The following is a 115,343-nucleotide window of genomic DNA, read 5'->3' as shown; positions in this document are numbered from 1 at the left end:
ATATACAATCTCGAGATAGGGGTTGTCAAGTAAAAGCGTGATTATTATTCACTTATTTCAAATCCAATGGATTTTAAATCTTCCCAAAACGTTGGATAACTTTTTGAAACTACTCCTGCCTCTTCTATGATTAAAGATTGTTTTAATGCAATTGGGGCAAATGCCATTGCCATTCTATGATCGTGATAAGTTGCAATTGGCACCATTGGTTTTATACCTTTTGATGCTTTTAAGTGTAATGATTTATCTGTGATGTCTACCTTGCCACCTAATTTTTCAATTTCGGTTTTTAGAGCTACAAGTCTGTCAGTTTCTTTGATTTTAAGTGTGTGAAGTCCTGTTAAATCACATGGAATCCCTAAAGTAAAGCATGTTACGGCTATGGTTTGCGCAATATCGGGAGCGTTTTTTAAATCTAACGTTAATGTCTTTAACTCTGATTTTTCTTTTTTAAGAGTGATACTATTGTCGCCGAATGCTGAAACAACTCCAAAGTGTTTGTATATATCAACTAAACAAGAATCACCTTGTAGTGAGTTTTCTTTATAAGATGACAATGTAATTTCTGTACCAACATCGCTAATAGCAGCGATACTGAAATAGTAGGAAGCCGATGACCAATCTGACTCCACAGTAAGTGTTTTAGGTTTTAAATTTTCTTTTAAAGGATATACCGTAATCACATTGTTTTCAAATGCTGTTTTAATGCCTATTTCGTTCAATAAACTCAAGGTCATGTTAATGTATGGTATTGAGGTTATTTCTCCTTCTAAAGTTAATTCTATACCATTTTCTAATTTTGAAGCAATCAACAACAGTGCAGAGATATACTGACTACTTACGTTTGCGTTAAGGGACACTTTATTTTTAGTAAGCTTTTTACCTTTTAGTTTTATTGGTGGAAATCCGTTGTTTTCAACATAACTTATTTCTGCTCCTAATTCTCGTAGAGCATCTACCAAGATTTTTATTGGGCGCTCCTTCATACGTTTAGAACCCGTAAGAATAGTTTCTCTGCCTTCTTGCACCGAAAAATAAGCCGTTAAAAAGCGCATTGCTGTACCAGCATGATGAATATCTACAAGCTCTTCATTTGAAGCTAGAGCTTTTTTCATCAATTTACTATCATCTGAATTTGACACGTTTTTTAAATCAAATTCAGGAAATAATGCTTGCAATAGCAACAACCTATTCGACTCACTTTTAGAGCCTGTTATTTCAATTGCTGATTGTCTTTTTATTGATGATTTATGTAGTGTGATATTCATTTTAATCTATTAAAAAACGCTTCTAAAATTAGAAGCGTCAAATATAATTATAAATTATTTCATCTGATATCATTTATTGTATTCAATAGATAAGATGTAATCTAGATGACTGTAATAATTTTTAAGGTTTCAATTTTTGATTATTATGGTGCCTATCGTGGTCTCGTTTGCCTTTTTTATACATACGCTTATCAAAAGCGTCTTGAAGGTTTACTCCTGTTTGGTTTGCAAGACACAATACAACAAATAAAACATCGGCTAATTCTTCTCCAAGATCTTTGCCTTTATCACTTTCTTTTTCACTTTGCTCACCGTAACGGCGGGCTATAATTCTGGCTACTTCACCAACTTCTTCGGTAAGTTGTGCCATATTGGTAAGCTCGTTAAAATAGCGCACACCGTGTTCTTTAATCCAGTTATCTACTTCTTTTTGAGCGTTTTCTATGTTCATTATATTTTGGTTAATACTATTTGTTCGTTTTCTTTAATAAGCATCTGATTAAAAAACTCTTTTATGAATAAATAATTATCAGCGCTTACAACTGCTTTATTTATTTTAAAATTAACCATTAGTTGCAACTTATCACCCATCAAAGTAGGATAATATTTAAACTCTCCTAGATTATTTGGGATTTTTAGAATAATAGGAGCAAGTTTAGACTCTACAGTATAACCCTCTGGAATGTTAATTTTTACTATATATCTATTCAAAAAAGGGTATCCAAAATCTATAGGAAATAATCTTTTTTCTAATTTAAACGGATTCTCTTTTATTTTAAGAAACAGGAAAGGTTGAAGATATATTTTATCATCAATTAAATCTACACCATCCTCTAGATAATAATTAAAAGATTCGACAACATTGCCTTTATAGGTATCTGTGTTTTCTATTTTATAATCTGAAATTTCAATATTGTCGTACTTTTCTTCTCTTGAAGTAATAAACTCATCTAGATCTTTATTCTTGAAATTCTTTCTAAATTCAAATGCTTTATGCTTTGAATATTTAGAATTAAAATTTCCTTTTACTGAGCCATCCTCGCTTAAATCTGCATTTAACATACAGCTACTTACTGCCAAATCTGGCTCGCTTAAATCAATTTTATCCCAAACAGATTTTGGGTTATTTATCAAAATACCTTTCCAATTATAATCTTTAATAGGTAATACATTTATGTCACTAAACTCATCTGTAGCATCTAGAAAATATTTTTCTTCATTTATTACAGCATACGCTACTACATAATTTAACCTATCTACGGTTGGAAAATAAGGAATAACATGATCCTTAGTACTTAAAACAACTGGATTTGCATCTATACCAGCATACCTTAACATAGCTACCAATGTTAAATTAATATCACCAGTATTTCCTTTCTTCTCTTTCAAAGATTTTCGAATACCATTAAAAAACGATTTACCATCAATACCATTCCAAGTAATATTATCCTTAACATACTTGAAGATGCGTTCCATTTTTTCCGTTTTGCTAGATGCATCAGCCAACAAATCATCCAAAATATCATCAAAAGAACCTGTTTTATCTAGTTTATTTTTATAGTCATCAGAGCTCCCAATTGTTTTAGCAACCTCGGCCCAAGATTGTGCATAATCTCGATAAACTTGACCTGGGATTTCAATTGAAACTAACTCGAACATAGCTCCTGCTCTATAGTTATTAATATTATCCACATAGCTTTCTTCTTTTAGCGCTGGTACATTGTCTAAGTGATATGTATTCACAATCATTGTTTCGTAATCAGCACTATGCTCCGAAGTTCGTTTAGGATAAAAATCAACATAGCCTTTTGAAGTACTATTAAACCTAAACCCCTTTGGTGTTTTAAGCTTAGCTTCTAATCGTTTAATTGGAATATCTCTTTGAAATACAAATTCATCTATATTCCAAATGAATGGCGAGGTTATTCTATACCTGAATTCAATAACCGATCCTTCTTTCACATTCGGCATTGTAAATTTTACTTGCTTATGATTATAACTTATTTTATCATTAAAGATTTGATTCCTATCAAGATCGGTTTTAACAATTTTATCGTTTTCTAGATTATAAGTGTATGCCTTTATCTTACTAACAGACTCCCCACTACCTCTGGGATCAAAAAGACTAATATATTCTGTAGCACTTTCAAAACCCTCTTTATCATAAATCTTAATTCTTTTATGGATTTGTGTTGTCAGTTCAGGTCCAGCAGCATTGGATGAAAAATAAGTATTTCTATATTGATATATTACCGCAGCATGGGCTGAACTATCTATAGGGCAAGTTTTCTCTAATAATTCTTCTTTTGATATTTTTCCAAAATCATAATTTTGAGCGGTTAGAGATACACTAATGAGTAATAAAATAACTAAGTAGGAATGTTTCATATGAATTTAAATTTTTATCAATGCTATTTTATGGTTGTCTTGTTTAGCTACAGCTTTATAAAAACCTCTAAAGGCCTCATAGTCTTCTCTCGGAAACTCTCCATCATTCATTTGAAGCGTTCTCTTATAAACTAAAACTCCATTCTCTTTCTCAACAACTTCTGCTTTATATATTCCGAATTGATTTTCAATATTGGTTATTATTGGGAGAGATTCAACTTTATAGCCTTCAGGTAGTTTTATCTCAACCTCGTCTATATCTCTAAAACCTCTGTTTATTTTAACGGGTAATATTCTATTTCTGTAACGATTTGGCACATAAGTGTTTCTGTTTAAGATATTAACATTTAACAACATTCTGTTTCCAACTACTTTTGAATAATTATCCGCATTAAAATCGATAGTCTCGTTGAATTTTATGGACTCTTTATCATTATCAATTTGAATGTTCTCGATTGAAAAGTTGTTGATGTACTTCCAGCGTTTTTTATAATGAAGATCTAAATCTCTAGCCGTTTCAGATTCCAACCAATATTTATTATCATATTGAATTCCTTCTGAAACCACTTTGGCTTTAGCTATAATAGAACCATTTGGAGTTAATTGACATATTCCTTTTATGGTTTGTATACTTTCATCAATCTCGTATTTTTTAGTATGCTTTATTTTGCCGCCTTCTGGAGTAATTACTAGAACATCTCTATCGTCAGTAAAATCGCCAATAAAGCCAAATGGCAATTTCTGACTTGTACATTCTAACCATAAATCTCCTTTTTCTGAAGGCACAGATAAAATTACATGATTTCCTTGCATGGACACAAAATCTTTATCTATGTTTCTTTGATTTTTTCCGGCGTATAAAACTGTGTAGTTAGATTCTATATTTGCAGCTTTAAGCAAAGACATTGTATAGTTTGTTAGCGCCTTACAATCTCCATAACCCAATTCATCTACCTGTGAAGCATTGAATGGCTTCCACCCACCAATACCTACTTGCACACTTATATAGCGAGTTTTATTTTGAACATACTGGTATATTTTTTTTGCCTTTTCTATATTATTTGGTTCATCTTTTACTAGATCTTGAATTAAACTTATAGTTTCAGGAGATAAATCATAGGCTTCTTTTACCAAATCATCATAAATCCATTTTCCAAAATCACTCCAACTTTCAGCTTCAGCTTCTTCTCCTGTTAATGCAAATTGTTTTGACGCAAACAAAACTTTTGGCATGATATCATGAAATGAAGGACTATGATCTTCTGGCTTTAAAGCCTTTAAATTAGAGGTTTTATAAAATATCTTATTCAAAGACTCTTCCTTTTCAATATTTAAATCGCCAAAGTTTACTTCCTTTTTCTAATGGTAATTCCATCTACACTATTTAACGTATAACTACTATTTTCAACACTAACATAATAGCCTTCTAAAGGATTAAATGGTTGAATAAATGCGGTATTATCGGTTTCAACTTCACTTTTAAAAACAATGGTATAAGGATAATCAACAGGAGTATATCCTAAATATTTTACTCTAGAATCTGAATAAAGAGTTCCTCCATCTACAGCACTTACATCAACAAAATCATTTTTTCTAATTTTCTTGATTTGATTGCCATTTGCATCAAAAACTATCGCACTTAAACCCTTAATTTTTATATTATTATCATAATGAGCATAAGCATCAACATGTTTATTCCCCTCTTTGTTTAATACTGTAATAACTCTACTAACTTCAATAGTCATTTTTTTTGCGGATTCTAATGATATAGTAACAGCATTAGAACGTATAACTGCATTAGCACTTGAAGTAAGATTTTCAGGAATCGTTAAAATTGAATAATCATCTTGAGAAAAACCTATAAATGGCAGAAAAAACAGTACTATAATTGATAGGTTTTTTAAAATCATTAAGAAACATAATTATTTATTCCCACAAAATTATGGATAGAAAACCTACAATTTCATGAGAAATATCATGTTATTTAAGCTTCGATTGAAACAAATTAAATAAAAATCGTACAAATAACATAATAAAACACGGTAAAAAAACATATTTAATTTCACTCAAAACAACCTGAAATCCCCAAGCAGTAAAAAAGTTTTTGATACTTAAGGGTGATACTTTAATAACTCGCCAAGGGAAAAAATATCGAGAATTTTCAAACGGAATAAAAAACCCAACACCCTCACCTCCAGTTGTTATCGCATCTAAAAACCCGTGAGATATTGTTGATAAAAAAACGACTAAAAACCAAACTAACTTATGCTTTCTACCAACAGTAAACATCAATAAAAACTCCATAAAAAGGCAAAAAGTATTGAATGAGAAAATCCACGATGCCCAAAAGCAGACTCATAAGGAACTCCCATTTTAAAACCTATAACATCTAAATCTGGAAGAATTGTTGAAACAATGGCAGCAATTAGTAACCATTTTAGATTGCGATTGTCAATTACTTTAGAAAGTGTAAAACCAACAATACTATGGCCAAATATGGATGCCATTATACTTTGTTTTTTGAATCTATGATAATAGTTACTGGCCCGTCATTAATTAATTCAACTTGCATATTTGCACCAAACTTTCCAGTTTGTATCGGTTTATTTGAAATGACTTCAAGTGTTTTAACAAATGATTCATAAAGCGGAATTGCTACATCTGGTTTTGCTGCTTTAATATAACTTGGTCTGTTACCCTTTTTTGTAGCAGCATGCAAAGTAAACTGACTTACAACAATAATTTTACCATCAGCATCAATAACAGAGTTATTCATTACGCCTTTTTCATCACTAAAAACCCTAAGGTTTGCTATTTTATTGCACAACCAATCGATATCTTCTTGGTTATCTTCATTTACAATACCAAGTAAAACTAAAAGTCCGTTTTCTATTGAAGCTACTTTTTGTTCTTCAATGGTTACACTTGCTTTTGAAACTCTTTGGATGACTACTCTCATTCTTCATCCCAATTATCAGTTCTATAATGCTCATCTTCGCCTTCTAAAATTTGCACATAACTTCTATAACGCGAAAATGCAATCTCATCATCATCTAGAGCATCTTTTACGGCACATTTTGGTTCTTTTAAATGCAAACAATTATTGAATTTACAATATTGTTTTAGTGCAAAAATCTCAGGGAAATAGTCGCCTACTTCTTCTTTATCCATATCAACAACACCAAAACCTTTTATCCCCGGAGTGTCTATTATTTTTCCTCCAAAACTAGTGTCGAACATTTCGGCAAATGTGGTGGTGTGCTGACCTTGACTATGTAAATTAGATATCTCTTTAGTTTTTAAATCTAATGAGGGCTCTATGGCATTCACTAAAGTAGATTTACCCACTCCAGAATGGCCTGCAAACATGCTAATTTTATCTCGCATTAGTCCTTTTACTTTATCTACATTCTTTTCTGTTTTGGCAGAAATACCTATACATTCATAACCTATTTTCCGATACACATGCGCTAAGTATTTCACTTCATTTAGCGTTTCTTCATCATAGGTGTCAATTTTATTAAAAAGTAAAATAGTTTTAATAGAATACGCTTCGGCAGTTACCAAAAACCGGTCGATAAAACTGGTTAAAGTTGGTGGGTTATTAATCGTAATCATTAAAAACACCTGATCGATATTTGCAGAAATAATATGAGTTTGCTTGGACAGATTTACTGATTTCCTTACAATGTAATTCTTCCTATCATGTATTTTATGGATAACACCTGTTTCTTCGTCATTATGAGTTTCTAAATCAAAATCTACAACATCGCCCACCGCAATAGGATTGGTGCTTTTAATACCTTTTAAGCGAAATTTGCCCTTAATTCTGCATTGATACGTTTCTCCCAATTGAGTTTTAACGGTATACCAGCTTCCTGTAGATTTATAAACGTGTCCTGTCATTCATTAAATTAGTGTAAAACAAAATAACAATTTTTAAATTGATTTACACTATTGAATAATTGCTTTTTTAGCAGCTAATACTTTTCCGTCTACTATGATATTTACAATGTAAAGTCCAGATTTAAAAGAACTTAAATCTACATCTAAACGTTTACTTTTTGGTTGAGATGAAAAGTTTTTAACTAATTGACCAGACATATTTGAAACCTGTATGTCTATAGTTTTATAATCTTTAATTAATTTCAATTGAAAACGTCCTGTTTTTGATGGGTTTGGATAAAGCTTTTCTGTAATTAAATCTGATTTGAAATTTTTAATACTATCATCTTTTGAAATAGTATAACAATTAGTTGTAAATCTACAACAAACTGTTTTACAAAAGTTTTTGTAGAAGTACCATATCCTACAACAAACACCTCATCCAAAGAGACATTCCCTCCCAAAACAATTGATAAATCCTTCTTATTCCGAACTGCAATTTCTTTTGAAGTATATCCTACATAAGATATCAAAAGCGTATCTGTTGGTTTTACTTTAATTTTAAAATTGCCATCAATATCTGAAATCGTTCCAATTTTCGAATTCTTAATAACAATATTAGCTCCAGATAGCACTCCAATTTCATCTAAAACAGCGCCTTTAATATTAGCTTGTGAAAAAGTTATAAATGGAATTAATACTAAAAAAAGTGTAGTTACTAGTTTCATAATTTCTATTTTTTGGTTTATACTTCAAACCTAGTTGAAAACAGAAATACATAAAACTTTAAATGAGGGAATGCAACCTTTTGATAAGTGAACTGTCTATAATAAAAAAACAGAGCTTTTTTAAACACTTTAAAGTAAGAGTATTTTTATATTAGCTCTTTAATCTTATAATTTTCAAAAATCAACAACATGAAAAAATTAGTATTAGTATTAGCAATTGCTGCATTTAGTTTTATTGAAACTAGTGCTCAAGTAGAATTTAAAGTAGTGACAAGTGTAGAATCTATTGTACCTAGTGGATTAGGGCGTTCTAGAATTATTAGTGCAAACGACACTAAAGATTACAAAGAATACACAACTACACAAACCGAAGAAGATAATACTCGAAATAAATCTAAGCGTGGAGATATTAGAGTTAAAGGTTTTGATGAAACTAAACTTTTAAACTTCTTCAATATTGGTGGTATTCGTTTTCAAAATATTGCAGCAAATGATGCACTAATTGAATCTAAAATCAATACCATGATTGAAGAAGGCTGGGAACTAGCTTTTGTAACAAGTGCAGTAGAAAGTGCTGGAAAAGGAGATAACCAAGGTATATTCATTACTAGATACCTTTTCAAAAGAAATAAAAAATAAGTTACTGAAATAATTCCGAAAGTTTTCGGGACAGTAAGACAAATTAAAACAAAAAATGCCTCGCAAAAGCAAGGCATTTTTTTATCACTTATAAATAGAATAAACTATCCATTAATAATTTTCTCTTGGTGGTTAATCGATTCTTGATGAACCGCTTTAAACATTCTTAAGATAAACTCTTCACTTAAACCGTGTTGCTCACCTTCTAAAACCATTTTTCCAAGGATTTCATTCCAACGTTTAGATTGTAAAACAGCAACATTCTTTTGCTTTTTAAGTTTCCCAATCCCATCAGAAGTTTTCATACGTTGCCCTAATAACTCCAAAATTTGATTATCAACAACATCAATCTGAGCTCTCAAGTTATTTAAAGCACTATTGTATTCTGCTTCAGCATTAGTTTCTTTTCTTATTTTCAAATCCTTCATAATTTGAACTAAAGTCGATGGTGTAACCTGCTGCGCAGCATCACTCCAAGCATTATCAGGATCGTAATGTGTTTCAATCATCAACCCATCAAAATTCAAATCTAAAGCGTTTTGAGACACATCAAAAATCATTTCTCTATTACCAGTAATATGCGACGGATCGTTAATTAAAGGAATATCAGGGAACTTATTTTGAAACTCAATAGCCAATTGCCATTCTGGAATATTTCTATATTTCGTTTTTTGGTAGGTAGAAAACCCTCTATGAATAGCCCCAATATTTTTAACACCAGAACTATAAATACGTTCAATACCACCTAACCATAACGATAAATCAGGGTTCACAGGGTTTTTAACCAATACAGGTTTATCAGTACCACCCAAAGCATCAGCAATCTCTTGCATAATAAAAGGCGATACTGTAGAACGCGCACCAATCCACAATAAATCAATATCATGCTCTAAAGCTAATTTTACATGAGCTGCATTTGCAACCTCTGTACACACCTTCATTCCAGTTTCTTCTTTAACCTTTTGCAACCATTTTAAGCCCAATGCTCCAACACCTTCAAAATTCCCCGGACGTGTTCTTGGTTTCCAAATACCAGCTCTAAAATAACTTACATCAGTATCTTTCAATTCATGAGCAATTTTCAAAACCTGCTCCTCAGTTTCTGCGCTACACGGACCTGCTATTACTAACGGATGATCTAAATTCAAATCATCTAACCAGGTTCTCATTTTTTTTGTGTTTTCCATTTTTACTTAATATTTAGCCGCTAAGCCATTCTGTTTTCTAATTATTTTTTTACTCTTTATTCTCTTTTTTTGGGCGTTACCACAAGGGTCGGGCTGTGGGCTTTCCTCTGTAATCCCTAACGCGGGCATATCTGCCATTGTTCAACTGTTACTAATTTATTTCTCATCTTCTATCAACCCTACTTTTAGTTTATTTGTTTAACTGTACTTTCCGATTAAACAGTTCAACAAATAAACAAATCCACAACCGCTAAATTATTCCATTCAATATATCTTTAATATGGTTGGTGTTTTTCATCTCATCAAAGATCGCCTCAAAGTTATCATCTTTCATCAAATCTTTAAAATGAGATAAGTTATTTATATACTCTTCTAAGGTTTCAATAACATTAGTTTTATTCTGTTTAAAAATTGGCGTCCACATTTCTGGCGAACTTTTAGCCAAACGCACCGTAGATGCAAATCCACTTCCTGCCATATCAAAAATATCGCGCTCGTTTTTCTCCTTTTCAATTACCGTTTTACCTAGCATAAACGCACTAATATGTGACAAATGAGATACATAAGCAATATGCTTATCATGGTCCACAGGATTCATATATCTAATACGCATTCCAATATCTGTAAATAATTTTAAAGCTTTTTCTTGAAGCTTAAACGTTGTTTTTTCAACCTCACAAACAATGTTAGTTTTACCTTTAAACAACCCTTCAATAGCAGCCGTTGGTCCAGAATGTTCTGTACCAGCAATAGGGTGCATTGCTAAAAAGTTTCTTCGCTTCGGATGGTTTTCAACTACCTTACAAATATCCTCTTTGGTGGAACCCGCATCAACTACCAATCCCGTATCAGATATTTTATCCAAAATGGTAGGCAATAATTTAACCGTAGCATCTACAGGAATAGAAATAATTACCAAATCAGCATGCACAATATCATCAAGAGTGGCTTTTTTTCAATTAAACCTAACTCCAAAGCGGTATCAAGAGTTGTCTCTTTTCTACTTATGCCATGAATAACCACATCTGGATTATGCTTTTTGATATCAATGGCAAGACTACCTCCTATTAAACCGACTCCTATGGCGTATATGTTTTTCATCTTACTTTACTCTTGCTATAGCTTCCTCTAAAATTTCTGTTGATGCACATAAAGAAAACCTAATATAACCTTCTCCTTGAGTTCCAAAAATGGTTCCTGGTGTAATGAATATATGGTTGTTCTTCAATACTAAATCTATAAACTCTTCAGATTTTAAATATGGTGGTAACTTCGCCCATACAAACATACCTGTTGCGTTTTCATCATAGGTACAGTTTAATGCTTCGGCTAATTTCCAAACTAATTCCCGACGTTTTCTGTACACACTATTCAAGGTTACAAACCACATTTCCGAACATTTTAAAGCTTCAATAGCACCTTTCTGAATGCCATAAAACATTCCAGAATCCATATTACTCTTCACTTTTAAAACATTACTAATATGCTCGCTATTTCCTAAAAGCATACCAACACGCCATCCTGCCATGTTAAAAGTTTTACTCAATGAGTTTAACTCTAAACATACATCTTTTGCACCTTCAACACTTAAAATACTTTTTGGGTTATCATTCAATACAAAACTATACGGATTATCGTTTACAATTAAAATATTGTTTCGTCTTGCAAAAGTCACTAAATCTTCAAAAACAGTTTCTGTTGGTTTTGCTCCCGTTGGCATATGCGGATAATTTACCCACATTAACTTTACCTTACTTAAATCTTTTTGTTCTAAGGCCTTAATATTTGGCATCCAGTTATTTGAAGCATCCAAATCATATAAAACACCCTTTGCTCCTACCAATTTTGTTACGGATTGGTATGTTGGATAGCCAGGATTTGGAATTAAAACTTCATCACCTTCATTTAAATATGCCATTGAAATATGCATAATACCTTCCTTACTGCCCATTAAAGGCAATATTTCATTGGCAGCATTTACATTGACAGAAAAATGCGTACTGTAAAAACTAGATATCGCTTCTCTTAATTCTGGCAAACCTTGGTAACTCTGATATTTGTGAGCTGTAGTATCAACCAAACTATCTTTAATGGCATCAACAACACGTTGTGGCGGCATTAAATCTGGGCTTCCAATACCTAAATTAATAATAGGTTTACCACTTGCAATAAGTAGTCCAACCTCTCTTAGTTTTTTAGAGAAATAATATTCTTCTACGGTATGTAATCGGTTCGCTACGGCTATCATAACTTGGCATTTTTATATTCTCCTAAAACCTTAAATTCTTCGCTCATAATATCTATGACAGAGGTTGCTTTTTTGAAATCTTCAAAATCTTCAAAAGTTACATCAACAAAAAAGGCATATTTCCAAGGTGTTTTTATAATTGGTAACGACTGTATTTTGGTTAAATTCAATTTACAATCGCTCATCACATTCAAAATAGTGGCTAAACTTCCACGCTTATGATCAGCCACAAACTTAATTGATGCTTTATTTATTTCGTGTTCTGGCACTTCAGAATTTGTACGTTTTACTATTGCAAAACGTGTTTCGTTATTTTTAATAGTTTGAATACTATGTGCCAAAACTTCCAATTCAAAAATATCTGCTGCCATTACACTTGCAATTGCACCAATGTTTTTAAGCTGGTTTTTCTGAATACGTTCTGCTACCTCTGCAGTATCTTTATCTTCTACCAACTTAATATGTGGGTACTGTCTAAAAAACGCTTTACATTGTAACAATGCCATAGGGTGCGAATACACTTCTTTTATATCATCAATACTCTGATTAGGTAACGCCATTAAATTATGCTGAATATCTAAATAATGTTCGCCTACAACATGAAGGTTATGATCATCTATCAATGCATAATTAGGAATTATAGAACCCGCAATAGAATTCTCTAACGCCATAATTGCTGCATCACATTCTTTTGAGAGTAGTGAATCTACAACGCGATCAAAAGTCATACACTCAATGATATCGACAGGATTATTAAAAAACTCCCGAGATACTATATGGTGGAAAGACCCTTTGGCTCCTTGTATGGCTACAGTTTTAATCATATAAAAAAAGTCTCGATTTTCATCGAGACTTGCATTTAAAATATATTGTTATAATTTATACACACAACGTCTCGATTTCTTTACTAAAAAAGAAATAAAAAAAGTTAAAATATGTATAATATGTTGTCGTTCTCATAATTACGGTGGCTAAAGTAATTAATATTTTAAGAAATCAAAATACAATAAAAGATTTTTTTAGAGTTTATTAAAAGTTTTAAAGATTTTATACCAAAATTTAGATTACGTTACATAATCACTATTTTTGACAAAACAATTTCACAATATGTCTATTGAAGTCAACAACATTTCAAAACTTTACGGTAATCAGAAAGCCCTCAACAACATTTCATTCAATGTTGAGCAGCCAGAAATTGTTGGTTTTTTAGGACCTAATGGCGCTGGAAAATCTACTATGATGAAGATTTTAACAACCTACATCAAGCCTTCATCTGGAGAAACAAAGGTTAACGGTTACGATTCTGACCAACTTCAAGGTATTCAAAAAAGTGTGGGTTATTTACCAGAACATAACCCTTTGTACTTAGACATGTACATAAAGGAATATTTAAGTTTTAATGCTGGAATCTATAAAGTTGAAACCTCTAGAATTAATGAAGTTGTTGAATTAACTGGATTAACTCCCGAGATTCATAAAAAAATCGGACAACTCTCAAAAGGATATCGTCAACGTGTTGGTTTAGCAACGGCTTTATTACACGACCCAGAAGTGTTAATTTTAGACGAACCTACTACTGGTTTAGATCCAAATCAACTAATAGATATTAGAAACCTCATTAAATCTATTGGAAAAACTAAAACCGTTTTTCTATCTACACATATTATGCAAGAGGTAGAAGCCATGTGTGATCGTGTTATTATTATTAATAAAGGAGAAATTGTTGCCGACAAAAAATTAAAAGAATTAAGAAACGAAAAAGAACAAGTTGTAATTGTAGAATTTGATTATCGGATTGAAGATGCCTTTTTACTAAAACTACCAAAGGTTACGAAAGTGGTAAATACTTATGATTTTGTTTATGAGATTACATTTAGAACTGCTGAAGACATGCGCTCTTATGTATTCGATTTTGCACATGACAATCAATTGAAAATTTTACAATTGAATCAGAAAAATGTGAGTTTGGAGAGTTTGTTTAGAGATTTAACCACTAAATAATTTTTTACAACAAACTACTACCCAACAATAAATTGATTAATATCCTTTTGAGCAGTTTTTAAAGATTTTAAAATAAAATCCATATTTATTTCTTTTTCTAAGCTTGAAGAAAATACTGAAATTGCCAAAACACCAGTTAAATCTGAATTAGAAAATCCAACCGGAACAGCAATATCGGTAATTCCACTAGTAAGTTTACTTTTAGCAAACCGAAACCCTTGTTGTTCTGCGTCTTTAATTTCATCCAAAAACACCATCTTTTCTGCTTCATTCCATGTTTTAAAATGCGCATCTCTCGATAAAATATCAGTTCTTCTCTCTTCTTTTAACATAGACAAAAGAGTTATCCCAGATGTTGTTTTTGATAACGGGAAATGTGTTCCCTCCTCAATAGACAATGAAACAGCACTAGGGCTTCGCTCTTGAGAAATCACTAAAAGCTGGTCATTATTCATAATACTTAAATGACAGGATTGTCTTGTCTCTTCCGATAATATTTGCATAGGATATCTAGCCACACGCTTTAACTCATCAAAAGGCGTATGGGTATGAGACAAACTATACATTTTAAGTGACAGTCTATATTTTCCAGCACTAACTCCTCGTAAAACATAACCACGCTCCTCTAAACAAACTAACATTCTGTAAATTTCACTTGGTGTTCTATTTATGCCTTGTGCAATCTCTACTTGAGATAAAGGCACACCTTCTTTAGATAAATACTCAAGTATATCTAATCCCTTATCAAGTGCCGGTGCATTATATTTCATCTTTTGAGTCTCTGCCATTTTCAATCAATTATGACAAATCTAATAAAAATGAATTATTTCTTTTAAATTTCATATATAAAATATACTTTTGTATATAAATTATTTAACATCAACTAAACAAACCACGTATGGCAAATCCAATTCTCGGCACACTAATTCACGCTGTTGGAGGAGTTGCGGCTTCAACCTGCTATGTCCCTTTTCAAAAAGTAAAAAAATGGTCTTGGGACTCTTATTGGATTGTTCAAGCCTCTTTTGCTTGGTTTATATTTCCATTTTTAATCGGATTTCTTACAGTACCAAACCTTATGGATGTGTTCTCAGAAGCATCCTCAGAAGTTTTAATCAATGCCACATTACTGGGTGCCGTATATGGCTTTGGAGGCATGTGCTTTGGCTTCGCCATTAAACATATTGGCTACTCTTTAACATATACTATCTCTATTGGTATTTCTGCTATTTTAGGAACCATTGTTCCTTTAATAATGCACGATGAGTTTTCTGAAAAATTATATGGCGCTGGTGGTTATACTATTTTCTTCGGCATGTTTATGGCTTTAATAGGTATCATTATTTGTGGTGTTGCGGGCTACAGAAAAGAAAAGGATTTAAAAAACAATAATGCAAATGATGGAGAGCCACTAACCTTTAACATGAAAAAAGGGTTAACGCTTACCTTAATCGCAGGTGTTTTATCTGCTGTTTTCGGAATTTCTTTAGAAGTTGGTGCTCCAGTAGCTGAAATTGCAAGCGAATACGGCGCAGGAAACTTTGAAGGTAATGCCAACCTCATCCTTTCAACAGGTGGTGCATTCATTACCAACTTTATATGGTTTACCATTGCTGGATTAAAAAACGGTACTTTAAAAGAATTAGTTGATGTAAAAGGTGTTGGCAAAAAAATTTCATATTAAATTTTGTGATGTCCATATTAAGTGGTGCCTTATGGTATGGTCAATTTTTCTTTTATGGCATTGCACATGTGCAAATGGGCGCATACAAGTTTGCCAGTTGGGTCCTACACATGTCTATGCTTATATTCTTTAGCTACATTGTTGGTATCATTATGAAAGAATGGAAACTAGTATCAAAGCGCACCAACACCACCTTAATTATAGCACTTTTAATATTGGTTATATCCTTTGTAATTATGGCATATGGTAGCTGGTTAGGAAGCGAAACAACAAGTCATTAATAATATTGAGTTAAATTATAAAAATGATTACAAAACACGTACAATTAAAAGGAATTACTTGGAATCATAGTAGAGGATTTACATCTATGGTTGCTACAGCACAACGTTTTTCTGAATTAAACCCAAATGTTGATATTACTTGGGAAAAACGCTCGCTTCAAGCCTTTGCTGATGAGCCAATAAATGAATTAGCAAAACGTTACGATTTATTAATTATAGATCATCCTTTGGGCTGGATTTGCGGGAAAAAACAATGTGATTTTACCTTTAGATGAATATCTTCCGAAGGAATTCATGAAAGATTTGGAAGAAAACTCCGTGGGTCGCTCTCACGAAAGCTATTCATCTAATGGACACCAATGGGCATTAGCAGTTGATGCGGCAACTCCTGTAGCTGCTAGCAGACCTGATATTTTAAGAGACAAAGGATTAAAATTACCTAAAACTTATGATGATTTGTTAGCTCTTGCTAAACAAGGTTTGGTTATTATGCCTGGGATTCCTCAAGATACATTAATGAATTTTTATATGATGTGTTGTAATTTAGGTGAAAAGGTTTGTACTTCTGATGAGCACGTTGTTAGTGAACAAATAGGAGTTAAAGCTTTGCAATTATTAAGAGCTTTAGCTGTTGAAATGGATTCGCAAATTTTTGATTGGAATCCAATTCAGATTTATGAAGCTATGACACAAACTGACAAATACGTTTATTGCCCATGGGCTTATGGCTACACCAACTACAGCAGAAAAGGATACGCTCGGAAACTGTTGTATTTTCATGATATGATAGAAATTAATGGCGTTGGTGCAATTTCCACTTTGGGAGGAACAGGTTTAGCGGTTTCAGCAGAAACAAAAGAAATAGAAACGGTTATGAAGTATGTGGAATATGTAGGTTCGGAAGCTTGTCAAAAAACAGTTTTTTTTGATAATGGCGGACAACCAGGACATAGAAAAGCTTGGACAGACGAGCATACCAATAGTTTAACTGCTAATTTTTTCAAAAACACATTACCAGGTTTAGACCGTGCATTTTTACGTCCGCGTTACAACGGACACATGTATTTTCAAGACAGAGCTGGAGCGCCAATTAGAAACTATTTAATGCATGGTGGCGATGAGAAAACGTTGCTAGACAAATTAAATGTTTTATATAAAAAATCACTAGATATTTAATTAGAATGAAACCATTAGAAGGCATTTTAGTTCTTGAGTTTGCACAATTTATGGCTGGTCCCTCAGCTGGATTAAAATTGGCAGATTTAGGAGCAAGAGTTATAAAAATAGAACGTCCAAATACTGGTGAAGCAGGACGACAAATAGCACTTAAAAATCTATTTCTAGACGGAAGTAGTTTGGTATTTCATACCGTAAATAGAAATAAAGATTCTTACGCTGCAAACCTAAAAGACCCTGAAGATTTAGAGCGTGTAAAAAAGCTGATTGCACAAGCCGATGTAATGACACATAACTTCCGACCTGGAGTTATGGAAAAAATTGGTTTAGATTATACCACAACACAACATATAAATCCAAAATTAGTTTACGCTACAGTTACAGGTTATGGCACTAAAGGTCCATGGGCAAAAAAACCAGGGCAAGATTTACTAATTCAAGCCATGTCTGGCTTTACAAATTTAACTGGAAATCGTGATGACGCCCCTACACCCATTGGTGCTGCGGTTTCAGATATTATTACAGGTACACATTTAGCACAAGGTATTTTAGCAAGCTTGGTTAGGCGTGCTAAAACAAATAAAGGAGCTTTGGTTGAAGTGAGTCTTTTAGAATCTACTCTAGATCTACAGTTCGAAGTAATCACCACCTATCTTAATGATGGAAACCACCCCCTAAAACGTGCTAAAAAAGGTGCTGCAAATCCATATTTGGGTGCACCTTATGGCGTTTACCAAACTAAAGACAGCTATATTTCAATAGCGATGGGCTCCTTATTAAAACTTGGCAAAATTATGGATTGTCTAGAAATCCAAAACTATCAAGATGAAAAAACATGGTTTACAAAACGTGATGAAATCATGGATATTTTAAGAGACAAAATCATCACAAAATCAAGCAATGAATGGTTACAAATTTTAAGACCAGAAGGTATTTGGTGCTCAAATGTATTTGATTACGAAAAACTACTCAAACATGATGCATATCAAGTTCTTAAAATAGATCAAAAACTACCTTTACTTTCAGGTGAAGAAGTACATACTTTAAGATGCCCTATCAGAATGAATAACGAACGTATTTTTTCTAATAAACCTGCTCCAAGAGTTGGTCAGCATACCGAAGACATTATTAAAGAATTCAATCTATAATTTGACATGAAACCATTACAAGACCTTTTAGTTATAGATTTAAGTCAGTTTTTATCAGCACCATCAGCTACTTTAAGACTAGCAGATTTAGGTGCAAGAGTTATAAAAGTAGAACGCCCTGAAATTGGTGATATTTGTAGACAACTCTATGTTTCAAATGTGAATTTAAATGGAGAATCTTCCATATTTAGAGCTATAAATAGAAACAAAGAAAGTTTTCAAGCAGATTTAAAAAATGACAGAGATAAACAACGTGTTTTAAAACTTATTGAAAAAGCCGATGTTTTGGTACATAATTTCAGACCAGGCGTTATCGAGCGTTTAGGTTTTGATTATGAGACCATAAAAGCCATCAATCCAAATATTATTTACGGTAGTATTACTGGTTATGGAGAAGAAGGGCCTTGGCGCACAAAACCTGGTCAAGATTTGTTAGCGCAATCTCTATCTGGCGTTACGTGGTTAAGCGGTATTGAAGGTAGCGGGCCTACACCTATTGGTTTAGCATTAGTAGATATTTTATCTGGTGCGCATTTGACTCAAGGTATATTGGCTGCTCTAGTTAAACTTTCAAAAACAGGAGAAGGCAGTAAAGTATCAGTAAATATGCTAGAATCTATTTTAGATTTTCAGTTTGAATCCATAACCACATTTTATCATGATGGTGGACAACCAACAGTTAGACCAAAAAACAATAGTGCCCACGCTTATTTAGGAGCACCATATGGCATTTATAAAACTAAGAACGGGTATTTAGTTTTGGCTATGGGATCAATTCCTTTTCTTGGAGAACTATTAGGATGTGAACCTCTAAAAGCATACACAGAAATTCCTTCTTGGTTTACGAAAAGAGATGAAATAAAAAAGGTTTTAGCTAATCATTTAATTACGGATACTTCTGAAAAATGGTTATCCATTTTAGAACCTGCCGACATTTGGTGTGCTAAAGTTATGGATTGGAAAACTCTGTTTTCAGAAGAAGGTTTTAAAGTGCTAGATATGATTCAAAAAGTTACAATGAGTGATGGGTTTGAATACAAAACTACGCGTTGCCCAATTAAAATTGATGGCAAGTATCTAACCTCACCAATTGGTTCTCCTAAACTTGGTGAAAACACAGAATCTATTGTAAAAGAACTGATTGATTAAATGGCACAGCATAAATTCAGAATAGCAGTTAGAAAATTTGACGCCTTTGAAAGCGCTATTGCTGAAATATGGGATTTATTTTGTAAAAAAACAGGCTGCAAACTAGAACTTGAAGCCATTCCTTTAGACCTACATCCTTTGTACGATACAATTCTTAAAGAAAAAGGCTTATCAAATGGAAACTGGGATGTTTCACTAATTAATACAGATTGGATTACTGAGGCTTACACTACAAATGCTATTGAAGATTTAACACCTTACATTAAAAACAACCCACCTCAAGGTTTTCCAGATGGATGGTCTCGCTCATTGTTATACAAGCAGGAATTTGACAATAAAACAGTAGGTCTTCCTTTTCATGATGGGCCAGAATGCTTAATTTATAGAAAAGATTTATTTGATTCAATGGAAGAAAAAATAAATTTTTATGCTGAACATGGAAAAGAACTTAAAATCCCAGAAACTTGGGATGATTTAATACAGGTTGCAGAATTTTTCAACAGACCAAATGACAATCTCTATGGAACAACATTTGCTGCTTATCCTGATGGACACAATACTGTTTTCGATTTCTGCTTACAACTTTGGACTCGCAATGGGGAACTTTTTGATGACAACAAAAACATCAAATTAAATTCTGAAGAAGCCATGGAAGGCATGACCTTTTATCGTAAGGCGCTAAAAAACAATAATGCTATACATCCAGATTCACGCGATTTCGATTCGGTAAAATCAGGAATAGCATTCGCTAATGGCGAACTTGCAATGATGGTTAATTGGTTTGGTTTTGCTTCTATGTGTGAATTTATAAAAGATTCTAAAGTAAAAGGGAAAGTAGATATCACAAATATCCCTGCTGGCCCAAATGGAGAAGGCTCCTCATTAAATGCCTACTGGATGTACGTTATTGGTAGCGGAAGCCAACACAAAGATTTGGCTTACGAATTCATCAAATTCGCAGTAAATGAAGCGAATGACAAATTGCTAACCCTTAAAGGTGCTATTGGTTGCCGAAAATCTACATGGCATGACACCGATGTCAATAAAGAAGTTCCTTATTATCACAAATTAGAAGAATTACACAAAGAACACGATCGCTTCCCAGAAAAAGCAATTGGTCTGAAATAGCCGATATTATAGATGCATTAGTACTAAAAGTCATTAATACTTCAGAAAAAATTAAGACTATATTAGATGATGCTCAAAAAGAAACACATCGCATTGAAAACATATAATTATGGAGTTAATTTATAAACCAGAATTACCCAAAGAAAATCGCCCCATTTATATTATTGGAGCTGGTGGTATAGTACGAGATGCACATTTACCAGCATATAAAAATGCAGGCTTTACTGTTGAAGGCATTACTAATAGGACCAAACAACGCGCTACAGATTTAGCTAAAAGTTATAACATTCCAAATGTTTACGATAATCTAGAAGATATGGTTGCAGATGCACCAGAAAATGCAGTTTTCGACTTAACATTAATGCCAAATCAGTTTATTTCTACTTTAGAAGTATTGCCCGATGAAGCTGCCGTATTAATTCAAAAACCAATGGGTGATAATTATAAGCAAACCTTGGAGATTTTAGAAGTTTGCAGACGTAAAAAACTAAAAGCCTCAATTAACTGTCAGATGCGTTTTGCACCCTATGTTATGGCTGCTAAAAATTTAATTAAACAAGGGCATATTGGTGAGCTTTATGATTTTGAAATACGCCTAACCACATACACACCTTGGGAATATTTCCCTAATGTAGTTAATCATCCACGTTTAGAAATCCAGCAGCACAGTATTCACTATATAGATTTAATTCGTTCATTTTTAGGAAACCCTAAAAAAGTATATTCAAAAACATTGAAGAATCCTGAAAAATCAATGTCATCCACTAGAACAACAACTATAATGGATTATAGTGATTCCATGAGAGCAATTATCAATACCAATCACGACCATAATTTTGGAGATAAAAATCAAGAAAGCTTTGTGAAATGGGAAGGCACTAAAGGGGCAATTAAAGCTAGAATCGGTTTACTTTTAGATTATCCTAACGGAAAACCAGACTTATTTCAATATTGCATTGTTGAGGAAGGCAAATCTCATGAATGGGTAGAAGTTGAACTTGAAGGCTCATGGTTTCCAGATGCTTTTGTAGGCACTATGGCTTCGTTAATGCGCTATGTTGAAGGCTCAACAAACGAACTACCAACTAGCGTTGAAGATGTAGTACACTCTATGGCAATTGTTGAAGCGGCTTATGATTCAAATGACAATGGAGGGGTTACTCCTATTTATGATATATAAAACATAACGACACTTAATTAATATCTATTTTTAAATAAGTTAAAAAATAAACTATGCCATTTCATTATAGTCAAATTAACAGATTAGGCATCATAACTATTGATAAAGCACCCGCTAATAGTTATGACATTCACTTTTTCAACGCATTCATTACACTCTTAAAAGACATTAAAAAGGATGATAGCATTTCGGTTATACTAATTCAAAGTGCAATCCCAAAATTTTTCTGTGCTGGTGCCGACATAAAAGTGTTTAATAAAAACACTCCTGAACAAAATAAAGAAATGGTGGTAATGGCTAATAAAGTTGCGAACAAAATAGCCAAAAGCCCCAAAATAATTGTGGCTTTTTTAAATGGTCATACACTTGGTGGTGGTTTGGAACTTGCTATGGCATGCGATATTAGAATCGCTTCTAATAAAAAGTTTTTATTAGGCCTCCCTGAAGTTAACTTAGGATTAATGCCTGGAAATGGTGGTATTCCAAAATTGGTGCAACTTATTGGCAGCTCTAGAGCTTTAGAATTATTAGTATCTGGAGACACAATTTCTTCTGAAGACGCTCATAATTTTGGACTCATCACCAAATTATTCTCAGAAAAAGACGCTGAAGAAAAGGCTTTAGAATATGCTAAAAACCTATCCAATGGTCCAAAAAAAGCAATGGCTGCCATTAAAAAAACGATTAGAAAAGGTGTTGGTATGTCTTTAAAAGACTTCTTAGATTTAGAAAGAAGAAACGTGAATAAATTATATGACACTTTTGATGCTAAAGAAGGGTTTCAAGCATTTTTAGAGAAACGCAAACCCAACTTTGAATAACATTTTAACAGCTAAACTATGAAGGACACAAACATAAAACACTATTCGTGCTACATCAATGGAGAATGGTTGGATGATAATACTAGAGATATTATAGAGGTAGAAAATCCAGCAGATAATGAGGTATTTGCAACAGTAACTGCCTGTACCAAAGACGATGTACAACATGCTTTAGAAACTTCAGAAAAAGCACAAAAATCTTGGAGTTTGACACCTGCAAATACTAGGGCTCAATATATCTATGAAATTGCAAACAAACTAAAATCTGAACGTGAGCATTTTGCAAAACTTCTAGTTATGGAACAAGGCAAAACGTATCCAGAGGCGCTAGGTGAAGTAGACGATACTGTTACTTACATGACTTATTCTGCCGAAGGTGCACGTAGAATTCAAGGTGCCATATTTCCAGCAGAAACTGCTAATAAAAGATTATCTATTTACAAAGTGCCTTATGGTGTCACGGTTGGTTTATGCGCTTTTAATTACCCACTAGCTTTAATTGGCAGAAAAGTTGGGCCAGCGCTAGCTACAGGAAATACTATGATTATTAAGCCTCATGAGTTAACGCCTATTACAGCCTCAGAATTTTGTCGCTTAGTTGATGAATCTAGTATTCCTAAAGGTGTAATAAATATGGTGTCTACAAAAACTGCAGACGCCGCATCATTGTTAGTTGAAAGTCCTATAACCAAATTAATTTCTTTAACAGGAAGCACTAGAGCGGGTAGAGCTATGTATCGTGCAGCTGCTGAAAATATTACAGGTTTAATTTTAGAATTAGGAGGAAAAGCACCTTTTATTGTTTGTAAAGATGCCGATATAGATAAAGCTGTTGAAGCTGCAGTAATTTCAAGATATGCTAATTGCGGACAAGTGTGTATTTGTAATGAAATGGTGTTTGTAGATGAAAAAGTTGCAGATGAATTCACCGAAAAAGTAATAAAAAGAACCCAACAAATTAAAGTAGGAGATCCTTTTGACACTTCAGTAAATATGGGGCCTAATGTTAGTAAATTAGGTTTAAATCGTGTTGATGACCTCGTAAAACAAAATATTGAGCAAGGTGCAGAAGTACTATTAGGAGGTGGTAGACCAGATGGTGCTTATTTTGAAAAAGGTAATTGGTACAAACCTACTATTTTAGGAAATGTAAAAGGTAATGATGCCACAATTAGTCAAGAATTATTTGCACCAGTAATGCCTATTGTAAAGGTTGATGGTTTTGAAGAAGCTGTAGCACTTGCAAATGATAGAGAGGAAGGCTTATCGGCTTATTTATATTCAAACGATTATAAAATTCACCAAAAAGCTATAGACTCTATGGAAGTAGGTACTATTTTCATAAACCAAATGATTATTGGTAATATTCAAGGCTATCATTCGGGACATAAAACCTCTGGAACAGCAGGTGAAGATGGTGTTTACGGATTAGACCATTATCTACAAAAAAGAACGATTTATTTAAACTACGAATAATTTTACGACATGCATATAAAATCCCAATTTTACGAAGATTACAAACTAGGTCATAAAAGAGAGACCTTAGGGCGAACCATTACCGAAACCGATTTTGTGGTTCATGCAGGACATACAGGTGATTATTTCCCACATCATATGGACGCTGAATGGTGTACTTCACAGCCATTTAAGCAGCGCATTGCTCATGGTACATTAACATTTGCTGTTGGTATTGGCATGACAGCTACTGAAATAAATCCAGAAGCTTTTTCAAAGGGATATGACCGATTACGTTTTATTAAACCCGTACATATAGGTGACACCATTAGGGTAGTTGTTACTATTTCAGAGAAAAAAGAATACAAACGCCCCGAACTAGGTCATATCAACGAACATGTTGAAATCTTCAACCAAAAAGATGAATTGGTTTTAGTATGTGATCACATTTTATTAGCCAAGAAAAAGAACATATAGAAAACAACTAAACCTAAAAAATGAGAATATTAATATCATTACTTCTTATTTCAATTTTGTTAGCATGTAATGACAAAACTAAAAAACAAGAAGGCAAAAAAGATTCAGAAAAAACTTCAATTACTTATGAAGCTGATTGGGAATCTTTAAAGAAACACGAAACACCAGAATGGTTTTTAGATGCTAAATTTGGCATCTATTGCCATTGGGGACCTTACTCTGTTCCTGAATTCGAAAACGAATGGTATGCACGCTGGATGTATGTAAATGCCGATAATCCAGAAGCTAAAAACGGTAAACCAAACAAGTTTTATGAGCATCATGTAAAAACGTATGGCCCTTTAAATGAATTTGGGTATAAAGATTTCATTCCCATGTTTACCGCTGAAAAATTTGATGCAGCAGAATGGGCAGATTTATTTCAAAGATCTGGTGCTAAATTTGCAGGACCAGTTTCTGAACATGCCGATGGATTCGCCATGTGGGATAGTGATTTAACTGAGTGGGATGCGAAAGACATGGGCCCCAAACGAGATATCATGGGAGAACTATCCAAAGAAATCCGTAAAAGAGACATGAAATTTATTGCTACCTATCACCGCCAATGGTTATTTGGATGGTATCCAACTTGGGATAAGACTACTGATGCTTCTGACCCAAAATACGCAGGTTTATATGGACCAAAACTCAAAAAAGGTGACAATCAAATGCCTAAAAGTAAGCATGAGATAGATCAAGGACTTAATCGTTATTATCCAGTTGCAGATAAATCTTTTAATGATGAATGGCTAAACAGGTTAAAAGAAATTATTGACAAATACGACCCAGACTTAGTTTGGTTTGACAACAAAATGGATGTTGTTAGTGAAGCTCACAGAAAAGGGTTTTTACAATATTATTACAATGAAGCAGAAAAGAAGAACCAAGAAGTAGTATCTACTTACAAATTCTACGATTTTGCTGAAGGAACAGCTGTTTATGATTTAGAACGCGCTAGAATGAGTGAAAAGAAAGATTTTCCTTGGTTAACAGATGACTCTATCGATTGGAAATCATGGAGCCATATTAGTAATCCTGACTATAAATCTACTAACCGTTTAATTGATTTTTTAGTTGATGTTGTGAGTAAAAATGGCGCAGTACTATTAAATATTACTCCTAGAGTTGATGGCACAATCCCTGAACCTGTAAAAGAACGTCTCTTAGAAATGGGACAATGGTTAAAAGTTAACGGAGAAGCTATTTATGGCACACGTACTTTTGATATTTATGGTGAAGGTGACGCAAAGGTTGTGGAAGGCCATTTAAGCGAGCGAGAAAATGCCGACAATACGTCTAAAGACATTCGATTTACAACAAAAGGAGAAACTCTTTTCGCTATAGCTTTAGATTGGCCAGAAGACAACAAATTGATTATTAAATCCTTAAAAAAGGAAACCTCTTTTTAAATAAAGACATAAAATCAATTGACTTTTTAGGAGGTCAAAAAAACTTAAAATTTAAAGTTAAAGAAGATGGTCTTCATATTCAACTTCCAGAGAAAGTAGGAGCCCATGCTTTTGCGTTTAAAATTAGCATCAACTAAACTTTAAACTAAGCAATGTTGATTTCAGCTTCTCCCTTATCATTTAATGGACAAGCTTATTTTATTCAAACTAGTGTTTGATTAAGCATAATATTAGCAAATATACCCGCGTTAGGGATTGAGGGATTTGTTGAAGCTCCCCGACGTAGGAGGGAGCGACTCCGAAAGCCCGACCCCTTTTCGGGGTAACGCCCTAATTAAAACATACGCAAACTGGTGATGTAATGGTTTTATTTCTGCTTTTTTCTTCTAACTTTCCGTTTGAATTAATAGCATAACTTACGACTTCGTTAGAATCTTGTAGGCAAGCTATTAGCCAATTACCGTCAGGAGTAATATTAAATTCCCTTAATGTTTTGCCATTTGTTTTTTGACTGTCTAACACTAGCAATTCATCATCAGATATTTCGAAAATAGTAATGGCATCAATTGTTCTATTGCCAACATATAAAAACTTTCCGTTGGGATGAATTCTAATGGCTGAACCACTTGGCAATTCTTTAAAGGTTTCTGGTAGCGAGTTATATAGTTTTTTAAAATGAAACTTTTCGCCTTTTAGTTTTAAAACCGCAACATTCCCTGTTAATTCATTCATAACATATGCTAAATCACCTTTTTTATTAAACACAATATGGCGCGGACCATTGCCTTCTGGAATGGTAATATCATGTTCTGGTTTTGGAGTTAGAATATCTTTTTCAAAATTGTAAGCTTTAATAGTATCGATGCCCAAATCTGGTACAAAAACAGACTTATTATTAGGATGGATAACTGCCTGATGTGCATGTGGCGCTTCTTGTCTATTTTTATTTATACTGCTTCCTGAATGTTTAAAATTATAATTGTTTTTGAGAATTTCTCCATTATCATTTAAAGGAAACGACAGCAAGTTTCCGGAACCATAACAGGCGATAAGCAAACTTTTGTTATGTAAATTAATGTGACATGGCAAACTTCCATCAACTGCTTTCCTATTTAGAAACTGTAGCTTTCCTTTAGCCTTCACTTTAAACGCACTAACTCTTGGATGGTTTTGTGTTTCCAACTCAGATATGGCATAAAGCATCGATGAATTAGATATAAGATACGCTGAATTTTCAACTTTATACGTTTTAATAGTTTCAATTTTTCCTGTGATTAAATCCATCATTACTGAATAGATACCTTCACCAGAACCCCCGAAATCTTCTGTTAGCATTTCAGTATAACTTCCTATAAAAAAGAATTGTTTACTATTTCTAAAACTCATTATTATTCCAAATTATCAATCGTATAAATTTAGTAAAAACTATATCAAAATTCATCTTTATAACCAATACTATATTATCTTAGATTGCATGATAAAAATCATATTCACAACAATTATAAGACACTAATTTTGTTACGAATTATGTAAATATCTACTAGATAGTTTCTCTTAAGAATATCGGAAAAGTTATCTTTGTAAGACTTCAAAAACAATACAATGAGCAAAGGAATATATGTAGCAACCATTGAACCTAATAGCGGTAAATCTGTTGTAGTTTTAGGTTTAATGCGCATGCTTCTCGGTAAAATAGCTAAAGTAGGCTACTTTAGACCTATTATTGAAGACACCAAAGAAGGGGAAACTGATAACCATATAAATACCGTGGTATCGTATTTTGAAATTGATATCAATTATAAAAAAACCTTTGCATTCACAAGAAGTCAAGTTCTTGATTTATACAATAAAGGTAAATCTGGCGATGTTATTGACGAAATAATTAAGAAATATAAATACCTAGAAGAACGTTTTGACTTCGTTTTAGTTGAAGGCACCGATTTTTCGCATGAAAACTCAAGTTTAGAGCTAGACATCAATCTTTTAATTTCTAAAAATTTAGGTATACCTGCTATAATCGTTTCTCAAGGTGATAAAAAATCTTTAACTGAGATTGTTGATAATGTTCAGTTAGCACATGATACGTTTAAAGAAGAAGTAGATGTGCTTTCTATAATGACCAACAAAATTAATCCAGATGATGTTTCAACTTTAAAATCACTTTTAAAAACTAGAATAAATAACGGTACAGATATTACCGTAATTCCTAAAATTAAAAGCTTAGCTAGTCCAACTATCAAAGAAATCACAAAAAAACTGGATGGAAATATCCTTTTTGGCAAGGATATGATTAACAACCAATCTGAAAATTTTAGTGTAGGTGCAATGCAATTACGCAACTACCTAACTCACTTAAAAGAAAATGCTCTAGTTATTACTCCTGGAGATAGAGCAGATATTATTTTGGGAGCATTACAAGCAAACATATCAAAAAACTACCCGAAAATAGCTGGTATTATTTTAACTGGTGGGTTAATTCCTGAAGATTCTATTTTAAAATTAATTGAAGGACTTTCTAGTGTTGTTCCTATTATTAGTGTTAAAAAAGGCACTTTTGCTGTGACTAATGAAATTGGTAAAATTAGATCTAGAATATATGCTGAAAATGTTGAAAAAATTGAAACTTCAATAGCTACATTTGAAAAACACGTAGCTACTGAAAAAGCTTTCTGAAGACTTAATAACCTTTCAATCAGGTATTTTTACACCTAGAATGTTTCAGTATAACTTACTACAACGTGCCTTAAAAGACAAAAAACATATTGTGCTTCCAGAGGGATATGATGAACGCGTATTACGTGCTACAGCAAGATTAATTGATGCACATGTAGTTGATTTAACTTTAATTGGTGAAAAGGAAAAAATACAAGAACGCTTGATAAAGTATGATATTCCTTTAAACATTAATAACATCAATATCGTTTCTCCTCAAAAATCACCACATTTTAAAGATTATGTAGAAACATTTTATGAGCTCAGAAAACATAAAAACATTAATTTAGATATGGCCAAAGATGCCATGTCTGATGTTTCATATTTTGCAACTATGATGATTTATAAAGGTCATGCTGACGGTATGGTTTCTGGAGCTGTACATACTACCGCTCATACGTTACGCCCTGCCCTACAATTTATTAAAACAAAGCCTGGAGTAAATATTGTCTCTTCTGTATTCTTTATGTGTTTAGAAGATCGTGTTTCTATATTTGGCGATTGTGCCATTAATCCTAACCCAAATGCTGAACAATTAGCAGAAATAGCTATTTCATCAGCAAAAACAGCGCAAGATTTTGGTGTTGAACCTAAAGTAGCGATGTTATCTTATTCTTCTGGTGCATCAGGAAAAGGTGAAGATGTAGAGCGTGTTAGAAAAGCTACCGAAATTGCAAAAGCTAAGGCACCTAATTTGAAAATTGAAGGCCCTATACAATATGATGCTGCTGTTGATATGCGCATTGGAAAAAGTAAATTACCAGATTCTGAAGTTGCAGGACAAGCTAGTGTTTTAATTTTCCCTGATTTAAATACGGGGAACAACACTTACAAAGCGGTGCAACGTGAAACTGGCGCATTGGCAATTGGCCCGATGCTTCAAGGGCTTAACAAACCTGTTAACGATTTAAGCAGAGGCTGTACTGCTGATGATATTTACAGTACCGTAATTATAACCGCCATTCAAGCTCAAGATATTTAATATGCAAGTACTTGTACTAAACTCAGGAAGTTCTTCACTAAAATTTCAATTATTCTCTATGCCAGAAGAAACTATTTTGTGCTCTGGGCTAATTGAACGTATTGGATTTGATGATGCAAAATTTAAATTCAAAACCGATAAAGATGCTATTGAAGTTGTTGAAGCGATTCCGAATCATAAAGTGGGTTTAGAAATGCTATCAAAACAATTATTGAATAGCGAAACTAGTATTATAAAATCTACTGACTCCATTGATATCGTGGGGCATCGAGTAGTACACGGTGGTAAACACTTTACAGATACCACAGAAATAACCGATGCTGTGAAGCAAAAAATCAAAGCCTTATCTTCTTTAGCACCATTACATAACCCTGCTAATTTTGAAGGTATTGAAGTTGCCGAAGCTATTTTTCCAAATGCAAAACAAGTGGCTGTTTTTGATACAGCTTTCCATCAATCAATTCCTGAATATGCATATAAATATGCTATTCCTAATGAATTTTTGGATGAGCATAACATTCGTTTATATGGATTTCATGGGACAAGTCACAAATACGTTTCCGAAAAAGCTATTGAATATTTAGGAAAAGAACACTCTAAAATTATCACTATTCATCTTGGTAATGGTTGTAGCATGACTGCGATTAAAGAAGGAAAAAGTGTTGACCATTCTCTAGGATTTTCTCCTGTAAATGGACTCATTATGGGAACCCGTTCTGGAGATATTGACCAATCTATAATCTTTCATTTAGCCGAAAAATTTGGTTATACTTTAAGTGAAATAAACACATTGCTTCAAAAGAAAAGTGGCATGTTAGGTTTAACAGGGTTTAGCGATTTAAGAGATATTCAAGCAGGAGCTGAAAAAGGAAACAAATCTTGCCAATTAGCATTACAAATGAATGCCTACCGTATAAAAAAATATATAGGAAGTTATACTGCTATTCTAAACGGATTGGACGCTATAGTATTTACCGCTGGAATTGGAGAAAACTCACCATTAATGCGAGAGCTTGTTTGTAAAGACTTGGATTATTTAGGGGTTGAAATCGATTTAGATGAAAATAATATTAGACCTGACAAGCTTACTGTTATCAGCCCTGAAAACTCTAAAGTAAAAACATTAATAATCCCGACTAATGAGGAGCTAGAAATAGCCAAACAATCGGTAAGTTTATTCGAAAATTAAGCGCCCTTTGTAAAGTGCTTCAATTCGAACAAGAGGTGGACGATTTTTAGAAATTAAATTTCCGGTACTAAACAATTTACCTACAAGAGATTGTTGCGGATTAACAAACATATCATTACTACCTCTATGAAAAACAGTAATATTCTGAGCTAAAAAATCCTCACCCTCGAAGCGACTATTTCCTGCTAAAAAAGAAACACTCAAACTCTTTGTTTTACCAAAGACGTAACAATTAGATGAGTTATTGAAAAATAATTCAAATCTATCATTGTCAATTTGCAAGCGAAAATCTCCAACTGTGAACACATCTGACATTAAATTATCTTCTGATAGAATAGTCAAACTAGGATAAGTCAAAACACCATCAGAACTTATATCATATTGTGTAGAACTCCTTATTTCGGTAATATTCGGAGCACTAACGTATATTTTTGTAATGTTATAATTACGCACAAAGTTACATGTATTATCGTCTCTTAAAGTTAATGTTCCGTTTTCAACAGACACCTTGACTTCTTCAAATAAATTCTTCCCTGTTTTTACAACGACTTTATGAACTGGGGCTTCTTTAACAATCAACTCAACATCTCGATTTACAAAAATTTTATCAAAAGAAGAAACAGAAACTTCCTTTTGGATCAAACTGCCAGAAGTTTGAAAACAGTCATTAGCATTATCACTATCACAAGCAAAGAGAAAAAAATCCCAAAAATATAAATTAGTCTTTTCATAATCTTAATCCTATACCTAGTTCTACAGCTTCAGCCCTAAAGCCATGTGATTTTAAAGTCAAAGCACCAAACCATTTTTCTCCAAAATAGCGTTTTAACCCAGCTCTAATATAAGTTCTTCCTTCAAATTCAAAAGGGTAGTAAACATAATATCCTAACTGTGTAACTAAACTTGTTCTATTAATGAATAACTCATGTCCTAAAAAAACTCCCAAACGCTTATGATCCTCATTACCTGACAGACCTTCCTCTGGAAATGCCACGCTTCTAAAATATATTAATTCTTTTAAAAAATTTGAAAAGAACACTTCTGAACCAAATTGTAAAGCACTTTTTCTGTTAATACGTTTATCGGCATATGCAGAAATTGTATAAAAAGCATACTGACCACTACCTATTAAATCACTTTCATTAACTCCTGTCCTAAAAGCAATATTATACTTTATAGGTTGAGTGAATTTTCTATCATTATTGTCCAGAGTATATTGATATTCTGGTTCTGTATGGTCTAAATTATATGTAACACCTAAATTCAGCGTCATGGAATTCACACTCCCATTTGGCGCTTTTACATTGGCATTAGAGTAATGAATCAAGGAAAATCCAGCCTGTAAACCAAATCTATTAAAAATGCGCTCTTTTTTATAATTGAGCATTACATATGTACTACTCATTAATGATGTACCAAATGCTATATTCCTAAAGTTATTTTCTCGATGATATGGATTTGTAGTATAAGCCAACCCTTGACCAATTCGCATCATCAAATTACGATTGAAAAAGTAAAAATTATAGTGAGCATACAATGAATAATTATTTCCTAAAACCTCGCTTTTCAAATTTTGATAAGCGAAAGACACTCCATAATCGGGGAAGTTATAACGTTGTTCCCAATCTTCAAAACCATATGTTTTTTTATTCAAACTTAAAATTACCCCCTCTGGATGCCCCTGTATCAAATGCAAAATTTCATCATTATGTAAAATAATGTTGCCACTAAAATAATTGATATCAAAGTATGAGGTATGTGTTTTATCTTGTGCAAAAGTTAATACACAAAAAGAACATAATACATAAGTATAAAATAATTTCATATTGGGGTTTCAATACCGCAAATGTACTATTTAAAACAATGCCTTTGCAATAGCATGTACATTATCACTCTTCCCCATAGAATAGTAATGCAATACAGGCACACCAGCTTCTCTAAGCTCATTAGATTGTTGAATAGCAAACTCTACACCAACTTGTCTTACCGCTTTGTTATCTTTACAATCTTCAACAGCATCAATTAAATCTTGTGGCAAATCGATTTTAAATACTTGGGGTAATAATTGCAAATGACGCTTTACAGCAATTGGCTTTATTCCCGGGATAATAGGTACTGTAATCCCCATTTCTCGTGCTTTTTCAACAAACTCAAAATACTTACTATTGTCAAAAAACATTTGCGTTACCACATAATCAGCACCAGCATCAACCTTAGTTTTTAAACGTCTTAAATCAGTAACTAAAGATGGTGCTTCCATGTGCTTTTCAGGGTAACCAGCAACACCAATACAAAAATCAGAATTATGCTCCACATCTACATCATCATGTAAATATTGTCCACGGTTTAAGTTTGCAATTTGCTCTACCAAGTCATTAGCAAACGCATTCCCTCCTTTAACAGGTTTAAAGTAAGGCTCATCTTTCATCGAGTCACCACGCAATGCCATCACATTATCTAAACCTAAATAATGACAATCGACTAACACATATTCCGTCTCCTCTTTAGTAAACCCACCACATAGCAAATGTGGTATGGCATCAACTTGATACTTATGCATAATAGACGCACAAATACCTACCGTCCCCGGGCGCATACGCGTAATACGTTTATCTAAAAGCCCGTTTCCTTTATCAATATACACATACTCCTCACGCGAGGTAGTTACATCAATAAAAGGTGGCTTAAACTCCATTAACGGATCAATATTATTATACAAATCCTGAATATTTTTACCTTTTTTAGGCGGTATTACCTCAAACGAAAACAATGTTTTTCCGTTGGCATTTTTAATATGGTCTGTTACTTTCATTCCTATTTCCTGCGAAAGCAGGAATCTTATTAATGATTAATACTTTTATATTTTTCTTGGGCGTTCCCCTATCGGGTCGCGCTTTCCGTTTCAAGTCCTCGCACTTCCTCACGTCGGGCTGTGGGCTTTCCTCTACAATCGCTAACGCGGGTTATTCCGCCAAATTAGGGTGTAACCACTTTCTAGCTTTCCCTTTGTCAATGCCTTTTCTCTCTGCATAATCAGTTAATTGATCATCTGTAATTTTACCTAATCCAAAATATTTCGATTCTGGATTACCAAAATAATATCCAGAAACTGCTGCTGCAGGCCACATTGCTAAACTTTCAGTTAAGGTAACCCCTATCAATTTTTCAACATCTAATAATTCCCAAATGGTTTCCTTTTCCAAATGGTCAGGGCACGCAGGATAACCTGGTGCAGGTCTAATTCCTTTGTAACTTTCCTTTATTAAATCCTGATTTGTTAAATCTTCATTAGCAGCATAACCCCAATGTTTGGTTCTTATTTGTTTATGCAAATATTCAGCAAAGGCCTCTGCAAACCTATCCGCTATAGCCTGAGCCATAATCGCGTTATAATCATCATCTTTTGCTTTATAACTATCAGCCAATTCTTGAGCTCCAAAAATACCCACACAAAAAGCTCCCATATAATCTGTTTTACCAGATTCTTTTGGCGCAACAAAATCTGCCAAAGCATGATTTGGAATTCCATCACGCTTTTTTAATTGCTGACGCAATGTTCTAAAAACAGCAACTTCTTGTCCTTTTTTCTGAATAGAAATATCATCTTCATTTATCGCATTTGCTTCAAACAAGCCAAAAACCGCTTTTGGCTTCAACAATTGTTTTGCAACAATCTCCTGAACCATCTCTTGAGCATCTTCAAACAACTGGGTGGCTTGTTCACCAACCACATCATCCGTTAAAATATCTGGATATTTTCCATGTAAATCCCAACTTCTAAAAAACGGACTCCAATCTATAAATGGCAATAATTCTTTTAAACTCAATTGCTTCAAAATCTGAACACCCAATTCTTTAGGTTTTACAATTTCAGAAGTATTCCAATCTATTTTATATTTTCTTTTACGCGCTTCTTCAATCGAGATATAAGATTTCTCCTTACCACGTTTTAAAAACTTAGTTCGGAATTCATCATAATCTTTCTTCATTTTTGCCACATAAGCATGCGACGTTTTCTTATTCAGTAAATCGCCAACAACCGTTACCGCTCTTGAGGCATCATTTACATGTACTACTGCATTATTGTATTGTGTATCAATCTTAACAGCCGTATGCGCTTTAGATGTTGTAGCGCCACCAATTAGCAATGGCACTTCAAAGTTTTTGTTTTGCATTTCTTTTGCCAAATACACCATTTCATCAAGCGATGGTGTAATTAACCCAGATAATCCAATAGCATCTACACGCTCTGAAATCGCTGTTTCAATTATTTTTTCAGGTGGCACCATAACACCTAAATCTACAATCTCGTAGTTATTACAGGCTAGTACCACACTCACAATATTTTTACCAATATCATGAACATCTCCTTTTACGGTTGCCATTAATATTTTACCAACAGGCTCTGACTTATCTGATTTTTCAGCTTCAATAAACGGATTCAAATACGCCACCGCTTTTTTCATCACACGTGCCGATTTTACAACCTGAGGTAAAAACATTTTTCCTGCTCCAAACAAATCGCCTACCACATTCATACCCGTCATTAAATTGCCCTCAATAACTTCAATGGGTTTGTTTGCAGCAAGTCTTGCTTCCTCTATATCTTCAATAATAAAGGCATCCAAACCTTTTACCAATGCATGCGTAATTCTATCTTGTAACGGATTTTCGCGCCATGATAAATCGACTGTTTTTTCAGCTTTAGTACCTTTTACTGTTTCAGCAAAATCTAATAATCGCTCTGTAGCATCGTCTCGTCTATCAAGAATTACATCTTCAACGTGTTCTAATAAATCCTTTGGAATATCATCATAAACCTCCAACATCGCAGGATTTACAATACCCATATTCATACCATTCTGGATGGCATAATACAAAAACACCGAGTGCATCGCTTCACGTACCGTATTGTTTCCTCTAAAAGAAAACGACACATTACTCACACCACCACTTACAGAAACATTCTCAAGATTTTCTCGAACCCATTTCGTCGCTTCTATAAAATCAATAGCATTTCTTTTATGCTCATCCATTCCTGTTGCTACAGGAAATATATTTAAATCGAAAATAATATCTTCTGAAGGGAAACCAACTTTATTTACTAAAACATCATAAGACCGTTTTGCTATTTCAATACGTCTTTCATAATTATCGGCTTGTCCAACTTCATCAAATGCCATAACAATTACAGCAGCACCATATTTCTTTATTTGTTTAGCTTCCCAAATAAATTTTTCCTCACCTTCTTTAAGCGAAATTGAGTTTACCACGCATTTCCCTTGTACGACTTGCAAACCAGCTTCAATGATTTCCCATTTGGAAGAATCAATCATCATTGGCACACGGCAAATATCTGGTTCAGCAGCTATCAAGTTTAAAAAACGCACCATGGATTCTTTTCCATCAAGAAGTCCATCGTCCATATTAATGTCAACAATTTGAGCACCACCATCCACTTGATGACGCGCAATTTCTAAGGCTTCATCAAATTTTTCTTCTTTGATTAAACGTAAAAACTTTCTAGAACCAGCAACGTTAGTACGCTCTCCTACATTTATAAAATTGCTGTTTTCGTTTAAAACCAAAGGTTCTAAACCAGACAATTTCATGTATTTAGTTTGTTTTATTTTCATTATTTATAATGCTCTACTGTTGGAAACGGTTCGTAAAAATGATGCAATAATGCTTTCCATTCTTGATATTTATCTGATTGCCTGAAACCAATTTCATGGTCTTCAATCGTTTCCCAGTTTACTAATAATATATATTTATCGTCTTCCTCGATACACTTTTTTAATTCATGAGAAATATAACCTTTCATTGAAGAAATAATAGTTTCTGCTTTTTTGAAATTGACTTCAAACTCAGCAGAAAGCCCTTCTTTATTTTTAATGTGGCTACTTCTAGAATCATAATTTATTTATACTAAGACTCTTCGACTGCGCTCAGAGTGACAAATTCACGTGATTTATATTTAGCAGCTATATTCGCTATCACACGAATATGCTCCGGACTCGTACCGCAACAACCGCCAATAATATTAATTAAATTCTTCTTTAAATATTCTTCAATTTGTTCGCCCATTTCTTCTGGGGTTTCATCGTATTCTCCAAAGGCATTCGGCAAACCTGCATTGGGATGCGCCGAAACAGCAAAATCTGTTTTATTAGCAATCGCCTCTAAATGCGGTTGTAATAAATTAGCTCCTAAAGCACAATTAAATCCAACAGATAATAATGGAATATGCGATACCGAAATTAAAAATGCTTCAGCTGTTTGTCCTGATAAAGTTCTCCCTGATGCATCCGTAATTGTTCCACTTAACATAATTGGCATATCAATATTGCGTTCTTCCTTTACTTGCTCAATAGCAAATAATGCTGCTTTGGCATTCAAAGTATCAAATACCGTTTCTACTAATAACAAATCTACTCCGCCATCAACTAAAGCTTCAACTTGTTGTTTGTATGCAATACGTAACTCTTCAAAAGTAACAGCACGATATCCTGGATCATTCACATCTGGCGACATACTTGCCGTTCTATTTGTTGGCCCTATTGAACCTGCTACAAAACGTGGTTTATGGGGTTCTTTAGCAGTAAATTCATCAGCAACTTCTTTGGCTATTTTAGCAGATTCATAATTAAGTTCATACACCAAATCTTCCATTTGGTAATCTGCCATAGCGATTGTAGTTCCAGAAAACGTATTGGTTTCAACAATATCTGCACCTACTTCAAAATATTTTCCGTGAATGGTTTTAATAGCTTCTGGCTGTGTAATAGACAACAAATCGTTGTTACCCTGCAATGGTGTTGGGTAATCTTTAAAGCGTTCGCCTCTAAAATCTTCTTCCGTGAATTTATAAGCTTGTAGCATAGTACCCATGGCACCATCTAAAACTAAAATTCGTTCTTTTAAAGCTTTGTATATATTCGACATTTTTTTATTTGTTGTCTAAAATGTCATCAAGAAAAGTTTAAGATTCACTTTTCGTTATCTTTCCAATACATCCATATTAGTAGAATTTAGCACCTTCTTTAAAAAGTTAAAGGGTTGCCAAGGCTTCAACGGGTCTAATCCCTCTACCTTTCTTGATAACACTAGTACGTTAATGAACTCGCGCACAAAAATACTAACTATATTTTTGTTATCCTTATCCTGCGAGGTCTTTTTTGACCTTGTAGGTATTTATAATTTAAACCTACAAGGTTCTAAAAACCTTGCAGGAGAATTTTAATTCCTTACTCAAACAATGTAGACGATAAATATCTATCCCCTCTATCGCAAATAATGGCTACTATAATACCTTCTTCAATTTGTTCAGCAATCGTTAAGGCACAAAATACAGAACCACCACTACTCATACCTGCAAACACGCCTTCTTCTTTAGCTAACTTAATAGTAGTCGCTTTAGCATCTTCTTCAGATACATCAACAACAATATCTACACGTTTAGGATTAAAAAACTTAGGTACATAATCTGGCGACCACTTTCTAATCCCAGGAATTCTTGCTCCATCGGCAGGTTGAGCACCAACTATAGTAACACTACTATTCTTTTCTTTTAAATATTTTGATGTACCTGTTATAGTGCCAGTAGTTCCCATAGCCGATACAAAATGTGTTATTTTACCATTTGTAGCTTCCCAAATTTCAGGACCAGTTGTTTTATAATGCGCTTTCCAGTTATCATCATTTTCAAACTGATTCAGCAAAGTATAGCCTTTTTCATCACGAAGCTTAAAAGCCAAATCACGAGACCCCTCAATACCAACATCCGACGGCGTTAAAATAACCTCAGCCCCATAAGCACGCATCGTTTTTACACGTTCTTCTGTAGAATTCTCAGGCATTATCAATACCATTTTTAACTCTAATAACTTCGCAATAAATGCCAATGCTATTCCAGTATTTCCACTAGTAGCTTCAACCAAAGTCCCTCCTTTTTTAATGTCGCCACGTTTCAAAGCTTCATTAATCATGTTGAAAGCAGGACGGTCTTTCACACTTCCTCCTGGGTTATTTCCTTCTAATTTCAAAAATAAACGCACACCTTCTTTTTTCAAAAGATGCGTCGCTTCAACTAGAGGTGTATTTCCAATCTGACCAATAATACTATTTTCGAATCCCATTTTTTCTTGGTCTTATTTTAATTTCTGTTTGATAGGTTACTAACGAATTTTCTGGAACCGATTCCGTAATCCAAACATTAGCACCAATAATACTATTTGCACCAATTACAATATCTCCACCTAAAATGGTCGCATTAGCATAAATGCAAACATTATCTTCAATAGTCGGATGCCTTTTTGTTGAAGCCAAATCTTTAGAAACCGAAATTCCTCCCAAAGTCACCCCTTGATAAATCTTAACATTTTCACCAATAATAGACGTTTCACCAATAACAATTCCCGTTCCGTGGTCAATGTAAAACGACTCGCCAATCGTAGCCCCAGGATGAATATCAACACCCGTAATCCCATGAATATACTCACTCATCATCCTTGGCAAAATATAAACCCCAAGCTTGTAAAGTGCATTACTCAATCTATAAATCGAAATCGCATAAAAACCAGGATAGGCCATATAAATCTCCGCTAAAGAGTGCGAAGCAGGGTCATTACTCTCAAAAGCAATCGCATCTAAATCCAGTTTTTTTCTAGTTTCAGGAAGCTCAGCCTTAAATGTTGCCCAAATTTCCTTGCCATTTTCAATCTCTAACGTCGTCAGTATCTTCAAAAAAGTCTTCTCCAAATAATCCCCATGCGCCTCCTCTTGCGCACAATCAAACAAGGAATAAAACAAGCGTTTCGTGAATGTTTTAGCAGTATCCTTTAAGCAAACGTTGTAACTTTTCATCTGTTAAATATCAAATCCCACAAGGCATTTTAGCACCTTGCAGGATAATTTTTTATTTGGGCATTCCCCTATCGGGTCGGGCTTTCCGTTACAAGTCCTCGCACCTCCTTCGTCGGGCTGTGGGCTTTTCTCTTCAATCCCTAATGCACCTATCCGCCAAAGTCATTTTCAAACTCTAGCTTATTAGTTTATTTGTTTTAGTTGATGGCCTGAACAACCGCTTTTGGCGCTTCTTTTCTAGTACCATCAAAACCATTTACACCACTAACAGTTGTGTATTTTAATACAAATTTCTTCCCCGGATTAATAATTTTATAAGCCGCTTGACACATAATAGTTGCCTCATGGAAACCACAAAGTATTAATTTTAATTTTCCAGGATAGTAATTCCCATCTCCAATAGCAAAAATACCAGGAATATTCGTTTGATAATCTAAAGCATTATTAACTTTTATGGCATTTTTTTCAATCTCTAACCCCCAATTTGCAATAGGTCCTAATTTAGGCGACAATCCAAATAAAGGAATAAAATGATCGGTTTCTAAAGTAAAAGGTTCTTCATCCTTTTTGGTAATTTCAATAGCTTCAACCTTACCATCTCCTAAAATATCAGTCACTTCAGCAGGGGTAATCAAATTAATTTTTCCAGCATCTTTAAGCTCTTGTACTTTTTCAACAGAATCTAAATGCCCTCTAAATTCATTACGTCTGTGTACTAGTGTAACACTTTTCGCTACATCAGCTAAAAAGATACTCCAGTCTAACGCAGAGTCTCCACCACCAGCAATAATAACTTTTTTATCACGATACATTTCAGGCTCCTTAATCATGTACTCAACACCTATATCCTCATATTTAGCTAAGTTTTCAAGCTGAGGCTTTCTAGGTTCAAAACTACCCAAACCACTAGCAATAGCTACAACAGGCGCTTGATGTTTTGTACCTTTATTTGTAGTTACTATAAATGTACCATCTTCTTGCTTCTCAACAGTATCGGCACGTTCCCCCAAAGTAAATCCAGGTTCAAACTGCTTTCCTTGTTCTAACAAATTTCTTGTTAAATCTCCTGCTAAAATTTCAGGAAATCCTGGAATATCATAAATAGGTTTTTTAGGATACAACTCTGAACATTGTCCACCCGGTTGTGGCAATGCGTCAATTAAATGACATTTCAATTTCAACAATCCCGCTTCAAAAACAGTAAACAAACCTGTTGGTCCCGCTCCTATGATAAGTATATCAGTCTTAATCATTTTATGATTCTTTTTTTCTATTAATCCTTTCGTGAATTCGTTTAGTGTTTCCACTTTTTCTTCGAAATCCCCTTTTATTGTTTTTCTATACTCGTTTAAATTCTTTACTAAATCGTCCACATTTTCAGGAATAACATCCTCAAAAAACTGACGTAAACGTTTAGCTGTTGTTGGCGATTTTCCGTTAGTACTAATAGCCACTTTCACATTACCTTTTGTTACAATGCCTCCCATATAAAAATCACAATATGGCGGATTATCGGCAACGTTTACTAATTTGGCTTCTGCTCTACAATCTTTCCACACCTGAACATTCACTTCAGGTACATCTGTCGTAGCTACAACCATATGCTTGCCAATTAAATACTTTTTATTGTAAACATCATCAACTAATGTTACACAACCTTTTTTTGCAAGCGCCCTAGTACCTTCACGAAACATGGGCGATACCATAGTAACATGAGCATCAGGGCTCGATTTTAATAAGAACGTTAATTTCTCTTCGGCAACGTTTCCGCCTCCAACAATAAGCACGCTTAAGCTTTTCGCTTTCAAAAAAATAGGATATAAGTTATTTCGTTCCATCACTTAATCCTGAATAACTTCTTTTTTAATGGAATCTAAAACTGCGCGCTCCTTAACAACATCTCCAATAACTATAATTGCTGGAGCTGCGAGTTGCTTTTCTTTTACAACCTGCTGAATGTTACGAATAGTTCCAAAACCTACATTCTCATTATCTCGTGTACCATTCTGAATGATTGCTACTGGTGTGTTTCGCTTATTTTCAGCATAAAACACCTTAACAATTTCACTCAATTTATGCATGCCCATCAAAATAACGATGGTTGCAGTCGATTTTGCTGCTAATTCAACATCTGCAGATAAGGCATGGTCTTTAGTTGTAGCGGTAACTACCCAAAAACTTTCAGAAGACCCACGTTTTGTTAACGGAATACCTTGATATGCCGGAACAGCCAATGCTGATGAAATACCTGGCACCACGTAGGTTTCTAAACCAAATCCTCTTACATAGTCAATCTCCTCTGCACCACGACCAAAAATAAATGGGTCGCCACCTTTTAATCGTACAACGTGCCCTTTTTCTTTGGCTTTAGTAACAATTAACTCGTTAATTTGTTCCTGCTGAAAGGCATAACAACCTTTACGTTTCCCCACAAAAATAAGCTCCACATCTTCAGAAGCATATTTTAATAAAGATTCGTTGATTAGTGCATCATATAAAATGACATCCGCAGCTTCAATGGTTTTAATTGCCTTTAAGGTAATTAAATCTTCATCGCCAGGGCCTGCACCTACAACAGTTAATTTTGGGGTTTTAATACTCATTTTTATCTATTAAACCGCTTTCTTTGATAGTTCCGTTTGAGCTTCTCTAAACGCTCTAACCTTACCTAAAAACTGATTTGCATTTTCAATATATTTTGAAGCAAATTCGGCAGTTGGTGCAAATTTATTAATTTGGTATATCAATTCAGAGAAAGATGTCCCTAAATCTATTTTTCCACTTGAAATAAATAATTCATCAAAGTCCTTTATAATACCTGCATGTGTATTTGTCTTCTTGTTTTCAGCTAATAATAACGCTTTCGCTGAATTCACTAAAGATTGGTATGCTAAATAAATAGCTCCTGAATACACTCCGTTACCAAAAGATTCATTGGCGTTTTCAATTTTCTCTTCACTTTCAAAGAATAAGGTGGCGATTAAATCGATAACTACACCTGCACATTCGCCAATTCCTATCTCTTTTACGTATTTTTCTTCTTCGCCCCAATCAATAAAATCAGCTTGGGTTAAATTACTTGCATCTTGTAAATCGTTCAAGAAATCATAGAAGTATTTTTCGCCTTTTTCTTGGTAGTACTCTACAAACTGTTTTCCGTTAGCATTAGCTTCAAAATCATTTAAGATTCTACGTAATGCTTCTGGTCCTCTTTTACTTGGCACTTTTACTACTTTATCTGCAAAGGTTGCGTTTCCATCGCCTTGATTACCACCTCCAAGTAATACTTGTAAAGCTGGTGCCACTAATTTATCTGGCGTACGAACCGTCATCCCTTGGAAACCAATATTTGCCATATTGTGTTGCCCACAAGCATTCATACAACCACTAATCTTAATAACAAGATCTTCGTTTTTTAAATATTGTGGGTATTCAGCTTTAATAACACGCTCTAATTCTTCTGCAATACCAGTACTACTCGCAATACCTAAGTTACAAGTATCTGTACCCGGACATGCTGTAATATCAACTGCTTTATTATAACCCGCTTCAACAAAACCTAATTTCTCTAGTTCTGTATAAAATAACGGCACTAATTCTCTTTTTACAAAAGGAATAACAATGTTTTGACGCAATGTTAAACGCACCTCTCCAGCACCATATTTATCAACTAAATCAGCTAATAAACGTGCTTTATCTGTATAAAAATCACCTAACAATACTTTGATACCGATACCAACATAACCTTCCTGTTTTTGAGGAATTAAGTTGGTAGATTTCCAAGTTTCAAAAGCTTGTTGATCTTTAATAGTCACTTGAGGGATTTCAGTAATTTCAACTGGTGTTGAAGCTACATAAGATTCTGCATCAATAGCAACACTTTTAAATTCGATAGCCTTTTTCTCTTGTTCGATTAATGCTCTAAAAGCATCTAAACCGATGTCTTTTAATAAGAATTTCATTCTTGCTTTAGCACGACTTTTACGCTCTCCGTAACGGTCAAAAACACGTAAAACACCTTCCATAATTGGAATGATTTTATCGGTCTCAACAAAATCGAACAATACATCCGCATGACGTGGTTGAGAACCTAAGCCTCCGCCCACCATGACTTTGAAACCACGAACACCATCTTTTACTTTGGCAATGTATCCTATATCATGCAAATATGATAATCCTGTATCTTCATCTGTAGAAGAAAAAGAGACTTTAAATTTACGCCCCATTTCTTGACAAATTGGGTTACGTAAAAAGAACTTGTATAATGCATCAGCATAAGGCGACACATCGAATGGCTCATCTACATCAATACCTGCTGTTTCAGAAGCGGTTACGTTTCTTACCACATTACCACAAGCTTCACGCACGGTAACCTCATCTTTTTCTAACTCCGCCCAAAGCTCAGGCGTTCTATTTAAATCTACATAGTGAATCTGAATATCTTGACGTGTTGTGATATGTAAACGACCACGAGAATACTCATCAGATACTGCTGCAATTCTTCGTAATTGATTACTTTTTAGTTTTCCGTAAGGCACTTTGATACGAATCATTTGCACGCCTTCTTGACGTTGACCATAAACACCACGTGCTAAACGCAGACTTCTAAATTTTTCCTCGTCGATTTTTCCGTTGTGAAAAAGCTCTATTTTTTGAGCTAATTCTATAATGTCTTTTTGGACTATCGGATTTTCTATTTCTGTTTCGAAACTTCTCATTTTCCTTTTCTTTTTATTGAATAAATCCGGCTCCAACCGTATTATTTGACTGTGGATCTATTAAAATGAAAGACCCATTAGTTCTATGATTTTTAAACTGATCGTAAAAAATTGGTTTATTTAATTTGAAGGTTACCGAAGCAATATCGTTTACTCCTAAACTTGTAACATCCTTTTCAAAACCAGAATAATCAGGATTAATTTTATGATTAATACGATCAACTTTAGCCAATACTTTATTAATTCCGTGCTGCACAATATACTTACCGCCTGTATTAAGGTGGTCTGAATCCATCCAACATACATTAGCTGTAAATTGTTTATCGATAGTTGGTAAATCGCCTTCTTTAACAATCATATCACCACGACTTACATTGATATCATTTTCTAAAGTGATAGTAACTGAAGAACGTCTTGAAGCCGTTTCGTACTTTTCATCATAGAAATAAATATCTTTTATTTTTGAACGTGTTTTGGATGGCAACACAATAATATCATCGCCTACACTTAAATTTCCTCCATAAACCTTTCCTGCATAACCTCTAAAATCATGAAAATCTTCAGTTTTTGGACGAATTACATATTGCACAGGGAAACGTGGTGTACCTACATTAAAAATATCAGCTTTATCTAATTGCTCTAAATGCTCCAATAACGCTTCTCCTTTATACCAAGGCATCTCATCAGATTTATTAACAACATTATCGCCTTTTAAAGCACTTACTGGAATGAATGTGATTTTTTGATCTTGATAATCTCTTTTGCTCATTAATTCAGAAAAATCAGCTTTGATTTTATTGTAAACTTCTTCAGAGTAGTCAACTAAATCCATTTTATTAATCGCAACAACCACATCTTTAATTCTTAATAAATTATTGATGAAGAAGTGACGATTGGTTTGCTCAATCACACCTTTACGAGCATCAATTAATATGATAGAGGCTTGTGATGTTGAAGCTCCAGTTACCATGTTTCGCGTATACTCAACATGACCAGGAGTATCAGCAATAATGTAACTTTTCTTTTTTGTTGAAAAATAGATATGTGCGACATCAATAGTAATTCCTTGTTCTCTTTCGGCAACTAAACCATCCGTAGCTAAAGAAAAATCTAAGTAATCGTATCCACGTTGTTTACTTGTTTTTTCAATGGCTTCTAACTTATCTGTAGTTAATGATTTTGTATCGTAAAGAATACGTCCAATCAACGTACTTTTTCCATCATCTACACTTCCTGCTGTTGCTATTTTTAATACTTCCATTTTTTATTATAATGATAGGTCCTAAACCTAATTTGTATTCGTTTTAAAAGATTTCCGCCTTCGCGGAAATGACAAAATTGTATTTTTAGAAATACCCTTGTTGTTTACGCTTTTCCATTGCCGCTTCAGAGCGTTTATCATCGATTCTTGCGCCACGTTCTGAAATTGTAGAATCTCTAATTTCTTCTACTACTTTAGAAATCGAAACCGCATCTGATAATACAGCTGCTGTACAACTCATATCTCCAACAGTTCTAAAACGTACCATTTCTTCAATTACTTCTTCATCTTCATCTCTATAAACCACACCGTCTTCAGCAGACCAAATCATGCCGTCTCTTAAGAATACTTTACGTTTGTGTGCAAAATAAATAGATGGAATTTCAATATTTTCTCTTTCTATATAAGACCAAACATCTAATTCTGTCCAGTTTGAAATCGGGAATACACGAACATTTTGTCCATGGTCAATCTCTCCATTCAACATATCAAACAATTCTGGTCTTTGGTTTTTCTCATCCCATTGTCCGAAATCATCACGAACTGAAAAAATACGCTCTTTTGCTCTTGCTTTTTCTTCATCACGACGTGCACCACCAATAGCAGCATCAAACTTAAATTCTTCTAAAGCATCTAAAAGTGTCGTAGTTTGCAACATGTTTCTACTTGCATAACGTCCTGATTCTTCTTTCACTTTTCCTTGATCGATAGAATCTTGTACGTTTCTTACAATCAACTCTAATCCTAATTCTTCAACCAAACGATCTCTGAATTCAATAGTTTCAGGAAAGTTGTGTCCTGTATCAATATGCATTAACGGGAAAGGTACTTTTGCTGGATAAAATGCTTTAACCGCTAATCTTACCAAAGTAATTGAATCTTTTCCTCCTGAAAATAACAACACCGGTTTTTCAAACTGTGCTGCCACTTCTCTCATGATGTAAATCGCTTCGTTTTCAAGCGAGTTGATATGTGATGTATCTTTTTTCATAATATCTTATTTAAGCGTGTAAACCACACTCTCTGTTTTCTAATGCTTTAGTTGGATCAAAATATTTAAATTCGTTTGGTAAGTTGTTTTCTTCTAAATAGGTGTCTAATTTTTCATCAGACCAATAGTAAAACGGACTCACTTTTAAAACGCCATCTTTACTTAAACTAAAAATACCAATGCTGTTTCTAAATGCTGTTTGCCCTTGACGTAGGTTTGTAAACCATACATTTGGTTTATGTTCTTCCATAGCTCTTTTAAATGGCTCAAGCTTTACTTGCTCTGTAAACAAAGCATGCTCTGGAGCATCAATACTAGGAATCCCCATAACCACATCTCTGTGTGCAGATGTTTGTTTTGGCACATATAAAGACACATTTAAGTTTAAATCTTTAATAACTTGTTCTGCGTGCTTGTAAGTTTGTGGTGTATTATAACCTGTATCACACCAAACCACAGGAATGTTAGCTTCTATTTTACTAACAGCATGTAGTATAGCCGCTTCGTAAGGTCTAAAATTAGTTGTTACAACTGCTTTTTCATTAAGCTCGAAAGCCTTCTGAATAATTTCAGCTGGCGTTGCTTTTTCAAAGCTTTTATTTAATTCTTCTATTTGAGTTTCTGTAAACATCCTTCTTTATATTTATTTACCCCACTTTACAGCATTCCAAATACGCTCGTGGAAAAAGTATAATACCATTTTAGTTAAAAAATCAATTGAAGCTATAGACGCTGCAATCGAAATTTCTCCTGTTAAAATATAAGACACAATCAAAGTATCTAAAGTCCCAATGACTCTCCAGCTTAATGCTTTCGCTACACTACGTATTGGTTTTTCTCCAATACTATCATCTTTATAAGTGGACTTTTCTTTACCTTTTAATAACATTTGCGCAATCATTTGTCGTTATTTTATATTAATCCTATCAATTTAGTAGGGATTACAAAAGTAAAACATTTTATAACACAAAAAAGAGTTTTAACAACTTTTTAGAATAATGGAAAATTTTAAGGATTAACTGTAGAAAATTCTTTTAAAATCGGTAATATTTTGAGAAATCTTTATCCATCTGTATTAGATAAATCAGCTAAAGTTGTATTTCTGAAGACTTTAAGCGTGCTATCACGTACTTCTATCATCAATTTATGAACACTACATTTATACTCATCAGGACAATCGTCGCACTTTTCATAATAGTTTAAACTAACACATGGCACCATAGCAATAGGACCTTCGAGAACGCGCATCACATCAGTCATTAAAATTTCAGAGGGTTCTTTTCTCAAATAATATCCGCCATGTTTGCCTTTTTTAGACCCTAAAACACCTGATTTTCTTAAAGTTAAAAGAATACCTTCTAAAAATTTCTGTGGAATTTGTTCGCTCTTTGCTATCACACCTACTTGAACAGGCATATCGCCTTCACTTCGTGCAATGTAAGTTAGCGCTTTTAGTCCGTATTTGGTTTTTTTGGATAGCATGATGCTAATATATAAATTTAAAAAATTGTGAGTAAACTATCAACTATCTTTTCATTGTACTATATTCGAAGAAATAATCTAGAATAATGCAAACTAGACTTCTTTTTATAACTGTTTTTTTAATATTTGGGCTTTGTTTTGGTCAAACTAAAACGACACTTTATCCTCTAGAAAACCCTGTTGATGTTGAATATTTAGAAAAAAATATTAGAAAATCTCTTCCAAGATTAGTTTACACAAATAAAATTGTAACTCATCTAAAATCTAACATTGATAAAGATTCGGTTTTAAAAAATTTATACGCAGCTATTAAGTTGAATGCAGATGATATTTACGAAAAACCTTTTGTTAGCTATGAGATTACAGGACGAAGACTCCTTGACGTTTCTCGCGAATTTTTATATCGCATCAACATACTTGGTTTTATTTATCTCATAGAAGAAGATGAAAAATCACTTAAAAGAATAAATGATGAATTACTCGCTGTTTGTAATTTCCCTGATTGGAATCCAAAACACTTTCTAGATGTAGGAGAAATGGCTTTAGGAGTTGCTTTAGCATTAGATTGGACTCAGAATAATTTACCCCAATCTACTATCAATCAAGCAAAAAAGTCTCTGATAGATAAAGCTTTAAACAAAACTTGGAGAAAAAATGGAAAAGTTTGGGGAATCTCTAAACTAACAAATAATTGGAATCAAGTGTGCCAAGGCGGAATTGTTGCTGCTGCTCTCGCTATTGCCGATGATAACCCACAATTAGCTGCAAAAACAATTCATCGTGCGTTGGATGGTTTACCAAACGCCTTAAAAGCTTATGCTCCCGATGGTGCATATCCTGAAGGCTCTACTTATTGGGGATATGCCACACGATATTCCGTTATGACTATAGCTATGTTTGAAAGTGCTTTTGGTACTGATTTTGGACATTATGATACACCCGGATTTAAAGAAAGTGCCATATTTAGAGCGCTTTCCAATTCTCATTCTGAATTTACTTATAACTATTTTGATTGTGAGCTACTAAGAAATCCTAATGGAGATGAAACATTAGCTTGGTTTGCTACAAAATCTGGCACAAGAAACTTTTTTGAAAAAGACCGCTTTCTTAAAAAACCTTACAAGATGGGTAAATTACAAAGGTTGATGGGGTCTGCAATGTCTTGGATAAGTCAGTTTGAAGAAAAAAATAATATAGAATTACCTACAGCATGGAAAGGAGATGGCGAAAATCCGATTGCTATATTTAAGAGTAAGACCAAAGATTCTATTAAGTATTATCTAGGTTGTAAAGGCGGAAAAGCATCCATGAGTCATGGCAATATGGATGCAGGATCATTTGTATTCGATTTAAATGGTATTAGGTGGTCTTTAGATTTACCTCGACAAGAATATCACGATATTGAAAAAACGGGTTTTAATCTTTGGTCAAATGATCAAAATGGCGACCGTTGGAAACTGTTAACAAAGAATAATTTTGGACATAGTACTATTACAATCAATAATGAAAAATTCATAAACAACGCCTTTGTCCCATTGGTAGATTTTAACAGCGACATAAAACCATCAGTAAGTTTCAACTTAACACCAGTATATGGCGAAAACATAAAAAAAGCGACACGACGTTTTACAAAAGACAATACCAATTCGTTACTAATTGAAGACGATTTCGTTTTATCAAACAAAACCAAAGTGATTACTTGGCAAATGATTACAACAGCTGATGTTACCTTAACTGATTTTGGAGCAATTCTTTTACAAGACGGAAAACAACTTAAATTGGAGAATTTATCTCATCCTGAAATAAGTGTTTCAGTAATATCATTATCTCCACCTCCCCATGAATTAGATATTAAAGAAAAAGGACTAAAACGTATTGAAATAAGAATACCTGTTTGGACTATTAAAAACGGAGCAACTAAATTAAGAGTTCGTCTTTCTGAACTCTAAATTTTTAATTTAGCTTCAAAAACAGTAATTGCTTTCCCTTTAATTTCAACATTAGAATTCTTAATTGCAACTTTTAAAATACCCCTTCTTTCAGAAATTTGATGAGAAGTCATATGTGTTTTCCCTAATCTACTAGACCACAAAGGCGTTAAAGCGCAATGCGCTGAGCCTGTTACGGGATCTTCATTAATACCAGCTTCTGGAACAAAACAACGCACCACAAAATCAACATTATTATTCCCTTCGGAAGTTATCATTAGATGTCCTAATCCGTTTGATTTTAAAACTTCAAAATTGGGTTGGCTATTCTCAATATCTTTTTGATCTTCAGCGATTGCAAGAACCCAATTATTGGTTTTATAAACTGCAATAGGTTCAAAACCTAAGTAGGCTTTAAAATCAGGAGGCGTTTTAATTTTCGACAAACTATATTGCGGAAATGTCATAACAATTTCATCTTCATCTTTTGAAATAGTTAAATTTCCACCTTTAGCCTTGAACTGTATTAATTCATCTGATGATTTTATACCAAGTTCATACATAATATGTGCTGAAGCCAAAGTAGCATGACCACATAACGGAATCTCCACAGTTGGTGTATAAAATCGAATATCAAACTCATTACCATTAGGCGATACAAAAGCAGTTTCAGATAAATTCATTTCTGCTGCCATACTTTGCATAAATGCTTCTGAAGCTAATGCATCAAGAATCATCACTCCTGCTGGATTACCTTTGAACGCTTTATCCGTAAAAGCATCAACTTGATATATAGTTTTATTATCTATCAAATCTGTTTATTTAGTTTAAATTTTTAAATCAACATCAATCTGTTGTATGAGATTTTTCCAAAGCATAAAAAGTAACCTGAGCATAATCATTATCATCTCCAGAGTTATTTAAATGATATAAACCAGCTTTAAAATACATATATTGACCTCCAACATTAAAGCCGCTATTTACCATATTTACAGTTTTAACAACATCATTTTTTCCTTCTCTAGAAATTGTAACGGTTAACAAATCTCCAACAACTTTTATGGTATATGTGAATTTTTCATTTAGGGCTATTCCATCTGATGGGTTAGAAGCACTATTACTTCTAGAACCTATCATCTCGTGCCATTGTTCATCTCCATTCCCATCAGTTGGCTCATGAGCAAAATAAATAGAACCTAAGGTATTATTCTTTAATTTTCTATAATAAATTCTAATGGGCTCATCACTATTAGCATGAATTTGACCAATAACTAAACGTCCAATATGGCTACTACTACCTGTTGTAGTCACGTGATTGACTGCAAGTGTAACAGTCATTTCTCCATCATAACCCGCAGCTGCATTTTTATCAGCTTCTGGGGCAGTACCAAAAACCCAGTTGTTCTTATTTACACCTTGCGTACTTATACTTGTATTAGTGCCTCTTAACATTTCACGCAGTTCTACTCTTACATAACTTGTATTAACAGAAGTTTTAAAGCCCTCTACTGGACATTTAAAAACCATACCGCCATCATCACCAGTATAAAAATAGTTATTGTTTTCATAATTATTATTAATCTGGCTAACGGTAATTGTAGTTGCTGTACCATTCCCTTTATCTTCTGGAATGCTTAAATTCCAAGTAGATAAATCAAAATTTTCTGAAGGTGCTTTACTTGCATCTAATCCTCCTGTATTTGGCTCTTTTCCAGCTTGAGAAATGGTTAAATCTCTTGATACATCTCCGCCTATGACACTAATTATTCCAGTACGTTTAACTTCCGTTGGGTTTGCAGACACAGTAATATTTATAGTTCCATTATTAGTTCCGTTTGTGGGAGTAAGGGTAATCCAATCGTTATTATTTTCAGTATACCAGTATAAATTAGCTGTTACATTAAGTGATTGTGTTTCTTGATTTGCTGAAAATTCAGAAACTGAAGACAAACTCAATTCTACAACTTTCTCTTCTTCATTTGAACCTTCTGAACTACAACTAATTATTGATATAAAAATTAGAATTGTAAAAATGATTTTTATTAGCTTCATAACATGTTTTTTACAAAAATAGTAACTTAACCTCTAAATTGGTTAACCAATTTAGAAAATCTTTGTAAAACGTTGAAAAACATGCTATACACCTATAAAAATTAACCCAAAGCCTGCTCCAAATCCGCAATAATATCATCAATATGTTCTAATCCTAAAGAACAACGCACCATACCATCCGTAATACCAGCAGCAGCTTTCACTTCTGGCTCAACTTTAGCATGTGTAGTACTTGCGGGATGTGTTACAATGGTTCTTGTATCGCCTAAATTAGCCGAAAGCGAACACATTTTAATAGCATTCAAAAACGTTCTACCACCATCTAAACCACCTTCCACTTCAAAAGCTACAATATTCCCACCAAGCTTCATCTGTTTTTTTGGCAATGTCATATTTTGGGTGCGACTTTAAAAACGGATATTTCACCCATTTCACTTTAGGGTGCGCCTCTAAATATTCAGCTAATTTTAAAGCATTTTCGCAATGCTTTTCAACACGAATCGCCAAAGTTTCCAATGATTTTGACAATACCCAAGCATTAAACGGACTCATAGCAGGTCCCGTTAATCTAGAAAACAAATAAATCTCACGAATCAAGTCTGCCTTCCCAACGGTAACACCACCAAGCACACGTCCCTGTCCGTCCATTAATTTTGTAGCTGAATGAATCACCAAATCCGCACCATGTTTTATCGGGTTTTGTATATATGGCGTTGCAAAACAATTATCAATAACTAGCAACACATTATGCTTTTTACAAATAGCACTCAAAAAATCCAAATCTAAAACGTCAACTCCAGGGTTGGTTGGTGTTTCCGCATAAATAAATTTCGTATTCGGTTTAATTAAACTTTCTATCGTTTCAACGTCGTTAATATTAAAATACGAACACTCAATATTCCACTTCGGGAAGTATTTAGTAAACAACCCATGCGTTGCACCAAACACCGAACTACAAGACACCACATGGTCGCCCGCATCCAGCAATGTTGCGAATGTTGAAAACACCGCAGCCATTCCACTCGCAAACGCAAAACCCGCCTCTGCGCCTTCCATCGCGCACACTTTATCTACAAATTCGTTAACGTTCGGGTTGCTGTATCGGCTGTATAAATCGCGTTGCTTTTCCTCTGCAAACGAGGCGCGCATGTCCTCCGCATCATCAAATACAAACCCCGAAGTTAAGTATAATGGTACCGAATGTTCCGAAAACTGTGTCGTTTCAGATTGTGTTCTTATCGCTTCCGTTTCAAAATGTTTTTTACTCACTTTTATGCTTTTAAATATTTTTTATTTGGGCATTCCCCTATCGGGTCGGGCTTTCCGTTCCAAGTCCTCGCACCTCTCCCGATAACTATCGGGATCGGGCTGTGGGCTTTCCTCTGCAATCCCTAATGCACTTGTTTGCTGGGGTTTGGTTTTAATCGAAACTTGTTGCTTGTTTGTAAGCTTTAGTTCTATTAACCCGCCTCTAACCCCTCCAAGGAGGGGAACTCATACTCTACATTTTTTAAGACCTGCGAGGTTTCCAAAACCTTGTAGGTCTGTTTTATAATTAAGACGTTACCTTTTAGAAACCTAAAAATTACCAGAAAATATATTTTCCACTTTGTTTTTCATATAAATTTCGTTCGTTTTTAAATCCCATTGTTTTTCTATACTGTTCGTCAAATATATCTCCAAAATCAGGTTGAGTTTTTAGTATGTCTATTTGCTCAATTTTCTTGGAATTAATCTTTTTAGATAAATATCCTCCACAAATTTCTAATTCATCTGAACACGTAATTTTACCGTGTAATTCTTCTCTGAAAATTAAAAAATCAATAAAATATTTTGGTTTTTTACCTTTTGCTATAAGGGTTAAAATAAAAATTTCTAAATCATCGTATTTAACTGCCCAAGGAAAAATATCATCTTCTCCTAAATCCAGAAGGTATGATAAATCATTTTGAACTAAACCAAAAGAATTAATGTTGACTATAATAGAAAAGCATTCCTTGATAGTTTTTGTATCAATCACTTCTAAAGTTTCATTTTTGTGATTCATAATTGTAAGAGGCTTTTTCTCTAATATTATACTTTCAACCCGTGAAGTTTGTTCATAGCCATATCCAATACAATTCTTAAAATCATCTTTTATTCTAGGAAATGCCTTTTCGGGATTTCTAAATGGTTCTCTGAGATTATATCCTTTTGCTTCAATAATAAAAGCATATTCTTTCCAAATAATTAAGATGTCTTGTTCGCAACCATTAATATAATAACTCTTAAATATTTTTGCATCTTCACCAAAAAATTTACGGAAAAGGTCAACTATATTTTTTTCCAATAAATCCCCTTTTAGCTTTAAGTATTTATTTTTTCTATTACTATCTTTTGTTACGTCTTTCTCCAGTAAATTGTTAATTGAATGAATTGCTTGTTTTACATCAAAAATTTGATACATTCCATTTTCAATGTCAAAAATCGGATAATCATAAAGAGGATTCCCCGGGTTTGTTTCTGTATAATACGTAAAATCCTTTGCGTTTCTTTTAACAGAAATAAATTGAAGTATTTTATTAACTTTATCTAAAGTGAGGTTATTAGAAACTAACTCTTTCGGATAGAAACGGTCTTTCATTCCTTTATCTATCATAAACTTTGACCTAACTTCATATTCTTTCGGAATGCTATCTCGAAAGAATTCTGGTAAACTTTTGTCATATCCAGATTCAATACTCGTGTATTCAGCCCAATTTTCTCTTAATAAATCATTGTTTGTAGAATAACCTTGAAAATTTGTTTGTACAAGTTTATCTAAATTGTCATAAAATGTAATAAAATCTGCTGTATTGAGTCCGTGTTCATCTAGTAAATATTCATCAAAGTGAGTAAATAAATCGACAACCCAATTGATTATTTGTTCTTCAAAATTTAGATGTCCTACGTTGAAGTATGTAAGAAATGATGGGATGGCAACTTCCCTAACTTTTTTCCACTCATCAAAGTCATCATCTTTACTAAATTCAATTAAAACTTTTTGGTACTCAATTTCTATTTCATTTAACAATGCGACTATTTCTTTCCATTTTTCAGGATCGTATACATAGTCAGTTCCATTATCGCTATTTGTTGAGATATTTAAACCTGCCAAATAATAGAGTTGTCTCATTGGCGAAGAAAGTTGTCCAAGTTCATCGTACGCTCTTTCTCTTCCGCTATGCATCAAAAAAGCCATATCACCCAAAAACCATTTAGCATCATAACTTGATACAAGATTTTTTAGTTGTTCAGATTTTTCTTTTAAACTCATCAGTTTATTGATTTTGACTAACTAATTAATATGCTTACTCAACCTCAAAATATCTCCAAAAACACCACGTGCCGTAACTTCCGCACCAGCTCCTGCTCCTTGAATCACAATCGGTTGCTCACCGTAACTTTCGGTAAAAATCTCAAAAATAGCATCACTTCCTTTTACATGTCCCAAAGTGCTATCCTCTGGAATGGATACTAATTTCACTTCCAAATTCCCTTTATCTTGTGATAAATCTCCCGATAAATCCCCAACATAACGCAATACATGCCCTTCTTTCTGCTCGTCTTTCAACTTTTGATATTGCTCGTCTAAAACGGCTAACTGACTCAAAAACTCCTCCACCGAAATGTCTCTGTAAGCCTCAGGAATCAAATTCAACACTTCAACATCTTCAAACTCATTTTGCAAATCTAACTCTCTTGCAAGAATTAATAGCTTCCTAGCCACGTCATTTCCTGAAAAATCCTCACGAGGGTCTGGTTCTGTAAAGCCTTTATCCACCGTTTCTTGAATAATAGCACTAAACGGCTTGTCTTCCACAGAAAAATTATTGAACAAATAACTCAACGTTCCCGAAAACACACCTCTAATTCGCGTAATATTTTCACCAGATTCGTGCAATAACTTAATGGTGTCAATTAAAGGCAATCCTGCACCAACCGTGGTTTCGTATAAATATTGTTTGTTGTTATTTTCAAGTTGAACTCGTAACTCTTTATAAAAATCATGAGATACCGTATTGGCAACTTTATTTGACGACACTAAATCGAAACCTGCTTCAATCAACGAAACATAATTCTGATAAAACTCAGAACTCGCCGTATTATCCACCGCAATTAAATTTTCTAAATGGTGGTTTTTAGCATAAGTGATGATATCGTCTATAGAACTTTCATACGCACTATGCTTAATCGCATCCTGCCAATTCGTTTTCACACCATTTTTATCTAAAATAAGCTTTCTAGAATTCGCAATCGCAAACACATTCAAATTAATGCCTTTGCGTTTTTCAATATCATCTTTCGATTTTAAAATCTGATTTATTAATGCACCACCAACACCACCATGACCAAAAATAGCAATGTTTATCTTTTTCGAAATTCCAAAAACTTCACCATGAATCACATTTACCGCTTTGTGCAGTTGTGATTTTTTAACCACCAAACTCACATTCTTTCCAGTAACCGTATTATTAAACAATAACGGTGTAATCTGGTTTTTAATTAAGGCATTAAATGGTTTATGGAACGAACTCAACTCAATTCCAATAATCGAAATAACCGCAACATCATCAATAACATCAATTTTATTTACATCTTGCGAATAGAAATCACTTTCAAACTCACGCTCTAAAGCAATAACCGCCTGAGTGGCTTGGTCTGCATCGATAATAAGTCCAATACCTCTTTCCGAAGACCCTTGAGACACGATGCTTACACTAATTCCGTATTTACTCAATGCGCCAAAAATACGTGCATCTACACCTATTTTTCCGAGTAAACCACGGCCTTCTAAATTCAGCAACGCTACATTATCTAAAATGGATAACGACGTCACTTCTTTAGTACTTGGTCTTGCAGTAATTAGCGTCCCTTCATCATCTGCATTAAAGGTATTTAAAATACGAAGGTTGATATTTTTTTCAACTAAAGGAATAATGGTTTTAGCATGTAACACCGAAGTCCCGAAATTTGCTAACTCATTCGCTTCACTAAACGATAATTCTCGTATTTGTTTTGCATCTGGAACCAACCCAGGATCTGCGGTATAAATACCACTAACATGCGTATAATTCTGTAGTTCTTCTGCATCTAAAAAATTAGCGATTAAAGCAGCGGTATAATTACTCCCGTTGCGTCCTAAAGTAGTGGTCTCATTCTTTAAATTTGAAGCAATAAAACCTGTAACTACATTAACAACATCCTTATTTTTACTAAAATAAACCTGAGTGTTTTCTTTGGATAATTTTGATATTGGTTGTGCATTACCAAAAGATTCATCGGTTTTTATGAGTTCACGCGCATCGGTTGCTTTAGCACTAATGCCATGTTCATTTAAGAGATTTGCAATCAGTTTTACAGATAATAATTCGCCTTGAGCCAAAATATTATCTTTCGTCTTTTTGCTGTAATCACGCAACAAACTCACCCCTTCAAACAACTTATCTAAAACCGAAAATTCTTCAGAAAAATCGATAGTTTTCAACGGCTCAGTTTGATATGCTTTAAAGGCTTCTAAATCCTCTTGATAGGGCTCCCCTTTTAGCGCTTTGTTCAAAATAGCTTCTAAATCATCTGTTGCTGAACCTCTTGCGGATACTACAACAGAAATTCTATCACCTGCAGCAACTTTATTTTTTATAATCGAAAGTACCGTGTCTAAGCCTTTTCCGTTGGCTAAAGATTTCCCTCCAAATTTTAATACCTTCATTGGTTTTCTTTTAGAATGTGGCACAAAAATGCCTTCTACAATTTTTTCTAATTGGTCGTACTCCATTAAAAATGCATCATGCCCGTGCACCGAATGAATTTCGTTATAAGTCACATTAGGATGCGTTAATGCCAACTGCTTATGGGTTTCTCGGTTTTCTTCTGCGGTAAAAAACAAATCAGAATCTACACCTACAATATGAATTTTGGCTTCAATATTTTCAAGCACGTTAAAGTTACTCGCTCTACCCTTTGTTACATCAATAGACTTTAACAACTGATTCATCAATTTGTAAGCTGATAACTGAAAACGCTCCTGTAACTTTTTACCATGATGTAACAACCAACTCTCGACATTAAAAATCTCTAAGTCATCATTTTTAGAACGCTGAAAACGTTCTTTAAAAGACTCTGGCGTGCGGTAACACAACATGGCATGCATACGCGCATCGTGTACAGGATGCTTAGAGTTTAATAAAAACTGCTCTTGAATTTGGCAATTGGCAATCAACCAATCTGTAGATTTCCAATCAGTAGCTACCACTATTAAATGCTCTGTGAAATCAGGGGCTAAAACTGCCATTTCCCATGCAATGCCACCACCTAAAGAGCCGCCAATAGTTGCAAATAATTTTCCTGTATTGAGTTCTTTTAAGCCTTCTAAAAAGAGTTTCGCAACATCACGAGCCACAAAATCTTTGTAATTATCAATCACAAAACCATCAAAACCGTTCCCGGGAATATTAAAGGCTAAAACCGTGTAAAGTTTGGTATCAATAACTTTGTCATCGCCCACCAAATCTTTCCACCAACCATCATCGCCTGCAACTTCACTATTTCCCGTAAGTGCATGATTAACCAACACAATTGGCGCACTTCCCAAAGCCTTACCAAAAACTTGGTAGCTTAACTTTATTTCAGGATTCAGTACGCCACTTTCTGTGGTGTAATTATTAATGATGATATGTTGCAATGGATGCTTCAACTTTTAATTACTTTTTAGATTTTAGCAAATGCCTGCTTTAAATCGGCTTTTAAATCTTCTATATCCTCAATACCTACAGATAGTCTAATTAAATCTGTTGACACACCTGCCGAAGCTTGTTCTGCTTCATCCAATTGTTGATGTGTTGTACTTGAAGGATGAATAATTAATGATTTAGTATCTCCAATATTCGCTAATAAAGAAAATATCTGAGTTTCATCTGCAATCGTTTTTGCAGCATCAAATCCGCCTTTATGACCAAAGGTTACAATACCACTTTGTCCTTTTGGTAAATACTTTTTAGCCAAAGCATTGTATTTACTGCTCTCTAATCCTGGATAGTTTACCCAAGCTACTTCATCTTGCGCCTCTAACCATTTTGCTAATTCTAAAGCGTTTTCACTATGTTGCTTTATTCTAACTGGTAATGTTTCTAAACCTTGAATAATGTTGAATGCATTTGTTGGACTCATAGCGCCACCAAAATCTCTTAAACCTTCTAAAATTAATTTGAATGTGTAAGAGGCTGCACCTAAAACTTCATGGTATTTTAATCCGTGGTAACCCGCTGATGGTTCTGTAAATTCAGGGAATTTACCGTTTGCCCAATTGAATGTTCCAGCGTCAATTATTGCACCTCCTAGAGATGTTCCTTGTCCGCCAATATATTTGGTCAATGAATGGATTACAATATTTGCTCCATGCTTAATTGGGTTTAATAAAGCTGGTGTAGCTACAGTATTATCTACAATAAAAGGTACTCCTGCTGCTTTTGAATGTGCTGCAATAGCTTCCAAATCTAAAACATCAAGTTTTGGATTTCCTAAAGACTCCACAAAAAAGGCTCTCGTATTATCTTGAACAGCATCCGCAAAATTATCAGGATTTGAAGCATCTACGAATGTTGTTGTAATACCTAATCTTGGAAGCGTAACGCTTAATAAGTTATAAGTACCACCATATAGGCTACTTGACGCCACAACATGGTCGCCTGCTTTTAATAGCGTTAATAAACCTGTTGCAATAGCTGCTGTTCCTGAAGCAAAAACTACGGCACCAATACCACCTTCTACAGCTGCTAAACGCTCTTGTAAAATTTGGTTTGTTGGGTTGTTTAAACGTGTGTAAATAAATCCTAATTCTTGTAAAGAAAATAGGTTTGCCGCGTGGTCTGAATTATTAAACACATAAGATGTAGTTTGGTAAATTGGTACCGCTCTTGCGCCTCCGTTTGCTGCTACATCATGACCTGCGTGTAATGCGTTTGTTGCTAATTTTTGATCGCTCATTTTTCTAGTTTTTTTGAATTAATAAATTAAACCAAAAGCCAAAATATGCTACTTATGCAGCTTACTTAATAGAAAAATGTTATAAAGAGTTTAAATTACAGTCAGTAATTTGTTTGGGGTTATCTATCTAAACACCAATAGATGAATTGGTAATTCAAGTAGAATTTAGCACCTTCTTTAATAAGTTTAAAGGGTTGCTAAGGTTTCACAGGGTCTAATCCCTCCACCTTTCTTGATAACATTTCAATATGTTTTTTGAACTTTGTGACTGCAAATATCGTTCAGAAAAGTTAATCTGCAAATTTTTTAGAAGAAATTTTAATATTAACATAAAAATGATTAGTTCTTACCTCCTCAAAATACGTATTTAACCGTTGAAAAACATAGTAATAACTTACAATTCAAAAAAAAATTGACAAATATTCTAATAATTTAGCATACTTTTGCGGTTATCAACCCCAAATAGTAACAATTATGAAAATAAAATTACTCTACTTAATTTCACTTATTTGCGTATTTGGTTATGCTCAACAAAATGAAAGTGATTATTATAACCCAGACCTTAACGCAACAGCTACACAAACGATTAGTAATTTAACTGGTGTAGAATCTGCAGCTGACAGTAATACACTTAATGCAGCGATTACAGCACTTTCTAATACACAGAATGCTGGGAAATTTGGTGGCACAATAACAGTTATGCCTAATGGCGGCATCACAACATTTTATTTAGAAGATATTGATATTAAGAGCAATATACATCTAAAAATACATTCGAGTATAACCTTAATACCTCAAACAATTGGAGGTAGAATATTTATATCTGGTATAGATAATTTTGTTGAAAACGTTGCTCTTACCAGTACCAACGAAGATTCAGCTGATAAAAACGATGCTTTTAAAGTCATTTTAAGAGAAGCTATAAATGAAAATGAATCTGTTTTAAGGCTTGGAGATGTAAAAAACTTTAAAATATCTGGAATGGATATTCAAGATAAAAAAACAAAAATATCTTGTATAACTATGTCTATTGGCGGACCTACAATTGACAAAACTAACGTACCAACAGACGGCGTTGTAAAAAATCTTTGGGGAGATGACATGCATGTTGGCTACGGTTTAATACAAGCCCAATCTGCCAAACATGTCTATTTTAAAAATTTACATGGAACAGGAGGCATAACACTACGCTTAGAGTCTGGAAATAACCAACACATTCAAGATACAAATAGATCTGTAGATGAAGTATATGCAGAAAACATATCTGTTACTGATGGAGATGCAGCTTTAAATTTATCTCCTCACAGGTCTAATCAAGGTAGTGTAGATGCCATCGGTATAAAAGCTTACAATTCTACCTGGGCAGTCCAAACTGCTGCTGGTTTTATTGGTACAGAAGGTTCTGACCCACCATTTGCAAATAATAAGGGAACTTATGAAAGCGTTAATATAATCATTGAAGAAATTCAGGGTGGTTTTAATGCTCAAATAAAAAGTAAAGATTTTAAATACTTTAAAAAATGTAATCCAACAGAATGGCAACGTTTAAAAGATGCTTTTACCCCACAAGTAAAAGCTACTGAAGCGAGTGTTAGAGGAAATTCTATTGCCGCTGGAAGAATTACTGCCATGATAGATTGTACAGGTGGTGCTAGTGAAGGCTGCTATAATGTTAATATTACATATCCGTCGCCTGCAAATATATCAGGCAGTTTTGAGTTAAACCCAATTGGTTATGGTTCAGTTGCTCCAGATTGTTCAACATTATCTCTACAAGTTAACAACGAAGAATCCACTAGCATTTACCCAAACCCTGCCTCTAACGTTATTTATGTAAAAGGCTTGCAAGGAAACACAATAAAAATAATAGGCCTACAAGGAAATGTTATTAATAGCTCAATAATAAAAAATAAAATTGAAACTATTAATGTTTCGTACTTAACACCTGGCTTATATTTATTGTCTGGTGAATCTTCAACAGGAAATACGAGTACTCAAAAACTCATTATAAAGTAATATTTAACCTAATACAACTAAAATTAATAGTCGTCTGAAAAAAATATTTTTTTCAGACGACTATTAATTTTAAAATGCTGTAATTGAGTAAAACGCTACGCTAAGGAAGTTCCAAACTTATCGCGAATAATAGTACCAATAGGTCGACTTTCTATTTTGGACTCTAACCAAGAAATAATATCTAAATATAGGAACGCACGACTTTGATAAGGGTCGTCTTCAAACTCCTTGAGTTTTTTATGCAACTTAATGAATTCCCCTTTTACTTCGTGCGGATAAATATCTCCCAAACCGCGTAAAAATTTGATAAATTCTTTTTGAACTTCATACAAATCTTCCATTTTAATCAGGAACTTGTATGTGCTCCTAATTAGAACATCCAAATTATAGTCTAAACCTGCTTCGTAATGCGCTACAAGGTTTAAAATTCTAGAGAAACACAGTAAATCTTCTCGCATTTGTAACGACTTATTACTAATTATTTTTTCTAGGAAATAAATACATTTTTTGTTCTCGCCAGCTCCAAAATACATACTAGCCATTTTATAATAAAACACCATAATGTGGTGCTCGTCTATGCGGTTTTGGTAGTTTTTTAATTGTTCTAAAACTTCATCAATTAACGGTAAACCTTCCTGAAAACTACCTTCAATAAAATGAAGATTGAATTTATTGTTATAGATAAACAGAAATGCTAATGCCTCATTATTATCATCTAAAGGAAACCATTTTTCTTGGGTAATTATTTCAAAATTAGATAATGTTTCTTTGAATTTTTCGTGCTGACGCAGATAAAATAAAGCTTCTAATAAATAATGGTTTCCTCGTAAAAAAACACAGGATTCAACACGATCATATCCTTGTTATCATAAAACAAATTAACCCATTTAGAGGCGTACTTATAGCATGATAAAAAATCTACTGTTAAAAAACTATACCATAACTTTGCTTTATACAACCATAATTTTTCTCGAAAACCTAAAGTATTTATATCATATTTTGGCAATCTATCTTGATAATATTTGGTAATAATTTGATGTTCTTCATCATTCTTTACATAGCCTCTTTTTAAAAATAAACCATATAATTGTAGCGATAAGTTGGACAATTTACTTGCCAAAACATTCTGTAAGCTTAGCTCTTTGGCCTGAATTGTCAACTCATCTGCCCTATTGCTGATACTTCTTGTAATGTATTGCGATTCAATAACTTTTTCTAACTCTACAATTTCGTATGCGGCATTTTTTTCCTCGTTAGCAATGGCTAAATTTTTGGCTTTATCAAGAATTTTCAAACTCTGTTTGTACAAACCCTTATGATATAAAATAGTCGCAAAATCAAGCTGTTCTCGAATTTGAATTCGGATATCTTGATGTGACGGATTTAAACGCAAACTGATCAAAATCTGCTTATACAAATGTGCCTTTAGATTTGATAATTGTTGTTTTTTAACAATACCCTTTTTCAAAATTGCAGCCTCATCATAGCGCTTCAACTTATCCATTATATTGAAGAGCATCAAAAACTTAGAGTCTTCGTTTACACCCAGTCGACCAACGTATAGTTTGAACTGTCGCTTTTCAGATTTTGAAAGCGATTTCACCAAAACAAATAAATTATCTTTTTGCGCTTTTGTCATAGTCATAAAATCAGTTTTAAAAACTTGATTTTCAGTTGTTTAAATTCAATATACAATGGTTAAACATCGTAAAAAAGAGTATTGGAGTAGTACTTTTTACGAAACCAAAATATACATTCGTAGAACAATAAGAAAATATATTCTAATAAATGTCTGATAATCACGTTCAAATTTTCGATACCACGCTTAGAGATGGCGAGCAAGTTCCTGGCTGTAAGCTAAATACAGATCAAAAACTAGTAATTGCAGAACAACTTGATAAATTGGGAGTTGATATCATAGAAGCAGGATTTCCTGTTTCAAGTCCTGGTGATTTTAAATCGGTTGAAGAAATATCAAAAATAGTAAAAAACGCAACGGTTTGTGGTTTAACACGATCTGTTGAAAACGATATAAAAGTAGCTGGAGCTGCATTAAAATATGCTAAGAAACCAAGAATCCACACAGGAATTGGTACTTCAGAATCTCACATAAAATTTAAATTTAAATCTACCCAAGAAGATATTATCGAACGTGCAGTTAAAGCTGTAAGTTATGCCAAATCTTTTGTGGAAGATGTTGAGTTTTATGCTGAAGATGCTGGTAGAACCGATAATGAATATTTAGCAAGAGTTTGTGAAGCTGTTATTAAAGCAGGCGCAACAGTTTTAAATATTCCAGATACAACTGGATATTGCTTACCAAGCGAATACGGTGCAAAAATTAAGTACCTAAAAGAGAATGTAAAAGGAATCGACAAAGCAATTTTATCGTGCCATTGCCATAACGATTTAGGTTTGGCTACTGCAAACTCTATTGAAGGTGTTATAAACGGTGCACGTCAAATAGAATGTACTATTAACGGTATTGGTGAGCGCGCAGGAAACACCGCTTTAGAAGAAGTTGTAATGGTACTCAAACAACATCCTTACTTAAATTTAGATACAAAAATTCAAACAGAAATGTTATATGGTATTAGTCAATTGGTATCAGATAGCATGGGGATTTATACTCAACCGAACAAGGCTATTGTTGGTGCAAATGCTTTTGCTCACAGTTCTGGAATTCATCAAGACGGCGTAATAAAAAACCGTGAAACTTACGAAATAATAGATCCAAAAGATGTGGGCGTTAACGAATCTGCAATTGTTTTAACTGCAAGAAGCGGTAGAGCAGCATTAGCATACAGAGCTAAAATTATTGGTTACGAATTAACAAAACTACAATTAGATGAAATCTATACCAACTTCTTAGATTTCGCCGATAAGAAAAAAGAAGTTGACGATAACGACATTCATAAAATAATCGAGAGCAGTAAGGTATACAAAGAAATTGTATCCTCTTAATCGAAAAAATTTTAATTTTAAGTTCTAACATTTAACTTTACAGCACCATTTTTAATAAAGTAATTTAAATGAAATTAAGTATAGCTGTTTTACCAGGAGATGGTATTGGACCAGAAGTAACCGCCGAGGCGGTAAAGGTACTTAAGGCTATAGCTTTGGCTTTCGAACATACATTTAATTTCCAATACGGTTTAGTTGGTGCTGCTGCAATTGATGCAACAAAAAACGCGCTACCAGAGGAAACTATAGACCTTTGCAAAAAAGCAGATGCGGTTTTGTTTGGCGCCATTGGAGATCAATCCTATAACGTTGATCCCAATGCCAAAATTCGCCCAGAACAAGGACTTTTAGGTATCCGCAAAGCATTAGGCTTACACACCAATATTCGTCCTGTAATAGCTTATGAAGATTTATTAAACAAATCCTCGCTTAAAGTAAAACAGATTAAAGACACCAATATTTTAATTTACCGCGAATTAACAGGAGGTATTTATTTTGGCGATCGAAAATTAAGTAAAGATGGTAATACTGCATCAGATGTTTGTGAGTACCACCGTTTTGAAATAGAGCGTATTGCACATGCCGCGTTTAAAGCAGCTCAATCCAGAAAACGCAAATTAATGTTAGTGGATAAAGCCAACGTTTTAGAAACCTCTAGACTTTGGCGTCGTGTTGTGCAAGAGGTAGCAACACACTATCCTAATGTGACGTTAGACTATATGTTTATTGATAACGCCGCAGTAGAATTAATTATGAATCCCAGACAGTTTGATGTGATTTTAACCGAAAACATGTTTGGAGATATCCTATCCGAAGAAGCTAGCGTTATCGTTGGTTCTATAGGTTTATTGGCATCTGCCTCTCGTGGCGATAAACACGCTATGTTCGAGCCTATTCACGGTGCATTATCCAAAGCAAAAAACAAAGGAACCGCAAACCCAATTGCATCTATTTTATCCGCTGCTATGTTGTTAGATCATTTCGATTTGGCAGACGAAGCAGCCTTGGTGCGTGAAGCAGTAGATAAATCGTTAAAACTGCACATTACTACACCTGATTTAAACACAAAATACGATAATATTACCACAAGTAAAGTAGGCGATTTTATCGAAGATTTTATAAACAACCCAGAAGAAACTAATCTAAACTTTACCAACATACATTTAGGACAATCCACTATTATTTAATTATTTGAATTAGTCACCAATAAGTTAAATACGCTAAACTAAACTAAAGGAGACGTCCGGAATTAAGAGCACTTTTAAGGTGCTCTTTTTCTTTTATGAGTTTTTATCAAATATTAATTTGGGTGTTACCCAGAAATGGGATGGGGCTTTCCTATTCTATCCTTAACACAGAAGAAAACCTAGTATTCTACTTGATGTTTGTTCTTATGTTAGAATAGAATTATATTTAGAGTACTGATTCTAAAAACATATTCTTTAAAGATATTAAACAAGAACATTGTTACCCCAATAATAAACTATGTTATATTCATGCAGAAATTTTCATTTATGAAAAAAATACACTTTTTAATTCTATTACTAATTCCAATTGCTGGGTTTAGTCAAAACATTTTTCTTACTGAATATCAGAAAGCAGAAATACTCTTGCGATTAAATAAAATTGATTCAGCTTTTGTAAAATTCAAAGAACTTGAAATAAAATTACTCAAAAAGGATACTTTATACAAATATGCGCTTTGGTACAAAGTAATGACAGCAACTCACTTAGAAGAAACCAATCGATTTCAAGAAAAGTATGATAAATCCCTTGAGTTTGGAATTGAAGCACTTGAAGGAATTAAAAAAGGTTTGAAAATATTTGATAAAGACTTTGCTAAAAGAAAATATTTTATGATCAAAAACATTATTGTTTCTAATTATGGTTTAGGAAATTTTGAAGAAGGTAAAAAGTGGAAAGAAAAATTGTATGAAGCAAAAAAGAATAATTTATTACCCGAAGGCATTGACGAATATTTTAATTATGACTTTTTTAAGTTTGAAGACAAAAATGTTTGGGGTTATGAATGGTATGCTGATTTACCCGAAGATAGATTTTCAAGTAGTTTCACAAAAGTTGTTTATTATGTTTACAGCACTAATTCAGATGGCTCTGATAAAGACCAACTTTATAGATTACACGTTTTAATGTTTCATGGAGATAATGATAATTTTGATTATGTCATGGACAAACGACTGGAAACTAAAACAGAAGATATTAGCGGAACTTTATATTCATATAGATATAAAAAAGATATCGATTTTGAAAAACTAAAAAAAGATGTAAAAGAGATTTTAAAAGGCAACCTAAAATCTGACACAAAAAGAACAATGACAAAAACTAAAGACGGAAAAACAAAGGTTGATATCGAAATTAAAAACTAAAAAAAATATCTCAATTACTTCCCCCAATCCCCAACAACATCTCAGAAAGCTCATTCGGTGCAGACCATTGTGCATTATGGTCAGCTGTTAATAATAAAACTGACCACCCCTTATCCTTTGCACGTTTTGCTTGAGAAGCAAAGCCATCCTTTTTAGGGTCTTTATTTTTTTCTACAGTTAAAATAAAAGTAGTTGGGATTTTTAAACGGTCAGGATTTTTCAAAACAATTTTGTCTGTCCATGTTTTTACAGAATGGGGCACATCTTTAGGTGCTTTTGCATCTTTATCTACCCATTGTGGTATTAAAAAACCATCCTCTATCTTTAGCCCATCTAGCTTGTCATTATTAAAAACAGATACCGAACTCTCTCCATTTTCAGGTACTGCAGCATCTAAATACACTAACTTACTTATACGCTCTGGTATTTTATCAGCTACACCTGTAACTACCATACCTCCATAGCTATGACCTACTAGGACAATATTGTGCAAATCTTCATATAGAATGGTATTTACAATGTCCATTATATGCGTATCTAAACCAATTGTATTGGATGCCAAATGTGCTCGCTCTCCTTGACCGGTCATCGTTGGACGATACACAATAGCCTTTTTACTAGTCATTAATGAATCTACTTCCTTAAAGGCCCAACCTCCACCCCAAGTACCATGCACAAGGACGTAAACTTGTTTAGCTTCAGATTTTTGAGCATGCAACTTCTGGCAACACATTGAACCTAATAAAAGAATACTGCCTAAAAAAATGTAATAGTCTGTTTCATAATCACTAAAGTTAATGATTTTATAGTTCTCTTTAGTATCATTTTAAAAATCAAGAATCACTATACAGTTTCATCAACTAAAAATACTTTTAGTTGATTTGAAACAGATCTTTAAATCATTTTTCATGGAAGTATTAGGAGTAGATATTGGAGGAACAGGAATGAAAGGCGCTTTGGTTGATACCAAAACAGATAAACGCATTACAGAACGCTTTAGAATTCCTACTCCAAAATCTAGAAAACCGAATGACATGGCGCAAGCATTTGGCGAGATTGTAAAGCACTTTAATTATGAAGGCCCTGTTGGTTGTGGATTTCCTACCATAACAAAATATGGTGTTTGTAAATCTACCAGCAATTTGCATAAAAGTTGGCTAAATATTGATATAAGAGATTTGTTTTCCAAAGCTTGCGGACAACCAATTACTGTTGTTAATGATGCCGATGCTGCTAGATATGCTGTAATGAACTACGGTATTGGAAAAGACAAAATGGGCTTGGTTATCATGATTACAATTGGTACCGGATTAGGAAGTGGTGCGTTTTATAAAAGAAAACTTTTACCAAATTTTGAATTAGGGCAAATACCTTATAAAAAGCATAAAAAAATTGAACGCTGGGCAGCAGCTTCTGTCAAAAAAAGAAGGATTTAACCTATAAAAAATGGGAAGAGAAACGTTTTAACATATTTTTAGAATTAGTAGAAACAATAGCTTGCCCAGATTATATTATACTGGGCGGAGGCACTTCCAAACACTTTGATGAATTTAAAAAATACATTAAAATTAACACTCCTGTTGATGCGACCCGTTTAGGAAATCACGCAGGGATTATAGGAGCAGCTGCTGCGGTATTACATTAAACTTGAAATTTTATTTACTATTCCCATTCCTATATTCATACATACTATATGTAGTTTCTCTAATTTTATCTATTAATGCCTCATGAGGGTTATCACAAATATCTACTAATCCAACATTGTAGTTCTCACCATCAAAACGACCAGTTAATGGTTGATCTATATATTGAAACCAATGAGCACCGACTATATGCGGATTTCTGAGTGCACTTTCAATATATTTCTGATATTTCACACCTCTATCTTCTTGGCTTTCTGCTGCTTTAACACCTACGTGAAAACTACCCCTATCTAATGCTCCAAAGTGAAATTCTCCAATTATAATTGGCATATCTACTCCTTTTGGTAAACCAACATGCTCTACACTATATTCATATTTATTAAAACTCATAATATCCATGTATTTACCTGCAGCTTTTAACACTTCAGAATTATTTGCCCATGCAAATCTACAACCCAAATAATTTTGATGGGGCGCTATTTTTTTCAGTTCTTCATTTAAGGTTTTGAAATAAGTATCGGCTATCTTTTCGTAAAAAGAGGCAAGATCATCATGCGCCTTTGATTTATCAGGTTCTGTTGTGGTTTTTAATAAATCTTTCCAAGTTTTATGCTGTGTTCCCCAAACTTTATTTAGAGTTTCGATAGTTTTATATTTCTTTTTTAAATCTTTTATAAACTCTTGTTTAGCAACTTGTGTTTCAGAACTACGTAAAACACCCAAAGCCAAAGAGCCTAAATCTCCCCAAGCTAATTCATTATCCACAAAATAACCTATACACCAAGGATCTCCAGCACCTAGCTTTTGAGCTGCCATTGAAGCTTTAACTGATTTTCTGAATTCAGGATCAAATACATCATGAAACTTACCCCAAAACCCTTTTGAACCTTCAATTTTAGGTGTATTTTTAATCCAAATAGAACCTACGTATGGTGTTTTACGTTGCGCAATAGTGCCGCTTTCTGAGACAAAACCAATTGTATTTAGTCCCCAGTTTTTAAATCTTTTGTGAACCAAATCTCCAAAATCATTTAACCAATCATTGCCATAGATTTTATACAAATTTGATTTATAGAAGTTATAATGTGTATACTCATCCATAGTACTGTAAATACCATGTGACGCCCTTTTACCTTTTCCGTAAAAGTCTCCAAATTCCGTGTCTCTACCAGGAATATCTTCAAAATAATGCTTCCTATCTGTTATTCCAGTCCGTGTACTTCTAGGGTCTACACAATTAACTCCAGCTGACCAAAACAAATACCCTTCTGGATCTACCATCCACCATTTGTCGTTATACTTCTCTGTTCTAAAAAAACCTGTTGCTTTTAGTTTAGGTCCATCTTTCCAACCTCCATACTTACTTCTATGCACAGCTTCGTTTTTATGAGTTTCAAGGTGCGCTGTATTTGTTTGCGTACTTTGCTTTAATTCCTCAAGATTATGCACTTTACCTTTCCAATCTTTATGCTTGTATTGTCCAAATTTATCCACAAAAGGAAAGAAACCTGTTGTGTCTCGTTCAGTCAACAATCCTTCAGCCCTTATATTATCTACCGTAAAACTATTGCTTGTTACAGCGTAACGTGAGCAAAACGTAATTTCTTTAATAGCTTCAATATCAGTTTTTAACTCACCTGGTGTTCCCCTCATTCCCACAATTTCAAATTGTGGTTTGTACACCCAGGGAGTCCAAGCTAAATCTACCGTAACTGTTTTAGTCTCTCCTGGAAGCAAATCAACATAATTAGAGCAATACCATTTAATTAATCCATCAGGGTCATTACCAACATACATTTCTGCTTGAACATAAGCATCTCCAATATTAGTTACATCTGCTTTTACTTGATAATAGCCCTCAAGCCCCCAAGATTCTGAGCTAGGTTTGGTTATTTTTACTGCTGGTTTTGTAGAAGCTCTACCGGTTGATAATACCAGTTTTCCATCTTCAATTGTGTGCGAAGCATCAGTAATGTTTTCTACCTTTACTTTTGCTTCATCGTTAAAATCAAATAAAGTAAGTACTTCTGGTTTTTCAATTTTAGTTTCTTTCTTGCATGAAGTAATTAAAATTAGAGCAAGAAAAATAAGCCCAAGTTGTGTGGTATATTTACTCATATTGGTTTTTAGTTGATTAGTATTTTCTTATTTAGTACCCGACTAAAGATATACCAAACGAATAAAAAAACACTATTTACCAACTAGGCAAAAACTCAACACTAAATATTTGGCAACGTAATGTCACTTAACTTTCAGTATCATAAAAAGAAAATGATTAAAACAAAATTTACCTAACCATTTTATTGCCTACAAAAAACTTATTCAGGTTTGTAAACACGAATATAATCGATACGCATAGTAGATCTTGCCTCGCTTAAAACTGATGAATCTGTAAAATAATCGGCTACTTGAGGAGGATTAGTTTTTTCTCTCCAAGGTTGTGAAGCAGCACTAATTATTAAATACATATCTTTATTTAATCCTGTACCGTCTAAATTGTTTCTAGGATCAATTTGATTTGTTGGTGTTTCTCTAACTAATTCTCCATCAACATAATATTTTAATGTAAAAGGGTCTAACCAAAGTACACCATATTCATGGTAATCATCTGCCCATCTTGTTCCTTTTCCGTCAGCATAATACGTCTCTTGACCAGTAGGTTGATAATCATCTACTATATTTCCTCCACTTCTTTTAAAAGTATGATGACTTAAGTGTAAACGTTGAGAAAAATAATTATTTGTTTTATCACCGTAAGCCTCTAGGTTATCAATTTCTTGTGTAGAATCACTACTTAACATCCATACAGCTGAAGCTAATACAGATTCACTTATTTTAACCCTAGCTTCCATGTACATCGGGTAACCTACAGCTGTTTTACTTGACACCATTCCTGTTCTTATAACGTCTGCACCACCTACATTATCAATTGTTGCTTTATACACCATTTCCCCTCCAATTATTGTAGATTGACTAGCTGAATAGTATGTAGGCCTAGCACCTGTCCATCCATTAAAAAAGCGATCTTGCCAATTATCTGTAAACTCAGTAGTTTTTCCTTCGTAATTAAACTCGTTTGTAAATTTAGGCTGAATAACCCACATCTTATTATCAGGAGCGCTTGGAAGAAATGCCACTTCATTTTGAGTCTCAGGTTCGCTATCCGTGGTTATTTCTTCTTGATTGCCATAAACTGTTTTATTATCTGCAATAAAATATGCTCTTATGTAATATTTTGTCTCTCCACTTAATCCAATTATTGTTACAGAAAAATTACCTGAATTTGAACTTGACTGTAACTTATTATCATTAACACTAGGGTTAGTACTTGTACCCCAACTTATGCCTCTTTCTGATATTACTAAATTATCTGTGCCATTAGTAACTAAACCTCCGGTAATAACCTCTGAAAAAACAGATGTTTTATTTACAGTTGTTGTACTAATTGTTGTGGAAATAATAGCTGGTTCTTCCTTGGTTGAGTAATCTCCATTGCTGCATGCAAAAAAGCTTATAGTGAAACAAACCATCAATAATAAAACTTCTTTTTTCCTAATCATTTTTATTTTTTAGAAAATTCTAATAACCCATCTTAAAATGAATTAGAACAATTATTTTTTTGATAAAATTAAAACATAATAACAAAAAGTAATTACTTGAAAAACTATTTAGGAAACTTCCCTCGAATCTTATCCAAACTTAAATTATGAATACTTCCAACGTGAGTGTGCTGTTTTGAAGTATCTGGAACGTAAGTACCATCTTGTAATTGTCCACCAATTTTTTGATAAGCTTCTCTAAAACTTTGCCCTTCAACTACTAAGGTATTTATATTATCTACTGTAAATAAATACTTGTATTTATCATCATGAATATCAACATCTTTCACAATAATTTGTTGAATTGAATAATTAAAAATATCCAAAATATCTTTTAATTCTTCAAAAGCGGCAATCATATTTTCTTTCAACAATTGAAAATCTCTGTGATAACCACTTGGCAAATTATTGGTTATTAAAATCATTTCGCTTTGTAAAGCCTGAATTTTGTTACACTTACCACGAATTAATTCAAAAACATCAGGATTTTTTTTATGCGGCATAATACTACTTCCGGTTGTTAATTCATCTGGAAAAGAAATAAAGCCAAAATTCTGACTCATATATAAACAAGTATCCATAGCAAAACGCGCTAAAGTATTAGCCAACCCACCTAAGGCAGCTGCGATAGTTCGTTCATTTTTCCCACGCCCCATTTGCGCCGCAACAACATTGTATTTTAGGGTAGAAAAGTCCATTTCTTTGGTAGTTAATTCTCTATCAATAGGAAATGAACTCCCATAACCTGCAGCAGAACCTAATGGGTTTTGATCTACAGTTTTGATTGCAGCATCTAGCATATAAACATCATCAATCATCAATTCTGCATAAGCCGAAAACCATAATCCAAATGATGATGGCATTGCAACCTGCAAATGCGTGTAACCCGGTAAAACTTTATCTTTATAAGTATCGGCTAAACCTAAAAGCGTATTAAAGAGCGTTCTAGTTTTCTCTTTTACAAAGCCTAAATTCTCTTTATAATACAAATGACAAGCCACTAAAACTTGGTCGTTTCTTGACCGTGCGGTGTGGATTTTTTTCCAACTTCACCTAAAGACTTTGTGAGTTCAAACTCTATTTTAGAATGAACATCTTCAAATTGAGCATCGATTTCAAAAGTACCATCTTCAATTTGATTTGCTAAAACATCTAAGCCACCTAATAATTCCTTTAGTTCTTCGGAAGTTAAAATTCCAATGCTTTCTAACATTTTTGCATGTGCTTTTGAAGCAATAACGTCGTATTTTGCAATATGAATATCAATTTCTCTATCGTTTCCAACGGTAAATTGTTCTATTTTTTTATCAATTGATATGCCTTTATCCCAGAGTTTCATTCTTAAATCTTTTTGTCATTCCTGCGAAGGCGGGAATCTATTTTAAATTTCTGCGAAAGCAGAAATCTCTACTTTCATTATTAATTATTAATATTTTTACACCTACAAGATTTTAGAAACCTTGCAGGAGATTTTTTATGGATTCCTGCCTTCGCAGGAATGACAGAACTGTTAACGATTACACATTTAAACAATTCAACTTTTTTACACTATTACCCGATTCAATAATTCAACGTAAATTCTAATGCCTTCTTCAATTTCATTTATATAAATAAACTCATCAGCTGAATGTGAACGTGTACTATCCCCAGGCCCTAATTTTAATGATGAACAAGATAACCAAGCTTGATCTGATAATGTTGGAGACCCATAAGTAGATCTTCCCATTGCTATACCAGCTTTTACCAATTCATGCCCCATAGGGATGGAAGATGAATTTAAATGCACACTACGTGGTTTTATCTTAGTTACAGGTGCGTTATCTTCTAAAATCTTTGCGATTTCCTTATTACTATAAGCATCATTTACACGAACATCAATAACTAAGTCTACATGAGCTGGCACAACATTATGCTGAGAACCGGCATTAATTTGAGTTACTGTTAGTTTTACATCTCCAAGAGCTTTAGAGCCCTTTTCAAACTTTAAGTTTTCGAACCATTTTAACGTTTCAATACTTTTATAAATCGCATTATTATCGTTTGGATGTGCGGCGTGACTTGGAGTGCCTTCTATAACTGCATCAAAAACTACCAGACCTTTTTCGGCTACAGCCAAATTCATTAAAGTTGGTTCGCCTACTATTGCTACATCAATATGTGGAATTATCGGTAACATACTATTTAATCCATTTGGACCACTACTTTCTTCTTCCGCGGAAGCGACAATTACCAAATTATACTTTAAATTTTCGTGATTATAATAATAAGTAAATGTTGCAATTAAAGACACTAAACAACCTCCAGCATCATTACTTCCTAAACCATATAATTTCCCATCATCAACTATGGCTTTAAGAGGGTCTTTGGTATATCCTGAATTTGGTTTTACAGTATCATGATGCGAGTTTAACAATAGCGTTGGTTTACCTTCTTCAAAATATTTATTAACTGCCCAAACATTGTTTTTTGTGCGTTTATAGTCAATATTATATCGACTGAACCAATCTTCAATATGCGATGCGGTTACATCTTCTTCCGAAGAAAACGACTGCGTTTCTATCAACTTTTTTAAAAGTGATATTGCATCATTTGTTAAATCTTGTATCGCCATGCTATAACGTTATTGTTGTAAAATTATCATTTTCTTGAGTCAACATCGCTATGTTTCCCATGTTTATAGTATTAACACCATTTTTCAATGCATCAAAACAATTTTCAAGCTTTGGAAGCATACCATCTGCAATAATACCTTCATCTAATAATTCTTGATAAATCTTAGAATCAATATGTTTCACAACTGAATTCTTATCATTTATATCTCTTAAAACACCATTCAATTCAAAACAATAATAAACTGATGTTTCGTATAAATTACTCATACCAACTGCAACTTGTGACGTAATCGTATCGGCATTAGTATTTAATAATTGTCCGTTCCCATCATGTGTAATGGCGCAAAAAACAGGTGTAAAATCTGCTTGAATTAATTTATCTATTGAATTATGAGCAACAACCTTAACATCGCCTACAAAACCATAATCTATTTCTTTTACTGGTCGTTTATCAGACTTGATACTGTTTATATCTGCACCTGTTAACCCAATGGCATCAGTATTTAAAGCTTGTAATTTTGCAACTACATTTTTATTTACTAAACCACCATACACCATAGTAATTACTTCTAAAGTTTCTGCATCTGTAATGCGTCTTCCATTTATCATGTTAGACTCTATGCCTAATTTTGAAGCAATATGAGTCGCACGTTTTCCGCCACCATGCACCAAAATTTTTTGCCCTTCTAAATTAGAAAATAATTTTAGAAATGCATTTAGAGAAGCTTCATCTTCTATAATGTTTCCTCCTATTTTTACTATGGATAGTTTTTCTTTAGGCATTTTCTAATATCTTTTTAAGTACCAATTGCGCCGCATAAGTTCTGTTATTAGCCTGTTGAATTACTAAAGAACTATCACTATCTAAAACCGCATCTTCAACTACAACATTTCTTCTAACTGGTAAGCAATGCATGAATTTTGCATTACCTAATTTTTCTTTGGTAATCATCCAGTCTGTTTCTTTATTTAGAACTTTTCCATAATACTCAAAAGAACTCCAGTTTTTTGTGTACACAAAATCGGCATCTTTAAATGCTTCTTCTTGATTGTGATAAATTTTAGTATCTCCAGTAATTTCAGGATTCAAATTATAACCTTCTGGATTTGCAATAACAAATTCCACATCCATTTTTTGCATCGCCTGAACGAAGCTATTTCCTACTGCATGTGGTAAGGCTTTAATATGTGGTGCCCAACTTAAAACTACTTTTGGTTTTTTAACTTTAGCATGCTCAGAAATTGTAATAGCATCTGTCAATCCTTGTAATGGATGCCCTGTAGCGCTTTCCATATTTACAATAGGTACAGATGCAAACTTTACAAAAGATTTTAGTACTTGCTCACTTTCATCTTTAACTTTATCGGTTAAGGTTGGAAATGCTCTCACGGCGATAATATCACAATACTGAGACACTACTGCTGCAGCTTCTTTTATATGTTCTGCTGTGTTACCATTCATTATAGTACCATCTCCAAATTCAATACCCCAAGCATCTCCAGAAACATTCATCACAATAGGATTCATCCCTAAATTTAAAGCTGCTTTTTGAGTGCTTAATCGCGTACGTAAACTTGAGTTGAAAAATAATAAGCCAATGGTTTTGTTTTTACCTAATTCATTATGTTGAAGCGGGTTTACTTTTAGTTGCTTCGCTTCTTCAATCCAAGAATTGATGTTATCTATATCGTGTATTGACGTGTAATGTTTCATTATAATTATTCTATTTCTAAAACCATCTGTTGATGGATAATTCCTGTTTTTTGTGATGGATATTTAGCTCCAAAGGTTATAAAATCAAATTTTTTATAAAACTCAACCGCCGCTTCTCTGGCACTTAAGTCAATTTTAGATACGTTTTTCGTTTTACTATACCTTATTAACTCCTTTACTATTTTTGTTCCGACACCATGTTTTTGAAATGACTTCTCTATTGCCATTTGAGAAATAATACTTGTTTCATTTTCAATATTTAAACGCCCAGTACCAACAACTTTATCTTTATTTAAACATATAAGATGAATTCCTTCTTCCTCAAATTCATCATTAATTATATCTAAACTATTTTCCATATTGTAGAAAAATAGTTTTTCTCTAATTGCAACCGCTTCTTTATAATAAGAGTTTTTAGTATCAATGTATTTGAGATTGAAACTGTACAACCTACTTTATTTTAGTAAACGGCACTTTCTCTTCAAACGCATTAATTATAAAATTATCTTCCAATCCATTTACAATCCAAGTTTCAATATTTTTAGCTTTAGTTACAGATGCTGCTTCAATTTTGGATGCCATTCCGCCACTACCGTGTGATGATTTAGAATTCACAACCTGCGCTCTTAAAATATCAAAATCTTCAACTAAACTTATTGTTTCTGGTGTCCCATTTTCAATGGAAGTTTTAGTATAAATACCATCAGTATTTGTTGCAATAATAAACAAATCTACATTTAATAGCGAGGCTGTTAAGGCGCCTAACTTATCATTATCACCAAACTTAATTTCGTCTGTTGCTACTGTATCATTTTCATTGATGATAGGTATATAATTATTATTCACCAACACATTAATTGTATTCATGATATTGACTCTACTTTCTTTCTTTTCAAAATCTGAATATGATAATAAACATTGTGAACTCAACAACCCACATTCTCTAAAAATTTCCTGATAAATACGGATTAAATGCGGCTGACCAATAGATGCCAAAGCCTGTTTCACGAATACATCCTCCTGTTTACTCTCTAATTTCACAAACTGTTTTGCCACAGCTATCGCACCCGAACTCACAATAATAAATTCGCAAGTATCTTGAAGTTTTGCTATTTGATTTGCTATATCTTCAATCTTACCTCTAGAAATATTATCGGTTTCTTTTGTAAGTGTGTTAGAACCTACTTTTAGTAATATGCGTTTTTTCTTTTGCATGTTATCTTATTTGCCCATTACCGTGAACATACCATTTATTAGTTACCAAATGCTGTAAACCTATTGGTCCGCGTTGGTGTAATTTATCTGTACTAATAGCTAATTCACCGCCTAAACCAAATTCAAATCCATCTGTAAAACGAGTAGAGGCGTTATGGTATACTGCACCACAATCTACCGCCATCATAAAATTATCGGCAGCTGCTTCTGCACTTGTTACAATTGTTGCTGAGTGCCCTCCACTATATTTGTTAATCATTTCAATAGCAGCTTGTGTATTAGCTATACTTCCTATAACTATTTTATAATCTAAAAACTCTTTGTACCAGATAGTATCATCTTCTATTTGCTTTACCTCTGTATGAGCACTAAGTGAAGTATCACCTAAAACCTCTACATTATGGGTTGCTAAACGGGCTAACAAATCCTTAACAAACTGTTCTCTATTTGGTAAATCGTTATCTATAATAACCTTATCTACTGCATTACATCCGGATACTTTTTGTGTTTTAGCATTTACAACAATATCTAAAGCCATAGCTAAATCTGCGTGCTTGTGCACATACACAAAGTTATTTCCACGCCCACTAACTATAACAGGACACTTGGCATTTTGCTTAACAAACTCAATTAAACGCTCGCCACCACGAGGCACTATTAAATCCAATGTTTGTGTTGGATTCTCTAAAAAAGCTTGTGTTTCTGTGCGGTTGTAATTCAAATACTCTACCCAATCTGTACTCACGCCATTAGCTTCTAATGCTTTATGCCAAAGATTTACTATTGCCAAATTAGAATTTAAAGATTCTTTACCGCCTTTAAGTAAAATTTTATTTCCTGATTTAAAAGCTATACCACCAGCTTCGATAGTAACATCTGGACGCGATTCATAAATAATCATTACTGTACCAAAAGAGGCCGTTCTATTATAAACTTGCATGCCATTATCATGTGTAAAACGAAAACGCTCAACACCAAGAGGATCTTCTAACTCAGATAACTGACGTAAAGATTCAATCATACCTTCAATTTTGGCATCATTTACCTTTAAACGATCGCTCATGGCTAAATCACTATCATCATAACTATCCATGTCTATTTTATTAGCATCAAGAATAGTTTGCGCATGTGCTCTTACCAATTCTTTCATAGAATTAAGTACGGCATTACGCTTATCTATGCTTAGTATTTTATTCATTCTTACTTTAATTTTAAAGTTTGCAGAATTACAAAATAGCAGTTCTACAAACTAAATTTTATATTTATTTTAAAGCTTTTTTAAGTGCTTCAAAAAATTGATCTATATATTTCTTTTCTATGTTTAGAGGTGGTAAAATTCTAAGTAATTTTTTATTCATTGCACCACCGGTAAACATGTTATAATTATAAATTAAATCTTTGCGTAGATTTCCAACTTCAAAATCGAATTCTAAACCAAGCATCAAACCTCTACCTTTTATATTTTTTATCTGCGGAATGGTTTTCGCTATAGAAATAAAATAATCTGACATCGCATTCACATTGTCCATCAAATTTTCTTCCTCAATCGTATTTAAGACCGCTAATCCAGCTGCACATGCTAGATGATTTCCTCCAAAGGTTGTTCCTAACATACCGTATTTAGATTCAATATCTGGATGAATTAAAATTCCACCAATAGGAAAGCCATTCCCCATACCTTTTGCAATCGAAATAATATCTGGTGTTACATTATAATGTTGAAATGCAAAGAATTTACCCGAACGTCCGTAACCAGATTGTACTTCATCTGCAATAAACATCGTGTTGTTAGTTTTACATAACGCATAAACTTGCTCAAAGAAATCCGAAGTACCTTGATCTAAACCACCAACTCCTTGAATAAACTCTACAATAACCGCACATACATCACCCTTTTCCAGTTCAGCTTTAACACCTAAAATATCATTTAAAGGTAAAATAGTTACCGCTTGTTGTGCGTTAATTGGCGCAATTATATTTTTGTTATCAGTAGCCGCTACAGCTGCCGATGTACGGCCATGAAACCCATTACTAAAAGCAACAACTCGCTTTTTACCAGTTTTAAAAGAAGCTAATTTTAAAGCATTTTCATTTGCTTCTGCTCCAGAATTACATAAAAATAATTCATAGTCTTTACACTCTGAAAGTGCTTCAATTTTATCAGCAAGTTCATTTTGCAAAGGATTTTGAATCGCATTAGAATAAAACCCTAAAGTTTCAACTTGATGTGTTATAGCCTTCACATAATTTGGATGTGCATGCCCAATCGAAATTACAGCATGCCCTCCGTAAAGGTCCAAATATTCAGTACCCTTATCATCGTAAACATGGATGCCTTTTCCCGAAACCGGAGTAACATTATATAATGGATAAACGTCAAATAATGGCATTTTAATTCTTTTTTAATTGATTTATTTTTTCAAACGAAGCCACAATTCCTTGAATTAATGCAGAACTTAATCCTTGATGTTCCATTTCGTTTAAACCCTCAATAGTACAACCGCTTGGCGTGGTTACTCTATCTATTTCTTGTTCTGGATGTCTCCCAGATTCTATCAATAAACTCGCAGATCCAAAACAAGTCTGTACTGCTAATTGATGGGCTTCTTCAGCTTCAAAACCTAACTGAATAGCACCTTGAGTAGTAGCACGCACAAGACGCATCCAAAACGCAATTCCACTAGCGCAAATCACGGTAGCAGCCTGCACCAAATCTTCTGGAATTACCATAGTAGTCCCTAACTGATTAAATATATCTTCTGCCAAAGGCACTTTATCCTGTCCAGCTTTATTAGCCGCAATACAGGTCATAGACTTCCCTATCGAAATTGCCGTATTAGGCATTACCCTAATTATCATTTTATCAACACCTAATATATTTTCAATTCTAATAGTGTCTACACCTGCAGCTACAGACATAATAATGTGATTGCTCGTGATTTTCGACTTTACACTTTCCAAAACACCATCAATATGTTTTGGTTGTAAAGCGAAAATCACTATATCCGAATTATCAACCGCCAATTCATTATCGCTTGTCAAAAAAACATTCTCAACACTTTCAAAACTTTTTACAGCTTTAGTGTTTCTATCACTTAGATACAATGAGGTAAACGATTCATTTTTAATAAGTCCCTTAGCAATTGAACTTCCTAAATTCCCTGTTCCTATTATGGCTATTTTCATAATCTTATTAGTGTTTCCTCTTTCGAGATATTTTATTTTTTGGGCGTTACCCTAAAGGGTCGGGCTTTCCGTTCCAAGTCCTCGCACCTCCTTCGTCGGGCTGTGGGCTTTCCTCTGCAATCCCAAACGCGGAAGCCTCCCTAACCCCTCCTAAGGATGGGAATGCTTACTTTTACTTTTTACTTAACAACCTATTCGTCCACACTTTAGTTCCTCCCTTTCGGGGAAGTTAGATGGGGCTAGAAATACGTCGCCTTTAATCCTAATCCTGTTGTTTCTTCTAAACCAAACATCAAATTCATATTCTGTACTGCTTGTCCAGAAGCACCTTTCAATAAATTATCAATACAACTCGTAATTAATAATTTACCGTTGTGTTTATGTAAATGCACCAAACACTTATTCGTATTTACTACTTGTTTCATATGTAAAAATTCATCCGAAACAAATGTAAATTTAGCATCTGCATAAAACGATTTATAAATCGCTTTTGCATCTTTCACGGTTCCTTCAAAATCTGTATAAATTGTCGCAAAAATTCCTCTAGAAAAATTACCTCTATTTGGCATAAAAATAATTTCAGAAGAAAAATCGTTTTGCAATTGATTAACCGACTGGTTTATCTCTCCTAAATGTTGATGCGTAAAAGGTTTGTAATACGAAAAATTATTATCTCTCCATGTATAATGTGTTGTTGCAGATAACGATGTTCCTGCACCTGTAGCACCAGTAACCGCATTAATATGGACATCTTTTTTAATCAAACCAGCATCAGCCAATGGCAATAACCCTAATTGAATGGCTGTTGCAAAACACCCAGGATTGGCAATATATTTTGCTTTAGTAATATCTTCTTTTTGTAATTCAGGCAGTCCGTAAACAAACGTTTTACCATCAAAAACTTTATCAGCTTCTAGTCTAAAATCGTTTCCTAAATCAATAATTTTTGTGTTATCCGAAAATGAATTAGCCGATAAAAATTTAACCGAATTCCCATGCCCTAAACACAAAAACAAAACATCGATATTAGGATTCACAGTATCTGTAAACTCTAAATCTAAGCTCCCAACTAAATCTTGGTGCACTTTGCTAATTTTGTTTCCAGCGTTACTTGTACTGAACACAAAATCAATTTCAGTTTCAGGATGATTAATTAATAATCTAATTAATTCACCAGCTGTATAACCTGCACCACCAATAATTCCAACCTTAATCATATCTTAAGAATTTACTTGTCTGTATATTTTATTTTGATTGCCTAGAATTTTAATAAATCCTTTTGCGTCATCAGCTGTCCATGCCTTATTTTCTTCGCCATAAGTACTAAACTTACTAGACATTAAATCATGATCTGAAACAATACCATCTAAAGAAAAATGATATGGTTTTAAAGACACAATAACGTCTCCAGAAACCATGTTTTGAGAACTCTGTAAAAAAGCTTCAATATCTCTCATAACAGGATCTAAATACTGACCTTCATGTAAGTGCATCCCATAGAAACTAGACAAATATTCTTTGTGTTGTAATTGCCATTTTGTTAATGTATGCTTTTCTAATAGATGATGTGCTTTCACCGTTATTAAAGCAGCCGCTGCTTCAAAACCAACACGTCCTTTAGTTCCAACAATAGTATCTCCAACATGAATATCTCTACCAATTGCGAAGGCCGAAGCAATATCATTTAATTTCTCAATATTTACTTCAGGTGCATTCTCTTCACCATTTAGCGCTACAAATTCACCATTCTTAAAAGTTAAAGATACTTTTTCTTCGTCTTCTTTTTCTAATTGAGACGGATATGCTTCACTAGGTAATGGTTTTTCAGACTCCAAAGTTTCAACACCACCAACACTTGTTCCCCAAAGTCCTTTATTAACTGAGTATTTAGATTTTTCCCAAGGCATATCAATACCCTCAGATTTTAAATAATCAATTTCTTCTTGTCTTGTTAATTTCTCGTCTCTAATTGGTGTAATAATTTTAATATTTGGTGCTAAAGTTTGAAAAATCATATCAAAACGCACTTGGTCATTACCTGCTCCTGTACTTCCGTGAGCAATATATTCAGCATCTATACTTTTGGCATATTCAATGATTTCTATAGCTTGAATTATACGCTCTGCACTAACAGAAAGTGGATATGTACTATTTTTTAATACGTTACCATAAATTAAATATTTCACCACTTTTTGATAAAATGTAGATACTGCATCAATATTTTTATACGTTGAAACGCCCATTTTATAAGCATTACTTTCTATATGTTTGATTTCTTCGGTTGTAAATCCACCTGTATTTACACTTACTGCATGCACATCATATTCTTTCGATAAACTTACCGCACAATACGAAGTATCTAATCCACCACTATATGCTATTACTAATTTTTTCATTTTCTAATTATATATTCTTATTCTTCTTTAAACTTTAATTGCCCTATTACAGATTCAAAACATGCATTAACGTAATATCTATAACTAAGTTCATCTCGTAATTTACCTAATTTCTCAAGTTCTTCAACTAATACCGTAGACATTTTAGATAAGCTAACATGGGTCATTCCTAACAATTCATTATAATGATGAACTTTAGAAGTTTGCGCAATAGAAATGAGATATGTATCAGAATAAAACTCAGTCATCCTATTCATTAACAACAATCCAAGGTTATAATTTCTATACTCTCGATTTACCCACAAAGAACAACGTTCATAAACAGAATGTCCTTTAACATGATGCTCATGAACAAAAATATGACCAATAATTTCATTCTTTTTCTTCAATAAAAAACATCCATTTTCAACTCGATTTTTCAACATCTCTACACTTACAAAATATAGTGAGGGGAGTTCTTCTGATCTTTCTGAAATAACCGCTAACAATCTATTAGGAAGCTTAAAAACAAGCTCAACTTCTATTCCTGCCAAGGCACAATAGACTTCAGCTTTTTCTAAAACGCTTGTAATTTCTTGGTTCAATCTAGTATCCATTTTAAGTTATGCATTTTATATGCATATTTGTTTTTCTCTATAGTTTAAAATCATTAAATCGATTCTTAAACAAAATCCTTAATTAAAGTGTTAAAACTCTAACAATCTTTAATTTTACTTTAAAAAAATAACGAAAATCGAAAGTAATTTACTTTCTTAAGAAAATAGCCCCTTAGGGGCGATTTTTAGGAATACGCACAACAACAGTTTTAGTATTTTCTACTAAAACAATAGAGATAAGAGATATGTGGTTTCCTGTTTTCACATGAATAACTTCTCAAACTATTAACTCTAAATCGTCGGCGAAAGCCCCTTTCGTTAATATTAAGCCGCAAAACTACAATTAATTATGGATTTTACAACATTAAAAAGAAAAAATAAAATGCCTTTAATTTACTATTGGTTTTGTTTTTATTTTAATTCCCTAACCCAAATATTACGATAACTCACAGGGCTGCCGTGGTCTTGTAATTTAATAGGTCCTTTTCCATGTGGCGGATTTTTAGGCCAACCTATATATGGCGTAGTACCCTTTATCTCGTAATGGTCTTGAATTAAAACACCATTATGAAGTACCGTTATAGTTCCCGATTTTGTTTTTTCGCCTTCTGAATTAAACTCTGGTGCATGGTAAATAATATCATAAGTATTCCATTCTCCTGTTGGAACTAAAGCTTTTGCTAAAGGAACAGATTGCTTATAAATAGAACCTACTTGTCCGTTTACATAGGTATCGTTGTCGTTATTATCTAAAACCTGAACTTCGTAACGTCCTTGAAGAAACACACCGCTATTCCCTCGGTTTTGTCCGTCTCCTTTTATTTTTTCAGGAGATTTCCATTCAATATGAAGTTGCACAGAACCAAATACTTTTTTAGATTGAATAGTTGCATTTACTTTTTCTCCCCCCTATCAACTATCATACTTTTATCATCTGGATTCAAAATCCAAGTCGCGGAGCTTTTATCTTTAACCCGAACCCATTCATCTATACTACTGCCATCAAATAACACTATAGCATCACTAGGTACTCCATTTTGCCCTGTTGGATTTACCGTTGGCGGTACTGGCTCATAGAATTCAGTTTCTTCTGGTCTTGTAGGTTCTAATGATTCTTCAACAGTCTCCTCTTTTAAAACTTCCTCTGATCCTTTTTGATTTTGATTACAATTAAAAAGTATTAAACCAATAAATACGACTAAAATTCTTTTCATGATAAATAAATTAAATCCCTAAAACACTTTTCAAAAATCCTTCGTCAATATCACCGCCAGCAAAATCATCAAAACTACGTTTTGCAGCTTCAATTATATGCTTTTGAATAAATGGCGCGCCTTCTCTTGCACCTTGTTCAGATGATTTAATACAACACTCCCATTCCATAACCGCCCAAACATCAACTTCATACTTTGTCAGTTTTGAAAAAATACTTTTAAAATCTACTTGTCCGTCACCCAACGATCTAAAACGTCCTGCCCGATCTTTCCAATCAGAATAACCACCATAAACCCCTTGCTTTCCAGTCGGATTAAATTCTGCATCTTTCACATGAAACGCCTTAATACGCTCATGATAATAATCTATAAACGTCAAATAATCCAAATGCTGCAACACAAAATGACTTGGGTCATACAATATATTCGCACGTTTATGATTTCCCGTAGCTTCCAAAAATCGTTCGTATGAAATCCCATCATGCAAATCTTCCCCTGGATGAATTTCATAACACACATCCACACCTTGTTCATCAAAATGATTCAAAATTGGTACCCATCGGTTTGCTAATTCTTTAAAACCCATTTCTACCAATCCATTTGGTCGTTGGGGCCACGGATAAACGGTGTGCCACATCAACGCCCCAGAAAATGTTGCGTGAGATTTCAAACCTAATCGTCCACTAGCAGTTCCAGATTTCTTCACAAAATCTATAGCCCATTCAGTTCTTGCTTTCGGATTATTTCTAACCTGTTCAGGTGCAAAACCATCAAACATTTTATCATAAGCTGGATTTACCGCCACCAATTGTCCTTGTAAGTGGGTAGATAATTCTGTAATTTCTAATCCATACGAACTTACTTTTCCATTCAATTCATCACAATAAGTTTGACTTTCAGCAGCGGTTTCAACGTCTATTAAATTCGGTTCCCATGTTGGGATTTGTATGCCTTTATACCCTAAATCGGCAGCCCACTTACACATTCCGTCCAATGAATTGAATGGTGCTTCGCTTCCCGCAAATTGTGCCAAAAATACTGCTGGTCCTTTTAATGTTTTCATAATTCTTACTTAACTAGAAGTCTCTCCTATACCTCTCCATTGGGGAGGAACTGAGTACTCAATTATTATATTATATTTTCGTCCAAGCCGAATTTTTCTTATCACTTTCAACCGCAGCATAAATAAACTTCATACCTCGAATCCCATCTTCAACCGTTGGATAATCTGGTTTTTCTATGTTTTCCCCATTATTTATAGCCGTAACATGAGCTGCAAAATTCTTATAAATAGTCGCAAAAGCCTCTAAATAACCTTCTGGATGACCTGCTGGAATTCTAGAAACCTCAAGTGCTTCTTCATGTAAACCATTTCCGTTTGGCGTGAATATCTTTTTAGGTTCTTCTAGCCAACGTGTTATCAATTCATTCGGGTTTTCCTGATACCATTCCAAACTTCCTTTGGTACCATATACCTTAATGCCTAGATTATTTTCTTCACCTAAAGCAATTTGCGAAATAGAAATACTGCCCTTAGCACCATTTTCCATGCGTATCAACATATTGCCATCATCATCCAAAATTCGTCCTTCTCCAAACTTTCCTAAATCGGCAGCGATTTCATCTATTTTTAAACCTGTAATGTATTCGATTAAATTTTCAGCGTGTGTCCCTATATCTCCCAAAGCACCACCAATTCCAGATTTTTTAGGATCGATTCTCCAAGCCGCTTGCTTTTGTCCTGTTTTTTCCAAAGAGGTTGACAACCAACCTTGAAGGTATTGTGCTTGTATTTTTCTAATTGTTCCCAATTTGCCTTTTGCGACCATAGCTTTCGCTTGTTTCACCATCGAATTCCCTGTGTAATTATGTGTCAGCGCAAATAGTTTTCCGCTATTGGCAATCACATTTTGTAACGTTTCAGCTTCTTCTAAAGTTAGCGTTACAGGTTTATCACATACCACATGAAATCCGTTTTCTAAAGCTAGTTTAGCTGGCGGAAAGTGCATATGATTTGGTGTTACAATTGCCACAAAATCCATTCGCACATTTTCTGGTAATTCTTTTTCCTTTTGAATCATCTCTTCAAAAGTACCATAACATCTACTTTCTTCTAAATTTAAAGCTATCCCTGATGCAATCGATTTTTTGGCAGTACTACTAAATGCACCACAAACCAATTCAATCATCCCGTCAATTGCTGCTGCTCTTCTATGTACATCTCCAATAAATGATCCGGTGCCTCCACCAACCATTCCCATTCTTAATTTTCTACTCATTAAGTATTTATTTTAATATATTTTAGTATTGAAACTAACTTATTCATGAACTTGAGCTACCCTCATATGTTCTATTTTTTCCTTATCAAGAAAAGAATTCCATAAAGTACAACCAAGGCTAATGGGAAATACACCATATAGCTTAATGTTGCTCTTCCTGCTACTACCTCCGCAGCTTCGGCAGTTAAACCAGAATTTAAAGCCGCTTCTCTACCTTTATCTAACCAAGAACCAATTACTGGTTGCCAAATCCCTGTAGCTAACATTCCAGCTCCACCAACTAGCGACATGCCTAAAGCTCCTGTTTTTGGCAAATATTCTGAAACAAAGCCAATAGTTGTTGGCCAAAAATAACACACACCTACTGCAAATAAAATTGCCGACATATAAATAAGCGCAGCACCATCAACCACACTCATTGCAAAAACAGCAATTGTGGTTAAAATGGCAGACATCCATAAAACCCCAACAGGGTTTAGCTTATGTACTAGTGGCCCAGCAAAATAGCGTCCAAGAGCCATAATAGTTGTAATCATTGCAAACACCAACATGGGGTTTACACCAGTACTTCCCAGAATTTTTTCTACCCATTGTTGTACACCAAGTTCAGAGGTTGCAGACAATGTCATACAAACTGCAATGAATAAAAACAATGGGCTTGCTAAACCTTTAATATTTAATGCTGTATTTGTTTCGATATGCTGACTTTCTGGAAATTTCTGTTTAAAAAACAAAAATCCGTATACTAATGTTGGTATAAACATTATCGCTATTTGAGCCTGCCATCCTAATCCTAAATAAGTCATAAGACCTGATATCAATGCACCAATGGCAAGCCCTCCAGGAAACCATACATGAAATTTATTTAGCATAGCCGTTCGGTTGTTCGTATACATATCAGCAATCATAGGATTACAGGCCGCTTCCACAGAACCATTGGCGAAACCTATCAACAAAGATGATATTAAAAGTGTAGCAAATCCACCTGCATAAATAGTCATTAAAAGACCAACTAAATGCGAAGCGAATGCCATAATCATTAGTTTTCGAGCCCCTAATTGATTGTATAATAAACCTCCTAAAATAGTCGCAATAGGAAAACCTCCAATTGCCATGGCATTAACCCATCCTAATTCTGCATTAGTAAGATTAAATTGCGCGCCTAAATCATTAAGTATTCCAGCTCGAATTGCAAAAGTCATTGCCGTTACAACCAAAGCAATACATGCCGCTGTAAAAATTTGATTCTTATTTACTTCTTTCATTTTATATTTTAGTTTGGTTAATTTATATTAAGACAGTTGTTTTCCAACTTTGGTTAGTAAATCTCTAGTTGCTGTAATTCCTGCTGTTTCTGTCATACCATGACCTTCGAACTCAATACCCACGAAACCTTTATAACCTACTTCCTTAACCATTTTCATTACTTTTAAATAGTCTATTGTAGTTTCATTTCCGTCCGCATCAAAGTCATAAGATTTTGCGCTTACTGCTTTTGCAAAAGGCAATAATTCTTTCATACCTTGATATTTATCATAAGCGTCTAGACAGTTTCGTTCTTTATCTTTTTTAATGCAGAAGTTTCCAAAATCTGGCAATGTTCCACAATTTTCATTTTTAATTTGAGAAAACACATCGTGCATCCATGCTCCATTTGAAGAAAACCCACCATGATTTTCAACTAAAACATTAATATTTGAACCATTAGCAAAATCGGATAGTTTAGTTAAAGAATCTACCCCAGCTTTGACAGCATCATTTTTATCAACACCTCCAGCGAGATTTACTCTGATGGCATGACAGCCTAAAAAGTTAGCTGCCTCTACCCACTTGTAATGATTTTCTATGGCTTTTAAACGCTTGTCTGTATTAACATCAGCTAAACCACCTTCTCCATCAACCATAATCAACACATTTTGCTGACCTTCAGAATTTGCTCGAGACTTCATCTCTTTTAAATATGCCATATCTTTTGCTTTGTCCTTAAAAAAGCCATTAACATATTCTATACCTTCACAACCAAAACTTCTGGCTTTTGCAGCAAAATCTAAATTATCCATTTCTCCACTTTTTAAGGATCTATGAAAAGACCATTGAGCTAATGAAATTTTAAAAAACAACTCATTTGATGCTTCTATCACCTCAACTACTTCTCTTTCCGAAATGTTTTTTTCTTTTGAATTTTTACAAGAGTAAAACCCTAGTACGGATAACGCTAAACTGGCTTGAGACGCTTTTACAATAAAATTTCTTCGTTTCATAATATTAACTAGTTGATTTGTTTAGAATTCAAGGAATCGTGTGAAATTATAGAATTAAAATCTATTCAATGTTTATTTTTATTCAGTGAAAGAATTTAAACACTACACCTCTGGATAAGCACTTATACTTTCATTTGTCTGAAACTTCATTCTGTACTCATTAGGAGAACACCTCTCATGCTTCTTAAAAACTGTTGAAAAATATTGACTTGTAGTAAATCCACAAGCATAAGCTACCTCACTTACAGTTATATTAGGTTTAGTTTGAAGCATATTTTTTGCCATTTCCAAACGCCTAATACTCAAATACCGCATGGGAGTCAAATTTGTAAGTTGTTTACAATGATGTGTAAAACGTGTTAATCCAACACCTGCTGATAGCGACATCTGTTCTATAGTCCAATTTTCCGATAAATTCTTTTCAAGCTCGTTCAAAAAATATTGCACACTTCTCGAACTATCGGTTAAAGATTCATTTAAAGTGATATCTTCTGTATTTAATAAGTCTAAAATTAAAATCAATAAATAATTGACCAGTAATCTAATTTTAGAAGCATTACTTCCTTTTTCATCAGTATTTACAGCAATATTAATACGTTTAAAGCAATCTCGAATTCGCTGATCGGTTTTTAAAATAGACTTTTCATTTTGCCTTAAAATTGTTGTTAAACGAGATAAATCATCTTTTGTTAAAGTAACCCAATTTGGCCAAACCCAGTCTTGATGAGGTCTTCTCACCCCTAAATCAATAATTACCCAATAAAATTTCCCCATCCCAATATGTGGATTCCCAACTTTGTGAGCTTCCCATGGCCTTGTTATCGTCAAATGATTAGGCGTTAACAAAACCTCATTGTTTTCTTGCGAATAAGGCATAGTTCCAGATTCTAAAAAATGAAATTCTATACCTTCATTTCTATGCCAATCCAAACCCCAATCTTGAGGTTCATTGGCATCCCAGTAACCAATACTGTTCAACCCAATTGTGTTTTCATCCAATCTATCCCCAGGATAAGTATGACGAGCCAGAGCTTTAAACTTTAATTTATTTCTTTTGTAAGCATCTATTAATGGCAAACAAGTGTCTGCATGATAGACAAATCCATCTGCTTCATAAGGTTCAATTTCTTGTCTATTTATTTTCAACTGAAAGATTTTAAACATTTATCACTTGCAAAATAGTTATTTTTAAAGTTATTATAAAAAAAATTACTACTTTCTGCCTTATTAGCAATTGAATGCAGTATTTTTTATTAAATTCTTGTTTAATTTTTTCACAATTTAATGAATAATAAAACTATTACAGAACACCCTACTGAATATGACGCCATAGTAATTGGCACCGGAATTAGCGGAGGATGGGCAGCAAAAGAATTATGCGAAAACGGACTAAAGACCCTTGTTCTTGAAAGAGGGAGGAATGTGAAACACATTAAAGATTACCCAACAATGCACATGGATCCTTGGGATTTTGAACATCGAGAAAAACAACATCCAAACACACTAAAAAACCAACAAAAACAGAGCAGACTTTGGAGTGGTGCTTTAACAGGCCCTTCAACTAAACATTGGTTTGTTGATGACTTAAAGCATCCTTATAATGAAGTAAAAAAATTCTTATGGCTACGTGGTTATCATGTAGGTGGACGTTCCATAATGTGGGGCAAACAGTCTTACAGATTAAGTGATTTAGATTTTGAGGCCAATAAAAAAGACGGGCACGGTATAGATTGGCCAATTCGCTATAAAGATATTGCACCATGGTATGATAAAGTTGAAAAATTTATAGGAGTTTCAGGAGAGAACTTAGGCTTACCACAATTACCTGACGGGAAATTATCCGACCCAATGGAATTAAATTGTGTTGAAAAAGATTTACAAGAACAATTAAAAGGAAAATTTGATGACGACCGGTTATTAACTATTGGGCGTGTAGCCCATTTAACAGGAAACGCCATGCATGAAGGTCGTTCCAACTGTCAATACAGAAATAGATGTATCCGCGGGTGTCCTTTTGGAGGCTATTTTAGCAGTAACTCCTCGACGTTACCTGCCGCAGAACGCACAGGAAACATGCATTTAAGACCAAATTCCATTGCTTATGAAATCGTGTATAATGATAAATCTGGTTTGGCTTCAGGAGTAAACGTGATTGACACTAAAACCCATGAAAAGTTTTTTTCAAAGCAGCTATTATTTTTAATTGTGCTTCAGCAATAGCTTCGGCAGCAATTTTAATGCAATCTAAATCTAAACGTTTCCCAAACGGAATGGGAAATGATAGTGGAGAGTTAGGACATAACGTTATGGATCATCATTACGAAGTTGGAGCATCTGCAGAAGTAGATGGTTTTGATGACCAGTATTATAAAGGTAGAAGACCAAATGGATTTTATATTCCTAGATTTAGAAATCTAGGCGATAAAAAAACTGAATCTAAAGATTTTATAAGGGGTTACGGCTATCAAGGTGGAGCAAGTAGAAAAAACTGGCAAGAATCGGTTAAAGAATTAAGTTTTGGCAAAAAATTAAAAGAACAAATTTTAAAACCTGGAACCTGGAGTATTGGCATGGGTGCTTTTGGAGAATGTTTACCTTATCATGAAAATAAAATTTCTTTAAATTATAACCAAATGGATGAATGGGGTTTACCCACTTTAGATTTTGATGTTGAGTTTAAAGAGAATGAGCTAAAAATGCGCAAGGATATGAAATACCAAGCCATTAAAATGTTAAAAGCCGCTGGCTATAAAAATGTAAATGGATTTGAAAGAGAAGCCGTTCCCGGTAGAGGTATTCACGAAATGGGAACTGCAAGAATGGGTCGAGACCCGAAAACTTCAGTCTTAAATAAATACAATCAAATTCATACTGTGCCAAATGTATATATGACTGATGGTGCTTGTATGACCTCATCGGCATGCCAAAACCCATCGTTGACTTATATGGCGTTAACAGCTAGAGCTGCAAATCATGCTGTTGCAGAATTCAAGAAAAACAACAAAACTAGTTAATATCATGGATAGAAGAACCGCATTAAAAAATCTAACCATGAGCATTGGCTACGCAGTTGCCACACCAGCCATAATGAGTGTTCTATCTTCATGTTCGAACACTTCAGAAACATGGAAAGCTTTATTTCTTTCAGAAGAAGAAAAACTCATAATAACTCATTTAGTGAATATTATATTACCTTCAGATGAAAATACGCCTGGTGCTTTAGATGTTAACATCCCTCAATTTATTGACAAAATGTATCATGATATTGAACTAGAAGACAACCAGAAAAGCTTTAAAGCAGGAGTTACATATTTTACTAAAACCTTTAAAAAAATTCATAATAAAACTATTTCAAAAGGAAAAAAAGAAGACTTTGAAGTTTTAATTTCTATGTATTTTGATGTTTCGAATGAAGTATCAAAATCAATTTTTCAGCAACAACGGCAATCTAAAAAAAATATTTCAGATGAAAATCTAGAAAAATACAATCTCTACAAGTTTTTATTACCTGTGAGGTATTACTCAATTTTTGGATATTGTACCTCAGAAAAAGTAGGCGAAGAAATATTGGCATACGACCCTGTTCCTGGAGCATACAACGGATGTATCTCGCTAGAAGAAGTAACAAACGGAAGAGCATGGTCACTATAACATAAAAAAACAAAATTATGCAAGAAACATATGACGCGATAGTTATCGGCACCGGAATCTCAGGAGGATGGGCTGCAAAAGAACTTTGCGAAAAAGGACTAAAAACCTTGGTTTTAGAACGTGGAAGAATGGTAAAACACGGAGATTATCCTACTGCTCACATGGATCCTTGGGATTTTGAATTACGTGGACAAGTGTCCGCTGAGGATTCTAAAAGACAACAAAAACAGAGTAGAACAGGTTATACTACAAATGAAGCAAGTAAACATTGGTTTGTAGATGACATAAAACATCCATACAATGAAACTAAGCGTTTTGATTGGATGCGTGGCTACCATGTTGGTGGTCGATCTATTATGTGGGGAAAACACAGTTATAGATTGAGTGATTTAGATTTTGAAGCCAATAAAAAAGATGGCCATGGTGTAGATTGGCCAATTCGCTACAAAGATATTGAATCTTGGTATAGCTATGTAGAATCTTATATAGGTGTTTGTGGCGAAAACTTAGGCTTACCACAATTACCTGACGGTGTTTTTTCGCCACCAATGCCTTTTAATTGTGTAGAAACATATCTTAAAGAAAATATCTCAAAATATTATACTGATAGAGTTTTGACACATGGAAGGGTAGCGCACATTACGGGAGATAAAACCCATGAAGGCAGAAGCGCTTGCCAACATAGAAACCGTTGTATTCGTGGTTGTCCTTTTGGCGCTTACTTCAGCAGTAATTCTTCTACTTTACCTGCAGCTGAACGAACAGGAAACATGACGTTGCGTCCATTTTCAATAGTTCATGAAATTATTTATGATGACAATTTAAAAAAGGCAACAGGTGTTCGGGTTATTGATACCGAGACTAAAGAGAAATTTGTTTTTAACGCTAAAGTGATTTTTTGTTGTGCCTCTGCAATGGCTTCTACCTCTATTTTAATGCAATCTAAATCTGAACGATTCCCTAACGGACTAGGAAATGATTCTGGTGAGCTTGGTCATAATATTATGGATCACCATTTAGGCGCTGGCGCTTCTGGAAAAATTTCTGGTTTTGATGATAAATATTTTAAAGGACGTATTCCTGGAGGGATTTATTTACCTAGATTTAGAAATTTAGGCGATAAAAATTCTGAAAGAAAAGATTTTATTCGTGGTTACGGTTACCAAGGTCGAGCAAGTAGAAACGCTTATAACGAACCCATCGCTGAATTAGGTTATGGAAAAGAATTAAAAGAACGTATTTTAAAACCTGGCGAATGGCGCATGAGCTTAGGAGGCTTTGGAGAATGCCTACCAAACCATGACAATAAAATGACATTGGATTACAACAAACTAGATGAATGGGGCTTACCTACAATTACTTTTGATGCCGAATGGAAATCTAACGAATACGCCATGCGAAAAGATATGATTGCTCAAGCCGTTGAAATGCTAGAAAAATGTGGTTTTACAGATATTAAAGAACGTGATAGTGTTCATGCTCCTGGAATTGGTATTCACGAAATGGGAACTGCAAGAATGGGACGGAATCCAAAAACATCGGTATTGAATAAACATAACCAAATTCATACCGTACCAAATGTTTATGTTACGGATGGAGCCTGCATGACTTCCTCCGGATGTACAAACCCTTCATTAACTTATATGGCATTAACAGCAAGAGCTGCAGAACATGCTGCAAAACAAATTAAAAACAGTTAATTATGAACAGAAGAGACGCGCTTAAAGGTTTAGGTTTATCAGTTGGATATACCATTGCTGCTCCTAGTATTTTTAGTTTACTTCAAGGTTGTAAAAGTGAAGCTCAAGTTTGGGTACCGTTATTTTTAAAACTAAACGAGGGTATTGTACTTCAAAATTTAGTAAATCTTATACTTCCAAAAACAGAAGATACACCTGGCGCTTTAGAAGTTAATGTTCCAGAATTTATAGATTTATTTTTAGCAAAAGGAGAAAACGAGAAACAACAGATTAAATTCAAAAAAGGTTTTACAAGTATCATGACTGCTTTAAATATTCATGAAGAAGGTCCTTCAAAATTAAAAACTGAAGATTATGATGCGCTTTTGACTAAATACTTAAAAGCAGATAAATCTCAAATCAAAACATTTAATGAGTCCCCGAAGGACAAATTCATATTTAAAACTTTGGATTACATAAGAACTAAATCTATTTGGGCTTATAAAACCAGCGAATTAATTGGTGAAAAAGTTTTGGCTTATGACCCTATTCCTGGTCCAGCAAAAGGATGTATTTCAGTTAAAGAAGCCACAGGTGGGAAAGCTTGGTCTTTATAAAAATTCAAAAAACAAATTATGATGAAAATATTTCGAATACTCACTATTGCTTTATTAGTCTTAATAAGCTTCAATTGTAAAAACAAAGAAAAAAACTACACAAGTTGAAACACCTAAAGAGGAATGGATATCATTATTCAACGGTAAAAATTTAGACAATTGGATTGTAAAAATTAAAGGGTATCCTGCTAACGAAAATTACAATAACACTTTTATTGTCGAAGATGGTATTATGAAAGTAAACTATGATGCTTACAATGGAAAATTTAATAATTCTTTTGGGCATATTTACTATAAAAAACCATTTTCAAATTATAAATTTAGAATGGATTATAGATTTACTGGTGATCAAATTGCTGATGGTGCAGATTGGGCAACCCGAAATAGCGGTATTATGATTCATTGTGAAGACCCAATGCAAATAGGCTTAGATCAAAATTTCCCAGTATCTATTGAAGTACAACTATTAGGTGGAAATGGAACTGACGAGCGTGCAACAGCAAACTTATGCACACCAGGAACACACGTTGAAATGGAAGGCGAACTTAAAAAAGAACATTGTATGGATTCTTCTTCAAAAACCTTTCATGGCGAACAATGGGTTAATATTGAAATTGAAGTTAGAAATGATTCCATTATCAAACATTTTATAAATGGAGAAGAAGTAATGAGATACAATAAACCAACTTATGGTGGCAAAGTAGATTATAACCAGGAATTCTGGGAAACTAAGACTGGAACTCCCGTAAAATCAGGTTATATTTCTTTACAAAGTGAAAGCCATCCTATTGAATTTAAAAACATTGAAATTTTAGAATTGTAAATGAAGAGACGATCATTTTTAAAAAAGGAACTGCTGCGGCTTCAATTGTTGGACTTGGAATTCATAATCTTAGTGCCTCATCTAAATCTGAAACTATTTTAAAAACAAAACATAATTTTAAAATGAAATTTGCACCACATTTGGGAATGTTTAAAAATCATGCAGGCAAAGACCCTATTGACCAGTTAAACTTCATGGCAGACCAAGGTTTTACAGCTTTTGAGGATAACAATATGAAAAAACGGGATGTAGATACTCAAAAAGCCATGGCAAAAACCATGACTGATAACAACATGACTATGGGGGTTTTTGTAGCGCATAAAATTGATTGGAAATCGCCAACATTAACTTCTGGAAATATTGATAAACGCCATACTTTTTTAAATCAAATTAAAGAATCTGTGGAGATTGCAAAACGCGTAAACGCAAAATGGATGACAGTTGTCCCTGGTTTTGTAGACATGAAACAAGACCTAAATTACCAAACCGAACATGTCATTGAAAGCTTAAAACAAGCTTCAGCGATTCTAGAGCCTCATAATTTAACTATGGTTTTAGAACCTTTAAATTTCTATAACCACCCTGGTTTGTTTTTAAGCGAATCACCTCAAGCGTATCAAATTTGTAAAGCAGTAGATTCGCCTTCGTGTAAAATCTTATTTGACATTTACCACCAACAAATTCAAGAAGGTAATTTAATTCCGAATATTGATGCATGTTGGGATGAGATTGCTTATTTCCAAATAGGAGACAATCCAGGAAGAAACGAGCCTACAACAGGGGAAATAAATTACACAAACGTTTTTAAACATATTCACAGCAAAGGGTTTATAGGTGTTTTAGGTATGGAACATGGTAATTCTATTGGAGGCAAAAAAGGTGAGTTAGCAGTAATTAATGCTTACAAAAAACTTCAAACTTTTAGAAAAATGACAGCAACATCCAAAAATAGCAGACGTACATTTCTAAAAAAACATTTATTGTAACCACAGGAATTTCTATTGTACCGCGACATGTTTTAGGAAAGGGTTTTATTCCTCCTAGCGATAAATTAAATATAGCCGTTATTGGTGGTGGTGGAAAAGGTTTTAGCGACGCAGTAAATTCATGGAATAATAACACCTCCAATATCACAGCTATCTGTGATGTGGATTGGAATAGAGCTTCAAAAACATTTGAAAAATTTCCTTTAGCAAAAAAATATAAGGATTTTAGAAAACTTTTTGATGAACTAAATGACTTTGACGCTGTTACTATTTCTACCCCAGACCATACGCACGCAGTAATTGCCATGGCAGCCATAAAAAAAGGTAAGCATGTTTACGTCCAAAAACCTCTAACACATAATATCTATGAAGCCCGAGTGCTCACTAAAGCTGCTCGAGAACATAAAATAGTATCCCAAATGGGAAACCAAGGTGCGTCGGGAAAAGGTGTTGCCAAAATGGTAAAATGGTTTAACAAAGGAAAAATAGGAAATGTACATAAAGTTGATGTTTGGACTAACAGACCTATTTGGCCTCAAGGTATTAAAGCTAAAACTGATAAACTAGAACTACTTAATGACTTAGATTGGGATTCATGGATTGGACCAGCTGAAATGGTAGATTACCATCCGCAATACCATCCCTTTAAATGGCGAGGTTGGTGGAATTTTGGCACTGGTGCTTTAGGTGATATGGGTTGCCATTTAATTGACCCTCCCTATCGCGTTTTAGGGCTTGATTACCCAACTGAAGTTGAAAGTAGTGTAGGAGCTGTTTTTACAAGAGATTGGTCTCCTGAATATTTACCTAAGTCTTGCCCTCCTTCTTCTAGAACACAATTAAAATTTAACGCTACTGACAAAAATCCTGTAGAGTTGAAAATGACTTGGACTGATGGTGGTTTAAGACCATTTCATCCAGATTTAATTCCCGCAGACCATCCCATAGGAAGTAATAATTCTGCCAATGGCGTTATTATGTATGGAGAAAAGGGAATTATGACTTGTGGCACATATGGTAGAACTCCTAAAATATATTTGAACAATGGTGAAGTTTTAGAGTTTAATGATGCTGAAGAAAATGAACTTCCAGAACATGGTCATCAAGCCTCTTGGGTTGAAGCCTGTAAAGCTGGGTTTGATAGCAGAAAACATAAAAAACTAACCTCATCTTTTGATTATGCTGGTCCGCTTACAGAAAGTATTTTAATGGGTAACCTTGCAATTAGAAGTTATGGTTTGAGAGAAAAAGGAGAAAACAATAGATTTAAATATCCAGGCAGAAAAAAATTACTATGGGATGGAACTCACATGAAAATTACAAATTTTGAAGCTGCTAATCAGTTTGTAAAACGACAATATCGTGAAGGCTGGTCTTTGTAGTCTAATGGTTATTGCCTCAAAACATAAAACACAACCATAGCAGACAACAACAATCCTAAAAATTCGCGAGTACCTTCTAAATAAGGTTTCTCATAAACCATTTCCCCAAACAGTTCGCTTTTATTATCCGTTTGTAGCCAATCAATCAAATACGGAAAATATTGAAATCCATATAACAAAAGCGCAATTAAAACCAACCCTAACATAATCTTTGGAATTTTTTTATAATTCGAAATCAAAGGAATACATGCCGTTACTCCGTAAATTACTACCCAAAGTATAGGGTCAGAGTCATTTAACTGAACTATAGCAAAAAGGAAAAACAAAACAAATAAAACAACATTTACAATTTTAGTTTTTTTAGGCACTCGTTTTTTCAACATAGTTTAAAAAAATATGATTTCTATAAAATTACGATTTTAAATTTAACCCTCTTTAGTTTTACAAGTGTTCAAAATATTTTAGTGAATTATTATAAACATAATTACTTTTTTAATTTTCATATTTGTATGTTTATCGATAATTTTTTTCTAACTATATATGAATTTTCTAAAAGCATTCTTGCCTTTTTATTATTGTTTTCCATAAGTTCAATTTCACATGCTCAAGCGAGTATTTCTGGCACTATTTTAAATATAGACAATAAACCAATTGAAAACGCATCCATACTATTAAAGCCCACTAACCAAAGTACTGTATCTGATTTAAATGGAGAATTTACGATAACTAATGTAGCAGATGGTAATTATAAAGTTTTCATATTGCTATTTGGTTTTAAAACTATCACTAAAAACATTAAAATTAGCAATAAAGACCTTGTTTTAAACTTCATCCTTGAAACTGATTTACTAAACCTTCAAACGGTGATAGTAACAGGAACTTTTGATCCTAGATTAGGACTAGAATCTAGCACCTCTATTAGCACACTAAATCAAAAAAATATTCAACAAACCTATCTCCAAGGAACAGCAGGGTTACTTCAAAATATCCCTGGTACTTTTACGGATGCATCAGCTGGAGAAGTTTACACAAAAGTTTACACGCGTGGTATTTCCGCTTCCGCAGAAGACGATATGGGCTGGTATTATGTCTCACTTCAAGAAGATGGTCTTCCAGTTAGTTTAATACAGCATTCTTACTATAGTCCAGATTTATTTCATCGTACAGATTTAATGACTAAAAAAGTAGAAGCTATTCGAGGTGGAAGTTCAGCTATTACAGCTATGAATGCACCAGGAGGAATCTATAATTTTATCTCTCATGGTACAAGACAAAATTTTGGAGGCGAACTTCAGGTTTCCAAAGGATTTCAAGGTGATGATAATTCAATGGAGCGACTGGATGGTGTTTTTAGCGGACCTCTTGGAGATAACTGGTTTTTTAATATTGGCGGACATTATAGACGAGATGATGGTGCACGAGATATGGATTTCAAATTCAGCAAAGGTGGTCAACTAAAATTCAACTTAATTAAAGAAACAGATAAGGGAATTTTTAAGTTCTACGGAAAAATTTTAGATGATTTCACAAATCGTTATACAGGTGTTGCTGCTACAAATTGGAAAAAACCTACTGCCGCGTTTGGACAAAACTTCAGATCCTCCTCTTTATTAATGCCTAGTTTTAGTGCTTCAATTCCTGATGGACGTAACTTAAATAACACCATCAACTTTAACCCTACTAAAGGTGTTCATGTAAAAGACATGGCTTTTGGGTTAGATCTGTTCCAAAACTTAGGTAACAATTGGTCCATTAAAAACAATTTAAAATACTCCTCAAAAACCGCTGTATGGCAAACTTCAATTAGTAATGCTTTAGTTTCCCTAAATGACCCTACAGCTTATCTTTTAAGCGATTTTACCGTTTTTTCTAGAAGTGATGGACAACCACCTTTTGGTCAAGTTGTGTTTAAAGACGTGCTAACAGGTTCTGAAGTTGCTCGTGTAAATAACGGAGGTCTTTTTTCTGGAGACCCCTTTGAATACATCAGCGGATCTTTACCAAACGATGCTATTATGGGAACATCGGCTTGGTATAAAGACAACAAAGCTAATGAGTGGATGAATCAATTAACGCTAAGAAAAAAACAGAAAACCATGATATTTCAACAGGCATCTCTTTAGGTTTCTCTGATACTTCACATTTCACTCAAGGTAGTTTTGCTTTTGTAACTTACGAGCCAAATCCTAGATTATTAGAAGTTTCTCTTGAAAACCCAAACCAACCTTTTTAGCTTTATCTGACAAAAACGGGGTTAGTAATTATGGCGGACTATTCTTTGTTAACGCAGAAGCAAAAGTGAGTCAAGTTGCGACATTTTTAAACGACTACTGGAAAATCACAAATAAAGTACATGCTGATTTAGGTTTACGATATGAGACCATAAATCATAAAGGAAGTAAAGATAGATACGCTCCATTTTCACAAATTGGTGGTTTAGATGGAGACACCGCAACAGGCTACGATAATGGCATTAACACTCCAACAGGAGAAAAAGACAATTTCAATTACAACTATAGCTACTTATCATATTCAGCAGGAATAAATTATAAAACCAACAAAAACATAGCTTTATTTTCAAGGTTTTCGAAAGGCAATAAAGCTCCTGAATTGAATTACTATTTCAATAATTTTGATAATGTTCCAATTAATCAAAAAGGTGAAATTCAAAAAATATCTCAGTTAGAAGTTGGTGTAAAACTAGATACAAAAAACGCTTCATTTACAGGAACTGCATTTTGGAGTCAACTTAATGACATCAGTGTAACTAATTTTGAATTTGATGAATCCAACGGAAGTATTTTTTATACACCAATTCAGTTTAACACATCAAATACATTAGGTTTTGAATGGGAAAGCATTTTTAAACCTCTTGAGCAATTAGCTTTTAAATTTGATGGTGTTATCCAAAACCCGAAAGCTTCAGATTGGAAAATTTATGATGCTGCTGGCTCTGTAGATACAGCAGATGATTTGGTTATAGATTACTCAGGAAATACATTACCTTTTAACCCTAAGTTAGTGTTTAATATGGGGACTGAATTTGAAAAGAACAAACTATCTGCATTTTTTAAATGGCAGTACATGGGTAAGCGCTATGGTAATGTTGCCAATGGCTTTGAATTGGCAGCCTACAGTATTTTTAACTTAGGAACAGGCTACAAAATAACAAAAAATCTATCTGCAAATATCGTTATTACTAATGTTTTCAATTCTAAAGGTTTAGCTAACTTTTTTGGTGCTAATAGCTTTGGCGCTAATGCCAATGGTTCTACTCCTGAATTTATTGCTAATAACCCTGATGCTAGTTTTATTGTTTTTCCTGTGTTACAAAGAAGAGGCCTCATCACTTTATATTATAACTTTTAACAACCCATAAGTACAATACTTTAGACCATTTGAAATCAAGAGCTTAATATTAATCATATAACTTTATGCTCTGTTAATAATTAATTTGTAAGATTAATAGCAACTATGAAAAAATGTGTGTATTTATGTAGTATAATTTTACTACTTGTATCTTGTAAAAAAGAACCAGTTAAACCTAACAAATCTCTTAGAGAAAGTAATACAAAAAAAAGAAAGAGCCAACATTTTTACCATTCAATACTATTGAATTAAATGATTTATCTGCCTTTAAAGCTACTGGTAAAAACTGGAAAATAGTAGATAATGTTATTGCAGATAGAAGTCAGGAGAAAACAATTTATAGTTCAGATGGAAAAGGTATTCTTCTAAATAAAAATGACCAAGCTAAAAACAAGAATCTTTTCACAAATTTCGAACATGGTGATATCGAAATTGAATTTGATGTGATGATGCCCAAAGGCTCTAATTCTGGGGTTTATTTTCAAGGACGATATGAAATTCAACTATTAGATAGTTGGGGTGTAAAAAAACCTAATTACGGAGATATAGGAGGCATTTACCAACGTTGGAATAAAAACGCAAAAAAAGGCAAAGAAGGATATGAAGGACATTCCCCAAGAATTAATGCCGCAAAAGCTCCAGGTTTATGGCAACATATGAAAGTGATTTTTCATGCACCAAAATTTAATGATGTTGGTCATAAAATAAAAAACGCATGGTTTGAAGAAGTTTGGTTAAATGGTGTTTTATTGCATAAAAACATTGAAGTAACAGGACCTACTCGAGGTGCAGCTTTTGGAAATGAAAAATTAAGAGGACCAATAATGATTCAAGGCGATCATGGACCAGTAGCCTTTAAAAATATTAAATACAAGTTATATGAAGGCAATAAAATAAAGCTAGATAATCTTATTAAAAAAGAATATGAAAGCAACTCAATGACTATTGGAAAAATGGATACAGTACCATTAGTAAGTGAATCACCCACCAAAATATTTTCTTTGATTGATGTAACCAAAGAAAAGGTAAGTAAAATGATTCTGTATTCAGGAACTTTAACAATTCCTGAAACTGGAAACTACCTTTTAGATGGACGAACCAATGGTATTGCAGAACTATCTATTAATAATAAAAAAGTATTAAAAATACGAGGTGACATGGATAGAGTTAACACAACAACTATCAACCTCGAAAAGGGAACAGTTCCTTTTCAACTCGCATATAATCAAAATAAACCTTGGATGCGAGGGTTTAATTTGTATGTTGAAGGACCTAATATGCAAAAATACTCTCTTCAAGAAGGTGTCAATAAATCTGTAAATAATTTAGATCCTCAAAAGGGTATTATAATAAAGCCAACCGAAAGACCAGTTACACAAAGAAGTTTTGTAAATCATGAAGGTCAAAAACACACACATTGTATTTCCGTTGGAACACCCGAAGGTATTCACTACTCTTATAATTTGGCAACGGGATCTTTGTTAAAAGTATGGAGTGGTTCATTTTTAAATACTACACACATGTGGCTCTCAAGAGGAAAACATCAATTAGGGGAACCAATTGGTTTTGCCATTTCACTTCATGGTGATTTGGAATTTGCTACATTAGAAAACATGGACTCAACATGGCCGATGCCATTACCAGAAAACAAAGATATTAAGCAATTGGGATATGAATTTGATGCTTCTAGAATACCTTCATTTTCTTATCAAATTAAAAATTCTATAATTACAAATACGTTTTCAGTTTCTGATGGACAGCGTCAATTAAATAAATCTACTACCATTTCGAGTGATAAAATACTCTGGCATAAATTGGCGGATGGCGAAAGTATAAAAGCACTTCCTAACAATCTTTTTATCATAAATAATGAAAGTTATTATATTGATTTTTCTAATACACCTGATTTAAAACCAATTATCAGAACAAACAACGGAAAAGAAGAATTAATAGTAGAAGTTCCAAAAGGAAACAGCACAATTAACTACAGTATTATTTGGTAACCAAACATAACGTATCATGCGAAAATTAAAAATAGTTTTAGTAGTAGTCTTAGCTTTTTGTGTTGGTCCAATTACATTCGGCCAATCAAAATCTACAAAAGAAAAAGAAGCAGAATATTATAAAATCATTGATGTTTCAATTCCAAACGAAGTTAAATTAGAAGTTGGTGGTTTAGCGCTTACTGATGATGATAAATTAGGTGTTTCCACAAGACGTGGTGAAGTTTGGTTGATAGACAAGCCTTATAGTAAAAAACCCTTATACAAAAGGTTTGCTCATGGACTACATGAAGCACTAGGTTTAGGATATAGAAACGGAGGCTTTTACCTATCGCAACGTGGAGAATTAACACGATTAGAAGATAAAAATGGAGATGATGAAGCTGATGTTTACAAAACAATCTTCTCATGGCCACTCTCTGGAAATTACCACGATTACTCCTATGGGCCAAAGTTTACAGCTAATGGCGATATGATTGTAACTCTTAATTTGTCTTGGTTAGGTGGTGGAGTTAGTACTGTTCGATGGAGAGGTTGGATGTTAAGAATTACACCTGAAGGAGAGGTTAGCCCAATTGCAACTGGTTTACGTTCGCCTGCTGGATTTGCAATAAATGCAGAAGGCGATTATTTCTATACTGAAAACCAAGGAGATTGGGTAGGTTCAGGTAGAATGACACACCTAGAAGTTGGTGGTTTTGCTGGGCATCCTTCGGGTTTAAAATGGTCTGATGATGCATTATCTCCATTAAAATTAAAACCAGAGGATATTGAAGACAAATCAGGTTTAACACTATTTGAATATGCTAAAAAAGTACCAGAACTGAAGGCACCTGCAATATGGTTTCCTCATACCATACTAGGTATTTCCACATCAGATATTTTATATGATACAACACAAGGTAAATTTGGCCCTTTTAGCGGTCAACAATTTATTGGAGACCAAGGTCATAGTAAAATAATGCGTGTTTACATGGAAAAGGTAAACGGTGTTTATCAAGGTGCCGCGTTTCCTTTTGTTGAAGGTTTTTCTTCAGGAATTTTACGAATGATTTGGGGTAGTGATAGTAGTATGTTTGTTGGAATGACAAGCAGAGGATGGGCTTCTACTGGTAAGAAACAATTTGGATTACAACGTTTAGTTTGGACAGGAAAAACACCTTTCGAAATTAAAACTATGAAAGCGCTTGATGATGGTTTTGAGTTAGAATTCACAAAACCTATTAATAAAAAATTAGGTATGGATATTTCAACCTATAAAATGTCAACTTTCAATTATAAATACCATAAAACTTATGGTAGCCCTATAATTGATAAGCAAAATGCAATGATTCATAAAGCTGAAGTTTCAAAAGATGGTTTAAAAGTAAAGCTAACAGTTCACGGGATGCGTTTGGGCTATATACATCAAATTGAAATTCCAAAGCTAAGATCTACTTCTGGAGATTTACTATTGCATAACAAAGGGTATTACACTTTAAATGAAGTTCCTGGTGGTGATTTGAAGTCCATGCAAATGGAAATAAAGAAGTCTGACAAAAAAATAGAGCAACCAAAACGCGTTACGACAATGCCTTCAGCTTGGGGAGAGGCTGGAGCAGATCAAAAGATTGTTTTAGGGACTATACCTGGTCTAAAATATGATACCGAAGAAATTACCATTAACAGAAACAGTAAGATTGAATTGACTTTGAATAATAATGATGACATGATCCACAATATGGTAATTACCAAACCAGGAAAAGAAACGCCACCTAAGGTTGGCGATATGGCTTTAAAGTTAGGACTAGAAGGCCCAGATTTAAACTATGTACCGTTTAACGATTTGGTATTGGCTCATTCTGGAACTGTAGGACCTGAGAATTCAGAAACCATTTATTTTACTTCCCCAAGTGAGCCTGGCGAATATTGGATAGTTTGTACATTTCCAGGACACGCTTTCACGATGCGTACTAAATTGATTGTGAAATAGATTTTCATTCCTGCAGAAGCAGGAATCTAAAATTTAGCTTAGTTTTTTGATAAATGGATTCCTGTCTTCGCAGGAATGACAAATCTTTGAAAAAACCATAAAGATACTCATTAACAAAAAAGGCGATACCATTTTAAATGTTATCGCCTTTCTTATAGGTTATTTTTAATTTACTCAACAATAAACTTCCCTTTCATCAATGCATAATGACCAGGAAAACTACAGATAAAATCATAAGTTCCAACTGCTGGAGCATTAAACTCAATAGATGTTATTTGCCCGCCACCAATTAATTTTGTGTGAGCAATAATATCTCCTTCTGAGCCTTCAGGAATATATTCTGTTGCTTTAGATGTAGCTGCTTTTCCTGAAAAAGCAGTAACATTTACACCTTGGTTTAAAATCACAACGTTATGTCCCATAACATTGACATCCATTTTACCCTTATGTCTTAGTGTTAATTTCACTTTTTGTCCCGCTTTAACTTTAAGTTCGCTTTTATCAAACTTCATCATATCGTCCCCAATTAAAACAAGTTCTGCTAGGTTAGAATCAACTTTCTTTTCTTCTTTTTTTGTCCCAAGCTTAATTTCTTGTTTTTCTTCTTTCTTTTTATCGCCTCCACAATTTAATAAAAGTATTGCTGCTAATAGGCCCGTAAATAGAAATTTAATTGTTTTCATGTTTAATTATTTTATAATTGCTTTCAGTTTTACAAAGATAAATATACTACTCGAATTATTGTATAGTTTTATTCATTGAAAGGAAATGAACTCACTAAGTTTCTATTTAATTTATGCTTTCCCAAATAAAATGATTATTATTTGTCTGACTTAGACGAGGCTTTTAATCGTTTTTTATCAGCACCTTCGACACTCCAGGCAGCAATAAAATTCTCCACTATTGGAGCTTCATACTCAGGTAATAATTTTGCCAAGGCAGCCTTCTTTGATTCAAATTGTGGCATATCACTCAGGTTATGCCATTCATTTTCATCTTCAATATGATTGTATAATTCTTCTGATTGATCAAAATATCGTATGTATCGCCATTCTCTTGTTCTAACAGAGTAATTACCTCTTCCCCATGATGTTATCGCCGGTTGTTCAATTGATTGACTAGAATCTTTTAAAACAGACGCCAAACTTATTCCGTCAACATAGTTTGGCGTATTTATATCAGCCATTTCTGCTATGGTTTTGTAGATATTTATTAATGATACCGCTTCTGGGTTTTTCGTACTTGATTCCACACCTTTATTTCGAGTATCATAAATTATAAAAGGAACACGAGTAGCCTCTTCCCATAGTGTAAATTTTCTAAAACTCATTTTTTCACCAAGATGATAACCATGATCAGACCAGAGAACTACCACAGTATTATCTGCATAATCGCTTTTTTCAAGTGCATCCAATACTCTACCAATATTGAAATCTGCCCAAGAAACACAGGCAAGATATGCCCGTCTTACATCTTCCCAAACTTCATCTTTTTTAAAACGTTTATCATCACTTGGTCTGCGCATACTATTACCTACTGTGGAAATATCATCTAAATCACTTTCCAAAATCTGAGGAGGTTCAATGTATTCTGGTAAGGCATCAAAAAATCGTTTAGGAGCATCAAAAGGTAAATGTGGCTTAACAATCCCAACAGCTAAAAAGAAAGGTTCATCATGCTTTTCATTTAAAACATCGATACCATAGGTTGCTACTTTGTAGTCAATATGACCTTCTTCTTTATGATATGTCGGTCTAAAAGACATCTTTTTACTTTTACCAATTTGATAACCTTCATCTTCTTTAAAAATTTTATTATCACCCTTAGTCTCTAAATAATCTGTCCATTCACGTTTATCTACATTAGAACCATGATGAATTTTCCCCGCACCATAAGTTTGATATCCATTTTCTTTTAACAGCCTTGGCAAACTTGTATATTTTTCCATTAACTGTCTATGAATATCATGATCATAAAACGAATACAAACCAGAATTAAATGGCTCTATTCCATACAGCAAAGCATTTCTACTGGGAGAACAACCAGGAGCTGAAACATGAGCATTGGTAAATGCTACACCCTTTTTAGCTAATTTATCTATATTAGGAGTAATAGCTTGTGGATGACCTTTAAGATAGCCAACCCAATCATTCATATCATCTATAGCTATGAATAAAAAATTTGGTTTTTCTGGTTTTGGTTGACTGCAACTTGTTATACCCAATATGAAACATAAAGCTACACTTAAAAAAAATTGCTTCTATTTTCTATTGACATCCTAAATTAATTATTGTTCCAGTTTTTAATTTACAAAATATAATCCGTACTCATAAAATTAGAAGTTTTCTTCTCTAGCAATTCATTCAAAATAGCATTATTGTACTCATTATCTTTTGAAGCCACAAATGTTCTTATTGAAAAAGAGCGTAATGCATCAGAGACACTCAATGTCCCAACCGCGGAGTCTTTTCGTCCTGTAAAAGGATATACATCAGGTCCTCGTTGACATGAGCTATTTAGATTAACACGACACACCAAGTTTACCAAAGTATCAATTAATGGCGAAAGTGTTGTTACATTTTTTCCAAAGAGACTCACTTGTTGTCCATAATCAGATTCTGCCATATCATCTAAAGGTTCTTCTATATCAGAGAAAGAAACTATTGGTACTACTGGACCAAATTGTTCTTCTTCAAAAACACGCATGTCTTTAGTAACAGGAAATAATACTGCTGGGAAAATAAAATTATCAGTAGTCTCCCCTCCTCGTTTGTTTAAAATTGAGGCGCCTTTTTTTGTGGCATCGTCAATTAATTCTTGAATATATTCTGGTTTATCTGATTCAGGAAGCGGTGTTAATTTTACACCTTCATCCCAAGGGTTTCCAAATTTTAATTGATCTACTTTATAAGCAAATCGTCTATTGAATTCTTCGACTACAGACTCATGAACATACAACACTTTTAGAGCCGTGCAACGTTGCCCATTAAATGATAATGAACCTGCGATACATTCATCAACTGCTAAATCTAAATCAGCATCAGGTAAAACAATAGCAGGATTTTTTGCCTCTAAACCTAAAACCATTCTTAATCTATTCCCCTTTGGATGTTGACTTTGAAGTGCGTTTGCAGATTTACTATTCCCAATAAGAGCTAAAACATCAACCTCTCCCGATTTCATTATTGGTGTTGCAAGTACGCGGCCACGACCATAAACTATATTAACCACACCTTTAGGAAAACTGTTCTGGAATGCTTCCAACAAAGGCGAAATCAATAACACACCAATTTTTGCAGGTTTAAAAATAGTTGTATTTCCCATAATTAAAGCTGGAATCAATAAACAAAATGTTTCATTAAGCGGATAATTATATGGACCTAAACACAGAACAACACCTAAGGGCCCTCTACGAATATGGGCATAAACCCCAGAGTTTTTTTCAAATCTCGCAGAATCTCTGTCTATTTCTTTGTAAGCTTCAATTGTATCATAAATATAATCAACAGTTCTATCAAACTCTTTTTGAGAATCTGGTAAGTTTTTACCAATCTCCCACATCAATAATTTTACAACTTCATCACGCTTGGTTTTCATTTCCTCTACAAACTTTTCCATGCAAGCTATACGATCTATGACTTTCATGGTAGGCCATAATCCTTGACCTTTATCATAGGCTTTTGTAGCAGAATTTAAGGCCTCTAAAGCCTCCTTCTCTCCTAACTGAGGAATTGTACCTAAAAGCTTAGGTTTATATGTTTCTGTTGAAGAAATTGTAGAATATATTTCGGCAGTATCACCATTCCATTGTTTCAATTCACCATCAACTAAATATGTGCTTTGATGTAATAATGATTTGATTTGATAATCTTCTGGAATATTTGTTTTAGTCTTACTCATAGTTTTATTTTTACTGTTGCTAAGATACCCAATGTTTAGAATAAAATGGTTTTACAATAGTCGATAAAATTAATTCAAAATTAAGATACAACAGTAATTTTACATGAGAATTCAACACAATAGTTATTGTAAAAAAGTCTTTTAAAAAGATATAAACTATCATAATTAGTATTATATAATTTCATTTCCGTAAATCTTTCAAATAAATAACAAACGAAATTTGAGTTTAAAATCTTATTTCAAATTTTGAAATTAATTATACTTTATATATATTTATAGCCTTTACCTCTCAAATTTTATTTGCTATAGTAAATTACTTTCGTAATTAATGCTTATAATTAGGAATTCTCTTTATTGGCTTCATTATAGTTTAATATAATTTATGTAATAAATTTAAGATTAGGTTACTCATGGGATTCAGTTTATTGAGGCGCTGTTAAGTTCTCGACACTAGGTTAGATTATTAACAACTAAACAATAAACCATGAGAACAAAAAAAACTTTACTATTCAATTTTTTTATTTTTTAAGCATTACTATTCATGGACAATGCAACAATGTATACACTCCAAAAAGCACAAGTGTTCCAGTTAGGACTGTACTAACAAATGGTAGTCCAGACTATAATTGTCATTTTTATGCATTCCATAAATCTGAAGGAGGTGGGGGCACATGCTGGATGGAATCCGACAACTCTTTTCCAAGCGAGGGAGCTGTGAGGTATTATCTAGATGGGCCCGATGGAGATAATAGCTATAGAAAAGTAACTGGCTCTAATATACAATATGCAGATAAAGTAATTTATCAATTACAAAATGCGACATTTACCGGAGGTGGACATAGTGCCGATTTTGACCCAGATCCTAATGGAAATGGAAAAGATTGGGTGTCTAAAAATGGCCCAGACCCATTACTTAGGCATAATATAAATCACCCTAACTATGGAACATCAGATTTAACTTATTTTGCAAAGTGTTACGGCTCTATTGATTGGGGTAACACCTCAGTAGTTGGGCCTCCAATTTTAAGCTCTCAAGGAACATATAATGTCCCAGGCTTACTCAAAAACAAAAAAATCACATCGATAAGCGTATCAAACCCTTCTTTATTTGAGACTCCAATATATGGCCCAAACAATAGTTATATTAAGCTTACTCCAAAACCTGGAGCAAATGGAAATGCAACTGTAACTTTTTATTTTAAAAATGGTTGTCCTGTCGAAAACATTACTAGTTCAAGTTTTTTACCAATTACGGTATCTTCTAGCGGTGGATGTACATCTATGACAAGCGTAACTATACAAGGTCCTTACAATGTTTGTTTAAATACTCCTTTTTATTTAACAGCTAGTTACAAAAATGGATTACAATATGACTGGAATCCTATAAATGGTCAAATACTTTATCAAAGTAACTATGGAAACATGATACAAATGCAACAATTTTACAACTCTGTTTATGTTATTCTTAAAATAACTAATGAATGCGGTCAAATAAGAACCATTACAAAGTCAATTCCTCTATCATCTTATTGCGGAGGATATGGATATTACAGCTATAAAGGCTCAAACAGCAATTCATCTACTAATAATCCTGAGGTGAATAAAACGAAACAAACAATTATTTCTAATCCAGATTTGTTTAAGCTATATCCTAACCCAATTAAATCGAGTTTAACTATTGAGACCAATCAAAAAATAGACTTAATACAAATTTTTGACACAAAAGGTGCAAGAATATTAGAATCTACTGGTAGTTTAATAGATATGTCTTCATTGAAATCTGGATTATACTTTGTTAAACTTTTTTCAGGAAATAATCAATTCACAAAAAAGGTTATTAAAGAATAAAACATTTATACATACTAGGAAAGATTATTTAGTACAATTATTAAATATTCTTTCCTAGTTTAAAAATCTATTATAGATAGATAGATAGATAGATAGATAGGATTACAATTTTAAATTGTTAAATCCAAAAACAACTATTACCTACACTAAAAATCGGAACAAATCTGGTGTATCATTTAAGTAATCACCATAAAAATTTCTTTCCTTCATTTTGGCGATTAAAGGTTTTAAATCATTAGCAGATTTCAACTCAATCCCCACTACAGCAGCTCCGTTTTCGCGATTGGTTTTTTTAGTGTATTCAAAATGTGTGATATCATCGTTTGGCCCCAAAATATCAACCACAAATTCTTTTAAAGCTCCAGCGCGTTGCGGAAACTTCACAATAAAATAATGTTTTAGATTTTTATAGAGTAAAGCACGTTCTTTAATTTCTGCGGTTCTTGTTATGTCATTATTACTGCCACTTACCACACAAACTACTGTTTTACCTTTAATTTCATCTACTAAAAAATCTAATGCAGCTAAACTTAGTGCTCCTGCAGGCTCTACTACAATGGCGTCTTTATTGTAAAGCTCTAAAATAGTCTGACATATTTTACCTTCTGGAACCGTAATCATTGCATCCAAATTCTGTTTACAAATTGGAAAAGTCAAATCGCCTACACGCTTTACGGCAGCTCCATCCACAAACTTTTCAATTTTATCAATTGTAGTGTTTTTATTATTTTGTATTGAAACCGACATTGAAGGTGCTCCTTCTGGCTCTACCCCAATGATTTTGGTATTAGGAGATAATATTTTGAAAACTGTTGATAATCCCGCAGATAAACCACCACCTCCAACAGGCACAAAAACATAATCGATAGGTGCATCGGTTTGATTTAAAATTTCTAGACCAACAGTTGCTTGCCCTTCTATTACTTTTATATCGTTAAATGGATGGATAAAAGTTTTATTTAGGCGTTCACATTCTTCTTTTGCTGCATAGTACGCATCATCAAAAGTATCACCAACTAATTTGATTTCGATAAATTCTTCGCCAAACATTTTTACTTGTTCTAGTTTTTGGTTTGGTGTTGGTGTAGGCATAAAAATTGTACCTTTGATTTCCAATAATTTACAGGATAAGGCAACACCTTGAGCATGATTCCCAGCACTTGCACAAACCACTCCCTTTTTAGATTCCTCAGAAGACAAAGAGCTTATTTTGTTATAAGCACCTCTTATTTTATAGGAACGCACTTGTTGCAAATCTTCTCGCTTTAGAAGAATATTAGCATAAAAAGTTTTAGAATACCTCAAGTTAGCATTTAATGGTGTTACTGCTGATACATTTTTAATAGTACTCGCAGCTAATTCTACATCACTAATGCTAGGAAAATATGTGTTTTTTCCTGATTCATCTTACTCAAATTAAATTTACTCATGCAAGTTACATAATTAAATATTTTGAGTGATTATCAAACGAACCTTTCATCACTTTTAAACACAAAAAACCCCACATGAATTAACATGCGAGGCTATGTACAAAAATGTACTATTTAGTTTAGTTGAGTTTTAAACTATTGGCTTCATAGCCGTCATAGATGTTCTTAAGAATGTCCCCACTTTTTCAACTGGATGCGCTCTTAAAATTGCATTAATTTCGATTAATCTTGCATTATCAACACCTTCGCCGTTATCTTTTGCATAAGGCTTACCAATAACATCGGTATCAATCTTCTTCATGAAATCTGTTAATAATGGCTTACATGCGTGATCGAATAAATAACACCCGTACTCTGCAGTATCAGAAATCACACTATTCATTTCATATAATTTACGTCTTGCAATTGTATTTGCAATAAGTGGCGTTTCGTGTAAAGACTCGTAATAAGCAGAAGCATCGATAATTCCAGATTCAGTCATTGCTTCAAAAGCCAATTCTACACCTGCTCTTACCATTGCTACCATTAGCACTCCATTATCATAATACTCTTGCTCAGAGATTTCAACATCTCCAGCTGGTGTTTTTTCAAAATTAGTTTCAGCAGTTGCAGCTCTCCAACCTAATAAGTTTTCATCTCCATTAGCCCAATCTGCCATCATTCCGCTAGAAAAATTACCTTCCATAATATCATCCATATGCTTTTGGAATAACGGACGCATAATTTCTTTTAATTCTTCTGATAATTCAAAAGCTTTAATTTTAGCAGGGTTAGAAAGTCTATCCATCATGTTAGTTACACCACCGTATTTAAGACCTTCAGTTACAGTTTCCCAACCGTATTGAATTAATTTTGAAGCATAACCAGCGTCAATTCCTTTTTCTACCATTTTATCAAAACAAAGGATAGAACCAGTTTGTAATAAACCACATAAAATAGTTTGCTCACCCATTAAATCTGACTTTACCTCTGCTACGAAAGACGATTCTAAAACACCTGCCTTATCTCCTCCAGTTGCAACCGCATAAGCTTTTGCTTGCGCCCAACCTTTTCCTTCAGGATCGTTTTCTTCGTGTACAGCAATTAATGTTGGTACACCAAAACCTCTTTTGTATTCTTCACGAAC

General features: G+C 33.8%; 91 protein-coding genes, 10 pseudogenes and 2 riboswitches (1 of these 103 cut by a window edge). Of the genes and pseudogenes, 34 read left to right on the top strand and 67 right to left on the bottom strand.

The window, feature by feature from the left end; all coding sequences use genetic code 11:
- Nucleotides 1–44: 44 nt before the first annotated feature.
- From AC0L5U_RS17410 to AC0L5U_RS17365, 10 genes and pseudogenes are all read right to left on the bottom strand, one after another.
- Complete coding sequence (locus AC0L5U_RS17410) at nt 45–1,268, bottom strand: 3-phosphoshikimate 1-carboxyvinyltransferase (RefSeq protein ID WP_473417715.1); 1,224 nt, start codon at nt 1,266–1,268, stop codon at nt 45–47.
- A gap of 121 nt (nt 1,269–1,389) precedes the next feature.
- Nucleotides 1,390–1,719 carry a nucleotide pyrophosphohydrolase gene (locus AC0L5U_RS17405; RefSeq protein ID WP_473417714.1) on the bottom strand — a complete coding sequence of 110 codons (330 nt, stop codon included), beginning with the start codon at nt 1,717–1,719 and terminating at the stop codon, nt 1,390–1,392.
- Nucleotides 1,719–3,656 (bottom strand): DUF3857 domain-containing protein, encoded by a 1,938-nt coding sequence (locus tag AC0L5U_RS17400; RefSeq protein ID WP_473417713.1) that lies wholly within the window; start codon nt 3,654–3,656, stop codon nt 1,719–1,721. The genes AC0L5U_RS17405 and AC0L5U_RS17400 overlap by 1 nt, the downstream gene beginning before the upstream one ends.
- 6 nt (nt 3,657–3,662) lie before the next feature.
- Nucleotides 3,663–4,967: a transglutaminase domain-containing protein gene (locus tag AC0L5U_RS17395; protein ID WP_473417712.1), complete on the bottom strand. Its 1,305-nt coding sequence runs from the start codon at nt 4,965–4,967 to the stop codon at nt 3,663–3,665.
- Between the two features lie 35 nt (nt 4,968–5,002).
- The gene (locus tag AC0L5U_RS17390; RefSeq protein ID WP_473417711.1) at nt 5,003–5,566 is read right to left on the bottom strand and encodes a DUF3857 domain-containing protein; all 564 of its coding nucleotides are present in this window, start codon (nt 5,564–5,566) and stop codon (nt 5,003–5,005) included.
- A 70-nt stretch (nt 5,567–5,636) separates the two neighbouring features.
- A pseudogene (locus tag AC0L5U_RS17385) lies at nt 5,637–6,163 on the bottom strand (metal-dependent hydrolase).
- A complete protein-coding gene (gene dtd / locus AC0L5U_RS17380; RefSeq protein WP_473417710.1) occupies nt 6,163–6,615 on the bottom strand; it encodes a D-aminoacyl-tRNA deacylase in 453 nt (150 codons plus the stop codon). The pseudogene AC0L5U_RS17385 and the gene dtd overlap by 1 nt, the downstream one beginning before the upstream one ends.
- Complete coding sequence (rsgA, locus tag AC0L5U_RS17375; protein ID WP_473417709.1) at nt 6,612–7,562, bottom strand: ribosome small subunit-dependent GTPase A; 951 nt, start codon at nt 7,560–7,562, stop codon at nt 6,612–6,614. Before rsgA ends, dtd begins: the two co-directional genes overlap by 4 nt.
- Before the next feature lie 48 nt (nt 7,563–7,610).
- Entirely contained in the window at nt 7,611–7,856 is a 246-nt protein-coding gene (locus AC0L5U_RS17370; protein ID WP_473418326.1) for a T9SS type A sorting domain-containing protein, read from the bottom strand.
- A complete protein-coding gene (locus AC0L5U_RS17365) occupies nt 7,856–8,269 on the bottom strand; it encodes a carboxypeptidase-like regulatory domain-containing protein (RefSeq protein ID WP_473417708.1) in 414 nt (137 codons plus the stop codon). The genes AC0L5U_RS17370 and AC0L5U_RS17365 overlap by 1 nt, the downstream gene beginning before the upstream one ends.
- 189 nt (nt 8,270–8,458) lie before the next feature.
- Here AC0L5U_RS17365 and AC0L5U_RS17360 point away from each other — a divergent pair, with 189 nt between their 5' ends.
- Nucleotides 8,459–8,908, top strand: a complete 450-nt coding sequence (locus tag AC0L5U_RS17360; RefSeq protein WP_473417707.1) for a hypothetical protein — start codon at nt 8,459–8,461, stop codon at nt 8,906–8,908.
- Nucleotides 8,909–9,012: 104 nt separating this feature from the next.
- Here AC0L5U_RS17360 and AC0L5U_RS17355 read toward each other — a convergent pair whose 3' ends face one another.
- The 4 genes and pseudogenes from AC0L5U_RS17355 to AC0L5U_RS17340 all read right to left on the bottom strand — a co-directional run bounded on the left by AC0L5U_RS17355 (nt 9,013) and on the right by AC0L5U_RS17340 (nt 13,167).
- Nucleotides 9,013–10,095, bottom strand: a complete 1,083-nt coding sequence (locus tag AC0L5U_RS17355) for a chorismate mutase (RefSeq protein WP_473417706.1) — start codon at nt 10,093–10,095, stop codon at nt 9,013–9,015.
- A 250-nt stretch (nt 10,096–10,345) separates the two neighbouring features.
- Nucleotides 10,346–11,196 (bottom strand): annotated as a pseudogene (locus AC0L5U_RS17350) (prephenate dehydrogenase).
- A gap of 1 nt (nt 11,197) precedes the next feature.
- Complete coding sequence (locus AC0L5U_RS17345) at nt 11,198–12,343, bottom strand: pyridoxal phosphate-dependent aminotransferase (RefSeq protein ID WP_473417705.1); 1,146 nt, start codon at nt 12,341–12,343, stop codon at nt 11,198–11,200.
- Nucleotides 12,340–13,167, bottom strand: coding sequence for a prephenate dehydratase (locus AC0L5U_RS17340; protein ID WP_473417704.1), 828 nt, complete (start codon nt 13,165–13,167; stop codon nt 12,340–12,342). The genes AC0L5U_RS17345 and AC0L5U_RS17340 overlap by 4 nt, the downstream gene beginning before the upstream one ends.
- Before the next feature lie 283 nt (nt 13,168–13,450).
- On the opposite strand from AC0L5U_RS17340, the gene gldA reads away from it, so the two are divergent.
- Nucleotides 13,451–14,344 (top strand): gliding motility-associated ABC transporter ATP-binding subunit GldA, encoded by an 894-nt coding sequence (gene gldA, locus AC0L5U_RS17335; RefSeq protein ID WP_473417703.1) that lies wholly within the window; start codon nt 13,451–13,453, stop codon nt 14,342–14,344.
- Nucleotides 14,345–14,361: 17 nt separating this feature from the next.
- On the opposite strand, the gene AC0L5U_RS17330 is transcribed toward gldA, so the two are convergent.
- Entirely contained in the window at nt 14,362–15,132 is a 771-nt protein-coding gene (locus tag AC0L5U_RS17330) for an IclR family transcriptional regulator (protein ID WP_473417702.1), read from the bottom strand.
- Between the two features lie 110 nt (nt 15,133–15,242).
- Between AC0L5U_RS17330 and AC0L5U_RS17325 the strand changes: the two genes are divergently transcribed.
- The 12 genes from AC0L5U_RS17325 to AC0L5U_RS17270 all read left to right on the top strand — a co-directional run bounded on the left by AC0L5U_RS17325 (nt 15,243) and on the right by AC0L5U_RS17270 (nt 26,291).
- Nucleotides 15,243–16,028, top strand: a complete 786-nt coding sequence (locus AC0L5U_RS17325; protein WP_473417701.1) for an L-rhamnose/proton symporter RhaT — start codon at nt 15,243–15,245, stop codon at nt 16,026–16,028.
- A gap of 8 nt (nt 16,029–16,036) precedes the next feature.
- The gene (locus tag AC0L5U_RS17320; protein ID WP_473417700.1) at nt 16,037–16,309 is read left to right on the top strand and encodes an L-rhamnose/proton symporter RhaT; all 273 of its coding nucleotides are present in this window, start codon (nt 16,037–16,039) and stop codon (nt 16,307–16,309) included.
- A 23-nt stretch (nt 16,310–16,332) separates the two neighbouring features.
- The gene (locus tag AC0L5U_RS17315; RefSeq protein WP_473417699.1) at nt 16,333–16,584 is read left to right on the top strand and encodes a hypothetical protein; all 252 of its coding nucleotides are present in this window, start codon (nt 16,333–16,335) and stop codon (nt 16,582–16,584) included.
- Nucleotides 16,565–17,485 carry a carbohydrate ABC transporter substrate-binding protein gene (locus AC0L5U_RS17310; protein WP_473417698.1) on the top strand — a complete coding sequence of 307 codons (921 nt, stop codon included), beginning with the start codon at nt 16,565–16,567 and terminating at the stop codon, nt 17,483–17,485. Before AC0L5U_RS17315 ends, AC0L5U_RS17310 begins: the two co-directional genes overlap by 20 nt.
- 5 nt (nt 17,486–17,490) lie before the next feature.
- The gene (locus tag AC0L5U_RS17305; protein WP_473417697.1) at nt 17,491–18,633 is read left to right on the top strand and encodes a CaiB/BaiF CoA transferase family protein; all 1,143 of its coding nucleotides are present in this window, start codon (nt 17,491–17,493) and stop codon (nt 18,631–18,633) included.
- 6 nt (nt 18,634–18,639) lie between these two features.
- Nucleotides 18,640–19,782, top strand: coding sequence for a CaiB/BaiF CoA transferase family protein (locus AC0L5U_RS17300; RefSeq protein WP_473417696.1), 1,143 nt, complete (start codon nt 18,640–18,642; stop codon nt 19,780–19,782).
- Nucleotides 19,783–20,910: an ABC transporter substrate-binding protein gene (locus AC0L5U_RS17295; protein ID WP_473417695.1), complete on the top strand. Its 1,128-nt coding sequence runs from the start codon at nt 19,783–19,785 to the stop codon at nt 20,908–20,910.
- Nucleotides 20,911–21,019: 109 nt separating this feature from the next.
- Nucleotides 21,020–22,090, top strand: a complete 1,071-nt coding sequence (locus AC0L5U_RS17290) for a Gfo/Idh/MocA family protein (protein ID WP_473417694.1) — start codon at nt 21,020–21,022, stop codon at nt 22,088–22,090.
- 53 nt (nt 22,091–22,143) lie between these two features.
- Entirely contained in the window at nt 22,144–22,911 is a 768-nt protein-coding gene (locus tag AC0L5U_RS17285; RefSeq protein WP_473417693.1) for an enoyl-CoA hydratase/isomerase family protein, read from the top strand.
- Between the two features lie 18 nt (nt 22,912–22,929).
- Complete coding sequence (locus tag AC0L5U_RS17280) at nt 22,930–24,387, top strand: aldehyde dehydrogenase family protein (RefSeq protein ID WP_473417692.1); 1,458 nt, start codon at nt 22,930–22,932, stop codon at nt 24,385–24,387.
- A gap of 9 nt (nt 24,388–24,396) precedes the next feature.
- The gene (locus AC0L5U_RS17275) at nt 24,397–24,843 is read left to right on the top strand and encodes a MaoC family dehydratase (protein ID WP_473417691.1); all 447 of its coding nucleotides are present in this window, start codon (nt 24,397–24,399) and stop codon (nt 24,841–24,843) included.
- A 20-nt stretch (nt 24,844–24,863) separates the two neighbouring features.
- Nucleotides 24,864–26,291: an alpha-L-fucosidase gene (locus AC0L5U_RS17270; protein ID WP_473417690.1), complete on the top strand. Its 1,428-nt coding sequence runs from the start codon at nt 24,864–24,866 to the stop codon at nt 26,289–26,291.
- A 330-nt stretch (nt 26,292–26,621) separates the two neighbouring features.
- On the opposite strand, the gene AC0L5U_RS17265 is transcribed toward AC0L5U_RS17270, so the two are convergent.
- Complete coding sequence (locus AC0L5U_RS17265) at nt 26,622–27,677, bottom strand: lactonase family protein (protein ID WP_473417689.1); 1,056 nt, start codon at nt 27,675–27,677, stop codon at nt 26,622–26,624.
- Nucleotides 27,678–27,893: 216 nt separating this feature from the next.
- On the opposite strand from AC0L5U_RS17265, the pseudogene pta reads away from it, so the two are divergent.
- Nucleotides 27,894–29,985, top strand: a pseudogene (gene pta, locus AC0L5U_RS17260) (phosphate acetyltransferase).
- Between the two features lies 1 nt (nt 29,986).
- A complete protein-coding gene (locus tag AC0L5U_RS17255) occupies nt 29,987–31,174 on the top strand; it encodes an acetate/propionate family kinase (RefSeq protein WP_473417688.1) in 1,188 nt (395 codons plus the stop codon).
- Here AC0L5U_RS17255 and AC0L5U_RS17250 read toward each other — a convergent pair.
- The 17 genes and pseudogenes from AC0L5U_RS17250 to AC0L5U_RS17170 all read right to left on the bottom strand — a co-directional run bounded on the left by AC0L5U_RS17250 (nt 31,160) and on the right by AC0L5U_RS17170 (nt 48,491).
- On the bottom strand, nt 31,160–31,816 hold the full coding sequence (locus AC0L5U_RS17250) for a head GIN domain-containing protein (protein ID WP_473417687.1): 657 nt from the start codon (nt 31,814–31,816) through the stop codon (nt 31,160–31,162). The genes AC0L5U_RS17255 and AC0L5U_RS17250 overlap by 15 nt on opposite strands.
- 85 nt (nt 31,817–31,901) lie before the next feature.
- Nucleotides 31,902–32,999, bottom strand: coding sequence for an acyloxyacyl hydrolase (locus AC0L5U_RS17245; RefSeq protein WP_473417686.1), 1,098 nt, complete (start codon nt 32,997–32,999; stop codon nt 31,902–31,904).
- Nucleotides 33,000–33,029: 30 nt separating this feature from the next.
- Nucleotides 33,030–33,986 carry a methylenetetrahydrofolate reductase [NAD(P)H] gene (metF, locus tag AC0L5U_RS17240; RefSeq protein ID WP_473417685.1) on the bottom strand — a complete coding sequence of 319 codons (957 nt, stop codon included), beginning with the start codon at nt 33,984–33,986 and terminating at the stop codon, nt 33,030–33,032.
- A gap of 151 nt (nt 33,987–34,137) precedes the next feature.
- On the bottom strand, nt 34,138–36,810 hold the full coding sequence (gene metH, locus AC0L5U_RS17235; RefSeq protein ID WP_473417684.1) for a methionine synthase: 2,673 nt from the start codon (nt 36,808–36,810) through the stop codon (nt 34,138–34,140).
- Nucleotides 36,810–37,010 carry an antibiotic biosynthesis monooxygenase family protein gene (locus AC0L5U_RS17230; RefSeq protein ID WP_473418325.1) on the bottom strand — a complete coding sequence of 67 codons (201 nt, stop codon included), beginning with the start codon at nt 37,008–37,010 and terminating at the stop codon, nt 36,810–36,812. Before AC0L5U_RS17230 ends, metH begins: the two co-directional genes overlap by 1 nt.
- Before the next feature lie 92 nt (nt 37,011–37,102).
- Nucleotides 37,103–38,119, bottom strand: a complete 1,017-nt coding sequence (locus AC0L5U_RS17225) for a homocysteine S-methyltransferase family protein (protein WP_473417683.1) — start codon at nt 38,117–38,119, stop codon at nt 37,103–37,105.
- Between the two features lie 51 nt (nt 38,120–38,170).
- A riboswitch (SAM riboswitch) is annotated at nt 38,171–38,281 on the bottom strand.
- A 140-nt stretch (nt 38,282–38,421) separates the two neighbouring features.
- Nucleotides 38,422–39,312 (bottom strand): cysteine synthase CysM, encoded by an 891-nt coding sequence (cysM, locus tag AC0L5U_RS17220; RefSeq protein WP_473417682.1) that lies wholly within the window; start codon nt 39,310–39,312, stop codon nt 38,422–38,424.
- Complete coding sequence (gene epsC / locus AC0L5U_RS17215; RefSeq protein ID WP_473417681.1) at nt 39,296–39,919, bottom strand: serine O-acetyltransferase EpsC; 624 nt, start codon at nt 39,917–39,919, stop codon at nt 39,296–39,298. The genes cysM and epsC overlap by 17 nt, the downstream gene beginning before the upstream one ends.
- A gap of 317 nt (nt 39,920–40,236) precedes the next feature.
- Nucleotides 40,237–41,292, bottom strand: a complete 1,056-nt coding sequence (locus tag AC0L5U_RS17210) for an NAD(P)/FAD-dependent oxidoreductase (protein WP_473418324.1) — start codon at nt 41,290–41,292, stop codon at nt 40,237–40,239.
- A gap of 30 nt (nt 41,293–41,322) precedes the next feature.
- A pseudogene (locus tag AC0L5U_RS17205) lies at nt 41,323–41,877 on the bottom strand (precorrin-2 dehydrogenase/sirohydrochlorin ferrochelatase family protein); the annotation flags it as partial.
- A 3-nt stretch (nt 41,878–41,880) separates the two neighbouring features.
- Nucleotides 41,881–42,642 carry a uroporphyrinogen-III C-methyltransferase gene (gene cobA / locus AC0L5U_RS17200; RefSeq protein ID WP_473417680.1) on the bottom strand — a complete coding sequence of 254 codons (762 nt, stop codon included), beginning with the start codon at nt 42,640–42,642 and terminating at the stop codon, nt 41,881–41,883.
- 9 nt (nt 42,643–42,651) lie between these two features.
- Nucleotides 42,652–44,757, bottom strand: coding sequence for a HEPN domain-containing protein (locus tag AC0L5U_RS17195; RefSeq protein WP_473417679.1), 2,106 nt, complete (start codon nt 44,755–44,757; stop codon nt 42,652–42,654).
- A 13-nt stretch (nt 44,758–44,770) separates the two neighbouring features.
- The gene (locus AC0L5U_RS17190) at nt 44,771–46,018 is read right to left on the bottom strand and encodes a sulfate adenylyltransferase subunit 1 (RefSeq protein ID WP_473417678.1); all 1,248 of its coding nucleotides are present in this window, start codon (nt 46,016–46,018) and stop codon (nt 44,771–44,773) included.
- An 85-nt stretch (nt 46,019–46,103) separates the two neighbouring features.
- The gene (gene cysD / locus AC0L5U_RS17185) at nt 46,104–47,009 is read right to left on the bottom strand and encodes a sulfate adenylyltransferase subunit CysD (RefSeq protein WP_473417677.1); all 906 of its coding nucleotides are present in this window, start codon (nt 47,007–47,009) and stop codon (nt 46,104–46,106) included.
- Between the two features lie 10 nt (nt 47,010–47,019).
- On the bottom strand, nt 47,020–47,640 hold the full coding sequence (locus tag AC0L5U_RS17180) for a phosphoadenosine phosphosulfate reductase domain-containing protein (protein ID WP_473417676.1): 621 nt from the start codon (nt 47,638–47,640) through the stop codon (nt 47,020–47,022).
- Nucleotides 47,641–47,652: 12 nt separating this feature from the next.
- Nucleotides 47,653–47,910 (bottom strand): DUF2061 domain-containing protein, encoded by a 258-nt coding sequence (locus AC0L5U_RS17175; protein ID WP_473417675.1) that lies wholly within the window; start codon nt 47,908–47,910, stop codon nt 47,653–47,655.
- Between the two features lie 161 nt (nt 47,911–48,071).
- On the bottom strand, nt 48,072–48,491 hold the full coding sequence (locus AC0L5U_RS17170; protein ID WP_473417674.1) for an RrF2 family transcriptional regulator: 420 nt from the start codon (nt 48,489–48,491) through the stop codon (nt 48,072–48,074).
- An 86-nt stretch (nt 48,492–48,577) separates the two neighbouring features.
- Between AC0L5U_RS17170 and AC0L5U_RS17165 the strand changes: the two genes are divergently transcribed.
- Nucleotides 48,578–50,440, top strand: coding sequence for a heparinase II/III domain-containing protein (locus AC0L5U_RS17165; protein WP_473417673.1), 1,863 nt, complete (start codon nt 48,578–48,580; stop codon nt 50,438–50,440).
- Here the strand turns inward: AC0L5U_RS17165 and AC0L5U_RS17160 are convergent.
- The 6 genes and pseudogenes from AC0L5U_RS17160 to AC0L5U_RS17135 all read right to left on the bottom strand — a co-directional run bounded on the left by AC0L5U_RS17160 (nt 50,437) and on the right by AC0L5U_RS17135 (nt 60,475).
- Nucleotides 50,437–51,231 carry a PhzF family phenazine biosynthesis protein gene (locus AC0L5U_RS17160; protein ID WP_473417672.1) on the bottom strand — a complete coding sequence of 265 codons (795 nt, stop codon included), beginning with the start codon at nt 51,229–51,231 and terminating at the stop codon, nt 50,437–50,439. The two genes, AC0L5U_RS17165 and AC0L5U_RS17160, sit on opposite strands and share 4 nt — an antisense overlap.
- A gap of 34 nt (nt 51,232–51,265) precedes the next feature.
- A complete protein-coding gene (locus AC0L5U_RS17155; protein ID WP_473417671.1) occupies nt 51,266–52,471 on the bottom strand; it encodes a polysaccharide lyase family 7 protein in 1,206 nt (401 codons plus the stop codon).
- A 101-nt stretch (nt 52,472–52,572) separates the two neighbouring features.
- A pseudogene (locus tag AC0L5U_RS17150) lies at nt 52,573–53,740 on the bottom strand (trans-sulfuration enzyme family protein).
- A 316-nt stretch (nt 53,741–54,056) separates the two neighbouring features.
- Complete coding sequence (locus AC0L5U_RS17145; protein WP_473417670.1) at nt 54,057–55,766, bottom strand: hypothetical protein; 1,710 nt, start codon at nt 55,764–55,766, stop codon at nt 54,057–54,059.
- Nucleotides 55,767–55,787: 21 nt separating this feature from the next.
- A complete protein-coding gene (gene thrA / locus AC0L5U_RS17140; protein WP_473417669.1) occupies nt 55,788–59,186 on the bottom strand; it encodes a bifunctional aspartate kinase/homoserine dehydrogenase I in 3,399 nt (1,132 codons plus the stop codon).
- Nucleotides 59,187–59,200: 14 nt separating this feature from the next.
- Nucleotides 59,201–60,475, bottom strand: a complete 1,275-nt coding sequence (locus AC0L5U_RS17135) for an O-acetylhomoserine aminocarboxypropyltransferase/cysteine synthase family protein (protein WP_473417668.1) — start codon at nt 60,473–60,475, stop codon at nt 59,201–59,203.
- A 116-nt stretch (nt 60,476–60,591) separates the two neighbouring features.
- Nucleotides 60,592–60,717, bottom strand: a riboswitch (SAM riboswitch).
- A gap of 232 nt (nt 60,718–60,949) precedes the next feature.
- Here AC0L5U_RS17135 and AC0L5U_RS17130 point away from each other — a divergent pair.
- Entirely contained in the window at nt 60,950–62,491 is a 1,542-nt protein-coding gene (locus tag AC0L5U_RS17130; RefSeq protein WP_473417667.1) for a T9SS type A sorting domain-containing protein, read from the top strand.
- A gap of 95 nt (nt 62,492–62,586) precedes the next feature.
- Here the strand turns inward: AC0L5U_RS17130 and AC0L5U_RS17125 are convergent.
- A pseudogene (locus tag AC0L5U_RS17125) lies at nt 62,587–64,130 on the bottom strand (hypothetical protein).
- Nucleotides 64,131–64,279: 149 nt separating this feature from the next.
- Here AC0L5U_RS17125 and AC0L5U_RS17120 point away from each other — a divergent pair.
- From AC0L5U_RS17120 to AC0L5U_RS17110, 3 genes are all read left to right on the top strand, one after another.
- Nucleotides 64,280–65,455 carry a 2-isopropylmalate synthase gene (locus AC0L5U_RS17120; protein WP_473417666.1) on the top strand — a complete coding sequence of 392 codons (1,176 nt, stop codon included), beginning with the start codon at nt 64,280–64,282 and terminating at the stop codon, nt 65,453–65,455.
- Between the two features lie 68 nt (nt 65,456–65,523).
- Entirely contained in the window at nt 65,524–66,642 is a 1,119-nt protein-coding gene (leuB, locus tag AC0L5U_RS17115) for a 3-isopropylmalate dehydrogenase (RefSeq protein ID WP_473417665.1), read from the top strand.
- Between the two features lie 327 nt (nt 66,643–66,969).
- Nucleotides 66,970–67,842 (top strand): hypothetical protein, encoded by an 873-nt coding sequence (locus AC0L5U_RS17110; RefSeq protein WP_473417664.1) that lies wholly within the window; start codon nt 66,970–66,972, stop codon nt 67,840–67,842.
- A gap of 10 nt (nt 67,843–67,852) precedes the next feature.
- Here AC0L5U_RS17110 and AC0L5U_RS17105 read toward each other — a convergent pair whose 3' ends face one another.
- A complete protein-coding gene (locus AC0L5U_RS17105; protein ID WP_473417663.1) occupies nt 67,853–68,560 on the bottom strand; it encodes an alpha/beta fold hydrolase in 708 nt (235 codons plus the stop codon).
- A 190-nt stretch (nt 68,561–68,750) separates the two neighbouring features.
- Here AC0L5U_RS17105 and AC0L5U_RS17100 point away from each other — a divergent pair, with 190 nt between their 5' ends.
- Nucleotides 68,751–69,278, top strand: a complete 528-nt coding sequence (locus tag AC0L5U_RS17100; protein WP_473417662.1) for an ROK family protein — start codon at nt 68,751–68,753, stop codon at nt 69,276–69,278.
- A 219-nt stretch (nt 69,279–69,497) separates the two neighbouring features.
- Here AC0L5U_RS17100 and AC0L5U_RS17095 read toward each other — a convergent pair whose 3' ends face one another.
- From AC0L5U_RS17095 to AC0L5U_RS17000, 20 genes and pseudogenes are all read right to left on the bottom strand, one after another.
- The gene (locus AC0L5U_RS17095; protein WP_473417661.1) at nt 69,498–71,603 is read right to left on the bottom strand and encodes a beta-galactosidase; all 2,106 of its coding nucleotides are present in this window, start codon (nt 71,601–71,603) and stop codon (nt 69,498–69,500) included.
- Nucleotides 71,604–71,803: 200 nt separating this feature from the next.
- Nucleotides 71,804–73,045: a LamG domain-containing protein gene (locus tag AC0L5U_RS17090; protein WP_473417660.1), complete on the bottom strand. Its 1,242-nt coding sequence runs from the start codon at nt 73,043–73,045 to the stop codon at nt 71,804–71,806.
- A 104-nt stretch (nt 73,046–73,149) separates the two neighbouring features.
- Nucleotides 73,150–74,423, bottom strand: a pseudogene (gene argH / locus AC0L5U_RS17085) (argininosuccinate lyase).
- 204 nt (nt 74,424–74,627) lie between these two features.
- Nucleotides 74,628–75,695 carry a M20 family metallo-hydrolase gene (locus AC0L5U_RS17080; RefSeq protein ID WP_473417659.1) on the bottom strand — a complete coding sequence of 356 codons (1,068 nt, stop codon included), beginning with the start codon at nt 75,693–75,695 and terminating at the stop codon, nt 74,628–74,630.
- A 1-nt stretch (nt 75,696) separates the two neighbouring features.
- A complete protein-coding gene (gene argB / locus AC0L5U_RS17075; RefSeq protein ID WP_473417658.1) occupies nt 75,697–76,479 on the bottom strand; it encodes an acetylglutamate kinase in 783 nt (260 codons plus the stop codon).
- Nucleotides 76,472–77,410 carry an N-acetylornithine carbamoyltransferase gene (locus tag AC0L5U_RS17070; RefSeq protein WP_473417657.1) on the bottom strand — a complete coding sequence of 313 codons (939 nt, stop codon included), beginning with the start codon at nt 77,408–77,410 and terminating at the stop codon, nt 76,472–76,474. The genes argB and AC0L5U_RS17070 overlap by 8 nt, the downstream gene beginning before the upstream one ends.
- A gap of 5 nt (nt 77,411–77,415) precedes the next feature.
- Nucleotides 77,416–77,769: a GNAT family N-acetyltransferase gene (locus AC0L5U_RS17065; RefSeq protein WP_473417656.1), complete on the bottom strand. Its 354-nt coding sequence runs from the start codon at nt 77,767–77,769 to the stop codon at nt 77,416–77,418.
- A gap of 91 nt (nt 77,770–77,860) precedes the next feature.
- Nucleotides 77,861–78,625: a glutamate 5-kinase gene (gene proB, locus AC0L5U_RS17060; RefSeq protein WP_473417655.1), complete on the bottom strand. Its 765-nt coding sequence runs from the start codon at nt 78,623–78,625 to the stop codon at nt 77,861–77,863.
- A gap of 1 nt (nt 78,626) precedes the next feature.
- The gene (locus tag AC0L5U_RS17055) at nt 78,627–79,823 is read right to left on the bottom strand and encodes a glutamate-5-semialdehyde dehydrogenase (protein ID WP_473417654.1); all 1,197 of its coding nucleotides are present in this window, start codon (nt 79,821–79,823) and stop codon (nt 78,627–78,629) included.
- Between the two features lie 64 nt (nt 79,824–79,887).
- Nucleotides 79,888–81,015 carry an aspartate aminotransferase family protein gene (locus tag AC0L5U_RS17050; protein ID WP_473417653.1) on the bottom strand — a complete coding sequence of 376 codons (1,128 nt, stop codon included), beginning with the start codon at nt 81,013–81,015 and terminating at the stop codon, nt 79,888–79,890.
- A 1-nt stretch (nt 81,016) separates the two neighbouring features.
- Nucleotides 81,017–81,811, bottom strand: coding sequence for a pyrroline-5-carboxylate reductase (proC, locus tag AC0L5U_RS17045; RefSeq protein ID WP_473417652.1), 795 nt, complete (start codon nt 81,809–81,811; stop codon nt 81,017–81,019).
- Between the two features lie 239 nt (nt 81,812–82,050).
- Nucleotides 82,051–83,028 (bottom strand): N-acetyl-gamma-glutamyl-phosphate reductase, encoded by a 978-nt coding sequence (gene argC, locus AC0L5U_RS17040; protein WP_473417651.1) that lies wholly within the window; start codon nt 83,026–83,028, stop codon nt 82,051–82,053.
- Between the two features lie 3 nt (nt 83,029–83,031).
- Nucleotides 83,032–84,207, bottom strand: coding sequence for an argininosuccinate synthase (locus AC0L5U_RS17035; RefSeq protein WP_473417650.1), 1,176 nt, complete (start codon nt 84,205–84,207; stop codon nt 83,032–83,034).
- Between the two features lie 17 nt (nt 84,208–84,224).
- Entirely contained in the window at nt 84,225–84,803 is a 579-nt protein-coding gene (locus tag AC0L5U_RS17030; protein WP_473417649.1) for a GNAT family N-acetyltransferase, read from the bottom strand.
- Nucleotides 84,804–85,214: 411 nt separating this feature from the next.
- A pseudogene (locus tag AC0L5U_RS17025) lies at nt 85,215–86,017 on the bottom strand (3-keto-disaccharide hydrolase).
- A gap of 10 nt (nt 86,018–86,027) precedes the next feature.
- Nucleotides 86,028–87,080, bottom strand: coding sequence for a sugar phosphate isomerase/epimerase family protein (locus tag AC0L5U_RS17020; RefSeq protein WP_473417646.1), 1,053 nt, complete (start codon nt 87,078–87,080; stop codon nt 86,028–86,030).
- A gap of 70 nt (nt 87,081–87,150) precedes the next feature.
- On the bottom strand, nt 87,151–88,296 hold the full coding sequence (locus AC0L5U_RS17015; RefSeq protein ID WP_473417645.1) for a Gfo/Idh/MocA family protein: 1,146 nt from the start codon (nt 88,294–88,296) through the stop codon (nt 87,151–87,153).
- A 71-nt stretch (nt 88,297–88,367) separates the two neighbouring features.
- Nucleotides 88,368–89,561 carry an MFS transporter gene (locus AC0L5U_RS17010; RefSeq protein WP_473417643.1) on the bottom strand — a complete coding sequence of 398 codons (1,194 nt, stop codon included), beginning with the start codon at nt 89,559–89,561 and terminating at the stop codon, nt 88,368–88,370.
- Between the two features lie 27 nt (nt 89,562–89,588).
- Nucleotides 89,589–90,557 (bottom strand): sugar phosphate isomerase/epimerase family protein, encoded by a 969-nt coding sequence (locus AC0L5U_RS17005; RefSeq protein ID WP_473417642.1) that lies wholly within the window; start codon nt 90,555–90,557, stop codon nt 89,589–89,591.
- A 102-nt stretch (nt 90,558–90,659) separates the two neighbouring features.
- Nucleotides 90,660–91,703, bottom strand: coding sequence for a helix-turn-helix transcriptional regulator (locus AC0L5U_RS17000; RefSeq protein WP_473417641.1), 1,044 nt, complete (start codon nt 91,701–91,703; stop codon nt 90,660–90,662).
- 138 nt (nt 91,704–91,841) lie between these two features.
- Here AC0L5U_RS17000 and AC0L5U_RS16995 point away from each other — a divergent pair.
- The 7 genes and pseudogenes from AC0L5U_RS16995 to AC0L5U_RS16965 all read left to right on the top strand — a co-directional run bounded on the left by AC0L5U_RS16995 (nt 91,842) and on the right by AC0L5U_RS16965 (nt 99,695).
- Nucleotides 91,842–93,571: pseudogene (locus AC0L5U_RS16995) on the top strand (GMC oxidoreductase).
- Nucleotides 93,572–93,575: 4 nt separating this feature from the next.
- Nucleotides 93,576–94,208: a gluconate 2-dehydrogenase subunit 3 family protein gene (locus AC0L5U_RS16990; RefSeq protein WP_473417640.1), complete on the top strand. Its 633-nt coding sequence runs from the start codon at nt 93,576–93,578 to the stop codon at nt 94,206–94,208.
- Nucleotides 94,209–94,225: 17 nt separating this feature from the next.
- Nucleotides 94,226–95,908: a GMC oxidoreductase gene (locus AC0L5U_RS16985; protein WP_473417639.1), complete on the top strand. Its 1,683-nt coding sequence runs from the start codon at nt 94,226–94,228 to the stop codon at nt 95,906–95,908.
- A gap of 2 nt (nt 95,909–95,910) precedes the next feature.
- Nucleotides 95,911–96,504, top strand: a complete 594-nt coding sequence (locus tag AC0L5U_RS16980) for a gluconate 2-dehydrogenase subunit 3 family protein (RefSeq protein WP_473417638.1) — start codon at nt 95,911–95,913, stop codon at nt 96,502–96,504.
- A 73-nt stretch (nt 96,505–96,577) separates the two neighbouring features.
- Nucleotides 96,578–97,327, top strand: coding sequence for a 3-keto-disaccharide hydrolase (locus AC0L5U_RS16975; RefSeq protein ID WP_473418323.1), 750 nt, complete (start codon nt 96,578–96,580; stop codon nt 97,325–97,327).
- A pseudogene (locus AC0L5U_RS16970) lies at nt 97,328–98,313 on the top strand (hydroxypyruvate isomerase family protein).
- The gene (locus tag AC0L5U_RS16965) at nt 98,289–99,695 is read left to right on the top strand and encodes a Gfo/Idh/MocA family protein (protein ID WP_473418322.1); all 1,407 of its coding nucleotides are present in this window, start codon (nt 98,289–98,291) and stop codon (nt 99,693–99,695) included. The pseudogene AC0L5U_RS16970 and the gene AC0L5U_RS16965 overlap by 25 nt, the downstream one beginning before the upstream one ends.
- 8 nt (nt 99,696–99,703) lie before the next feature.
- Here the strand turns inward: AC0L5U_RS16965 and AC0L5U_RS16960 are convergent, their stop codons facing one another.
- Entirely contained in the window at nt 99,704–100,078 is a 375-nt protein-coding gene (locus AC0L5U_RS16960) for a transmembrane 220 family protein (protein WP_473417637.1), read from the bottom strand.
- Nucleotides 100,079–100,270: 192 nt separating this feature from the next.
- Here AC0L5U_RS16960 and AC0L5U_RS16955 point away from each other — a divergent pair, with 192 nt between their 5' ends.
- The 4 genes from AC0L5U_RS16955 (at nt 100,271) to AC0L5U_RS16940 (ending at nt 107,039) form a co-directional block, all read left to right on the top strand.
- Nucleotides 100,271–101,818: a carboxypeptidase-like regulatory domain-containing protein gene (locus tag AC0L5U_RS16955; RefSeq protein ID WP_473417636.1), complete on the top strand. Its 1,548-nt coding sequence runs from the start codon at nt 100,271–100,273 to the stop codon at nt 101,816–101,818.
- A 175-nt stretch (nt 101,819–101,993) separates the two neighbouring features.
- Nucleotides 101,994–103,064 carry a TonB-dependent receptor domain-containing protein gene (locus AC0L5U_RS16950; protein ID WP_473417635.1) on the top strand — a complete coding sequence of 357 codons (1,071 nt, stop codon included), beginning with the start codon at nt 101,994–101,996 and terminating at the stop codon, nt 103,062–103,064.
- 242 nt (nt 103,065–103,306) lie between these two features.
- The gene (locus AC0L5U_RS16945; RefSeq protein ID WP_473418321.1) at nt 103,307–105,067 is read left to right on the top strand and encodes a 3-keto-alpha-glucoside-1,2-lyase-like domain-containing protein; all 1,761 of its coding nucleotides are present in this window, start codon (nt 103,307–103,309) and stop codon (nt 105,065–105,067) included.
- Nucleotides 105,068–105,083: 16 nt separating this feature from the next.
- On the top strand, nt 105,084–107,039 hold the full coding sequence (locus tag AC0L5U_RS16940; protein ID WP_473417634.1) for a plastocyanin/azurin family copper-binding protein: 1,956 nt from the start codon (nt 105,084–105,086) through the stop codon (nt 107,037–107,039).
- Nucleotides 107,040–107,209: 170 nt separating this feature from the next.
- Here AC0L5U_RS16940 and AC0L5U_RS16935 read toward each other — a convergent pair whose 3' ends face one another.
- The 3 genes from AC0L5U_RS16935 to AC0L5U_RS16925 all read right to left on the bottom strand — a co-directional run bounded on the left by AC0L5U_RS16935 (nt 107,210) and on the right by AC0L5U_RS16925 (nt 110,939).
- Nucleotides 107,210–107,722 carry a plastocyanin/azurin family copper-binding protein gene (locus tag AC0L5U_RS16935; RefSeq protein ID WP_473417633.1) on the bottom strand — a complete coding sequence of 171 codons (513 nt, stop codon included), beginning with the start codon at nt 107,720–107,722 and terminating at the stop codon, nt 107,210–107,212.
- 137 nt (nt 107,723–107,859) lie between these two features.
- Nucleotides 107,860–109,263 (bottom strand): sulfatase, encoded by a 1,404-nt coding sequence (locus AC0L5U_RS16930; RefSeq protein WP_473417632.1) that lies wholly within the window; start codon nt 109,261–109,263, stop codon nt 107,860–107,862.
- 83 nt (nt 109,264–109,346) lie between these two features.
- Nucleotides 109,347–110,939, bottom strand: a complete 1,593-nt coding sequence (locus tag AC0L5U_RS16925; RefSeq protein ID WP_473417631.1) for an NADP-dependent glyceraldehyde-3-phosphate dehydrogenase — start codon at nt 110,937–110,939, stop codon at nt 109,347–109,349.
- 678 nt (nt 110,940–111,617) lie between these two features.
- Between AC0L5U_RS16925 and AC0L5U_RS16920 the strand changes: the two genes are divergently transcribed.
- Complete coding sequence (locus AC0L5U_RS16920) at nt 111,618–112,787, top strand: T9SS type A sorting domain-containing protein (RefSeq protein ID WP_473417630.1); 1,170 nt, start codon at nt 111,618–111,620, stop codon at nt 112,785–112,787.
- A 141-nt stretch (nt 112,788–112,928) separates the two neighbouring features.
- Here AC0L5U_RS16920 and ilvA read toward each other — a convergent pair whose 3' ends face one another.
- Together ilvA and ilvC are read right to left on the bottom strand one after the other, a co-directional pair.
- On the bottom strand, nt 112,929–114,161 hold the full coding sequence (ilvA, locus tag AC0L5U_RS16915; RefSeq protein WP_473418320.1) for a threonine ammonia-lyase IlvA: 1,233 nt from the start codon (nt 114,159–114,161) through the stop codon (nt 112,929–112,931).
- Between the two features lie 186 nt (nt 114,162–114,347).
- A protein-coding gene (gene ilvC / locus AC0L5U_RS16910; protein WP_473417629.1) for a ketol-acid reductoisomerase crosses the window boundary here: on the bottom strand, nt 114,348–115,343 show its 3' portion. Its footprint extends 480 nt past the window's final position; the window shows 996 of its 1,476 coding nt (coding positions 481–1,476); its start codon lies beyond the right edge, outside the window; its stop codon occupies nt 114,348–114,350.

This window comes from Jejuia sp. G7-7 (assembly GCF_055808955.1).
The sequence above is the reverse complement of the archived record's forward strand: the minus strand, read 5'-3'. Positions and strand labels throughout refer to the sequence as shown.

Coding starts and splice junctions, on each gene's coding strand:
- AC0L5U_RS17410 (WP_473417715.1), bottom strand. CDS start 1,268: ATGAATATCACACTACATAAATCATCAATAAAAAGACAATCAGCAATT.
- AC0L5U_RS17405 (WP_473417714.1), bottom strand. CDS start 1,719: ATGAACATAGAAAACGCTCAAAAAGAAGTAGATAACTGGATTAAAGAA.
- AC0L5U_RS17400 (WP_473417713.1), bottom strand. CDS start 3,656: ATGAAACATTCCTACTTAGTTATTTTATTACTCATTAGTGTATCTCTA.
- AC0L5U_RS17390 (WP_473417711.1), bottom strand. CDS start 5,566: ATGATTTTAAAAAACCTATCAATTATAGTACTGTTTTTTCTGCCATTT.
- dtd (WP_473417710.1), bottom strand. CDS start 6,615: ATGAGAGTAGTCATCCAAAGAGTTTCAAAAGCAAGTGTAACCATTGAA.
- rsgA (WP_473417709.1), bottom strand. CDS start 7,562: ATGACAGGACACGTTTATAAATCTACAGGAAGCTGGTATACCGTTAAA.
- AC0L5U_RS17365 (WP_473417708.1), bottom strand. CDS start 8,269: ATGAAACTAGTAACTACACTTTTTTTAGTATTAATTCCATTTATAACT.
- AC0L5U_RS17360 (WP_473417707.1), top strand. CDS start 8,459: ATGAAAAAATTAGTATTAGTATTAGCAATTGCTGCATTTAGTTTTATT.
- AC0L5U_RS17355 (WP_473417706.1), bottom strand. CDS start 10,095: ATGGAAAACACAAAAAAAATGAGAACCTGGTTAGATGATTTGAATTTA.
- AC0L5U_RS17345 (WP_473417705.1), bottom strand. CDS start 12,343: ATGATAGCCGTAGCGAACCGATTACATACCGTAGAAGAATATTATTTC.
- AC0L5U_RS17340 (WP_473417704.1), bottom strand. CDS start 13,167: ATGATTAAAACTGTAGCCATACAAGGAGCCAAAGGGTCTTTCCACCAT.
- gldA (WP_473417703.1), top strand. CDS start 13,451: ATGTCTATTGAAGTCAACAACATTTCAAAACTTTACGGTAATCAGAAA.
- AC0L5U_RS17330 (WP_473417702.1), bottom strand. CDS start 15,132: ATGGCAGAGACTCAAAAGATGAAATATAATGCACCGGCACTTGATAAG.
- AC0L5U_RS17325 (WP_473417701.1), top strand. CDS start 15,243: ATGGCAAATCCAATTCTCGGCACACTAATTCACGCTGTTGGAGGAGTT.
- AC0L5U_RS17320 (WP_473417700.1), top strand. CDS start 16,037: ATGTCCATATTAAGTGGTGCCTTATGGTATGGTCAATTTTTCTTTTAT.
- AC0L5U_RS17315 (WP_473417699.1), top strand. CDS start 16,333: ATGATTACAAAACACGTACAATTAAAAGGAATTACTTGGAATCATAGT.
- AC0L5U_RS17305 (WP_473417697.1), top strand. CDS start 17,491: ATGAAACCATTAGAAGGCATTTTAGTTCTTGAGTTTGCACAATTTATG.
- AC0L5U_RS17300 (WP_473417696.1), top strand. CDS start 18,640: ATGAAACCATTACAAGACCTTTTAGTTATAGATTTAAGTCAGTTTTTA.
- AC0L5U_RS17295 (WP_473417695.1), top strand. CDS start 19,783: ATGGCACAGCATAAATTCAGAATAGCAGTTAGAAAATTTGACGCCTTT.
- AC0L5U_RS17290 (WP_473417694.1), top strand. CDS start 21,020: ATGGAGTTAATTTATAAACCAGAATTACCCAAAGAAAATCGCCCCATT.
- AC0L5U_RS17285 (WP_473417693.1), top strand. CDS start 22,144: ATGCCATTTCATTATAGTCAAATTAACAGATTAGGCATCATAACTATT.
- AC0L5U_RS17280 (WP_473417692.1), top strand. CDS start 22,930: ATGAAGGACACAAACATAAAACACTATTCGTGCTACATCAATGGAGAA.
- AC0L5U_RS17275 (WP_473417691.1), top strand. CDS start 24,397: ATGCATATAAAATCCCAATTTTACGAAGATTACAAACTAGGTCATAAA.
- AC0L5U_RS17270 (WP_473417690.1), top strand. CDS start 24,864: ATGAGAATATTAATATCATTACTTCTTATTTCAATTTTGTTAGCATGT.
- AC0L5U_RS17265 (WP_473417689.1), bottom strand. CDS start 27,677: ATGAGTTTTAGAAATAGTAAACAATTCTTTTTTATAGGAAGTTATACT.
- AC0L5U_RS17255 (WP_473417688.1), top strand. CDS start 29,987: ATGCAAGTACTTGTACTAAACTCAGGAAGTTCTTCACTAAAATTTCAA.
- AC0L5U_RS17245 (WP_473417686.1), bottom strand. CDS start 32,999: ATGAAATTATTTTATACTTATGTATTATGTTCTTTTTGTGTATTAACT.
- metF (WP_473417685.1), bottom strand. CDS start 33,986: ATGAAAGTAACAGACCATATTAAAAATGCCAACGGAAAAACATTGTTT.
- metH (WP_473417684.1), bottom strand. CDS start 36,810: ATGAAAATAAAACAAACTAAATACATGAAATTGTCTGGTTTAGAACCT.
- AC0L5U_RS17225 (WP_473417683.1), bottom strand. CDS start 38,119: ATGTCGAATATATACAAAGCTTTAAAAGAACGAATTTTAGTTTTAGAT.
- cysM (WP_473417682.1), bottom strand. CDS start 39,312: ATGGGATTCGAAAATAGTATTATTGGTCAGATTGGAAATACACCTCTA.
- AC0L5U_RS17210 (WP_473418324.1), bottom strand. CDS start 41,292: ATGATTAAGACTGATATACTTATCATAGGAGCGGGACCAACAGGTTTG.
- cobA (WP_473417680.1), bottom strand. CDS start 42,642: ATGAGTATTAAAACCCCAAAATTAACTGTTGTAGGTGCAGGCCCTGGC.
- AC0L5U_RS17195 (WP_473417679.1), bottom strand. CDS start 44,757: ATGAGAAGTTTCGAAACAGAAATAGAAAATCCGATAGTCCAAAAAGAC.
- AC0L5U_RS17190 (WP_473417678.1), bottom strand. CDS start 46,018: ATGGAAGTATTAAAAATAGCAACAGCAGGAAGTGTAGATGATGGAAAA.
- cysD (WP_473417677.1), bottom strand. CDS start 47,009: ATGAAAAAAGATACATCACATATCAACTCGCTTGAAAACGAAGCGATT.
- AC0L5U_RS17180 (WP_473417676.1), bottom strand. CDS start 47,640: ATGTTTACAGAAACTCAAATAGAAGAATTAAATAAAAGCTTTGAAAAA.
- AC0L5U_RS17175 (WP_473417675.1), bottom strand. CDS start 47,910: ATGATTGCGCAAATGTTATTAAAAGGTAAAGAAAAGTCCACTTATAAA.
- AC0L5U_RS17170 (WP_473417674.1), bottom strand. CDS start 48,491: ATGCTATCCAAAAAAACCAAATACGGACTAAAAGCGCTAACTTACATT.
- AC0L5U_RS17165 (WP_473417673.1), top strand. CDS start 48,578: ATGCAAACTAGACTTCTTTTTATAACTGTTTTTTTAATATTTGGGCTT.
- AC0L5U_RS17155 (WP_473417671.1), bottom strand. CDS start 52,471: ATGAAGCTAATAAAAATCATTTTTACAATTCTAATTTTTATATCAATA.
- AC0L5U_RS17145 (WP_473417670.1), bottom strand. CDS start 55,766: ATGAGTTTAAAAGAAAAATCTGAACAACTAAAAAATCTTGTATCAAGT.
- AC0L5U_RS17135 (WP_473417668.1), bottom strand. CDS start 60,475: ATGAGCGATCAAAAATTAGCAACAAACGCATTACACGCAGGTCATGAT.
- AC0L5U_RS17130 (WP_473417667.1), top strand. CDS start 60,950: ATGAAAATAAAATTACTCTACTTAATTTCACTTATTTGCGTATTTGGT.
- AC0L5U_RS17120 (WP_473417666.1), top strand. CDS start 64,280: ATGTCTGATAATCACGTTCAAATTTTCGATACCACGCTTAGAGATGGC.
- leuB (WP_473417665.1), top strand. CDS start 65,524: ATGAAATTAAGTATAGCTGTTTTACCAGGAGATGGTATTGGACCAGAA.
- AC0L5U_RS17110 (WP_473417664.1), top strand. CDS start 66,970: ATGAAAAAAATACACTTTTTAATTCTATTACTAATTCCAATTGCTGGG.
- AC0L5U_RS17100 (WP_473417662.1), top strand. CDS start 68,751: ATGGAAGTATTAGGAGTAGATATTGGAGGAACAGGAATGAAAGGCGCT.
- AC0L5U_RS17095 (WP_473417661.1), bottom strand. CDS start 71,603: ATGAGTAAATATACCACACAACTTGGGCTTATTTTTCTTGCTCTAATT.
- AC0L5U_RS17090 (WP_473417660.1), bottom strand. CDS start 73,045: ATGATTAGGAAAAAAGAAGTTTTATTATTGATGGTTTGTTTCACTATA.
- AC0L5U_RS17080 (WP_473417659.1), bottom strand. CDS start 75,695: ATGGCGATACAAGATTTAACAAATGATGCAATATCACTTTTAAAAAAG.
- argB (WP_473417658.1), bottom strand. CDS start 76,479: ATGCCTAAAGAAAAACTATCCATAGTAAAAATAGGAGGAAACATTATA.
- AC0L5U_RS17070 (WP_473417657.1), bottom strand. CDS start 77,410: ATGAAACATTACACGTCAATACACGATATAGATAACATCAATTCTTGG.
- AC0L5U_RS17065 (WP_473417656.1), bottom strand. CDS start 77,769: ATGGAAAATAGTTTAGATATAATTAATGATGAATTTGAGGAAGAAGGA.
- proB (WP_473417655.1), bottom strand. CDS start 78,625: ATGCAAAAGAAAAAACGCATATTACTAAAAGTAGGTTCTAACACACTT.
- AC0L5U_RS17055 (WP_473417654.1), bottom strand. CDS start 79,823: ATGAATAAAATACTAAGCATAGATAAGCGTAATGCCGTACTTAATTCT.
- AC0L5U_RS17050 (WP_473417653.1), bottom strand. CDS start 81,015: ATGCCATTATTTGACGTTTATCCATTATATAATGTTACTCCGGTTTCG.
- proC (WP_473417652.1), bottom strand. CDS start 81,811: ATGAAAATAGCCATAATAGGAACAGGGAATTTAGGAAGTTCAATTGCT.
- argC (WP_473417651.1), bottom strand. CDS start 83,028: ATGATTAAGGTTGGAATTATTGGTGGTGCAGGTTATACAGCTGGTGAA.
- AC0L5U_RS17035 (WP_473417650.1), bottom strand. CDS start 84,207: ATGAAAAAATTAGTAATAGCATATAGTGGTGGATTAGATACTTCGTAT.
- AC0L5U_RS17030 (WP_473417649.1), bottom strand. CDS start 84,803: ATGGATACTAGATTGAACCAAGAAATTACAAGCGTTTTAGAAAAAGCT.
- AC0L5U_RS17020 (WP_473417646.1), bottom strand. CDS start 87,080: ATGAAAACATTAAAAGGACCAGCAGTATTTTTGGCACAATTTGCGGGA.
- AC0L5U_RS17015 (WP_473417645.1), bottom strand. CDS start 88,296: ATGAGTAGAAAATTAAGAATGGGAATGGTTGGTGGAGGCACCGGATCA.
- AC0L5U_RS17010 (WP_473417643.1), bottom strand. CDS start 89,561: ATGAAAGAAGTAAATAAGAATCAAATTTTTACAGCGGCATGTATTGCT.
- AC0L5U_RS17005 (WP_473417642.1), bottom strand. CDS start 90,557: ATGAAACGAAGAAATTTTATTGTAAAAGCGTCTCAAGCCAGTTTAGCG.
- AC0L5U_RS16990 (WP_473417640.1), top strand. CDS start 93,576: ATGGATAGAAGAACCGCATTAAAAAATCTAACCATGAGCATTGGCTAC.
- AC0L5U_RS16985 (WP_473417639.1), top strand. CDS start 94,226: ATGCAAGAAACATATGACGCGATAGTTATCGGCACCGGAATCTCAGGA.
- AC0L5U_RS16980 (WP_473417638.1), top strand. CDS start 95,911: ATGAACAGAAGAGACGCGCTTAAAGGTTTAGGTTTATCAGTTGGATAT.
- AC0L5U_RS16960 (WP_473417637.1), bottom strand. CDS start 100,078: ATGTTGAAAAAACGAGTGCCTAAAAAAACTAAAATTGTAAATGTTGTT.
- AC0L5U_RS16940 (WP_473417634.1), top strand. CDS start 105,084: ATGCGAAAATTAAAAATAGTTTTAGTAGTAGTCTTAGCTTTTTGTGTT.
- AC0L5U_RS16935 (WP_473417633.1), bottom strand. CDS start 107,722: ATGAAAACAATTAAATTTCTATTTACGGGCCTATTAGCAGCAATACTT.
- AC0L5U_RS16925 (WP_473417631.1), bottom strand. CDS start 110,939: ATGAGTAAGACTAAAACAAATATTCCAGAAGATTATCAAATCAAATCA.
- AC0L5U_RS16920 (WP_473417630.1), top strand. CDS start 111,618: ATGGAATCCGACAACTCTTTTCCAAGCGAGGGAGCTGTGAGGTATTAT.